Source organism: Jannaschia helgolandensis, assembly GCF_900109285.1.
Classification (GTDB): domain Bacteria; phylum Pseudomonadota; class Alphaproteobacteria; order Rhodobacterales; family Rhodobacteraceae; genus Jannaschia; species Jannaschia helgolandensis.
Genome location: NZ_FNZQ01000006.1, coordinates 1 through 111988, shown reverse-complemented (window position 1 = coordinate 111988; position 111988 = coordinate 1). Strand labels below are relative to the sequence as shown.

121 protein-coding genes and 1 tRNA gene are annotated in these 111988 nt (G+C 62.5%); 63 read left to right on the top strand and 59 right to left on the bottom strand.

Features of this window, described 5'->3' with window-relative positions; genetic code table 11:
* The first annotated feature begins 80 nt into the window (after positions 1-80).
* From BMY38_RS14620 to BMY38_RS14600, 5 genes are all read left to right on the top strand, one after another.
* A complete protein-coding gene (locus BMY38_RS14620; protein ID WP_092764117.1) occupies positions 81-1745 on the top strand; it encodes an NAD+ synthase in 1665 nt (554 codons plus the stop codon).
* A 115-nt stretch (positions 1746-1860) separates the two neighbouring features.
* Complete coding sequence (locus tag BMY38_RS14615) at positions 1861-2271, top strand: VOC family protein (protein WP_092764115.1); 411 nt, start codon at positions 1861-1863, stop codon at positions 2269-2271.
* Positions 2268-3206, top strand: coding sequence for a 2-hydroxyacid dehydrogenase (locus BMY38_RS14610; RefSeq protein ID WP_092764113.1), 939 nt, complete (start codon positions 2268-2270; stop codon positions 3204-3206). Before BMY38_RS14615 ends, BMY38_RS14610 begins: the two co-directional genes overlap by 4 nt.
* On the top strand, positions 3203-4321 hold the full coding sequence (locus tag BMY38_RS14605) for a pyridoxal phosphate-dependent aminotransferase (RefSeq protein ID WP_092764111.1): 1119 nt from the start codon (positions 3203-3205) through the stop codon (positions 4319-4321). The genes BMY38_RS14610 and BMY38_RS14605 overlap by 4 nt, the downstream gene beginning before the upstream one ends.
* Positions 4322-4376: 55 nt before the next feature.
* On the top strand, positions 4377-4613 hold the full coding sequence (locus tag BMY38_RS14600) for a hypothetical protein (protein WP_092764109.1): 237 nt from the start codon (positions 4377-4379) through the stop codon (positions 4611-4613).
* A gap of 14 nt (positions 4614-4627) precedes the next feature.
* On the opposite strand, the gene BMY38_RS14595 is transcribed toward BMY38_RS14600, so the two are convergent.
* Both BMY38_RS14595 and BMY38_RS14590 read right to left on the bottom strand, forming a co-directional pair.
* On the bottom strand, positions 4628-5098 hold the full coding sequence (locus BMY38_RS14595) for a hypothetical protein (protein ID WP_092764107.1): 471 nt from the start codon (positions 5096-5098) through the stop codon (positions 4628-4630).
* A 108-nt stretch (positions 5099-5206) separates the two neighbouring features.
* Positions 5207-6421, bottom strand: a complete 1215-nt coding sequence (locus tag BMY38_RS14590) for a pyridoxal-phosphate-dependent aminotransferase family protein (RefSeq protein WP_092764105.1) — start codon at positions 6419-6421, stop codon at positions 5207-5209.
* A gap of 107 nt (positions 6422-6528) precedes the next feature.
* On the opposite strand from BMY38_RS14590, the gene ygfZ reads away from it, so the two are divergent.
* The 7 genes from ygfZ to BMY38_RS14555 all read left to right on the top strand — a co-directional run bounded on the left by ygfZ (position 6529) and on the right by BMY38_RS14555 (position 13655).
* Positions 6529-7239 (top strand): CAF17-like 4Fe-4S cluster assembly/insertion protein YgfZ, encoded by a 711-nt coding sequence (ygfZ, locus tag BMY38_RS14585; RefSeq protein ID WP_092764103.1) that lies wholly within the window; start codon positions 6529-6531, stop codon positions 7237-7239.
* Positions 7240-7384: 145 nt separating this feature from the next.
* Positions 7385-9217 carry a M3 family oligoendopeptidase gene (locus tag BMY38_RS14580; RefSeq protein ID WP_092764101.1) on the top strand — a complete coding sequence of 611 codons (1833 nt, stop codon included), beginning with the start codon at positions 7385-7387 and terminating at the stop codon, positions 9215-9217.
* Positions 9214-10305, top strand: a complete 1092-nt coding sequence (locus BMY38_RS14575; protein ID WP_092764099.1) for a zinc-binding dehydrogenase — start codon at positions 9214-9216, stop codon at positions 10303-10305. Before BMY38_RS14580 ends, BMY38_RS14575 begins: the two co-directional genes overlap by 4 nt.
* A 214-nt stretch (positions 10306-10519) precedes the next feature.
* Positions 10520-11227: an aminoacyl-tRNA hydrolase gene (gene pth, locus BMY38_RS14570; RefSeq protein WP_092764322.1), complete on the top strand. Its 708-nt coding sequence runs from the start codon at positions 10520-10522 to the stop codon at positions 11225-11227.
* Positions 11228-11377: 150 nt separating this feature from the next.
* On the top strand, positions 11378-12529 hold the full coding sequence (locus tag BMY38_RS14565) for a serine hydrolase domain-containing protein (protein ID WP_092764319.1): 1152 nt from the start codon (positions 11378-11380) through the stop codon (positions 12527-12529).
* A 52-nt stretch (positions 12530-12581) separates the two neighbouring features.
* On the top strand, positions 12582-12968 hold the full coding sequence (locus BMY38_RS14560) for a DUF2237 family protein (RefSeq protein ID WP_092764097.1): 387 nt from the start codon (positions 12582-12584) through the stop codon (positions 12966-12968).
* Between the two features lie 207 nt (positions 12969-13175).
* Positions 13176-13655 (top strand): GNAT family N-acetyltransferase, encoded by a 480-nt coding sequence (locus BMY38_RS14555; protein WP_342707781.1) that lies wholly within the window; start codon positions 13176-13178, stop codon positions 13653-13655.
* A gap of 78 nt (positions 13656-13733) precedes the next feature.
* Here the strand turns inward: BMY38_RS14555 and BMY38_RS14550 are convergent, their stop codons facing one another.
* The 17 genes from BMY38_RS14550 to BMY38_RS14470 all read right to left on the bottom strand — a co-directional run bounded on the left by BMY38_RS14550 (position 13734) and on the right by BMY38_RS14470 (position 28387).
* Positions 13734-14516, bottom strand: coding sequence for a DUF7282 domain-containing protein (locus BMY38_RS14550; protein ID WP_092764093.1), 783 nt, complete (start codon positions 14514-14516; stop codon positions 13734-13736).
* 307 nt (positions 14517-14823) lie between these two features.
* Positions 14824-15093 carry a hypothetical protein gene (locus BMY38_RS14545; RefSeq protein WP_092764091.1) on the bottom strand — a complete coding sequence of 90 codons (270 nt, stop codon included), beginning with the start codon at positions 15091-15093 and terminating at the stop codon, positions 14824-14826.
* Between the two features lie 4 nt (positions 15094-15097).
* Positions 15098-16330 (bottom strand): tryptophan synthase subunit beta, encoded by a 1233-nt coding sequence (gene trpB / locus BMY38_RS14540; protein WP_092764089.1) that lies wholly within the window; start codon positions 16328-16330, stop codon positions 15098-15100.
* Positions 16331-16712: 382 nt separating this feature from the next.
* Complete coding sequence (locus BMY38_RS14535; protein WP_092764317.1) at positions 16713-17375, bottom strand: phosphoribosylanthranilate isomerase; 663 nt, start codon at positions 17373-17375, stop codon at positions 16713-16715.
* A 29-nt stretch (positions 17376-17404) separates the two neighbouring features.
* Positions 17405-17752, bottom strand: a complete 348-nt coding sequence (locus tag BMY38_RS14530) for a LapA family protein (RefSeq protein WP_342707780.1) — start codon at positions 17750-17752, stop codon at positions 17405-17407.
* Between the two features lie 73 nt (positions 17753-17825).
* A complete protein-coding gene (gene ihfB, locus BMY38_RS14525) occupies positions 17826-18110 on the bottom strand; it encodes an integration host factor subunit beta (protein ID WP_092764087.1) in 285 nt (94 codons plus the stop codon).
* A 403-nt stretch (positions 18111-18513) separates the two neighbouring features.
* Positions 18514-20226 (bottom strand): 30S ribosomal protein S1, encoded by a 1713-nt coding sequence (gene rpsA, locus BMY38_RS14520; RefSeq protein WP_281243236.1) that lies wholly within the window; start codon positions 20224-20226, stop codon positions 18514-18516.
* Between the two features lie 208 nt (positions 20227-20434).
* Entirely contained in the window at positions 20435-21121 is a 687-nt protein-coding gene (locus BMY38_RS14515; RefSeq protein ID WP_092764083.1) for a dienelactone hydrolase family protein, read from the bottom strand.
* Positions 21121-22323, bottom strand: a complete 1203-nt coding sequence (locus BMY38_RS14510; RefSeq protein WP_092764081.1) for a DUF2130 domain-containing protein — start codon at positions 22321-22323, stop codon at positions 21121-21123. Before BMY38_RS14510 ends, BMY38_RS14515 begins: the two co-directional genes overlap by 1 nt.
* Positions 22324-22371: 48 nt before the next feature.
* Complete coding sequence (locus BMY38_RS14505; protein WP_245737632.1) at positions 22372-22953, bottom strand: polysaccharide deacetylase family protein; 582 nt, start codon at positions 22951-22953, stop codon at positions 22372-22374.
* Between the two features lie 79 nt (positions 22954-23032).
* The gene (locus BMY38_RS14500) at positions 23033-23647 is read right to left on the bottom strand and encodes a (d)CMP kinase (RefSeq protein ID WP_092764079.1); all 615 of its coding nucleotides are present in this window, start codon (positions 23645-23647) and stop codon (positions 23033-23035) included.
* Positions 23644-24051: a GFA family protein gene (locus tag BMY38_RS14495; RefSeq protein ID WP_092764077.1), complete on the bottom strand. Its 408-nt coding sequence runs from the start codon at positions 24049-24051 to the stop codon at positions 23644-23646. The genes BMY38_RS14500 and BMY38_RS14495 overlap by 4 nt, the downstream gene beginning before the upstream one ends.
* A gap of 212 nt (positions 24052-24263) precedes the next feature.
* Positions 24264-25601, bottom strand: a complete 1338-nt coding sequence (gene aroA, locus BMY38_RS14490; protein ID WP_092764075.1) for a 3-phosphoshikimate 1-carboxyvinyltransferase — start codon at positions 25599-25601, stop codon at positions 24264-24266.
* Positions 25602-25887: 286 nt separating this feature from the next.
* Positions 25888-26583: a tRNA (guanine(46)-N(7))-methyltransferase TrmB gene (gene trmB, locus BMY38_RS14485; RefSeq protein ID WP_092764073.1), complete on the bottom strand. Its 696-nt coding sequence runs from the start codon at positions 26581-26583 to the stop codon at positions 25888-25890.
* Positions 26584-26642: 59 nt separating this feature from the next.
* Positions 26643-27704 (bottom strand): 5-(carboxyamino)imidazole ribonucleotide synthase, encoded by a 1062-nt coding sequence (locus tag BMY38_RS14480; protein WP_092764072.1) that lies wholly within the window; start codon positions 27702-27704, stop codon positions 26643-26645.
* Positions 27701-28204, bottom strand: coding sequence for a 5-(carboxyamino)imidazole ribonucleotide mutase (gene purE / locus BMY38_RS14475; protein ID WP_092764070.1), 504 nt, complete (start codon positions 28202-28204; stop codon positions 27701-27703). The genes BMY38_RS14480 and purE overlap by 4 nt, the downstream gene beginning before the upstream one ends.
* A gap of 6 nt (positions 28205-28210) precedes the next feature.
* Entirely contained in the window at positions 28211-28387 is a 177-nt protein-coding gene (locus tag BMY38_RS14470) for a YdcH family protein (RefSeq protein ID WP_092764311.1), read from the bottom strand.
* A 269-nt stretch (positions 28388-28656) separates the two neighbouring features.
* On the opposite strand from BMY38_RS14470, the gene BMY38_RS14465 reads away from it, so the two are divergent.
* Together BMY38_RS14465 and BMY38_RS14460 are read left to right on the top strand one after the other, a co-directional pair.
* Entirely contained in the window at positions 28657-29154 is a 498-nt protein-coding gene (locus tag BMY38_RS14465) for an Hsp20 family protein (protein ID WP_092764068.1), read from the top strand.
* Positions 29151-29381: a DUF1150 family protein gene (locus BMY38_RS14460; protein WP_092764065.1), complete on the top strand. Its 231-nt coding sequence runs from the start codon at positions 29151-29153 to the stop codon at positions 29379-29381. Before BMY38_RS14465 ends, BMY38_RS14460 begins: the two co-directional genes overlap by 4 nt.
* Positions 29382-29465: 84 nt before the next feature.
* Here BMY38_RS14460 and BMY38_RS14455 read toward each other — a convergent pair whose 3' ends face one another.
* From BMY38_RS14455 to BMY38_RS14440, 4 genes are all read right to left on the bottom strand, one after another.
* On the bottom strand, positions 29466-29822 hold the full coding sequence (locus tag BMY38_RS14455) for a response regulator (RefSeq protein WP_092764063.1): 357 nt from the start codon (positions 29820-29822) through the stop codon (positions 29466-29468).
* 405 nt (positions 29823-30227) lie between these two features.
* On the bottom strand, positions 30228-31943 hold the full coding sequence (locus tag BMY38_RS14450) for a bifunctional sulfate adenylyltransferase/adenylylsulfate kinase (protein ID WP_092764061.1): 1716 nt from the start codon (positions 31941-31943) through the stop codon (positions 30228-30230).
* Positions 31944-32152: 209 nt separating this feature from the next.
* Positions 32153-33166, bottom strand: coding sequence for a thioredoxin-disulfide reductase (trxB, locus tag BMY38_RS14445; RefSeq protein ID WP_092764059.1), 1014 nt, complete (start codon positions 33164-33166; stop codon positions 32153-32155).
* 105 nt (positions 33167-33271) lie between these two features.
* A complete protein-coding gene (locus tag BMY38_RS14440; RefSeq protein ID WP_092764057.1) occupies positions 33272-33925 on the bottom strand; it encodes a 5-formyltetrahydrofolate cyclo-ligase in 654 nt (217 codons plus the stop codon).
* Positions 33926-34087: 162 nt separating this feature from the next.
* Here BMY38_RS14440 and BMY38_RS14435 point away from each other — a divergent pair, with 162 nt between their 5' ends.
* From BMY38_RS14435 to BMY38_RS14425, 3 genes are all read left to right on the top strand, one after another.
* Positions 34088-34588 carry an Lrp/AsnC family transcriptional regulator gene (locus BMY38_RS14435; RefSeq protein ID WP_092764055.1) on the top strand — a complete coding sequence of 167 codons (501 nt, stop codon included), beginning with the start codon at positions 34088-34090 and terminating at the stop codon, positions 34586-34588.
* Positions 34589-34682: 94 nt separating this feature from the next.
* Positions 34683-35078: a RidA family protein gene (locus BMY38_RS14430; protein ID WP_217638822.1), complete on the top strand. Its 396-nt coding sequence runs from the start codon at positions 34683-34685 to the stop codon at positions 35076-35078.
* 64 nt (positions 35079-35142) lie between these two features.
* Positions 35143-36048 (top strand): formate/nitrite transporter family protein, encoded by a 906-nt coding sequence (locus BMY38_RS14425; protein ID WP_092764049.1) that lies wholly within the window; start codon positions 35143-35145, stop codon positions 36046-36048.
* A gap of 73 nt (positions 36049-36121) precedes the next feature.
* Here BMY38_RS14425 and BMY38_RS14420 read toward each other — a convergent pair whose 3' ends face one another.
* Positions 36122-37042: a manganese-dependent inorganic pyrophosphatase gene (locus BMY38_RS14420; protein ID WP_092764047.1), complete on the bottom strand. Its 921-nt coding sequence runs from the start codon at positions 37040-37042 to the stop codon at positions 36122-36124.
* Between the two features lie 205 nt (positions 37043-37247).
* Between BMY38_RS14420 and BMY38_RS14415 the strand changes: the two genes are divergently transcribed.
* From BMY38_RS14415 to BMY38_RS14405, 3 genes are all read left to right on the top strand, one after another.
* Positions 37248-37865, top strand: coding sequence for a hypothetical protein (locus BMY38_RS14415; RefSeq protein WP_092764012.1), 618 nt, complete (start codon positions 37248-37250; stop codon positions 37863-37865).
* Between the two features lie 17 nt (positions 37866-37882).
* On the top strand, positions 37883-38575 hold the full coding sequence (locus tag BMY38_RS14410; RefSeq protein WP_092764010.1) for a DUF2161 domain-containing phosphodiesterase: 693 nt from the start codon (positions 37883-37885) through the stop codon (positions 38573-38575).
* A gap of 67 nt (positions 38576-38642) precedes the next feature.
* Positions 38643-39515 (top strand): DMT family transporter, encoded by an 873-nt coding sequence (locus BMY38_RS14405; RefSeq protein WP_092764008.1) that lies wholly within the window; start codon positions 38643-38645, stop codon positions 39513-39515.
* Here the strand turns inward: BMY38_RS14405 and BMY38_RS18585 are convergent.
* Positions 39485-39616, bottom strand: a complete 132-nt coding sequence (locus tag BMY38_RS18585; RefSeq protein ID WP_281243235.1) for a hypothetical protein — start codon at positions 39614-39616, stop codon at positions 39485-39487. The genes BMY38_RS14405 and BMY38_RS18585 overlap by 31 nt on opposite strands.
* 218 nt (positions 39617-39834) lie before the next feature.
* Here BMY38_RS18585 and BMY38_RS14395 point away from each other — a divergent pair, with 218 nt between their 5' ends.
* Positions 39835-40587: an esterase/lipase family protein gene (locus BMY38_RS14395; protein ID WP_245737631.1), complete on the top strand. Its 753-nt coding sequence runs from the start codon at positions 39835-39837 to the stop codon at positions 40585-40587.
* Positions 40588-40608: 21 nt separating this feature from the next.
* On the opposite strand, the gene BMY38_RS14390 is transcribed toward BMY38_RS14395, so the two are convergent.
* On the bottom strand, positions 40609-42750 hold the full coding sequence (locus BMY38_RS14390; protein ID WP_175495903.1) for a tetratricopeptide repeat-containing sulfotransferase family protein: 2142 nt from the start codon (positions 42748-42750) through the stop codon (positions 40609-40611).
* A gap of 140 nt (positions 42751-42890) precedes the next feature.
* On the opposite strand from BMY38_RS14390, the gene BMY38_RS14385 reads away from it, so the two are divergent.
* The 6 genes from BMY38_RS14385 (at position 42891) to BMY38_RS14360 (ending at position 47680) form a co-directional block, all read left to right on the top strand.
* A complete protein-coding gene (locus BMY38_RS14385; RefSeq protein ID WP_092764000.1) occupies positions 42891-43652 on the top strand; it encodes a Hint domain-containing protein in 762 nt (253 codons plus the stop codon).
* Between the two features lie 86 nt (positions 43653-43738).
* On the top strand, positions 43739-44611 hold the full coding sequence (locus BMY38_RS14380) for a TIGR01459 family HAD-type hydrolase (protein ID WP_092763998.1): 873 nt from the start codon (positions 43739-43741) through the stop codon (positions 44609-44611).
* A gap of 106 nt (positions 44612-44717) precedes the next feature.
* On the top strand, positions 44718-45161 hold the full coding sequence (locus tag BMY38_RS14375) for a MaoC family dehydratase (protein ID WP_092763996.1): 444 nt from the start codon (positions 44718-44720) through the stop codon (positions 45159-45161).
* Between the two features lie 86 nt (positions 45162-45247).
* Positions 45248-46165, top strand: a complete 918-nt coding sequence (locus tag BMY38_RS14370; RefSeq protein WP_092763994.1) for a bifunctional riboflavin kinase/FAD synthetase — start codon at positions 45248-45250, stop codon at positions 46163-46165.
* Positions 46155-46649, top strand: coding sequence for a YcgN family cysteine cluster protein (locus tag BMY38_RS14365; RefSeq protein ID WP_092763992.1), 495 nt, complete (start codon positions 46155-46157; stop codon positions 46647-46649). Before BMY38_RS14370 ends, BMY38_RS14365 begins: the two co-directional genes overlap by 11 nt.
* Complete coding sequence (locus tag BMY38_RS14360; protein ID WP_342707778.1) at positions 46649-47680, top strand: threonine aldolase family protein; 1032 nt, start codon at positions 46649-46651, stop codon at positions 47678-47680. The genes BMY38_RS14365 and BMY38_RS14360 overlap by 1 nt, the downstream gene beginning before the upstream one ends.
* A 60-nt stretch (positions 47681-47740) precedes the next feature.
* Here the strand turns inward: BMY38_RS14360 and BMY38_RS14355 are convergent, their stop codons facing one another.
* The gene (locus BMY38_RS14355) at positions 47741-48010 is read right to left on the bottom strand and encodes an accessory factor UbiK family protein (protein WP_092763990.1); all 270 of its coding nucleotides are present in this window, start codon (positions 48008-48010) and stop codon (positions 47741-47743) included.
* Between the two features lie 127 nt (positions 48011-48137).
* Between BMY38_RS14355 and lgt the strand changes: the two genes are divergently transcribed.
* From lgt to BMY38_RS18580, 4 genes are all read left to right on the top strand, one after another.
* Positions 48138-49058 carry a prolipoprotein diacylglyceryl transferase gene (lgt, locus tag BMY38_RS14350; RefSeq protein ID WP_245737630.1) on the top strand — a complete coding sequence of 307 codons (921 nt, stop codon included), beginning with the start codon at positions 48138-48140 and terminating at the stop codon, positions 49056-49058.
* Entirely contained in the window at positions 49051-50133 is a 1083-nt protein-coding gene (locus BMY38_RS14345; protein ID WP_245737629.1) for a class I SAM-dependent methyltransferase, read from the top strand. The genes lgt and BMY38_RS14345 overlap by 8 nt, the downstream gene beginning before the upstream one ends.
* Positions 50130-50894: a peptidoglycan editing factor PgeF gene (gene pgeF / locus BMY38_RS14340; RefSeq protein WP_092763988.1), complete on the top strand. Its 765-nt coding sequence runs from the start codon at positions 50130-50132 to the stop codon at positions 50892-50894. The genes BMY38_RS14345 and pgeF overlap by 4 nt, the downstream gene beginning before the upstream one ends.
* A 140-nt stretch (positions 50895-51034) precedes the next feature.
* Positions 51035-51169 carry a hypothetical protein gene (locus tag BMY38_RS18580; protein ID WP_281243233.1) on the top strand — a complete coding sequence of 45 codons (135 nt, stop codon included), beginning with the start codon at positions 51035-51037 and terminating at the stop codon, positions 51167-51169.
* Between the two features lie 93 nt (positions 51170-51262).
* Here the strand turns inward: BMY38_RS18580 and BMY38_RS14335 are convergent, their stop codons facing one another.
* From BMY38_RS14335 to sseA, 5 genes are all read right to left on the bottom strand, one after another.
* Positions 51263-52669, bottom strand: coding sequence for a pyridoxal phosphate-dependent decarboxylase family protein (locus tag BMY38_RS14335; RefSeq protein WP_092763986.1), 1407 nt, complete (start codon positions 52667-52669; stop codon positions 51263-51265).
* Positions 52666-52902, bottom strand: a complete 237-nt coding sequence (locus tag BMY38_RS14330; RefSeq protein WP_092763984.1) for a hypothetical protein — start codon at positions 52900-52902, stop codon at positions 52666-52668. Before BMY38_RS14330 ends, BMY38_RS14335 begins: the two co-directional genes overlap by 4 nt.
* Complete coding sequence (locus BMY38_RS14325; RefSeq protein ID WP_092763982.1) at positions 52899-54545, bottom strand: thiamine pyrophosphate-binding protein; 1647 nt, start codon at positions 54543-54545, stop codon at positions 52899-52901. The genes BMY38_RS14330 and BMY38_RS14325 overlap by 4 nt, the downstream gene beginning before the upstream one ends.
* Positions 54546-54647: 102 nt before the next feature.
* Entirely contained in the window at positions 54648-55832 is a 1185-nt protein-coding gene (locus tag BMY38_RS14320; RefSeq protein WP_092763980.1) for an amino acid aminotransferase, read from the bottom strand.
* Between the two features lie 4 nt (positions 55833-55836).
* Positions 55837-56682, bottom strand: a complete 846-nt coding sequence (gene sseA / locus BMY38_RS14315; RefSeq protein ID WP_092763978.1) for a 3-mercaptopyruvate sulfurtransferase — start codon at positions 56680-56682, stop codon at positions 55837-55839.
* A gap of 220 nt (positions 56683-56902) precedes the next feature.
* Here sseA and BMY38_RS14310 point away from each other — a divergent pair, with 220 nt between their 5' ends.
* Positions 56903-57577, top strand: a complete 675-nt coding sequence (locus BMY38_RS14310) for a 50S ribosomal protein L25/general stress protein Ctc (RefSeq protein ID WP_092763976.1) — start codon at positions 56903-56905, stop codon at positions 57575-57577.
* A gap of 118 nt (positions 57578-57695) precedes the next feature.
* On the opposite strand, the gene BMY38_RS14305 is transcribed toward BMY38_RS14310, so the two are convergent.
* Positions 57696-57896, bottom strand: coding sequence for a hypothetical protein (locus BMY38_RS14305; protein ID WP_092763974.1), 201 nt, complete (start codon positions 57894-57896; stop codon positions 57696-57698).
* A 182-nt stretch (positions 57897-58078) separates the two neighbouring features.
* On the opposite strand from BMY38_RS14305, the gene BMY38_RS14300 reads away from it, so the two are divergent.
* Positions 58079-59002: a LysR family transcriptional regulator gene (locus tag BMY38_RS14300; RefSeq protein WP_092763972.1), complete on the top strand. Its 924-nt coding sequence runs from the start codon at positions 58079-58081 to the stop codon at positions 59000-59002.
* A 4-nt stretch (positions 59003-59006) separates the two neighbouring features.
* Here the strand turns inward: BMY38_RS14300 and BMY38_RS14295 are convergent, their stop codons facing one another.
* From BMY38_RS14295 to BMY38_RS14275, 5 genes are all read right to left on the bottom strand, one after another.
* Positions 59007-59993 carry a Gfo/Idh/MocA family protein gene (locus BMY38_RS14295; RefSeq protein WP_092763970.1) on the bottom strand — a complete coding sequence of 329 codons (987 nt, stop codon included), beginning with the start codon at positions 59991-59993 and terminating at the stop codon, positions 59007-59009.
* A 95-nt stretch (positions 59994-60088) separates the two neighbouring features.
* The gene (locus BMY38_RS14290; protein ID WP_092763968.1) at positions 60089-60358 is read right to left on the bottom strand and encodes a DksA/TraR family C4-type zinc finger protein; all 270 of its coding nucleotides are present in this window, start codon (positions 60356-60358) and stop codon (positions 60089-60091) included.
* A 50-nt stretch (positions 60359-60408) separates the two neighbouring features.
* The gene (locus BMY38_RS14285) at positions 60409-60762 is read right to left on the bottom strand and encodes a DUF1428 domain-containing protein (protein WP_092763966.1); all 354 of its coding nucleotides are present in this window, start codon (positions 60760-60762) and stop codon (positions 60409-60411) included.
* A gap of 99 nt (positions 60763-60861) precedes the next feature.
* Positions 60862-61758, bottom strand: a complete 897-nt coding sequence (gene rpoH, locus BMY38_RS14280; RefSeq protein WP_092763964.1) for an RNA polymerase sigma factor RpoH — start codon at positions 61756-61758, stop codon at positions 60862-60864.
* Between the two features lie 332 nt (positions 61759-62090).
* Positions 62091-63071 (bottom strand): RluA family pseudouridine synthase, encoded by a 981-nt coding sequence (locus BMY38_RS14275; RefSeq protein ID WP_092763962.1) that lies wholly within the window; start codon positions 63069-63071, stop codon positions 62091-62093.
* A gap of 43 nt (positions 63072-63114) precedes the next feature.
* On the opposite strand from BMY38_RS14275, the gene BMY38_RS14270 reads away from it, so the two are divergent.
* Complete coding sequence (locus BMY38_RS14270) at positions 63115-63414, top strand: DUF6476 family protein (RefSeq protein ID WP_245737628.1); 300 nt, start codon at positions 63115-63117, stop codon at positions 63412-63414.
* A 39-nt stretch (positions 63415-63453) separates the two neighbouring features.
* On the opposite strand, the gene BMY38_RS14265 is transcribed toward BMY38_RS14270, so the two are convergent.
* Positions 63454-64050 (bottom strand): LysE family translocator, encoded by a 597-nt coding sequence (locus tag BMY38_RS14265; protein ID WP_092764299.1) that lies wholly within the window; start codon positions 64048-64050, stop codon positions 63454-63456.
* Between the two features lie 72 nt (positions 64051-64122).
* Here BMY38_RS14265 and BMY38_RS14260 point away from each other — a divergent pair, with 72 nt between their 5' ends.
* Positions 64123-64575 (top strand): Lrp/AsnC family transcriptional regulator, encoded by a 453-nt coding sequence (locus BMY38_RS14260; RefSeq protein ID WP_092763960.1) that lies wholly within the window; start codon positions 64123-64125, stop codon positions 64573-64575.
* Between the two features lie 322 nt (positions 64576-64897).
* The gene (locus BMY38_RS14255; RefSeq protein ID WP_092763958.1) at positions 64898-66793 is read left to right on the top strand and encodes a PhoX family protein; all 1896 of its coding nucleotides are present in this window, start codon (positions 64898-64900) and stop codon (positions 66791-66793) included.
* Positions 66794-67032: 239 nt separating this feature from the next.
* On the opposite strand, the gene BMY38_RS14250 is transcribed toward BMY38_RS14255, so the two are convergent.
* Positions 67033-67599, bottom strand: a complete 567-nt coding sequence (locus tag BMY38_RS14250) for a DNA-3-methyladenine glycosylase I (protein WP_092763956.1) — start codon at positions 67597-67599, stop codon at positions 67033-67035.
* Between the two features lie 328 nt (positions 67600-67927).
* Here BMY38_RS14250 and BMY38_RS14245 point away from each other — a divergent pair, with 328 nt between their 5' ends.
* From BMY38_RS14245 to phbB, 4 genes are all read left to right on the top strand, one after another.
* A complete protein-coding gene (locus BMY38_RS14245; RefSeq protein ID WP_092764297.1) occupies positions 67928-68761 on the top strand; it encodes an EAL domain-containing protein in 834 nt (277 codons plus the stop codon).
* 182 nt (positions 68762-68943) lie between these two features.
* Positions 68944-70119, top strand: a complete 1176-nt coding sequence (locus BMY38_RS14240; RefSeq protein ID WP_092763954.1) for an acetyl-CoA C-acetyltransferase — start codon at positions 68944-68946, stop codon at positions 70117-70119.
* A gap of 42 nt (positions 70120-70161) precedes the next feature.
* The gene (locus tag BMY38_RS14235) at positions 70162-71001 is read left to right on the top strand and encodes a patatin-like phospholipase family protein (RefSeq protein WP_092763952.1); all 840 of its coding nucleotides are present in this window, start codon (positions 70162-70164) and stop codon (positions 70999-71001) included.
* A 22-nt stretch (positions 71002-71023) separates the two neighbouring features.
* On the top strand, positions 71024-71746 hold the full coding sequence (gene phbB, locus BMY38_RS14230; protein ID WP_092763950.1) for an acetoacetyl-CoA reductase: 723 nt from the start codon (positions 71024-71026) through the stop codon (positions 71744-71746).
* 84 nt (positions 71747-71830) lie between these two features.
* Here phbB and BMY38_RS18205 read toward each other — a convergent pair whose 3' ends face one another.
* Positions 71831-71971, bottom strand: a complete 141-nt coding sequence (locus BMY38_RS18205; RefSeq protein WP_175495901.1) for a hypothetical protein — start codon at positions 71969-71971, stop codon at positions 71831-71833.
* Positions 71972-72082: 111 nt separating this feature from the next.
* Here BMY38_RS18205 and gcvA point away from each other — a divergent pair, with 111 nt between their 5' ends.
* Entirely contained in the window at positions 72083-73024 is a 942-nt protein-coding gene (gene gcvA, locus BMY38_RS14225) for a transcriptional regulator GcvA (RefSeq protein ID WP_092763948.1), read from the top strand.
* 89 nt (positions 73025-73113) lie between these two features.
* Here gcvA and BMY38_RS14220 read toward each other — a convergent pair whose 3' ends face one another.
* Positions 73114-73290, bottom strand: a complete 177-nt coding sequence (locus tag BMY38_RS14220; RefSeq protein WP_092763946.1) for a YdcH family protein — start codon at positions 73288-73290, stop codon at positions 73114-73116.
* Between the two features lie 172 nt (positions 73291-73462).
* Positions 73463-73678 carry a putative signal transducing protein gene (locus BMY38_RS14215; protein WP_092763944.1) on the bottom strand — a complete coding sequence of 72 codons (216 nt, stop codon included), beginning with the start codon at positions 73676-73678 and terminating at the stop codon, positions 73463-73465.
* Between the two features lie 47 nt (positions 73679-73725).
* Between BMY38_RS14215 and BMY38_RS14210 the strand changes: the two genes are divergently transcribed.
* Positions 73726-74730: a polyprenyl synthetase family protein gene (locus BMY38_RS14210; RefSeq protein WP_092763942.1), complete on the top strand. Its 1005-nt coding sequence runs from the start codon at positions 73726-73728 to the stop codon at positions 74728-74730.
* Between the two features lie 4 nt (positions 74731-74734).
* Here BMY38_RS14210 and BMY38_RS14205 read toward each other — a convergent pair whose 3' ends face one another.
* From BMY38_RS14205 to BMY38_RS14195, 3 genes are all read right to left on the bottom strand, one after another.
* Positions 74735-75550, bottom strand: coding sequence for a 4-(cytidine 5'-diphospho)-2-C-methyl-D-erythritol kinase (locus BMY38_RS14205; RefSeq protein WP_245737627.1), 816 nt, complete (start codon positions 75548-75550; stop codon positions 74735-74737).
* A gap of 4 nt (positions 75551-75554) precedes the next feature.
* On the bottom strand, positions 75555-77234 hold the full coding sequence (locus BMY38_RS14200) for a tetratricopeptide repeat protein (protein WP_092763939.1): 1680 nt from the start codon (positions 77232-77234) through the stop codon (positions 75555-75557).
* Between the two features lie 90 nt (positions 77235-77324).
* Positions 77325-78971 carry an electron transfer flavoprotein-ubiquinone oxidoreductase gene (locus BMY38_RS14195; protein ID WP_092763936.1) on the bottom strand — a complete coding sequence of 549 codons (1647 nt, stop codon included), beginning with the start codon at positions 78969-78971 and terminating at the stop codon, positions 77325-77327.
* A gap of 218 nt (positions 78972-79189) precedes the next feature.
* Here BMY38_RS14195 and BMY38_RS14190 point away from each other — a divergent pair, with 218 nt between their 5' ends.
* The 3 genes from BMY38_RS14190 to BMY38_RS14180 are packed head-to-tail and all read left to right on the top strand — an operon-like array spanning position 79190 to position 83365.
* Positions 79190-79489, top strand: a complete 300-nt coding sequence (locus BMY38_RS14190; protein WP_092764293.1) for a DUF2834 domain-containing protein — start codon at positions 79190-79192, stop codon at positions 79487-79489.
* Positions 79489-80757, top strand: a complete 1269-nt coding sequence (lysA, locus tag BMY38_RS14185; RefSeq protein ID WP_092763934.1) for a diaminopimelate decarboxylase — start codon at positions 79489-79491, stop codon at positions 80755-80757. Before BMY38_RS14190 ends, lysA begins: the two co-directional genes overlap by 1 nt.
* Before the next feature lie 40 nt (positions 80758-80797).
* Entirely contained in the window at positions 80798-83365 is a 2568-nt protein-coding gene (locus tag BMY38_RS14180) for a DUF4175 domain-containing protein (RefSeq protein ID WP_092764291.1), read from the top strand.
* Positions 83366-83384: 19 nt separating this feature from the next.
* On the opposite strand, the gene BMY38_RS14175 is transcribed toward BMY38_RS14180, so the two are convergent.
* Entirely contained in the window at positions 83385-84410 is a 1026-nt protein-coding gene (locus tag BMY38_RS14175; protein ID WP_175495900.1) for a zinc-ribbon domain-containing protein, read from the bottom strand.
* Between the two features lie 221 nt (positions 84411-84631).
* Here BMY38_RS14175 and BMY38_RS14170 point away from each other — a divergent pair, with 221 nt between their 5' ends.
* The 5 genes from BMY38_RS14170 (at position 84632) to BMY38_RS14150 (ending at position 89371) form a co-directional block, all read left to right on the top strand.
* Positions 84632-85306, top strand: a complete 675-nt coding sequence (locus BMY38_RS14170; RefSeq protein WP_092763930.1) for a cell division ATP-binding protein FtsE — start codon at positions 84632-84634, stop codon at positions 85304-85306.
* Between the two features lie 26 nt (positions 85307-85332).
* Positions 85333-86202, top strand: coding sequence for a cell division protein FtsX (locus tag BMY38_RS14165; RefSeq protein ID WP_092764289.1), 870 nt, complete (start codon positions 85333-85335; stop codon positions 86200-86202).
* 26 nt (positions 86203-86228) lie between these two features.
* The gene (locus BMY38_RS14160; RefSeq protein WP_092763927.1) at positions 86229-87014 is read left to right on the top strand and encodes a lysophospholipid acyltransferase family protein; all 786 of its coding nucleotides are present in this window, start codon (positions 86229-86231) and stop codon (positions 87012-87014) included.
* Between the two features lie 19 nt (positions 87015-87033).
* The gene (locus tag BMY38_RS14155) at positions 87034-88488 is read left to right on the top strand and encodes a cobyric acid synthase (protein WP_092763925.1); all 1455 of its coding nucleotides are present in this window, start codon (positions 87034-87036) and stop codon (positions 88486-88488) included.
* Positions 88489-88564: 76 nt separating this feature from the next.
* Positions 88565-89371, top strand: a complete 807-nt coding sequence (locus BMY38_RS14150) for a lytic murein transglycosylase (protein ID WP_092763923.1) — start codon at positions 88565-88567, stop codon at positions 89369-89371.
* Positions 89372-89611: 240 nt separating this feature from the next.
* Here the strand turns inward: BMY38_RS14150 and BMY38_RS14145 are convergent, their stop codons facing one another.
* From BMY38_RS14145 to BMY38_RS14135, 3 genes are all read right to left on the bottom strand, one after another.
* Entirely contained in the window at positions 89612-90172 is a 561-nt protein-coding gene (locus BMY38_RS14145; RefSeq protein ID WP_092763922.1) for a L,D-transpeptidase, read from the bottom strand.
* Positions 90173-90443: 271 nt separating this feature from the next.
* Positions 90444-91541: a redox-regulated ATPase YchF gene (gene ychF, locus BMY38_RS14140; protein WP_092763921.1), complete on the bottom strand. Its 1098-nt coding sequence runs from the start codon at positions 91539-91541 to the stop codon at positions 90444-90446.
* Between the two features lie 70 nt (positions 91542-91611).
* Positions 91612-91797 carry a hypothetical protein gene (locus tag BMY38_RS14135; protein ID WP_092764287.1) on the bottom strand — a complete coding sequence of 62 codons (186 nt, stop codon included), beginning with the start codon at positions 91795-91797 and terminating at the stop codon, positions 91612-91614.
* Between the two features lie 82 nt (positions 91798-91879).
* Between BMY38_RS14135 and BMY38_RS14130 the strand changes: the two genes are divergently transcribed.
* The 3 genes from BMY38_RS14130 (at position 91880) to BMY38_RS14120 (ending at position 93828) form a co-directional block, all read left to right on the top strand.
* Entirely contained in the window at positions 91880-92281 is a 402-nt protein-coding gene (locus BMY38_RS14130) for a VOC family protein (protein ID WP_092763919.1), read from the top strand.
* A 164-nt stretch (positions 92282-92445) separates the two neighbouring features.
* On the top strand, positions 92446-93237 hold the full coding sequence (gene trpA / locus BMY38_RS14125) for a tryptophan synthase subunit alpha (protein WP_092763917.1): 792 nt from the start codon (positions 92446-92448) through the stop codon (positions 93235-93237).
* Positions 93238-93312: 75 nt separating this feature from the next.
* Positions 93313-93828, top strand: coding sequence for an NYN domain-containing protein (locus BMY38_RS14120; protein WP_245737626.1), 516 nt, complete (start codon positions 93313-93315; stop codon positions 93826-93828).
* Positions 93829-93834: 6 nt separating this feature from the next.
* Here BMY38_RS14120 and BMY38_RS14115 read toward each other — a convergent pair whose 3' ends face one another.
* Together BMY38_RS14115 and BMY38_RS14110 are read right to left on the bottom strand one after the other, a co-directional pair.
* Entirely contained in the window at positions 93835-94182 is a 348-nt protein-coding gene (locus tag BMY38_RS14115) for a hypothetical protein (protein ID WP_092763913.1), read from the bottom strand.
* A gap of 88 nt (positions 94183-94270) precedes the next feature.
* Positions 94271-94960 (bottom strand): DUF599 domain-containing protein, encoded by a 690-nt coding sequence (locus tag BMY38_RS14110; RefSeq protein ID WP_092763911.1) that lies wholly within the window; start codon positions 94958-94960, stop codon positions 94271-94273.
* A gap of 116 nt (positions 94961-95076) precedes the next feature.
* Between BMY38_RS14110 and BMY38_RS14105 the strand changes: the two genes are divergently transcribed.
* The 7 genes from BMY38_RS14105 to BMY38_RS14075 all read left to right on the top strand — a co-directional run bounded on the left by BMY38_RS14105 (position 95077) and on the right by BMY38_RS14075 (position 101809).
* Entirely contained in the window at positions 95077-96507 is a 1431-nt protein-coding gene (locus BMY38_RS14105) for an FAD-linked oxidase C-terminal domain-containing protein (RefSeq protein ID WP_092763909.1), read from the top strand.
* Between the two features lie 68 nt (positions 96508-96575).
* A complete protein-coding gene (locus BMY38_RS14100; RefSeq protein WP_092764285.1) occupies positions 96576-97697 on the top strand; it encodes an FAD-binding protein in 1122 nt (373 codons plus the stop codon).
* A 3-nt stretch (positions 97698-97700) separates the two neighbouring features.
* The gene (gene glcF / locus BMY38_RS14095) at positions 97701-99104 is read left to right on the top strand and encodes a glycolate oxidase subunit GlcF (RefSeq protein WP_092763908.1); all 1404 of its coding nucleotides are present in this window, start codon (positions 97701-97703) and stop codon (positions 99102-99104) included.
* Between the two features lie 58 nt (positions 99105-99162).
* Positions 99163-99999: a trypsin-like serine peptidase gene (locus BMY38_RS14090; RefSeq protein ID WP_092763907.1), complete on the top strand. Its 837-nt coding sequence runs from the start codon at positions 99163-99165 to the stop codon at positions 99997-99999.
* 107 nt (positions 100000-100106) lie between these two features.
* Complete coding sequence (locus tag BMY38_RS14085; protein WP_092763905.1) at positions 100107-100916, top strand: trypsin-like serine peptidase; 810 nt, start codon at positions 100107-100109, stop codon at positions 100914-100916.
* A gap of 65 nt (positions 100917-100981) precedes the next feature.
* Positions 100982-101539: a tetratricopeptide repeat protein gene (locus tag BMY38_RS14080; RefSeq protein ID WP_342707777.1), complete on the top strand. Its 558-nt coding sequence runs from the start codon at positions 100982-100984 to the stop codon at positions 101537-101539.
* A 184-nt stretch (positions 101540-101723) separates the two neighbouring features.
* Positions 101724-101809: transfer RNA gene (locus BMY38_RS14075), tRNA-Leu, on the top strand.
* 168 nt (positions 101810-101977) lie between these two features.
* On the opposite strand, the gene BMY38_RS14070 is transcribed toward BMY38_RS14075, so the two are convergent.
* The 3 genes from BMY38_RS14070 to BMY38_RS14060 are packed head-to-tail and all read right to left on the bottom strand — an operon-like array spanning position 101978 to position 105186.
* On the bottom strand, positions 101978-102892 hold the full coding sequence (locus BMY38_RS14070) for a dihydrodipicolinate synthase family protein (protein WP_092763903.1): 915 nt from the start codon (positions 102890-102892) through the stop codon (positions 101978-101980).
* Positions 102893-102921: 29 nt separating this feature from the next.
* Positions 102922-104445 carry a malonate--CoA ligase gene (locus BMY38_RS14065; protein ID WP_092763901.1) on the bottom strand — a complete coding sequence of 508 codons (1524 nt, stop codon included), beginning with the start codon at positions 104443-104445 and terminating at the stop codon, positions 102922-102924.
* A 42-nt stretch (positions 104446-104487) separates the two neighbouring features.
* On the bottom strand, positions 104488-105186 hold the full coding sequence (locus BMY38_RS14060; protein WP_092763899.1) for a GntR family transcriptional regulator: 699 nt from the start codon (positions 105184-105186) through the stop codon (positions 104488-104490).
* A 110-nt stretch (positions 105187-105296) separates the two neighbouring features.
* Between BMY38_RS14060 and BMY38_RS14055 the strand changes: the two genes are divergently transcribed.
* Genes BMY38_RS14055 through BMY38_RS14045 form a run of 3 tightly spaced genes read left to right on the top strand, consistent with a single transcriptional unit; the run spans position 105297 to position 107782 of the window.
* A complete protein-coding gene (locus BMY38_RS14055) occupies positions 105297-106511 on the top strand; it encodes a CaiB/BaiF CoA transferase family protein (RefSeq protein ID WP_092763897.1) in 1215 nt (404 codons plus the stop codon).
* 21 nt (positions 106512-106532) lie between these two features.
* Positions 106533-107318, top strand: a complete 786-nt coding sequence (locus tag BMY38_RS14050; protein WP_092763895.1) for an enoyl-CoA hydratase — start codon at positions 106533-106535, stop codon at positions 107316-107318.
* The gene (locus BMY38_RS14045) at positions 107318-107782 is read left to right on the top strand and encodes a PaaI family thioesterase (protein WP_092763893.1); all 465 of its coding nucleotides are present in this window, start codon (positions 107318-107320) and stop codon (positions 107780-107782) included. The genes BMY38_RS14050 and BMY38_RS14045 overlap by 1 nt, the downstream gene beginning before the upstream one ends.
* Here BMY38_RS14045 and BMY38_RS14040 read toward each other — a convergent pair.
* From BMY38_RS14040 to BMY38_RS14025, 4 genes are all read right to left on the bottom strand, one after another.
* Positions 107779-108798, bottom strand: a complete 1020-nt coding sequence (locus BMY38_RS14040; RefSeq protein WP_281243232.1) for an Ldh family oxidoreductase — start codon at positions 108796-108798, stop codon at positions 107779-107781. The two genes, BMY38_RS14045 and BMY38_RS14040, sit on opposite strands and share 4 nt — an antisense overlap.
* 1 nt (position 108799) lies before the next feature.
* Complete coding sequence (locus BMY38_RS14035) at positions 108800-110323, bottom strand: tripartite tricarboxylate transporter permease (RefSeq protein ID WP_092763889.1); 1524 nt, start codon at positions 110321-110323, stop codon at positions 108800-108802.
* A 39-nt stretch (positions 110324-110362) separates the two neighbouring features.
* Positions 110363-110815 (bottom strand): tripartite tricarboxylate transporter TctB family protein, encoded by a 453-nt coding sequence (locus BMY38_RS14030; protein ID WP_092763887.1) that lies wholly within the window; start codon positions 110813-110815, stop codon positions 110363-110365.
* Between the two features lie 84 nt (positions 110816-110899).
* Entirely contained in the window at positions 110900-111892 is a 993-nt protein-coding gene (locus BMY38_RS14025) for a Bug family tripartite tricarboxylate transporter substrate binding protein (protein WP_092763884.1), read from the bottom strand.
* Between the last annotated feature and the right edge of the window lie 96 nt (positions 111893-111988).

Here is a 111988-nt window from a genome sequence, read left to right as displayed (position 1 = left end):
CTTCCCCCCGCGGGCGCGCCGCGCTAGGTCCAGCCCCAGCCCCGACCAACACCGCCGACCCGCGCGCCCGGAGACCTTGAATGTCCGACACGTTCCGCCTGACCCTTGCCCAGTTGAACCCGACAATGGGCGACCTGGAGGGCAACGCTGCACAGGCACGTGCCGCATGGACAACCGCCAAGACTGCCGGGGCCGACATGATCGCCCTGCCCGAAATGTTTCTGACCGGCTATCAGCCGCAGGATCTGGTCCGGAAACCTGCCTTCGCCGCCCACGCCCGCGCCGTGTTGGACACGCTGGTGGCCGATTGTTCCGAAGGCCCCGCGCTGGCGATCGGGCTGGCGGCTTGGCCCGAAGGAGAAGAAAAGCCGTTCAACAGTTATGTCGTGGCACGGGCTGGCAAGATCGTGGCCGAAATCCACAAGCATCACCTGCCGAATTACAAGGTATTCGACGAAAAGCGGTATTTCGCGTCGGGCGACATCTCCGGCCCCTTCACCATCGGTCCGGTCCGCATCGGCACGCCGATCTGCGAAGATGCCTGGTACGACGATGTCACCGAAACCCTGGCTGAAACCGGGGCTGAAATCCTGCTTGTTCCGAACGGCAGCCCCTATTTCCGCGGCAAGCAGGACGTCCGATATTCCCTCATGGTTGCGCGGACGGTCGAGACCCGGCTGCCGCTGATCTATCTGAACATGGTCGGCGGACAGGACGACCAGATCTTCGATGGTGCCAGCTTCGTCCTGAACCCCGGTGGTCAGTTGACGCATCACCTGCCCTCGTTCGAATCGAGCGTCGTCCATATCGACTTCGACGCCACTCCCGACGGCTGGCGCGCCCGCGATGGCAACAAGGCGCCGCAACCCGACGGCCCTGGCGCCGACTATGCCGCCATGGTCGTGGCGCTGCGCGATTATATGGTCAAGGCGGGCTTCGACCGCGCCGTTCTGGGCCTGTCGGGAGGCGTCGACAGCGCCATCGTGGCGGCCATCGCGACCGACGCCCTGGGCCCCGAAAACGTGCATTGCGTGATGCTGCCCTCGGAATACACGTCGGAACATTCGCTGGAGGATGCACGCGGCGTTGCCGACCGCCTGGGGTGCAGACTGGATATCCTGCCGATCTCCGGTCCGCGTGCCGCCGTGACCGAGGCGTTGGAACCGCTTTTCGAGGGCACGACGCCTGATCTGACCGAGGAAAATATCCAGTCCCGTCTACGCGGCCTGCTGCTGATGGCGTTGTCCAACAAATTTGGCGCGATGCTTTTGACGACGGGCAACAAATCCGAAGTCGCGGTCGGATACTCCACGATCTATGGCGACATGGCAGGCGGCTATAACCCGGTGAAGGACCTCTACAAGACCGATCTGTTCGAGGTTTGCCGCTGGCGTAACGCCAATACGATGGACTGGTTCAAAGGACCGGCGGGCGAAGTCATGCCGGAACGCGTGATCGACAAACCACCCTCGGCTGAATTGCGCGACGATCAGAAGGACGAGGACTCGTTGCCGCCCTATCCGGTTCTTGACGATATTCTGAAACGCCTGATCGACGTTGAGCAATCCGTGGCCGAAATTGTCGCGTCCGGTCATGACCGTGATGTCGTGAAACACATCGAGAAGCTAATATATCTAAGCGAATACAAGCGCTTCCAATCTGCCCCGGGCGCGCGTCTATCGCAGCGCGCGTTCTGGCTGGATCGTCGCTATCCAATCGTCAACCAGTGGCGCGATCCCAGTTGAACAGGCTGGGGGCCAGACCCCCGAGATATTTGTGCCAAGAGGATACTTGCTTCGTGAACTCAGCCATATCAATTCTTTGTTTTTCACCCACAGTCCAAAGCGCTAGAACCGGCGCATGAGCATATTTCACCTTGCCTTCAATGTCCGTGATCTGGACGGTGCACGCGCCTTCTACGGAGGCCTGCTGGGTTGCGCCGAGGGACGCTCGACCGATACATGGGTCGACTTCGATTTCTTCGGCCATCAGATAAGCCTGCATCTGGGCGAGCCGTTCGATCATCGCCCGACGGGCCGGGTCGGGGATCACATGGTCCCGATGCCGCACTTCGGGGTGCTGTTGCCAATGACTAACTGGCGCGCGCTGGCCGATCGACTGGAGGCAGCAGCGACGGAGTTCTTGATCGAACCGGTGCTGCGGTTCGCAGGACAACCAGGTGAACAGGCAACAATGTTTTTGCTGGACCCGTTTGGTAATCCGCTGGAATTCAAAGGCATGCAGGATCCGGCCGGAGCCTTTGCCACGTGACGCGGGTGCTTTTCGCCGCGCGACCGGATCGGTGGGAGGAGTATCGCGGCGTCCTGCCGACCGCCTTGGCCGAGGCCGGGGTCACGGCAGAAATTGTCCAGTTGAGCGACCGTCCGGACCCGGCAAGTATTGACTGGATCGTTTACGCCCCGAACTCCGACCTTCAGAATTTCGCGCCTTACACAAAACTGAAGGGCGTGCTGAATCTGTGGGCCGGGGTCGAAGATGTGGAGGGGAACCGCAGTCTGATTGCACCGCTGTGCCGGATGGTCGACAACGGCCTGACACGCGGCATGGTGGAATGGGTCACCGGGCATGTGCTGCGTCACCATCTGGGAATCGATGCACATCTGGTCCGTCCCATGATCGGCTGGGACACCAAGTCCCCGCCGCTTGCGGCAGACCGCCCCATTGCAATGCTGGGAATGGGCGAGCTGGGAACGGCCTGCGCTTCAGCACTCGTGGGTTTGGGATTTCCGGTTACCGGCTGGTCGCGCAGCCCCAAGACGGTCGCGGGTGTCCGGTCGGTGACGGGCCGCGATGGCCTGAAAGACGTGCTGTCCGGAGCCGAGATCGTCGTCCTTCTGACGCCGCACACGCGATCGACCGAAAACCTGATGAATGCGGAAACACTGGCCTGGATGCGACCCGGAGCGGTGTTGCTGAACCCCGGTCGCGGTGCCCTCGTAGACGATGGCGCGCTGCTGCAGGCGCTGGACGGGCCGCTGGGTCACGCCACGCTGGATACGTTTCGGATCGAGCCGCTGCCCGACGATCACCCGTTCCGCATACACCCCAGGGTCACCGTCACCCCGCACATCGCTTCGACAACGCGACCTGCGACTGCGGCACGCGTGGTGGCCGAAAACATTCGACGGGGCGAGGCAGGCATGCCGCTTCTGCATGTCGTCGACCGGAGCGAGGCCCTGCAATGACAAAATCATCGCCGGTAAAACTGACCTCTCTGGCCCAGAGCCTTCCCGCATCCGTTCCCTTCGTCGGACCCGAAGCGCAGGAACGCGCGCGCGGCGCGCCTTTTGCCGCACGTCTGGGCGCGAACGAGAGTGCGTTCGGCCCGTCACCCCGCGCCATGGCCGCGATGACAGCCGTGACGCAGGATGCCTGGATGTATGGCGACCCGGAATATCACGCCCTGCGCACCGCCCTTGCCGACCACCATGGCATCGACGCCACGAACATCGTGGCGGGCGAAGGTATCGACGGGTTGCTCGGCTATCTGGTGCGGCTGTTGGTTGAACCGGGGGATGCAGTCGTCACCTCGGAGGGCGCCTATCCGACGTTCAACTATCATGTCGCGGGATTTGGAGGCAGCCTGCACCGTGTGCCCTATGCGGGCAATCACGAGGATACGGCTGCACTGGTCGCGAAGGCGGCCGAAGTTGGCGCGAAATTGATCTATCTGGCCAACCCGGACAATCCGATGGGAAGCTGGCACGACGCAGAGACCGTTACCTGCATGCTCGACGCGCTGCCTGACGGCACGCTGCTGTGTCTGGACGAGGCCTATGCCGACCTTGCCCCGCCCGAAGCCGTCCCACCACTAGACACGGACGATGTTCGCGTCATCCGCTTGCGGACGTTCTCCAAGGCACACGGCCTTGCCGGTATGCGGGTCGGATATGCCATCGGCGAAGCCGGTCTGATCCGGGCCTTCGACAAGGTGCGCAACCATTTCGGGTTGGGCCGCGTCGCACAGGCCGGGGCGGTGGCCGCATTGGCCGATACCGACTGGCTGGCCGAAGTGCAGGCGCGGGTGGCGCAGTCCCGCGATGCGATCGCCGCAATTGCCCGGCAGAACGGGCTGATCCCCTTGCCCTCGGCAACCAACTTCGTCGCCGTCGATTGCGGACGTGACGGTGATTTCGCCCGGCGTGTTCTGGCGGCGCTGATTGCGCAAGACATTTTCGTTCGAATGCCGGGTGTTGCGCCGCTGGATCGCTGCATCCGCATCAGTTGTGGCACGGCAGCGGACATGGACGCATTGCGGACGGCTTTGCCAAGAGCCCTGTCGGAGGCGGCAGGATCGTGACTTCACTTGGCTGATCGATGCGCTAGGTTGGTTTGGCAGTATGACGGATCAGACCATGCGCAACGACGGACAAATTGACCGGGTCGAAGATTACACCAATGCCTTTCTGGGCATGGCCTATCTTATGCTGATTACGGTTTTGGTATTTGTGTGGGGCGTCTGGGGATACCCTGTCGCGCTGGCAACCTGCGCGGGTCTGCACTTGGCGATCCGACGGTGGGGATTGTGGCGTGCGGCCCAACTGGCTGCCTGGGACGCACGGGTCGATGCCGTGCTGGCGAAACGCCACTGACATCGGCTTTAGGTTCAGTCCTTGGTCTGAAAGCCCGGCACGGAAGATGTCGAACTCTCCGAGGGCCCTGCATTGGACAGGCGATAAAACCGCGTCATCGTGCTGAGTCGATCCAGCGCAGCATCCTGATCCGCGATTGAGGCAATCTCGTCCGACGACACGCTGCTGACGCGGGCCGGTGCGGTTTGGTCAACGGAATGATCTGACGAAATGGAGCCATTGGCAGACGATCCGGTGATCGGCACTGGCGTTGCGGACGACACATCGGATGTCGTCGGACCGCCCGATACAGCCGTCAGGGAAATGTCCAAAGGGGCCGTCGTCATTGCCTGGGGCGGCATGTCTGCAACCTGAAGCACAGATGCGAGGATCGGTCCCCACATCAGACCCAGCACGCCAGCGGCGACGAGTGTTTTGGTCGGTGCCGCGCTGACGACTTCGCGCAGGGACATGCGGAGATGGGTCGCTGGATCGTCAGAGGTCATGGTCCGTTTCCGAATGGCTATCAGACGTAGTGGACAAATGCCGTCTACGTCCTCCCAGCAAAAGCCGCGAACATGGCCAAAATTCGGCGAAGACTTGTTTAGCCTATGTTATCCAGCAGTTCCGGCCAGAATGGCCGATGCGGCCTCCAGTGCACCGGAACCATGCGGAACGCCCGTGGCCTTGAGGCCCGCGTCGATGGTGGCCAGCGTTCCCAGCATGCTGTGACCGGATACATGCCCCATGTGCCCGATCCGGAAAAACCCGTGCCATGCCGGGTCGTCGGGCGCGGCCATGCCGATCCCGATGCCCAGCGTCAGTCCCATCTGCTCCTCGCACCAGTGACGCAGACGTGTGGCATTCCCCGGCAGACGGACGGCAGTGACCGCATGGCTGCGACTGGCGGGGTCGCGGACGTTCAGTTCCAACCCGACTCCACCGGTGCCGTGATTCTCCCACTTGGCGAACGCCGCGTGCAGCGTATGTGCCAGCGTGGCGTGACGCGCCCAGACAGCATCAACCCCTTCTTCGTGGACAATCATGTCAAGGGCTTCGCGCAGACCATAAAGATGGTGCGTCGGGCCAGTCCCCTGGAAGTACCGGAAATACACCTCGGGGTTGGTGCGCGGTATCCAGTCCCAATAGAACGTGGCGAGGTCGGAGCGTTCTCGTGCCCGCGCCGCCCGGTCATTGTAGAAAACAAAGGCCATGCCCGCAGGCGTCATCAGACCTTTCTGGCATCCGGCGAAGGCGACGTCGACGCCCCACTCGTCCATCTCCATCACATCGCAGGCCAGCGACGCCATGCAGTCTGCCTGCAACAGCGCCGGGTGACCCGCCGCATCCATCTCGGATCGGATCGCCTTGAGGTCGGCGCGCAAGGACGACGAGGTATCGACGTGGACGCAGAGGACCGATTTGATCTCGTGATCCTTGTCCGCGCGCAGTCTTTCACCAATGGTCGCCGGGTCCATCGCATCGCGGTTGCCGAAGTCCAGCATCTCCGTGCGGATGCCCATTCCGCGCGCCACTTCGGCCCAACCGTCGGCAAAACTGCCGGTGCGTGGCACTAGCACAAGATCGCCGCGCGCGTGGGTGTTGGCCAGCGACGCCTCCCATGCGGCATGGCCGTTGCCGATATAAATCGTGGCGTTGTGCGACGTGCGGGCGACGGCTTTCAGATCGGGGATCAAGGAATGCGTCAGATCCACCAGCGGCCCGTTGTAGATATTCGGCGACGGCCGATGCATCGCACGCAGTACCCGGTCGGGAATGATCGAAGGGCCGGGAATTGCCAGTGTCTGGGGGCCATGGGCAAAGGGCATGGAAGCTCCTGTTTAAGCGTTGGCAGATCGCTACGCCCGCCATTTCGCGGGGTCAATGTGCGGCGGTCGGGGGTTGGCATGGGGGCGGGTTTGCTTATGTGTCAGGCATGAACAGAACCATCCTCCGCGTGTCCGGTGACGACCGGGCGAAGTTCCTGCAGGGCCTGCTGACGCGGGACGTGCCTGTGACGGGTCTCGGCTATGCCGCTCTGTTGTCGCCGCAAGGCAAATACCTTGCCGATTTCGTGACGTTCGCCGACCCCGAGGCCCTGTATCTTGACGTCGCGTCCGACATGGCGCCGGGGCTGGCGCAACGGTTGTCGATGTACCGGCTGCGATCGAAGGTCACGATCGAAGACAGTGGTTTGACCGTAGCGCGCGGGCTGGACGACATGCCGACAGGCGCGCTCCCGGATCCGCGACCGGGTATGGGGTGGCGGCATTACGGCGTACGAGGCGGTGATGAAGTCGACTGGAACGCGGTGCGGGTCGAGAACATGGTGCCTCAGGCGGGGGCCGAATTGATCCCCAACGAAAGCTACATCCTCGAGATGGGGTTCGAGCGGCTGGGCGGCGTGGATTTCAAGAAGGGCTGCTACGTCGGACAGGAAATCGTCGCCCGCATGAAGCACAAGACCGAGTTGCGCAAAGGTCTGGCGCGGGTGCAGGGTGCGGTCTTGCCCGGTGCCGCGATCCTTTCGGACGGACGGCCAGCGGGCACCGTCCACACCGTGTCAGGCAACCGCGCGCTGGCCTATCTGCGGTTCGATCGGGCCGAAGGCATGGCGACCGAGGCCGGGCCGTTGACGCTGGCCTGATGCGAAACCTTTACCCCGTCTTCCGAAGGTATCCGCGATAAGGCCGCGTCCGTTCCCGCAGTCATGCGGCATGACCGACGCGATGGGTTTGCGATCCGGCATCGAAGGACCTACCTAGTTCTGAATCCAGAAACACGAGGCCTCCATGACATTCCAGTCCGTTCAAACGACGATCCTGCGCGATGCGACCCCCAGCCACGGCAACCAACCGCTGGGCAATCTGCCCGAATGGAACCTCGACGATCTGTATACAGGCGAGGATGCGCCCGAACTGGCCCGCGACATGTCGTGGCTGGAGGCGGAATGCGCAGCCTTTGCCGCCGACTATGAGGGCAAGCTGGCCGACCTTGATGCAGATGAAATGTTGCGCTGCATCCAGCGCAACGAAAAAATCGACGAAGTCGCAGGCCGCATCATGTCTTTTGCGGGCTTGCGCTATTATCAGGTCACGACGGATGGCGACCGGGCCAAGTTCATGTCCGATTGTCAGGACAAGCTGACAAATTTCACCACACCGCTGGTGTTCTTTTCGCTGGAATTCAATCGTATCGACGATGACGCCTATGACGCGCTGATGGCCGCGAACGCGGACCTTGCCCGGTATCGGCCTGCGCTGGACCGGATGCGTGCGATGAAGCCCTATCAACTGTCGGACGAGTTGGAGAAGTTTCTGCACGACACTTCAGTCGTCGGCGCGAACGCGTGGAACAAGCTGTTCGACGAAACCATCGCCGGGCTGACCTTCGACGTGGACGGCGAGGAATTGGGGATCGAGGCGACGCTCAACAAGCTGACCGATCCGGACCGCGCGAAACGTGAAGCCGGTGCCCGTGCCTTAGCCGAGGTGTTCGGAAAACAGGTCCGCACCTTTGCACGGGTCCACAACACGCTCGCCAAGGAAAAGGAGATCGTTGACCGCTGGCGCGCCCTGCCCAGCCCGCAAGCCAGCCGCCACATCGCCAACCACGTGGAGCCCGAGGTCGTCGAAGCGCTGCGCAATGCCGTGGTGGCCGCCTATCCGCGCCTGTCCCACCGCTACTACGCGCTGAAGGCGAAATGGCTTGGCCTCGACACGCTGCAAGTCTGGGACCGCAACGCCCCGCTTCCGATGGAGGAGACGCGCCTGGTCGGCTGGGACGAGGCGCGCAAGACCGTGATGGATGCCTACGCCGGGTTCTCGCCCGAGATGGCGAAGCTGGCCGAGCCGTTTTTCGACAAGGGCTGGATCGACGCGGAGGTCAAGCCGGGCAAGGCCCCCGGCGCCTTTGCCCACCCGACGGTCACGACCGTGCACCCCTACGTGATGCTCAACTATCTCGGAAAACCGCGCGACGTGATGACGCTGGCGCATGAACTGGGTCACGGCGTGCATCAGGTGCTGGCGGCGGGACAGGGCGAAATGTTGTCGTCGACACCGTTGACCCTGGCCGAAACCGCGTCGGTCTTCGGTGAGATGCTGACGTTCCGCGCCATGCTGGACGGCGCAAAGGACGACGCGCAGCGCAAGGTCATGCTGGCCGGCAAGGTCGAGGATATGATCAACACGGTCGTGCGCCAGATCGCCTTCTACGACTTCGAAGTAAAATTGCATGCGGCCCGCGCCGAGGGCGAGTTGACGCCCGAGGACATCGACGCATTGTGGATGTCGGTGCAGGCCGAAAGCCTGGGTCCGGTATTCGAATACATGGAGGGCTACGAGCACTTCTGGGCCTATATCCCGCACTTCGTGCATTCGCCCTTCTACGTCTATGCCTATGCCTTCGGCGACGGCCTCGTAAATGCCCTCTATGCGGTCTATCAGGACGCGCCCGAAGGCTTTCAGGAAAAGTATTTCGACATGCTCAAGGCGGGCGGATCGAAGCACCACAAGGAGCTGTTGGCCCCCTTCGGTCTGGATGCCAGCGACCCCGCGTTCTGGGACAAGGGCCTGTCGATGATCGAAGGCTTCATCGAAGAGCTGGAAGCATTGGAGGAATGAGCGTCCTGCCCATGACCATGTCCGGTTGGGTTCTGACGGGGCATGGCGGACCCGAAGTGTTGGAATGGCGCACTGATCTGCCCGTGCCGGTGGCGGGACCGGGCGAGGTGTTGATCGCGGTACTGGCCAGCTCGGTTAACAACACCGACATTAATACACGGATCGGCTGGTATTCCAAATCGGTCCGCGGTGCGACGGATGGCAACGCTGTCGATGATGATGCGGGCGATGGCGGCTGGAACGGGGCGCTCTCGTTTCCACGCATCCAGGGCGCGGATTGCTGCGGTATCGTGGTGGCTACCGGTCCCGGCGTCGAAACCGGACGGGTAGGCGAACGCGTCGTTACCCGTGCAATGCACCGGGTCGAAAACGGCGGGCCGTTCGACATCGCGACCTTTGGGTCGGAACGCGACGGTGGCTTCGCGGAATACATGACCGCGCGAGCTGCTGACGCCTATGCCGTACATGCCGATGCAATAACGGACTCGGAGCTGGGTGCCCTGCCCTGCGCCTACTCTACCGCGGAAGGGATGCTGGACCGCGTCTCACTGTCCGCCGAACGGGTGCTGATCACAGGCGCATCGGGCGGAGTCGGGCTGGCGGCAGTGCAACTGGCGCGCCTGCGCGGGGCCGAGGTCACTGCCATCGCGGGAGGCGACAAGGGCGCTGCTGTGGCCAAGGCAGGTGCGCAACACGTCATCGGACGCGATGATCCGCTGCCCGATGGGTTCGACGTGGTGGTCGATCTGGTGGCCGGCCCACGCTGGCCCGACATGCTGGCTGCCCTACGGCGCGGCGGACGCTATGTTACGTCCGGCGCGATTGCGGGACCAATTGTCGAACTGGACATTCGCGACCTGTACCTGCGTGACTTGACATTGATGGGCAGCACGGCGCAGCCCGACCACATCATACCGACCCTGATCGCGCATATGGAGGCCGGTCGTCTGCACCCGGTTATCGCCGCATCCTATGATCTGCGGGACATGGCCGCCGCACAGGCTGCGTTCACCGCGAAACAGCATGTCGGAAAGATTGCTCTTCGCGTGGCGACGGGCGAACGCGGAACCGGGCAATCCGGAAGCTAGTCCAGCATATCGCGCAGCACCGCAACCCGCCCGGATTTCCTTCCTGTCTCCGGTCGCCCGATGGAGGGGAGGACAAAACGTACAGGTCGTCCTCGACACAGGTCCGCATGAAGCCCGCCAGATCGCCGGTGCGCGTGCGGATCAGGTCGGCTTCCTGACACTGGCCCCCCGCAGTCTAATATCATAGCAAAGGGCACGAATGTCGGAGGCGACGATGCAACTCTGGGTCGGCCTGGGCAATCCGGGCGCGAAATACGCAGGCAACCGCCACAATATCGGGTTCATGGCACTGGACCGGATCGCCGAGGATCAGGGCGTGATCTGGCGGTCCAAGTTTCAGGGCGCTGTGGCCGAAGTGCGGTTCGGATGCGAAAAGGTCTGGTTGCTTAAACCGATGACCTTCATGAACCTGTCCGGCCAATCGGTCGGCGAAGCGATGCGGTTTCACAAGCTGGAGCCCGGTGACGTCACTGTATTCCACGACGAGCTCGACTTGGCCCCCGGCAAGATGAAGCTGAAGCAGGGCGGCGGCCATGCGGGCCACAACGGTCTGCGCTCGATCCACCAGCACATAGGCCCGGAGTATGCGCGCGTGCGGCTGGGCATCGGCCATCCGGGGCACAAGGATCGCGTCGCGGGCTACGTCCTGTCGGATTTTGCCAAGGCCGAGGGCGAGAGGCTGGACGATCTGTTGCGTGGCATCTGCGATGGCGCACCTAAGTTGGCGGCCGGAGATGGACCCGGCTTTTCCAATGCCGTTGGGTTGCGCGTCTCGCCGCAGCGACCGTCGTCGGGGTCTGGCGGACCCAAGGCAAAGGCCGATGTTCCCAAACCGTCCAAACCAGATCCTGCACCCCGGCCCGAGGCGGAACCCGATCCTCCATTGTCGGCGCTCCAACGATTGGCCGCGCGGTTCAAGTGAGGCTGACAGACGCCTTTCGGGCGCAGGCAGTCAACTGCGCCGCCTTGGGCTCACCTTTCACGGACGTTGGGTCAACTGGTTACTGGGTCAAACCACACTGGACGCCCGGCGCCTGACCGTGCTTCGGTAACAAAAAGTATGGGGGCGGAAATGGTTAAATGGATCCAGCGGCTGGGACTGGCCATCCTGGCGGTCGCTGTTGTGGCGGCGCTCGCCGCGCTCTGGAAGCGGGAAGAGATTACACGTCTTCTGGCGGTAAATTCGCTGTTCGCCCCCGACCGTATTGTCGCGAACTTCAGTAACATGGACCGCGCCTTCCTGAACGTCCCGCTCTCCCAGGCATCGGGCACCCGTCTGCCCGATGGCTCGCCCGTGCCGCTGCCCGACGGTACAGAGAAATGGATCGCGGACAGGTCCATCACCTCGATTGTCGTACTCAAGGACGGCAAGGTCACGCACGAAAGCTACTATCTGGATACGCAGCCGGGCGATCTGAGGATCAGCTGGTCGGTCGCGAAATCATTCCTGTCGCTGCTGACCGGTATCCTAGTGGACGAAGGCGCGCTGACCCTGTCGGACCCGGTCGAAAAATACGCCCCGCCCCTGGCCAATTCAGCCTATGCCGGAGTGTCGGTGCAGGACATTCTGCAAATGGAATCCGGCGTCGCCTTTGACGAAGATTACTTCAACCCTGACAGCGATATCAACCGGATGGGTCGTGTGATTGCCCTGGGCGGGGCACTTGACGATTTCACTGCCGATCTGTCGGTACGCGACCGCGTGCCGGGTGCCGCGATGAAATACGTCTCGATGGATACACATGTGCTGGGCATGGTGCTGCGCGGCGCGACGGATCGGTCGATCCCGGATCTGATGGCCGAAAAACTGACCGGCCCGATGGGTATCGGCGCAGCGACCTATCTGACCGATGGCGAAGGCGTGGCATTCGTGTTGGGCGGGTTGAACATGACGACGCGGGATTATGCCCGCATGGGCCTGCTGGTTGCACAGGGCGGGCAATTGGACGGACGGCAGATCGTGCCCGAAGATTGGATCAACATCTCGACCGTGCCTTCCGCGCTGACCGAGGTGGGCCGGATGCGCTATGGGTATCAATGGTGGATGCCTGCCGATGTGAGGGCTGGCGAGATCATGGCGCAGGGCGTCTATGGGCAGTTCGTCTACATCGACCGCGCCCGCAATGTCGTGATCGCCGTAAATGCCGCCGACCGCGCCTTTCGAGAGCCGGGCGTGTCCGAGAGCACTATCGAAATGTTCCGCAGGATCGCCGCCGCGCAATAGACGCCAGCATGCGTTGTGCTAGCGTTGCGGCAATCCGCAAGAGGAGAAACCGATGCCCGATACAACCCCCGGCCAACTACCCGCGCTGAACGTCCACGGTGATGCGCTGGCCTCCTGTTCCAATGATCCATTGACCGGGTTCTTCCGCGACGGCTGTTGCAACACCGGGGCGATGGACGGCGGGGTGCATACGGTCTGCGCCGTGATGACGTCCGAGTTCCTCGCCTATTCCAAGTATCTGGGCAACGACCTGTCGACGCCCCGGCCCGAATACGGATTCGCCGGATTGAAACCGGGGGACAAATGGTGCCTGTGTGCCGCGCGTTTCCTTCAGGCCCACGAAGAAGATTGCGCGCCGCAGGTCGACCTGTCGGCCACGCATCAGCGGACTTTGGATATCGTGCCGATGGATATCCTGACTCTCTATGTTACGGACTGACATGCTGAACCCATTCGCCGCCCTGTGCCTGACGGGCAGACCCGTGCTGACCGATACGCCTGACCTGCGAATGCCCGATCAGACGCGCCGATGCTGACCGAGGGGGTTTATCCTGTTCCATCGGGCAAGATCGCCGCCGTGGTCACGCATCTGGAGATGCTGGTCCCGCCCGCGTCCGCTCCTGCTTCTTTCCCGAATGGGACTCGGATGAACCGAGTCGATCGCCCGAACGTGGATTGGTACCGCGACCTGTTCACCCGCGTTGGCGCGCTGGACTGGTTGTGGTTTTCCCGGCTCAAGATGGACGATGCAACGCTCGGCGCAATTCTCGGCGATCCGCAGGTCGAGATTTTCGCACTGGAGAGGGCGGACCGTGCCGAGGGCCTTCTGGAACTGGATTTCAGGGATGGTGCGACCTGCGAACTGGCGTTCCTGGGTCTGACCCCGACACTGCAGGGCGCGGGCGTGGGACGGGCGCTTATGTCAGCAGCCATCGAGCGGGCCTTTGCCCGCCCGATCACCAAGCTTCAGATTCACACCTGCACCTTCGACAGCCCGGTCGCCTTGCCATTCTACATCCGGTCGGGGTTCATGCCGGTTCGCCGCGAGATCGAAATCGTCGACGACCCGCGTCTGACCGGCACGATCCCGGAAGGGGCGGCAGCGCATATCCCCGTCATTCGTTAACGCATGGATACACTAGCGGTCAGACGAAATGGGCCGCCCGCATCTGCGGACGGCCCCGATACCAGATATTAGGGATGATCAGCCGCCAAAGGGCACAGCAACCACTTCACCGTTCACCATGACAGGAGTGTCAACGTCCGTCATGCCATCGGCGAAATCATAGCTTGTGTTGCCATTGCTCTCGGTGTGCAGCATCGCGATGTAGGTATCGCCGGCTACGACCGGCGCGTCGAGCTTGACCTCGACATCAGTCGATGTACCCGCCGATACGGCTTTGTGACCGATAGATGCCGGAACTACGGGTGCACCGTCCTTGGTCGAATGGATCACCAGATAACCGTCCTGCGAGGCCTCAACGGTTGGAAAGGTGACGACGTCCCCTTTGACGGTGACCACAGAAACGTCGACCATATCGGTTACCGTGTCCTGCATCATCTCGGCTTCGACCATCATCTCGGTCGTGGCCTCAAGCATCACCACGACAGGCGCATCGCCGTTCATGGCCGGGATGTCGACATCGGTCGATCCATCGGCGAAGTCGTAGGTGTCGTTGCCATTATCCTCGACGTGAAGCATGGCGGCAAACTGTGTGCCTTCAGGCAGATCCAAATCCGACGCGACAGTCACATTGACGTTATCGCCCGCCGAGATCGAGGTGTGACCGATCGAGGCCGGGGCTACAAGCTGGCCATCGACCACTTCATGCAGGACGATATAGCCATCAGCATCCGCCGTGACATTGGTGAATGTAACTTCGTTTTCATTCAAAGTCGCACCGGTTGTGTCGATCCTGCTTTCAGCGGTGGCGGCCCCGGCCAGCAGTGCAGCCGCGGCAACGGTCGTAGTGAAAATACGTGTCATATCTTCCCTCCTTGGGAGTGATTGAACCCTTTCAACGTGCCACCAGTCGGATGGTTCATCCGCCCCGGATCACATAAACTTGCTCAAAGTGGACGTACGGTTCAGCAGACAATTCTGTCGCGAGGACTTCCCCGTCAAAGAACCTCGTGCATGTTCCGGCCAAGCATCTTTTCGGCCATGCGTCTTGGGGGCGGAGAGGATAGCCTCGCCGGCGAGCGACACGTATTGCGCACGCAATATGGTGCAGCCACGCGTATTCGGTCCCGATATCCGGGACGGCCACCCCGCACAATTCGGGCAGTCGCGGCTAGCGCCCGCGCCAGAGACCGCGTGCCGCCAAGACCAGTCCGAAGGTGACGCACCAGAGGACAAGGGCCAAAACGACCCGCCCATGCCAGAGCGAGATCGTCCAGACGGTCTGGCTGACCTGGGCTGTCGGGCGTCCGTCGAAACCAAGCCAGAACTGTCCGGCGATCACGCGGCCCGCACCCGCCGTGCCTCCCCACCAGAATGCAAACGCCAGATAGCTGATTGCGGCCAGCGCCAGCAGCACAAGACCGGCCCGAACAAGCGTCATGAAATCAAAGAACCTCGCCCATCTCCCACCCAAGCGCCTTGGCGACAGTGAAGATATCCTTATCTCCGCGCCCGCACATATTCATCACGATCAGGTGTTCCGATGGCAGGTCCGGCGCGATCTTGGTGACATGGGCCAGCGCGTGGCTGGGTTCCAGCGCAGGAATGATACCCTCCAACTTGCAACACAGCTGGAACGCCTCCAACGCCTCCTTATCGGTGATCGACACGTATTGCGCGCGTCCGATGTCGTGCAGCCATGCGTGTTCCGGTCCGATACCCGGATAATCCAGACCTGCACTGATCGAGAACCCTTCGAGAATCTGGCCATCATCGTCCTGCAACAGATACGTGCGGTTGCCGTGCAGCACGCCGGGCCGTCCACCGGTCAGCGAGGCGCAATGCTCCATCCTGTCGTTGACACCCTTACCGCCCGCTTCGACCCCGATAATGTTTACATACTTGTCGTCCAGGAACGGATAGAACAAACCCATCGCGTTCGATCCGCCGCCGATGCAGGCGATGATCGTGTCAGGCAGACGCCCCTCGGCATCCTGCATTTGCACCTTGGCTTCCTGACCTATGATTGCCTGAAAATCGCGGACCATGGCAGGATAGGGATGCGGGCCAGCGACCGTGCCGATACAGTAGAATGTATCGTCCACGTTCGTCACCCAATCACGCAGCGCATCGTTCATCGCATCCTTCAGTGTACCGCGCCCGGACGTGACCGCGATGACTTCAGCCCCCAGCAGCTTCATGCGGAACACGTTGGGTGACTGACGCTCGACGTCGTGCGCGCCCATGTAGACCACACATTTCAAACCGAACTTGGCGCAGACCGTCGCCGTCGCCACACCGTGCTGGCCCGCGCCGGTTTCCGCGATGATCCGGGTCTTGCCCATGCGCCGCGCCAAAATAATCTGGCCCAGCACATTATTGATCTTGTGCGCGCCGGTGTGGTTCAACTCGTCGCGCTTGAGATAGATTTTCGCACCCCCCAGACGCTCGGTCAGGCGCTCCGCGAAATACAGCGGGCTGGGGCGACCGACGTAATGGGTCCAGAGATCGTGCATCTCGGCCCAGAAGCTGTTGTCGGTCTTGGCGTATTCGTATTGCCGCTCCAACTCCAGAATCAAAGGCATCAGCGTTTCGGAGACGAAGCGTCCGCCGAAGTCGCCAAAACGGCCGTTTTCGTCCGGGCCGGTCATGAAACTGTTCAGAAGATCGTCGGGCATTATCTCTCCTCGTTTGGTCCGGGTTTAGGGCGCGCGGGCGCTCGCCGCAACGGGGGCACACCTCTTGTCACCTCTCGGGTATGCTAAGCTCTCCAGACAAGAAGGAGAGCGCCATATCAGGATAAGACGTCCGCTTAACAACCTTCAACCTGCTCTATCTCAACCAGCCCGGCCTTCCAGCATGTAATGATCGCGATGGCTGGGATGCCAAGGGCATTGGCTACGCCCTTTCGACAACCCGGCACCCCGCCGAAGCGGTGGCCCGGCAGATGCTCCTGACGGTCGAAATGAAAGGCACCGGTACGACCGTCGTCGTTCCGGGCGACTGTTACGACGCAGCTACGACGCAGCGGCCCGATTGAGATACAGGCCTGCGAAGGCGTTACTGGCCTGACGCAGCCGTGCAGAAAGCCGCGATCAGGCGTGCGTCCTTGACGCCCGGCGCTGACTCGACCCCAGAGGATACATCGACCTGTCGTGCGCCGGTCAGACGCACCGCCTCGGACACGTTATCGGGCGTCAGGCCACCAGCCAGCATCCAGGGCGTCTTCCACTTTCGCCCGGCGATCAGCCGCCAGTCGAAACCGACACCGTTCCCGCCGGGCAAACTGGCATCCTCGGGCGGCTTGGCGTCCACGAGAACCTGATCCGCCACGTCGACATAACGATCCAATATGGGCAGATCGGCGGCATCGCGCAGGCCGACTGCCTTCATCACCGGCAGGCCTGTGCGTGTTCTGACTTCTGCAACGCGTTCGGGCGTCTCCGTGCCGTGCAACTGGATCATATCCAGTGGCACCGTTCCGGTAACCGCATCCAGCAGCGCATCGTCGGGATTCACCAACAAAGCGACTTTGGCCAGACCCACGGGCGCGGCCAGCGCCAGGTCCCGCGCTTGTGGAAGACTGACATTGCGCGGTGACTTCGGGAAGAACACAAGACCCATGAAAGCGGCGCCCGCCTCGGACACTGCAGCTACGTCAGACAATCTGGTCAGACCACAGATCTTGGTTCGAACCCCCGATCCGGGTCGTGTCACGCGCATCATATCAGCAAGACCCCGATTTCTGGCGGTCAGCGGGCGTCACCCAAAAGCGCCAGAACCTCGTCCTGATCGGAGGCGGCGCGGGTCTTGGACAGCTCTTTCTGAAGACGTTCCTTTTGCGACCGCTCGGAGCGGGCTTCGGCGCGATGCTTGTGCTCGCGAAGCCATTCCCAGACGAAACCGATCAGCAGACCCATAGCGATGGCGATGAACAACACGATAAACAACGGAAGTGTTATCGACAGATCAAGGCCAAGACGCGTGCCGATTTCTTCCGGCAACAGACGCAGGGTCACGGCACCGCGATTCGCAAGCGCCAGAACCAGAAGGCAAAGGGCCAGAAGGCCAAGGAAGAGATAGCGCAAAAAGATCATCATCTGGACCTAGCTCCGCCACGCCGTCCTGTCCAGCAGGAGCGTATGACGGAGATATCCTCCGATTAACTATTCATCACGCCTTGCCGTTCAGACGGTCGCGCAAAAGCTTGCCGGCCTTGAAAAACGGCACATGCTTCTCCTCGACCTCGACAGCTTCGCCCGTGCGCGGATTACGCCCGGTGCGGGCATCGCGCTGCTTGACGGAAAATGCGCCAAACCCTCGCAATTCCACCCTGTTGCCGTCCGACAGGGCCTGAATGACCTCTTCGAAGATCGTATTCACGATTTTCTCGACGTCACGCTGGTAAAGATGCGGGTTTTCGTCAGCGACTTTCTGAATCAGCTCGGATCGTATCATTTCAAACCTTCCCGCGATTTATTGCACCGAGGTAACGTTTCCGCAGGTGCAGAACACATATCGAATTCACTACACGCCCGAAAGCAGTCTCCGGACGTCAATTGACGGAAACCGGCATGCAACCGCGACAGGACATCGGATATGGCGTGTCTGCCGACGATACCACTGCCTATGCTGCTTTATCTAGCAGATCAACTTGTTGGCGATCATTAGACTGGAGCGAACGTTTTGCGCGATTCCTTGCGCAGATGACCTCCACGCCTCTTTCGGTCAGTGTCAAAAGACGTAGCTGAAATGGAATTTGGCGCAGTCTGGACAGTTTGGACTGTCCGCAGGCCGGAACCAAAAACGGCCCCGCCCGAAGGCGAGGCCGTTAATATCTTCCACCCGAGGGCGGGCTGGATCAGTCGTCGTCGCCCTTGAGCGCGGCGCCAAGGATGTCGCCCAGCGATGCACCCGAATCGGAGGAGCCGAACTGCTCGACGGCCTCTTTTTCTTCGGCAATTTCACGTGCCTTGATCGACAGGCCCAAACGGCGGGCCTTGCTGTCGACGTTGGTGACGCGAACGTCGAGCTTGTCACCGACACCAAAACGCTCGGGGCGTTGATCGGCCCGGTCACGTGCCAGATCGGAGCGGCGGATGAAGGACTTCATGCCCTCATATTCCACTTCGATTCCGCCTTCTTCGATCTTGGTGACCTCGACCGTGATGATCGAGCCGCGCTTCACGCCGCCAATCGCCTCGGCGTAGGGATCGCCCCCGGCCGCCTTGATCGAGAGCGAGATACGCTCCTTGTCGGTGTCGACCTCGGACACGACCGCCTTGACGATATCGCCCTTGCGGTAGTCGCCGATGACGTCTTCGCCACGGCCTTCCCAGGTCAGGTCCGACAGGTGGACCATGCCGTCGATGTCGCCTTCCAGACCGATGAACAGACCGAATTCGGTGATGTTCTTGACCTCGCCCTCGACAGGGGTGCCCTCGGGGTGGGTTTCGGCAAAGACTTCCCAAGGGTTACGCATGGTCTGCTTGAGGCCCAGCGAAACGCGACGCTTGGCTGTGTCGATTTCCAGCACCATGACTTCGACTTCCTGCGAGGTCGAAACGATCTTGCCGGGATGGACGTTCTTTTTCGTCCACGACATCTCGGACACGTGCACCAGACCTTCGACGCCCGGCTCCAGCTCCACGAATGCACCGTAATCGGTGATGTTCGTGACGCGGCCCGTGTGGTTCGAGTCCAGCGGGTACTTGGCGATCACGGTGTCCCAAGGATCGTCCTGCAGCTGCTTCATGCCGAGGCTGATGCGATGGGTTTCCTTGTTGATCTTGATGACCTGAACCTTGACGGTCTCGCCGATCGACAGGATCTCGCGCGGGTCGTTGACGCGACGCCAGGCCATGTCGGTGACGTGCAACAGGCCATCGACGCCACCGAGATCGACGAACGCGCCGTACTCGGTGATGTTCTTGACGACGCCGTCGACGGTCTGACCTTCGGCCAGGTTACCGATGACTTCGGCGCGCTGCTCGGCACGGCTTTCCTCAAGGATCGCACGGCGCGAAACCACGATGTTGCCACGACGACGATCCATTTTCAGGATCTGGAACGGCTGCTTCAGACCCATCAGCGGGCCTGCGTCGCGCACGGGGCGGACGTCGACCTGGCTGCCGGGCAGGAAGGCCACGGCACCGCCGAGGTCGACCGTGAAGCCGCCCTTGACGCGACCGAAGATGGCGCCTTCGACGCGCTCTTCCTTGCCATAGGCTTCTTCCAGACGATCCCAGGCGGCTTCACGGCGGGCCATCTCGTGCGAGATGACGGCTTCGCCACGAGAGTTCTCGACGTTGCGCAGAAAGACTTCGACTTCGTCGCCGACTTCGATTTCCGCAGCTTCACCAGGGTTCGCGAATTCCTTGAGATCGACGCGACCTTCCATCTTGTAGCCGACGTCGATGATGGCCTGACCCGCTTCGATTGCGAGTACCTTGCCTTTGACAACGCTGCCTTCTTGCGGCGTGTCGATTTCGAGGCTTTCGTTCAAGAGGGCCTCGAACTCCTCCATGGATGCATTCTGAGCCATATGGCTGTGTCTATTCCTTTGTTTACGTATGCTGGCCGCGCGGTTGTCTCCGCCGGTCTGGATTGATGTCCGCCTTCGGCGAAACGGATTGGTCGGAAAGTGCCCTGAGATTCGGCCGGGACCGGTTCGTCGTCGCACTGTCGGGTGACGCGCGGGGGCATAGGGGAAAATGGGCGCGGGGGCAAGGGCACGGCATCGGACACCGGGTGCGGCCGGTCCAGATCTTCATCAGCACCCTTCAGGTAAGCTGCTGAGCCAGAAACGCCTCGACTGCCGCCCACGACCGATCCGCCGAACGCTTGACATATCCCATGTCCGAAGTTCCGTCTGCCCGCGCCGGATTGGTAAAGGCGTGTCCGGTCCGGCCAAAACAGAGCGCATGCCAGTCGGAGGAATGTTCATCCAGTTCCGCAGCCAGCTTACCGAATTGCGCGGGCAAGGCCAAAGGGTCGTTCCAGCCGTGACACAGCAGGACGGGAGGCATGGCGACGGTCTCGAACGGCGGGCGATCATAGACACCGTGCAACAATACGGCGGCATCGCCGCCCCCGGCGCGCGCAAGGTCCAGTACTGCTTTCCCGCCCAGGCAAAATCCCATCGCGCCCACCTTTGCAGGCCCCCACCCCCGCACCTCGGCCAGAGCCGCGCGCATCCGGCGCAGCAATGCCGCCCGGTCGTTCTGTACCGTCGCCATCTTGACCGAAGCCGCGTCCGCATCTTCCGTGCGCCATCCGTCGCCGTAGTAGTCAACGGCCAGAACGTCATAGCCAAGCGCGGCGAACCGGTCTGCCTGCTTCATCTCGAACTCGCGAAGACCGCAAAAAGCGGGGGCGATCAACAGCCCGGCCCCGTTCGGCGCATCCGGTTTGGCACGATACCCGACCATGGTTTCGCCTGCGGTTTCGTAGACGTGGCGTTCACCCATCAGTCGCCCTCCAACAAATCCGGTTCCAGTGCCTCGATCTCGGCGACGGCAGCGCCCGCGATCCCGCGCACATCGCCATACATGCCCATCATCGACGCCATCGCCTTTTCAAGCTGCTTCTCGCGCAGGGCCCATTGCGCCTGCATCTGTTTGCGTTCTTTCAGGAGAGCCATCTGCATCGCCTCGAACGGTTCGATAACCGCCTCCATCCGCGACCGGAACTGGGGTCCGGTGAGATAATCGTAGAGCATTTCGGTCTTGGTCGCCTGACCTTCGCGAACGCCGCGCGCCTCGGCGGCACGGGACAGGCCTTCGCGCAGGACACAGGCCAGCGGCACCGCATAGCGGGGCGCGGCGATCCAGATGCCGTCGACCAGCGCGAATGTTTCCAGTCCCTCGGGGCGCACTGCCGATGTCAGCACGGCCACGTCCGCTCCCACTGAACGCATGTCGTCGCGCAGCTTGGGAAGCCAGTCCTTGTTCCAGCCCGAGGTGCGTTTCGCTTCCCACAGGATCGTCCCCACTGTGCCGACGCGCTGAAGGCAATCGGCACCGCGCTGTCCCTTGCCCACCGGCTCGATCACATCGGTGGGAAAGGCACGGGCCAACTGATCCTCCAGAACCACCTCCGCTGCTTCACCCTGCAACTGCTGACTGCCCTGATCCATTTTCTTCTGCATTTCCTCGACCTTGCGGCGCATTCCCTCCATCTGCTGATCTTTCTCTGCCAGCTTCAGCGCGTTTACCTCCTGAACAGTCTTCAGGCGCTCTGTCGCCATGGCTTCAGCTTCGGCTTGCAGCTTACGCCGCGCGACATCGGTCGCCGCGGCGACCTGCTTCTGGATCGTCAGGTCCATCTCCCGCTCGCGATCTTTCAACGCCTCTTCCCGCGCAAGCGCCGCAGCTTGTGCCTTCTGGGCCGCGGCCAGCTTGGTCTCGCGATCGGCGTCCCGCACCTTCATCGCCGCGATTTCGGCCTCCCGCTCCTGCGCGCGGACTTCTATCTCTGCCAGTTTCGCGGCCTGCGCGGCGGTGGCGCGGGCGGCTGCCTCAGCCTCGATGGTGCGCTTCTGTTCGGCCAGCGCCGCTTCCTGCCGGGCGGCGGCATCCTGTCGTGTTTTAACCAGCAGCGGACCGGCCAGCGACTCGGTCAGCGGAATTTCATGCGAACAGGCGGGGCATGTGATGCGAGGGTCATTCATGCCCCGAACCTGCGTCAGCGATCCACCGGCAACAAGGGCGAAAGGCGCTCAGATGTCTTCGTCCTTGCGCTGAAGACGCTCCAGCAGCTTCTGTTGCTCGCCCGAGCTATCGCCACGCCCGAACTGCCCGGCCCCCGACGAGAACAGCGAGCCATAGCTGACGGCAAGGTTTACCGTCTGACCGAGCCCGGAAATCAATTGATCGCGTCTCAGCGAGCTGAGCGGATGGATGAACACCGCCCAGACGCGGCCTTCCGCGATGGCATAGCGGGCATCCAGTGCACTATCGAAATTGGCCTGCATCATTCGCATCAGGTCCGTACCCGACAACCCTTCGGCGGATCGGATCGGCACCATGGCGCGCATTCGGTCGGCGCGGGCATCGGTGACAACCAGCAAGGGAACATCCCCGACCGTCAGGCGAAACGCCGGGCCCGCGCGCTCCGCATCCGGGTCAAGCGCGGTCAGGATCGCCTCCATCCGGTCGACAGTCATATTAACGGCTGCCGGTTCCGACTCCGGCGCAGTGACTTGCGCCTGGACCGACCAGGACAGGCCGATGGCCAACATCGCTGCGGCAAGCGTAAACCTGCTGAGCAGTCCGGACAGAAATGACAGGGCGGTCGGCATGGCATTCCTCCGCAGATAACTGCCGACAGGCTAGGCCGAGGAGGCTCATGCGCGCCATGCACCTTTCGGTGAGCAGTACTTATCGCGCAATCAGCGCCTCAGCGACCCGTTGCGCCGCCGCCTCGACTGCCTCTTCGATATCCATGGCGGAGGTATCAATAATCGTAGCCCCCGGTGCGGCCACCAACGGGGCGTCGGCTCGGTTCATATCCCGCTGATCGCGCGCAAGAACATCCTGTAACACGTCGTCCAGCGTCATGGTTTGATCCTCTGGCGACAATTCCTCGAACCGCCGCCTGGCGCGCACTTCGGCAGACGCCGTGACATACAACCTGACCTCCGCTTCGGGGCAGATCACGGTGCATATGTCGCGTCCGTCCAACACGGCACCTCCTTCGGAGCGGGCAAAGCGTCGCTGAAATTCGGTCAGGGCGGCACGCACATCGGGCAGGACGGCGACCCGGCTGGCGGCCTGTGCAATGTCCTGCGTTCGCAGGGCATCATCGTCCAGATCGTCCGGTTGCAAGCTCCGCGCCGCCTCGACAGGATCGACCCCCTCCATCGTGCGCGCACCGACCGCGCGATAGAGCAACCCCGTATCCAGATGGCGAAACCCGAATCGTGCGGCAACGGCCTTGCTGATCGTACCCTTGCCCGCCGCAGCAGGACCGTCGATGGCGACTGTGAAAATCATGTGTTCACCTGTGTTGTCATATCGGCGTCCGCGCCGGGGGCTTGCGGCGTGCCGTCGGCGATCTCGTACCAGTCGCCCTTCTGGGCGCAATAGATGTGTCCCTCCATCGACAACCCCGTCGGCTGATCCAGCACCCCTGCCATGATCGACAGGTTCGCGCCCGGCCCGTCCCAGAACAGGTTGCTGCCGCAGGTCGGGCAGAAGCCACGTCGCGCCTTGGGCGACGACTGAAACCATGTCACCGACCCATCAATCGCGATGGCGTCGCGGGGTGCTGAGGTGGCGGCGACGTAATTGCCTGTCGCCTTGCGGCATTGAGTGCAATGGCAGGCCGTCACCGACCTAAGATTATGCGTGGTTGAGAAGGCTATCTGGCCGCACACGCAACTTCCGGTTCGGGTCATGACTTCCTCCTGCCTTATGCCTAGCGGGACCGGTTCACGGCGTCCATTGTATCGGCCACAGACGTCAGGCGAGGATGTCGCCGCGAGGTTTCAGATCCATCGACCAGCCCGGTGCGGGCAAGTCCACGCGCCGGACCACGGCACGAGGCGCGCGTCCAGACACTTCAAAGTCAGCCATGACCTGCACGCCGGGATGAACCCGCGAGGACGCCTCAGGATGTGAAGTCTGCGCCAAGCTCTTCCATCAGAGACCGAAAAATCGGGAATGATGTCAGGATCGGACCGGCGTCATCGACGGTGATCCCGACCTGCGCGGCCATTCCGGCACACAGGAAGGACATCGCGATCCGGTGGTCCAGATGGACGGCGACGGTCGCCCCGCCTGTGACGCCGCCGGGGCCGCGTCCGTCCACTTCCCACCAGTCCGCGCCGTCGCGCACGGTCACGCCGCAGGCCCGCAGGCCGGTCGCCATGGCGTCGATGCGGTCACACTCCTTGACCCGCAATTCAGCCACGCCGCGCATTACCGTTGTGCCCTCCGCGTTGGCGGCGACCACGGATAGCACGGGATATTCGTCGATCATGCTGGCGGCGCGATCAGGCGGCACCTCGATCCCTTTCATATCAGGTGAAAACCTTGCGCGCAGGTCAGCGACAGGTTCGCCGCCCTCTTGGCGCGGGTTCTCGTAGGTCAGGTCGGCACCCATGTCGCGCAGCGTCTCGAACAGTCCGGCACGCGTCGGGTTCAGTCCGATATTCGGCACCAGCACATCCGATCCGGGCACGATCAGGGCGGCGCAAACCGGAAAGGCGGCGGACGACGGATCGCGCGGCACGACGATGGTCTGGGGTCTCAGTTCGGGGCGACCGACCAGCGTGATTTCGCGGCCTTCGCGCGTCTCCCGCGTTTCGATCTGCGCGCCGAAGCCGCGCAGCATCCGTTCGGAATGGTCGCGAGTCGCCTCGCGTTCCACCACGACCGTTTCGCCCGGCGCGTTCAGCCCGGCCAGAAGGACCGCCGATTTGACCTGAGCACTGGCGACCGGCGTGGCATAACGCACCGGAACCGGCTCCGGCGCGCCCACGACTGTCATCGGCAAGCGCCCACCGCTGCGCCCGTGTGCCACCGCCCCGAACAGCGCCAGCGGGTCTGTCACCCGCGCCATCGGTCGCTTCCGCAAGGATGCGTCGCCCGTATAGGTCACCGAAAATCCGTGCGTGGCCGCCGCACCCATCAACAACCGGACCCCTGTGCCGGAGTTGCCGCAGTCGATCACATCATCCGGCTCCATCAACCCACCGACACCGACGCCGTTCACGACCCATGTATCGCCGTCTTTGGTCACACGCGCGCCGAAGGCCTGCATCGCGCGACCCGTGTCCAGCACGTCCTGCCCTTCCAGAAGGCCGGTCACCCGCGTCTCGCCCACGGCCATCGCGCCAAGGATCAGGCTGCGGTGGCTGATCGACTTGTCGCCCGGGACATGCGCCTCGCCCGTCAACGGACCCGATGCGGTGGCGGTCAGGGGGGTGGCGGGGCCGTGGCTCATGTCGATCTCCTCAGGTCGGGGCCGGGATAGACCGCGACGCGAGGCACGTCCATTCCCCGTCTTGGCTCCGCAAATAGTCCCGCCGGAGGCTCCGCCCCTGTCAACGCGTCGTGACCTGCCCCGTCTGCAGGTCAATGGAAACGCTGCACCCTAGCTGTTTTCGTGATCTGCAACTCGGGCCTTACCACTGGTGCACGAAGGATCAGTACCAAAACCAGAAGAAGCGAATGCTTCTCAGGCCTTGCCCGCGCGCGTTACCGCCGGGCGCGGTCTGGGACGTGCCGGTCTAATCCCGCCGGAACGTCATGTAATGCGGCGTGCGGCCTTCGCGAACGGCCTTTGCTTCGTAGCGCGTTCTTGTCCAGTCCTTCCAAGGGGTTCGCCAATCTTCCGGGCCTTCAGCCAGCCACGTGAAACCGTATTTCGGCACCTCCTCCAGGGTCTGGCGCACGTAATCGGGAATATCTGTTGCGACACGGAACTCCGCCCCCGGTTTCAGGGACTTGGCCAGGGGGACAAGATGTTCTTCGGTGACAAACCGACGACGATGATGACGGGCTTTGGGCCACGGGTCCGGGTAGAGAAGAAACGCTTTCGAGACAGATGCTTCTGGCAAAACATCGAATAGATCGCGGGCGTCGCCGGGGTGGATGCGAACATTTTCGACATCTGCCTTGCGCAATTTACCCAAAAGCATGGCGACACCGTTGATATAAGGTTCCGCCCCGATGATACCGACGCCCGGGTTCAACACCGCCTGATGCAGCATATGTTCGCCGCCGCCAAAGCCAATTTCGAGCCATATCTCTTTGTTCTCGAAAACATTACCCAGATTCAGCAATGTCCGGCCTGGATTCACGTCCCAGCCCACGGCACCGGGCGACAGCGCATCCAGATCTGAATCGAGGTAACCTTTCTGGCTGTCCTTCAGATGCTTGCCCTTCAGGCGACCGTAAAAGTTTCGGTGGGGGCGTTCGGTCATTTTGGCTGCCGTCAGGAGTTGGATATTTGAGAAGGAGAGTGTCGGATCGGTGTGGGAAACTACGTCACGATGCGATTCACATGTCCCATCTTGCGGCCCGGCCGAACCTCGGATTTGCCATACAGGTGAATCTGCGTGTCCGGGGTCGCCAACAGGTCCGGCAATCGGTCCATGTCGTCGCCGATCAGGTTCTCCATCACCACGTCACTGTGCCGTCGCCCGTCGCCCAGCGGCAGACCTGCGACAGCACGAATATGTTGTTCGAACTGATCGACGGCGCATCCGGCCTGGGTCCAGTGGCCTGAGTTGTGAACCCGGGGAGCGATCTCGTTTACGATCAAACCGTTTGATGTCACGAAAAGTTCGACGCCCAGAACGCCGACATACTCAAGCGCGTTCAGGATGCGTCCGGCCAGAAGTGCGGCGTCAGTGCGTTGCGCGCCCGTCAGCGTCGCGGGAACGGTGGTCGTGTACAGGATGCCGCATTCGTGGACATTTTCACCTGGATCGAAACAGACGACTTCACCCGTGACGCCGCGCGCAGCGATGACGGAGACCTCCCGTTCGAACGCTACGTATCCTTCGAGGATCGCATCCTGCCCCTGCATTTCGGCATAGGCGGTCTGCGCCTGACCGGGTGTACGGATGTGGACCTGGCCCTTGCCGTCGTATCCCATACGACGCGTTTTCAGGATCGCGGGTGTGCCCAGATCAGTCAGTGCGGCTTCGAGCGCCGATAAGCTGCCGATGTCGCGGAACGGTGCACAGGTCAGGCCGAGACCTTCAAGAAACGTCTTTTCAGTAAGTCTATCCTGACTGATCGCAAGCGCAGTGGTGCCAGGGCGGATCGGACGGAGTGCCGCCAGAAGATCGAGAGCTGTGGCGGGCACGTTTTCAAACTCGAACGTAATAACGTCGACTGCGTTCGCGAAGTCTTGCAGGGCCGACATATCCTCATAGCTGGCCTGTGTGAGCGCGGCGCACACCTGCCCGGCGGGGGCCGTCCCCGGTTCGTAAATGTGGGTAAGATAGCCCAGACGGCTGGCCGCGACCGAAAGCATCCGGCCCAGTTGGCCACCGCCGAGAATGCCGATAGTGGATCCGGGGGCGAGCGCGGTCATTCCGGGCAATCCGGTATCGCGGCGGACAAATCGGCGCGCCAGTTGTCCAGCCGCTCAGCAAGCTCGGCATCAGACAACGCGAGGATGCCTGCTGCCATCAAACCGGCATTCGCCGCCCCGGCAGATCCGATCGCCATCGTCGCCACGGGAAACCCCTTCGGCATCTGCACGATGGAATACAGCGAATCGACACCCGCCAGCGCCTTGGTCTGGACCGGCACTCCCACGACGGGCACGCGGGTTTTGGAGGCCATCATGCCGGGCAGATGCGCGGCGCCGCCGGCCCCGGCGATGATGACCTGCAAGCCGCGGTCGACGGCCGTCTTTCCATAGTCCCAAAGCCGGTCGGGCGTACGGTGGGCCGAGACGATGCGCGTCTCGTAGGGCACACCCAACGCATTGAGAATGTCGGCGGCTTCCTTCATCGTCGGCCAGTCGGAGGTCGAGCCCATGATGATACCGACCAGCGGTGTGGCGGACGTGGATGTGGTGTTGGTCATGGAACCTCAGGCGATGATATCGGGGGTCAGTTCATCCTCGATCCGGGCCATGCGGTCCTTGAGGGTCAGCTTCTGTTTCTTGAGCCGTTTGATCACCAACAGATCGGGGGCAACGCTGTCCTCGATTGCACGGATCGCGGTATCCAGATCGCGGTGATCCTGTCGCAGAACGTGCAGCCGCATCCGCAGCACATCCTCATGGGTCAATTCTTCGGGGGCGTTGGACACTGGAGGGCTCCGGCAAGCGGCATGGGCGGGCGGGGATCTGGGCCTATTATACTGCGACAGCCTCCGGGTCCAATGGGTTCGAGCGTCCAACAGCCCAGTCTATGGGCGTGCATTGCACATCTTGTCATAACGCCGCTTCATCCCCACATTTCCATCATCCCCGGTGCCGCTGCCTAGGGCCGGGATCAACCTTTCGGATCGCTTGACGCAAAGGACCCGAGATCATGACCAAGCCAACATTTGGCACACATCCGTTTCTGCTGGGCTTCGATGAACTCGAACGCCTTGTCGAACATACCGTTCGCACGGGGAACGAGGGCTATCCGCCCTATAACATTGAACAGACCGGCGCGGCGGGGTTCCGTATCACGTTGGCCGTAGCGGGTTTTGCCGAAGACGACTTATCGATCACGCTGGAAGACCGCCAATTGGTGATCCGAGGCCGATCGCGGGATGATTCTCAGGGCGATGAACGGATTTATCTGCACAGGGGCATCGCCGCACGGCAATTTCAGCGGGCTTTCGTGCTGGCTGACGGGGTCGACGTGTCGGGTGCGCATCTGGAACACGGACTTTTACACGTATCCCTGCAACGAACTGCGCCCGAGAACGTTGTAAAGACAATACAGATCGACAGCGGACGCAGTCAGGTCACTGAACAGTCACAGAACCGACCATCGGCTTCGCCACGACATGAACATGGGAAAAGGATAACGTCATGACGCAATTGACTGATATCGAAGCCTTGGGCGGGTCGCTCGTTTATGTTCGCAGGGTCCAACTGGACGATCTTCCGTCCGACGTTCAGGACGAGGCCCGCGAAGGTGGTCTGGATGAATTATATGCGCTGCACCGCGCCGACGGCGAACAGGTCGCTCTGGTCGGGGATAGGTCGCTGGCCTTCAATCTGGCACGGCAGAATGACCTGACCCCTGTCAGCGTCCACTGATTAAACACGTTAAACACGATCAAGGCCGCCCTTATAGGCGGCCTTTTGCCATCTTGGTATGGCGCTCCGCGATCGAGATAGCCGTCAGTGTAGTAAGCTGCGCAGGATTTTCACGATTTCCTCGCCCCGTGCTGGCTTGACCAGAATCGGGACGTCCCTGCCATACCGACTGATCAGGCAGGCCAGATCGGAGCGTCCGGTGTGGAAGACAAAGGGAACGCCGTCGGCGAACAGACGATCAGCGACCGGGAACACGTTCGACCCGCAGAGATCGACGTCCAGAACAGCCGCATCAAGCTTGCGACCACATCCTTCCAACGCGGTCTGAACGGTCGCGAAAGGCCCTGTGACCTGTGCGCCCTCCTCTTCCAGCGTCAGGGACAGATCGAGCGCCAGCAGAGCCTCGTCCTCAACCAGCATGATGTTGTGTTCGTCGAGCATTGTCGGTTTCCAACCTGGACGTTCGCAGTGGGCATGATGCCCGGCTTTCCAATTTGTTCACCGACACAACAGGGCTGGGCCGAAAGATGTTCCGCTATGGGGGATAACCAATACGTAAATATTTACAGGACTTACATCACCGTTGCGTGATTATCACAAGATGCCGCAGGCCATCGTGCTTTGGCCACGGTCCTGACACAATCTGGTCTTGCTGTTCCATCTCCCACGCGGCGATGTCGTCTCCGCATCCAGAGGGAAATGGTGCGTAGAAACATTTCATAAATACCGACGCTGCCGTCACCCTAGTGGCTTACGGGCGACGGGCGCTGCCGTCACCCTGAGTGGCTTACGGGCGACGGGCGCTGCCGTCACCCTGAGTGGCTTACGGGCGACGGGCTTTGCCCGTCACCCTGAGATCAATCCCATGGCTTCGAGTTTCAGGAGGACTTGCTGCGCACAGTTGTCCACCTCGAAGCCTTCTGTATCGACGACCAGCTCGGCCGTGGTTGGCGCCTCGTAGGGGTCGGAGATCCCGGTGAATTCGGGGATCTTGCCAGCACGGGCCATAGCATAAAGGCCCTTCCGGTCGCGGCGTTCGCATTCTTCCAAAGAGGTGGCGACATGGACCTCGACGAACGCGCCATAGGTTTCGATCATCTCGCGGGCGGCGCGGCGGGTGGCGGTATAGGGCGCGATCGGCGCGCAGATCGCGATGCCGCCGTTTTTGGTGATTTCCGACGCGACATAGCCGATGCGCTTGATGTTGATGTCTCGATGTTCCTTGGAAAATGTCAGCTCCGACGACAGGTGTTTGCGCACCACGTCGCCGTCCAGAAGCGTGACGGGACGTCCCCCCATTTCCATCAGCTTGACCATGATCGCGTTGGCAATCGTGGACTTACCGGACCCCGATAGACCGGTAAAAAACACTGTAAAACCCTGCTGAGAACGGGGCGGCGAGGTGCGGCGCAGTTCGGTCACGACTTCGGGGAAGGAGAACCAATCGGGGATGTCGAGGCCTTCGCGCAAACGGCGGCGCAACTCGGTGCCCGAAATATTCAGAATCGTGACATTCTTCTTATCGGCAATCTCGTCATTCGGCTCGTACTGAGCGCGTTCCTGGACGTAGACCATATGTTTGAAATCGACCATTTCACAGGCGATTTCATCCTGGTGTTCCCGGAACAGGTCCTGCGCATCATAGGGGCCGTAGAAGTCCTCTCCGGCAGAGTTCTTGCCCGGTCCGGCGTGATCGCGCCCGACGATCATATGCGTGCATCCGTGGTTCTTGCGGATCAACCCGTGCCAGACCGCCTCGCGCGGGCCAGCCATGCGCATCGCGAGGTTCAGGAGCGACATTGTCGTGGTCGAAGGCTGATATTTGTCCAGCACCGCTTCGTAGCAGCGGACGCGCGTGAAATGATCCACGTCGCCGGGTTTGGTCAGACCGACGACCGGGTGGATCAACAGGTTGGCCTGCGCTTCGCGGGCGGCGCGAAAGGTCAGTTCCTGGTGCGCGCGGTGCAACGGGTTGCGCGTCTGAAACGCGACGACACGACGCCAGCCCAGCTTGCGGAAATAGGCCCGAAGTTCGTTCGGCGTGTCGCGGCGTGCGCGGAAATCATAATGGACAGGGGCCTGAATTCCCGTGATCGCACCCCCGACATAGATCGGCCCGGCGATGTTGTGCAGATAGTTGACCGCCGGATGCGCCAGATCGTCGGCGCCGAATACCTTTTCCGCCTCGCGCGCCTTGTCCGGGCGATAGATGTCGCTGACCGACAGGATGGCCAGAATTACGCCTTCCTGATCGCGCAGGGCAATGTCCTTGCCCTCCTCCAGTGTCTCGGCAAACTTTTCGGTCACGTCCAGCGTGATCGGCATTGGCCAGAGGGAGCCGTCGGCCAGACGCATATTTTCGACCACACCCTCGTAGTCATCCTTGCCCAGGAAGCCCTTGAGCGGGTTGAACCCACCGTTCATCAACAGTTCCAGATCGCAGATCTGGCGCGGTGTCATATCCCAGCTGACCAGATCGGCAGCTTCGGCCTTCAGCTTCTGGGCACTGTCGTAATTGACATAGAGTTCGGGGACCGGGGCAAGGTTGGCGGCAAAAGACACGGGGCATGACTCCTTATCGGCCGGGCAGGCCGCTGAACGTTTGTGGCGCGTCTAGGCTTTCTAATTCGTCAATATCAAGACGCCCGCACCGAAAACGGCAGCGCCCCGTGAGACAATGACTGGATCAGGTGCGGATCGTTCCTTCATTCCCGCCGGTCGACGCAAAGACACATGCGCATTTCACCGACAGTGGACGCCGCAGCGTGGATTCACTGTGCCGGTTCGTCCACGGGCGCGCCGTACCCCAGAGGCTCGGTATGATCCTGGGTAATTTCGCTATCCTGCCCGTGTTCGGCCAGGAACTTCTCGGCCTCCAGCGCTGCCATGCAACCCATGCCCGCAGAAGTGACGGCCTGACGATAGATATGATCGGTCAGGTCGCCCGCGGCAAACACACCCGGGATCGAGGTCGCGGTGCTGTCGGGCGCAGTGATCACATAGCCGCCGTTGTGCAGATCCAGCTTGTCTTTCACCAGCTCCGAGGCGGGCGCATGTCCGATCGCAACGAAGACGCCATCGACAGCGATCTCCTGCATTGCGCCAGTGGTGGTGTGCTTCAGGCGAACTGCTTCTACACCGCGTGGGGTCTCGGCACCCAGAACTTCGTCCACACCGTGATCCCAGATGATCTCAATCTTGGGATGCTTGAACAGTCGGTTCTGCAGGATCTTCTCGGCCCGCAGGCTGTCGCGACGGTGGACCAGAATGACCTTATCGGCGAATTTCGTCAGAAACAGCGCTTCCTCGACGGCTGTATTGCCGCCGCCAATGACCGCGACCACCTTGCCGCGATAAAAGAAGCCATCACAGGTCGCGCAGGCGCTGACGCCGAAACCCTTGAAATGCTCCTCGGATGGCAGTCCCAGCCATTTAGCCTGCGCCCCTGTCGCCAGGATCAGTGCGTCGCAGGTGTAGATCGCACCGCTGTCGCTGACGGCGGTGAACGGGCGTTTGGACAGATCCAGCGATGCGATATGGTCGCTGACGATTTCGGTGCCCAGAGCGCGGGCATGTGTCTCCATCCGAGCCATCAGGTCAGGGCCCTGAACTTCGGTATCGCCGGGCCAGTTCTCGACCTCGGTCGTTATCGTCAGCTGGCCGCCGGGCTGTATACCCTGCACCAGCAGCGGGTGCAGCATGGCACGGCTGGCATAGATGCCAGCAGTATAGCCCGCTGGACCTGAGCCGATGATGAGAACCTTGGAATGGCGCGTATCGGACATATGGAAATCCTTTCGTCTGGGGTGTCGATATAGGGAGGGATGCGCGGTGGAGGAACCCCCGTTGTCAGCCTGCCCTGCGCATGTTTCCCTGCGGGGTGCGCACGGCTACTGCCTATGCTGGATGGTGCCGTCGTCCAGCACGATGACATCCATCGGCACATCCCATGGCATCGGATAGATCGTGGTCATACGCGAAAACCCGTAACCGACCCCGATCACACGACGCGGTCCCGGCAGCCGAACAAGTGTACGGTCATAATAGCCGCCTCCATTTCCCAGCCGAAACAACGCATCGTCCACACCCAGCAACGGGACGATCACGACGTCGGGGACGACAGGCATGACGTTGCGGGGAACGGGAATGTTCCAGATGCCACGCTCCATCGCGCATCCGGGCGACCACAGGTGGAAGCCGACCGGTGCATCCCGCCCCACGACGACGGGCAAGGCGATCCTGGCGCCGTGCTCATGCGCTTGTGCCATCCAGCGGCGAAGATCAGGCTCGCCCCGGATCGGCCAGTAGGCTGCGATCGTTTGCCCTGTCGGGTCGTCCAGCACGTCGTCGATACCCTGCGCTATCGACGTTTCGGCCGCAGCGCGATCGGATACGGACAGTGTTTTTCGCAAACCGTAGAGCCGCTGCCGCTCCGCCTTGCGGAAGGCTGCAACGTCGCGCCTTGTCCGTGGGTCGACAACATGGCCGTCCACCAGCAGATGGGCGAAGCAAGGTGCGGAATCGTCGTCTTCGTCCTGATCCATCTCGGACCTCCCGGTATATCTGGTTCTGTGCATCGGCCGAAGGGGTCAAGATGTCCCTCCTTCACTCCATCTTCCGCGACGCAATCTTGCGCAACATTGAAATATTGTTGCGCAGAGCCCTTTGCTGTGAGACACATCCGCCAACTCAGAGACAGGATCAATATGCCCCCCGCCAAACTCGACCCCATCGACCGCCAGATTCTATCGGAATTGCAGGCTGACGGTCGCATGACCAATGTCGAACTGGCGCGCCGCGTCGGCATCAGTGCCCCACCTTGCCTGCGCCGTGTCCGCGCGCTGGAGGAAGCCGGGTTGATCAAGGGCTATCATGCCGACGTCGATGCCCGACAGTTGGGGTTCGAGGTCCAGGTCTTCGCGATGGTGTCGCTGGTCCGTCAGGCCGAAGTCGACTTGTCTGCGTTCGAGGCGCTGTGTCGCGACTGGCCGCTGGTCCGGGAGTGCCACATGCTGAACGGCGAGACCGACTTCATTCTGAAATGCGTGGCCCCCGACCTGTCGACATTCCAGTCGTTCCTGACCGGATCGCTGACGGCGGCGGAAAACGTGGCGTCGGTGAAGACATCGCTGGTGATCCGGGGCGCCAAGGATCTGCCGGGTGTGCCGTTCGAGGTCCTCGAGGAGCGACTGGGCCGGGAGGCTTGAGAAGGGTGGTTCGCAAATCAGAGGATATGTCCCATTGGGTGCGGCCCTTATGGTGCATCCTTTCTCAATCCCGTCAAAACTGAACTGAGTTTCTATGCCCCTTCCAACTTTCCACATGATCGACGGCGCGCCTCAGCCGGTTGCAACCTTTTCGCACTGCTCGGAAATCGACGGCTGGGTATTTCTGACCGGCCAGATGCCGACCTGGCCAAGCGAGCCGGAACGCGCCTTGCCCGACGGTGTAACGGCGCAAACGGCGCGGGTGATGGATAATCTGAAGATCGTGTTGTCGGGGATGGGCCTGGGGTTGGAGAATGTCGCGCAGGCGCGGATCTATCTGACCGAGTTCAAGCGGGACTACGCCGCCATGAACCAGATGTATCAGTCCTATTTCTCCGAAGGAAAACTGCCTGCTCGGACCTGCATCGGTGTAACCGGACTTGCCGTCGGGGCGCTGGTAGAAATCGACATGGTGGCGCGACGGCCCTGATTTAGGCTGGCTGGACTTCGTATCCGGTTGCCCCATCTCGGACCTAGGAAAACAGGGGACGAACATGCAGGACCGGGCGGAAGAAATACAGGCTGAGGCTGAGGCCGAAACCGAAGCCAGGGTTCGCGAACGCGAAGTGCGGGAAAAGACGCCGACCGCCACCGAAAAGGCCTTGACCCGGGAAGAACGACAGATCGTCGGAAATCATGCCAGGCTGTCGGCACTGTCGGTCTATTCGATCATTCTGCGCGAAGGTGAGGAAGAACTCCATCGCTCCAAGACATCGCTCTGGTGGTCGGGCCTGGCTGCCGGTCTGGGTATCAGCACATCGGTTCTGATGGTAGGCGTCATCCGGGCCGGCCTTGGACCTGACTATCCGTATCTGACACTGGTCCAGAGTTTCGGCTATACGTTCGGTTTCGTCGTGGTCATCCTGTCCCGTCTGCAATTGTTTACGGAAAACACGATCACGGTCGTCCTGCCGATTTTGGCGAAGCCGTCGCGTGACGGTTTCTACAACGTCGCCCGGCTATGGAGCATCGTTTTCGTCGCCAACATGCTTGGCACATTCATAACGGCGGGTCTTGCGGTGCATGGTGGCATCCTGACGCCAGAAACCCTGAACGCAATACTCGAGATTTCGCGTCACCTTGCATCGATGTCGCCATCGGAAACTTTGCTTCGTGGCATTCCGTCAGGGTTCTTCATTGCTGCGTTGGTCTGGATGCTGCCTTCGGCCAAAAGGACGGAGCTGTTCTTGATCATCATGTTCACCTGGCTGATCGCGGCCGGAGATTTCACCCATGTCGTCGCTGGATCGAACGAAATTTTCACGCTGGTGGTCAGCGGAGAACTGGGAATTCTCACGGCTTTCAGCAAGCATATCCTGCCGATGTTGATCGGCAATATTCTAGGCGGCACGGGTCTGTTTGCCATGCTGGCTTATGGACAGATTCAGAACGAAATCTGAGAAGCGAACCGTTCAAAAAGAACAAGAAAACGGGTCATTTCTCGTTCCTGTCATCATGAAAGAGCTTGAACCGTCAGAGCTTGAGCGCCGGAATAATCTGTTTCTTACGGCTCATCACGCCAGGCAGAACCACGCTGTCGCCGTTGACAGACACTCCGAAGCTGGCTTCGGCCACTGCTTTGGTCAGGGTATCGGGCACAAGTAGCGTCGCCTGTTCGGCCAGGATATCGACCACGAACAGCAAAACCTGCGTCACGTCATCCTCCCTGGCCACCTGTGGCATCGCCGCCATCAGCGCGTCCTTGCGCGACAAGATCGCCTCGGGCGAAGTGGTTTCCAGGACGGAGACGCGGAATTTGGTGCCCTCGACTTCATATTCCTTGCTGTCCATGCGCAGAAGCTCGGCTTCAGAGAACGCTGACACGTCGGATTTCGCGGCGAACATTTCGGACGCATAAGCCGGGATATCGACCGACAGGTCAGCCGCCAGACGCTCGGCCAAGACCCGGTCATGGTCAGTTGTGGTGGGCGAGCGGAAGGCCAGTGTATCCGACAGGATACAGGTCAGCATCGCACCCTTGATTCCGTCGGGCGCCGTTGACAGCGCGCTGCCCATAAGATCCGCCATGATTGTCGCCGTGCAGGCCAACGGACGGATGGTGATGTCGATTGGGCCCACTGTTTCCAGACCGCCGACCAGCTTGTGATGGTCGATGATGGCGCGGATATCGGCGGCATTGATGCCCGCAGGTAATTCCGCCGGATTATTGGTGTCGACGATGACCACAGGTTGGCCGGCCTCGACATCCATGATGATGCGCGGTTTGGGCAGATCCCATTTCTTCAGCATCCACAGGGCTTCGGTGTTCGGCTCGCCCAGCAGGACGGGCGTCGCCTCGATGCCGATGAACTCCGAAAGGTACCATGCCCATGCGATCGGGCTGCCGGTGGAATCGGTGTCGGGGGATTTGTGGCCGAAGACAAGGGTGGTCATTGCGGGGGTCCGTGCTGAAAATCGGTGTACGATCAGGGTCGGGCGGGGCCATAACCTGCGCCGCTCCGATTGTCACGGGGGGCCGACCGCCGGGAGTGGCGAAAGCGCGTTCGGGTGCTATAGCGGTCCGGCACGTACGCCCTTCCCCTGTTCGAGGTCATTCATGCTTTTCCGTCACTGTGCGACGCTACCGCTTGCGATAGTCATGAACGTTCTCGCCTTGGTTTCCCCTGCTGCCGCGCAGGAAGCAGCCGACAGCGAAGATTTCACGGTCGCGATCGGGTCGCGGACGTTCCTTCTGGGCGAGCCGCCCCGCAACGCCGGGCGAATAAACGGCTTCCTGCCGCTGAGTTCGATCAGGTCGATTCAGAACATCGTCCTGTCAGACCTGTTGCCCGGAGCTCAGGGCAGTGTACTCTCCATCAGCCAGCGCCCGAGCAATCCGGCATATCCGTTTGGACCAGAAGAAACTCCGAAACGTTTGGGCAGCCGGAATCTCGTGCCGGAATACTTTCGGCAACCGGCCTTGCGTGCAGAAGTGAGCCCGGGGGACACCCGACCCATCGTTCAATACCTTTATATGCCGGAGGGTGTGGCTCCGGCATTCCTGACCGTCTGTTTTGCGACCTGGAACCGGCGCGGTAAGGATTGGGTTTTCTGCGGACTGAATGCGACCTATCCCCCCGCACGCGAGATCACTCTCGAAGCCCGCATCTACCGACCCACCGCTCCCGCAACTTTCGGCACGCTTCTGTCGGCCACGGTCGCCCGCCTCGCAGCACATCCAACCCTGGCAGGCGGCAAGATGGCTCTGCCATCGTAATGCCCGCCAGAGACCCCATGCGCGAAACCGATCTCTACGCCCCCGTAAAGGTGTTTCTGGAAGATCAGGGCTATACCGTAAAGGCCGAGATCGGGCCCGCAGACGTCATGGCGCTGCGCGAAGACGAGCCACCCGTGATCGTGGAGCTGAAGACCGCTTTCAGCCTTGCCCTGATCCATCAGGGGATCGACCGGCAGGCCGTCACACCGCATGTCTATCTGGCCGTTCCCGATGTGGCAGGACGACGGGGTTGGACGGCGTTGAAAGCCAATCTCAAGCTGGCCCGGCGGCTGGGTCTGGGCGTTCTGACGGTGCGGCTGCGTGACGGGCTGGTGACGGTGCATTGCGATCCTGGGCCGTTCCGGCCGCGCCTGTCGAAAAAGCCCAAGGAACGCCTGCTGCGCGAATTCGCAACACGGCGCGGCGACCCGAACGATGGCGGCGCAACGCGGGTGGGGCTGGTGACGGCCTATCGGCAGGATGCGATGTTGGTGGCAGCATATTTGGCTGCGCACGGGGCGTGTCGGGGACGGGACGTAAAGGACGCCACCGGCGTGGGGCGGGCGACGGCGATCATGCGCGATGACCACTACGGATGGTTCATGAAGATATCGGTCGGGGTTTACAGTCTGAGCGATGCGGGACGTCGCACCGCCCACCCGTCCGTCACGGCCAGCGAAGGCGACGGAATTGCCGCGGACAATCAATAACCGGCCGTGCGGGGAGCGGGCACAGCGGACCCTCGACTTTCGCCCCGCCGCGCCGCACCAAGGCCCCATGCCCCTCGTCCTCCTCACCGCGCTTGCCCTGTGTTTTCTGGCTGCCAACTCGCTACTGACCCGTGCGGGCGTAGTCGACGGGACCGATCCGCTGGCCTTTGCCGCGATCCGGGTCGCGGCGGGTGCTGTCGTGCTGGCGGCCCTGGCCGCACGGCGCGGGATAACCGTGACCGGCGTGCGGCGGTGGGGCGCGGCGATCGCACTGGTAGTCTATCTGCTGGGGTTTTCGCTGGCCTATCGCACGCTGGATGCAGGAATTGGTGCACTGATCCTGTTCGCCACCGTGCAAATCGGTCTCTTCGCTCTGTCTCTGGCGCGGGGCGAACGCAGCGGCCCGGTCAGACTGGCCGGTATGGGGCTGGCGCTGGCCGGGCTGGTCTGGCTGCTTCTGCCGGGCGGCACGGTGCGGACTGACCCAATGGACGCAGGCCTAATGATCGTCGCCGGACTTGCCTGGGCTGCCTATTCCTTCGCCGGAAAGTTCGAGCCGCGACCGCTGGCCGGCAGCGCAGGGAATTTCCTGATCGCCACGGCCTTGTTCGCCCTTGCCGCCCCGATGTGGTGGGGCGCGGCGGTGACACCGTTCGGGGCGGCGATGGCGGCGCTGTCGGGCGGCATCGCGTCGGGCATCGGCTACGCCATGTTGTTTCGGGTGCTGCCGCAGATGGGCGTGGCGACGGCGGGCGTGGCACAGTTGATCGTGCCGGTCATCGCCACGTTGGCTGGCGCGATCCTGCTGGGCGAGGTGCCGGGCGCGCGGGCATTGGCGGCAGGCGGACTGGTGCTGGCGGGGATCGGATTGGCGACAATCCGGACCGGGGCGAAATCCACGGGCTCGCGCTATTCATGCAAAGGCTCCAGAGGGTCATAGGCGGGCGCATCGGGGTCGGCCCATGCCACACTGGGCAGCGCGGCGGGCCGGAAGGACAACCCCGTCATCTGATCGCGGCTGACCCAGCGGCGGCGCGTCACCACACCTTCGGGGTCGTGACAGTCGTCGCGGAGTTCCCCGCTGGCAAGATGACAGCGGAAAAATACTTCGACCTGATGAAAATCGCGCGCGCGAGTGATATTCGTTGATCAGGCAGGGCGCGTCGACATGGATCTTCAGACCCGCCTCCTCCTGAACCTCGCGGCGCAGGTTGACGGGCAGACTGGTGTGCGGTTCAGCTCGATACTAGATAACGGGAGTGATACGGCTCGCCCTCCTCCTGGTCGCCCTTGCGGCGCCCGTGCTGGCCCAATCGGACAGCATCTCCGGACGGGTGCCGGATTGTGTCGTTCTGCTGCATGGGCTTGCGCGCACCGATGCCTCCCTTTTGGTGCTGGAGGAGACGCTGCTTGCGCAGGGATACCGCGTGGTGAACAGCGACTATGACAGCACGTCGGGCACGGTCGAGACGCTGGCCGCTGAGACCCTGCCCTCCGCCATACGAAGCTGTGGAACAAGTCCGCTTATAAACTTCGTTACCCATTCAATGGGCGGCATTCTGCTCCGGGCATGGATGGCCGAAAACGATTTGCCGCGAATGGGACGCACCGTGATGCTGGCACCGCCGAACCAGGGCTCCGAAATCGTGGACCGCATGGGCAAGGTCGCCGCCTTCGAATGGATCAACGGCCCTTCGGGGATGCAACTGGGCACAGATGGTCTGCCGACGCGGTTGGGTCCGGTCTGGCCCGGTGTCGGGGTGATCGCGGGCACGCGCAGCCTGAACCCGCTGTGGTCATCGCTCCTGCCCGGCCCGGACGATGGCAAGGTCTCCGTCGCCTCCACCCGTGTGGCCGGAATGGACGATCACATCGAAATGTCGGTGACGCATACCTTCATGATGAATCAGCCAATTGTAATCGGGCAGATCCTGACGTTTCTCCGCAATGGGAAATTCAACCCGGACCTGACGCTGACCGATGCCATCGAAGATATCGCCACCGTCGACTGACCCGCACCTGGGGCCCGCAGGTCAGTCAGGCGGCAGCAGCCCTTTTGCATCCAGTGCAGCGATCAGTTCGGCGATTTCCTCCGCGCTGCGCTTCCATCCGCCGCTGGACGATTTGTAGAGCGGCTGTCGGACCTGCGCGAAGCTGAGGGTCTGGACCCGGCCCGCATGTTCGTTGAACGACATCACCCGCTCATTCCACTCCAGGTCGAGATACTCCAGCAGCGCGCGCACCTGCTCCTCAGGGTTTTGCAGAAGGGCGTCGTAGTCGATGCGATGATATGCGTCCGGCAGGTCTCTCTGCCAGATGTTCATGGCATCGCGAAACATCTCGACCTGATCGGCGATTGCGGGCTGACTTGCGGCGTAGCGATGCGTGCCTTCGCGGAAATGGTTGCGCCAGATCGACAGCCCCATGTCACGCGGATCGCGCGTTACCACGACGACCTTCGCACGCGGCAGGATCGCCTGAATCAGGCCGATATCCATGAAGGTGAAGATCGACTTGTCGGTCAGGTGGTGACCGTCCGGCGTCTGACCGGCGGCGTGACAGGCCGCGTCGGCATAAGCGTCACCTGCTGCCGTAAGATCGGCCTCGGTCGGGGTCCCGCCTTCCGCCAGAAGCCTGGCCAATGGCATGATACTGCGTCGGACCACGCCCAGTTCACCCCCGGCGGCTACCATGGGGTGGGCCGAGATAATCGCCTCGACCAGCGTAGTGCCCGACCGGGGCAGGCCGGTGACGAAGATCGGCGCGGCCTCGGAGGTGCTGCGGACACCGGACGCCAGCGCCGCGCGCAGGATCGGCCATTCGCGGTCGGTGCTGGTTTCCTGCCGCTCGCGCAACTGCCGCACGTCGTATGGAAAGGTCCGCAACATCGAGGCGTTGGCGGATGCAAGATGCGCGGCGGCGGCAGCGGGGTCCGACGATTGCAATACGCGGGCCAGCGCGTAATCCAGCTGACGGCGGAGCTGAGGTCCGATCTCTTTGCGCGCAAGCACATCTTTCATTACAATGACCGCCGGATCGTCCTCCGAAAGTTTCGTGCCATAGGCCAGGGCCCGCGCGGCGGAACCCTCGGTCGGGTCGGCAGCCATTGCCGCGCGAAGGTCCGCTTCCGCCGCGGTCATGTCGCCCAGTGTCTGGCGTAATTGTCCGCGCCCTGCCAAAGCCGCAGCATCGGTCGGGTGCCTGGCGATCAGGGCATCATAAACCGCCAGCGATTCGTCCAGCTGCCCATCGGTGCTGAGCGTACGGGCCAGCAGAATATCGTATTCGGTCGACGCTTTGCTATGCCTTCGCGCGTAGTCGATTGCATCGCGATGACGCCCGACCTGCATCGCCGTTTCAGCGGCAAGCGCCAATACGGCATCGTTGTTCGGATCGACACGCAGGGTCTGCTCGGCGATGGCCATCGCCCTGTCGGCCAACCCGGCCTGAAGCACGATCCGTCCGTAGACCAGTTGCGCAGACGTCAGACGCGGTGCGATCTGTGCGGCCCGCCGCGCCTCGACCAGGGCCTTCACGACTTCGGTTTCCATGGCAAGCGAATGGACGAGACCCAGACGCAGGTCGACGGCATAGGGTTCCAGCACGATACCTTGCCGAAACGCCTCGGCCGCGGACGCGAACTTGCCCGCATCGGCCCGGGCCTGCGCGACGATTCCCCAGATCACCGCCCCCGCCCGCGCTTTCAGGATAGGTGCGGCCCTGGTTTCGACCGCGCGCAGGTTGCCCCCGGCCGCAGCCTTGCCCAATGCCGCAAGGTCGGCCCTGGTCGCACCTCCGGTGCCCTGCGCCTTGGCCCCCTGCCCCTTCGCCGCCGTCTGCAACATTTTCAGCAAAGCCTGCGGCAGCCCGGCCTTCCGGGCCCGTTTCAAGATCTGATTTCCCTGACCGTGGCGCGATTCCGAGATCGCGAGTTCCATCCACAGGATTGGTTCTTTCGGAGCCAGCGTCAGACATCGCTCGAACGCCAGCCGTGCTGCCCCCGCATTTTCGAGCATGGATTCGGATCGGGCCAGTTGCAGCCATGCCTCGGCGGAATTGGGCGAGGATTTGGTCAAGGTCCGCAAAAGCGCGCGCGCGCTTGTCGGACGCTCGGCTTCGATTGCTTTGCGGACGGCGGCGAGCTGCTGTGCGAGGGGCGCTGTCTGATTGGTCATGGCCCCGCCTACCATGGAGATTCCCGCTCCAAAAGACATTGGGAAACCGATTGTTTCAGGCTGCACCGTAGATATACCGATCAAAACCGATTAGAACCGATGCCAGCGGTGGGGACTGCTAACGCCAGGACGGCCCCGTCATGTCTGCCTATCAACGGCTTCCTTCAACCTCGTTCAGCCCTGTTCCGGGGACCCACGACACCATTGACGGGCCCGATCACCGGACATTGGCAAGCTATGACCTGTCTTGGGTCGATACTCGCGGCCTTGCCACGTGGGACCGTCGCGCACTTCCCGATACTCCCGAAATCGAGGCCTCCGTCTCAAGTTTCGCGCGCGGTGCCCTTTTGCGCGGCATTCGCGGTCCTGTCCCGATCGAGGATCTGATTCCCGGTGACCGCGTTGCCGTGCGCGGCGGCGGCACGGCACAGATCGACTGGATCGGATCGCGCAGCTATGACGCAGGGGCAGAGCGACCGATGTTCTTTCGTGTTGCGGCCCATGCCTTCGGCGCGTCCGGCCCGGATCACGATGTCCTGCTGGGGGCACATGCAAATATCCTGATCGACAGTCCGCGCTGCCACAAACTGGTCGGCGGATTGCAGGCTTTCGCCCCGATCCGTGCCTTCGAGGATGGCCACTCCATCACCGCCATCGTGCCACAGGGCGAGGTGACGGTATACGGCATCGCCTGTTCAGGTCAGGAAGCCATCTTGGTCGGGAACCTGCCGGTCGAAAGTTATCACCCCGCCCGCGCCACCGGGCGCAATCTGACGCGCACGATGTTATCCGACATGGGGAAACTGTTCCCGCAGACCGCGTCCGGTGCAGGGTTTGATGCACCGCGCATCCCGTATCTGACCGTCTCCGAAGCACAGGGCCTGGCGATGACAGGGGTCTGAGTGCGCACCGTCAATCGCGACTGCTGGACCCTGCCCCCGCGTCCTGTAGGTAGGGGTCGATTGACCCCCACTGCCGAGGCCGCGACATGCAGATCATTCAGTCCCTTTCACAGGTCTCCGGCCAGTATCAGGCATTGTTTGTCGATCTCTGGGGTTGCGTCCACGATGGCGTGCGCGCGATTCCCGGCGCGGTCGAGGCGCTGACGGCCTATCGTCGCGCCGGAGGCAGGGTCGTTCTGGTCACCAATTCACCCCGGCCCCGCGAAGGTGTGGCCAAACAGATCGCGGGCTTCGGTGTGCCGGAAGATGCCTATGACGCCATTGCGACCTCCGGCGATTCAGCCCGGCTGGCGCTGTTTCGGGGCGCTGTGGGGTCCAGGGTCTGGCATCTGGGCCCCGATCACGACCTCGGGTTCTTTGAGCCGCCGGCGATTCTCTCCGACCCGATGACTATCACCCGCGTTCCGCTGGATCAGGCCGAGGGCGTTGTCTGCACCGGCCCCTTCGACCCGCAGGCCGACCCGTCGGTCATGCGACCCGAGTTTCTGGCAGCGAAGACACGCGGCCTGAAGCTGCTCTGCGCGAACCCGGATATCGTCGTTGACCGGGGCGAGGTTCGGGAGTGGTGTGCCGGCGCACTGGCAGAACTTTATTCCGAAATGGGGGGTGAGAGTCTGTATTTCGGCAAACCGCATCCGCCGATCTACGATTTGGCGCGACGACGGCTGGCGGCAGTCGCCGATGTGCCAGACAGCGCGATCCTGGCCATCGGTGACGGACCGTTGACTGATGCGGCGGGCGCAATGGGCGAAGACCTGGACCTTTTGTTCATCTCGGGGGGACTGGGTGCCGCAGAAACGGGAACGGCCCCAGGCGGAAGTCCCGATCCTGCGAAATTGGAGGTATATCTGGCCGAAACAGGTATCGTTCCGACCTATGTGATCGGAACGTTGCGGTAATATAAGTCCTATTTATGCAACTTTTGTGAAGCATTATTACTTATGATGTTGCCGCGATGCGGCATTGCCGTATATGTTGCGTATGACGAATTTCGGAGGACGCCCCATGCTCGACAACGCCCCGCGCGGCTCGATCTGCATCGAGGATATCGAAATCGGCATGTCCCGCAGCCTGCGGAAGGTCATCACCGACCGCGATATCGAATTGTTCGCTGAAGTTTCAACCGATCATAACCCGGTGCATCTGGACGACGATTACGCCCGAGACACGATATTCGAAGGTCGCATTGCCCATGGCATGCTGACTGCCGGGCTGATTTCAGCGGTCATCGGGGAACAACTGCCCGGCCACGGCACTGTCTATCTGGGACAGACGCTCAAGTTTCTGGCTCCGGTCCGTCCCGGCGACATGGTCGAAGCAGTGGTGACGGTCGTGGACATGGACCTTGGCAAACGCCGCGTTACGATGGAAACGCACTGCGCCATCGACGGCAGGAAAGTCCTGAAGGGAGAGGCCGTCGTGCTGGCCCCGTCGCGCAAGTTCGACTGATTACGATACCCGTCAACGTGTCGAAATAACATCGCGAGCGGGCCGCCCGCTTGCACCGCCTGAACGGGCGGGCTAGCCCGGCGGTCATGCGGATTTTCCGGACCCATCACGACATTCCCGCCGACGCGCGCGGTGCATCGGCTGCGGTGGGTAATTTCGATGGCGTGCACCGCGGGCATCAGCACGTGCTTGACCTTGCCCGACGCGACGCACCGCTGGGCGTCGTCACGTTCGAGCCGCATCCCCGGCAGGTCTTCGCCCCCGGCGGCGCGCCCTTCCGTCTGATGTCGTCCGAAGCGCGTTCCAACCGGTTGGCGAAACTGGGCGTTGATCTGCTGTTCGAACTGCCGTTTCCCGCCATCGCCCAGCTCACCGCCGAGGTTTTCATGGCCGATGTGCTGGCGAATGGTTTGGGTCTGTCGCATGTCGTCACCGGGGCGGATTTCCGGTTCGGAAAGGGCCGTGCGGGCGATGTTGTGGCCCTGCGCGACGGCGGCGAACGGCTTGGCTTCGATGTGACCATTGCCGATCTGTTGGGCGGTGATGCACCGGTGTCGTCCACTGCCATCCGCAGCGCCCTGACCGAGGGTCGTCCGCGTGACGCCGCCGAGTTGCTGGGCCACTGGCACCGGATCGAAGGCCCCGTCCTGCACGGCGCAAAACGCGGGCGCGATCTTGGCTATCCGACCGCCAACCTGTCGGTCGACGGGCTGCACCTGCCGAAACTGGGTGTCTATGCCGTGCTGGTCGACGTGCTGGAAGGACCGAAGGCGGGAGCATATCACGGCGTCTCTTCGCTTGGTGTGCGACCGATGTTCGGCGAAAATACCCCGAATATCGAAACATTCCTGTTCGATTTCGACGGTGATCTTTACGACCGCCACATCTCGGTCGGGCTGGTCGACTATCTGCGCCCGGAATTGAATTTCGACGGACTGCCCGCGCTGATCGCCCAGATGAAGGCCGACGCCGATCGTGCGAAAGCGATGCTGAATGCCCTCTGACCCTCGTTCCGACCCTATCGATCGCGACGGACTGCGGCCCGCCTTCTGGAGGCGCGCGCTGACCGACCTGACCCAAAAGGAATGGGAAGCGCTTTGCGATGGCTGCGGCAAGTGCTGTCTTAACAAACTGGAAGACGAAGAAACGGGCGAAGTCGCCCTGACCCGCATCGCCTGCCGCCTGTTCGACGACCGCACCTGCAGATGCTCCAACTACGACCTGCGGCTTCTGCATGTCCCTGAATGCGTCGTGCTGACCCCTGCGACGCTGCCGAAGGCGGCCTATTTCATGCCCGAGACCTGCGCCTATCGCCGCCTGCATGAAGGTCGTGAATTGCCCGCCTGGCATCCACTTCTGACCGGCGACCCGATGTCACCACACAAAGCGGGCGCGTCCTTGATAGACGAGACAGTGAACGAAACGCTGGTCCCCGACGATGACGATTGGGAGGATTTTGTGATCGAGGAACCGTTGGGAGGCGCGTGATGAACCTGAACTTTGCTTCCGACAACACCGGCCCGGTGGCCCCCGCGATCATGGATGCCATCCTTGCCGCCAACACCGGTGCGGCGATGCCCTATGGCAACGACCCCTGGATGCCCGGCGTGCGCGATGCACTCCGCACCCTGTTCGACTGGCCAGAAGCCGAGGTCCTGCTCGTCGCGACCGGCACCGGGGCCAACGCGCTGGCGCTGGCCGGTCTGGTGAACCCCTGGGACGCGGTGCTGTGCCACCGGATCGCGCATATCGAAGAAGACGAATGCGGTGCGCCCGAGTTCTTCACCGGCGGCGCGAAGCTGGTGCTGGTCGATGGGGCCGACGGTCGCATCGACGCAGACGCGCTGGCCGCACAGATCGGGCGCACAGGTGTATCCTTGCACAACGTCCAGAAAGGCGCGCTCAGCCTGACCAACGTGACCGAGGCCGGAACGCTCTATACGTTGGACCAATTGCGCGACCTGACCACGATGGCCCGCAACGGCGGCTTCGCCACTCATCTGGACGGGGCGCGCTTTGCCAACGCATGTGCTGCGCTGGCATGTTCCGCGGCGGATATGGTGCGCGGCTTCGATATGGTTAGTTTCGGCGGCACCAAGAACGGCTGTATGGCAGTTGAGGCCATTGTAATACGCGATCCGGCCCGGCACCGCGAAATGGAACTGCGGCGCAAGCGCGGCGCGCAACTATGGTCAAAGCATCGTTATCTGTCGGTGCAGATGATGGCCTATCTGGCCGATGACCTGTGGCTGAAGAACGCCCGCGCATCCAACGCCGCATCCGCGCGACTGGCCACCGGCCTGCGCGATCTTGGCGCGATGATGGAGTGGGAGCCGCAGGCGAACATGATCTTCGCCCGTCTGCCCCGCGCGACCCACGACCGGGCGTTGAACAAGGCAGATTATTATCTGATGGACGAAGCCGATGATGCTGCGGGCGGGCCGCTGTGCCGTCTGGTCTGCGACTTTACCAAGACGAACGCCGAGGTCGACGCCCTGCTGACCCTGTTCGCAGGCTGAACTTTACCTCCTGGCAGGAACATCTCCGCCGAAGGCTCCGCGTCTGACCCGGTACGAAGCTCAGCTTTTTTTGGCTGTGGTCTTTTTCGCCCCGGTTCCTTCCATCGCGTCCAGACGAGCCTTCAACGCGTCATTTTCTTCGCGGGCTTTCTGGGCCATGGCACGTACGGCGTCGAATTCCTCGCGCGTGACGAAATCGCGGTCTGCCATCCAGCGGTCCAGCAATGATTTCATCGCTGTCTCGGCTTCAGACTTCGCGCCCTGCGCCACGCCCATCGCGTTGGTCATCAACTGACCGATGTCATCCATAAAACGGTTGCGGGTCTGCATAATCTGGGTCTCCGGGTTTGCTGCGCTTCATATGGGGTCATCGCGTCGAAGTCTCAAGATCTGCGCTTCACCAGCCCGTGATCGCAAAGGGATTGACGGGATTGCAGGGGGCAGGCATTGCGACCCCATGAATAACATGGTCATCACATTCCCGAACATTTCGCCCGATATCTTCCGTGTTTCGATCGCCGGATTCGAAATTGCGCCGAAATGGTATGCCGCCGCCTATATCCTCGGCATCGTCGGAGGCTGGCTGATGGCGCGCTGGCTTGTGATGCGCCCCGCTCTCTGGCGCGGAGGCAAATCGCCGATGACGCCGTTGCAGGTCGAAGACGTGATGACCTGGGTTACGCTGGCTATCGTTCTGGGCGGGCGCCTGGGATACGTGATCTTTTATCAACCCGGCTATTACATGGCGAACCCGGCGGAAATTCTGGCCGTCTGGGAGGGCGGCATGTCATTCCACGGTGGCCTGATCGGGACAGGACTGGCGATAATATTCTTCGCAAGACGCCACGGAATTCCAATCCGGTCGATCCTGGATATCGGGGCCCTCGCCACGCCGCTTGGACTTGGACTGGGCCGGCTGGCCAACTTCGTCAACGCAGAACTCTGGGGCCGTCCCAGCGACCTGCCCTGGGCCGTGGTCTTTCCGGGCAGCGCCGCGCAGGCCTGCTCCAACGTCGGAGAGCTTTGCGCCCGGCACCCCAGCCAGATCTATGAGGCGATTCTGGAAGGCGTCATTCTGCTGGTCGTGCTTTGGGTGATCGCGCTTCGGGGCGGGCTGAAAATTCCCGGCATGATCTGCGGCATTTTCCTGGCCGGCTATGGCTTCGCGCGCATCTTCGTCGAATATTTCCGGCAGGCGGATGCACAGTATATCACGCCGGACAATCCACTGGGGTATGTCGTCAGCCTGGGCGACTACGGCATGACAATGGGTCAGGTTCTATCCCTGCCGATGGTGATCGTGGGTCTGGGCGCCGCCTGGCTGGCGCTGCGCGCGGCGCGGTCGGACGCGGCACAGTCCGACAAGGCGCGTGCCTGACGCACATCGCCTGCGCGACCTTCTGATCGGGCGTATCCGCGCAACCGGACCGCTGACCATCGCCGACTATATGGCCGATTGTCTTCTGCACCCGTCGCTGGGATATTATTCCACCCGCGATCCCTTTGGCACGGGCGGCGATTTCATCACCGCGCCGGAAATCAGTCAGATGTTCGGCGAGATGCTGGGCCTGTGTCTGGCGCAGGTCTGGATCGACCAGGGCCGTCCGAAACTCTTCTCGCTGGTTGAACTTGGGCCGGGCCGGGGGACGTTGATGGCGGACGTTCTGCGCGCCACGCGCGCTGTTCCCGGATTCGTCACAGCGGCCCGCGTCCATCTGGTCGAAGCGTCCGAAACGCTGAGACAGATTCAGGCCGACACGCTATTCGGGCACGATGTCACATGGCACGGCACCGTGAACGATCTGCCCGATCTTCCGACATTTCTTCTTGCCAACGAATTTCTTGACGCCCTGCCGGTCCGCCAGCATGTCCGCGATGGAAATACATGGCGCGAGCGGCTGGTGACCGAAACCGAAGGTGCGCTGTCCTTTGCCCTGGGTCCCGCCATGCCGGTGCCGGAATTGAATTATCACAACGTTCCCGCCCCCCTGCCCGACGGTACTCTGGTCGAACGCTGCCCTGCCCTGCCAGGCATTGTCGGCACGGTGGCGTCGCGGGTGGCACGGGGCGGGACCGCGATCTTCATTGACTACGGCCACTGGCGCAGTCGCGGCGACACGCTACAGGCGCTGCGCAACCATACGCCCGAAGATCCACTGGCCCACCCCGGTCAGGCCGATCTGACCGCGCATGTCGATTTCGAGGCCATCGCCCGTGCCACACCGGCAAGTCTATGCAGCGTCAGCGCAATGATATCTCAAGGGGTCATTCTTGAACGGCTTGGCATCACTGCGCGGGCGCAGGCGCTTGCCCAATCAATGGGCGGCGCGCGACTGAACGCGCATGTCGCGGCCCATCGGCGCTTGACCCACCCATCCGACATGGGCGACCTATTCAAGGCAATGGCGCTGCTTCCAGACGGTGCCGCCCTGCCACCGGGATTCGATCGATGACATTGGAAGCCCTTCAGGCCGACATCCTTGGCCCTGTCGCCCACGGGTTCTTTACCCGGCATGGCGGCGCATCGTCCGGCATTTTCGAAGGGCTGAACTGCGGCACCGGATCAAGCGATCAGACCGAAGCTGTGCAGATCAACCGCGCCCGCGTGGCCGAAGCCATGGGCGGGCCCCTGCACAGTGTGCATCAGGTTCATTCGGCAGATGTCATCGTCATCGACGGCCCGCTCTGCGATGCAACAGACGAAACCGGGGCGCCGCGCCGCGCCGATGCGCTGGTGACGGCCGTGCCGGGTCAGGTGTTGACGGTCCTGACCGCCGATTGCCAGCCGGTGCTGTTCCATGACTCCGAATCGGGCGTCGTCGGGGCTGCGCATGCCGGATGGAAAGGTGCCCTTGATGGCATCCTCGAAGCGACGATCGAGGCGATGGAGGGGCTGGGCGCGATCCGGCCGAACATTCGCGCGGCCATCGGCCCGTCGATCAGCCAGCGTGCCTATGAAGTCGGCCCGGAATTTCCGGACCCCTTCCTTGACGCTGACGCCGAGGCGGGACGGTTCTTTGCGAACGGAGAAGGCGACCGATACCTGTTCGACCTGCCCGCCTATGGGTTGTGGCGGCTGCGCCGGGCCGGGGTGCAGGCGGAGTGGACCGGGCATTGTACCTATTCCGACCCCGCACGCTTCTACTCCTATCGCCGCACGACCCATGCGGGTGAGGCGGATTACGGGCGTCTGATCGCTGCTATCCGGCTCTGACAGTCATTGTCGCCGCGGCGTCGCGCCGTGCGCGCCTCTTTTCGCCACAATCAAGCCGCCGAAAGACCCGGATCGGGTCCAATCGCCGCCCTCTGCCGTCTGCATAAAGTGTTAACGCCGACAACGCCGGAGGGCACGATATGTCACGACAGACCTGGATGGATCGCACCATCGAAGCCGCCCGCATCGCCGACGTGCGTCTGCCATGGTCGCGCAAGCCAGCGCCTGTGCCGACCCCCGCTCAACAGCCTGCCGCGATCCGCGCCAAGGTCTGATCGGTTTTCAGTTTGGCCGGGCGTGTCGAGAAATCCACGCGCGGTCGAAACCGGACGCGGCCTGTCTGCCAACGGGGCCGCGTCCGACGATTCTCAGGCGGCGCGCGCCGCCGACTCCAGCGCCCGCACCGCAGCTTCGACATCCACCGTCGTCGTCCGGTGGTTCACGATCGCTGCCCGCAGGCAACTGGTCCCGTCGACGATCGTCGTCGAAAACACGGCCTCTCCCGACAATTGCAACTGCGCCGCCAGCGCCGACGCCTCTCCCTGCAGGGGACGGATCACACATAGGTTGGAAACCACCGGCGCAGCCAGATCAAGCACGTCCGACGCCTGGGCCAGGTCGCCCATATGCGCCGCCTGTCGGCAGTTGTCCGTGATCTGTGCGCCCAAAGCGTCCATTCCCAAGCCCTCGACCGTGGCCCAGACCTTCAGTGCCGAGAAACTGCGTGACAGCTCCAGACCGTAATCGGTCGCCCACCAGTCGCCACCTGCCAGCCCGTCGGCCCCGGCGGCCAGATACTCGGGCCGTTCACGGAAGGTCGCCAGATGCAGCGTCTCGTCCCGGATCAGCACCGCCCCGGCGGAATAGGGCACCGCCATCCACTTGTGAAAATCCATCGCCACGCTGTCGGCCCGCTCGATACCCTTCGACAGGTCGCGCCAAGGCGCATCGGCCAGCCGGGTCCAGAACCCGAATGCAGCGTCGCAGTGCAGCCACATCTCCTCGTCTCGGGCGACGTCGGCCAGTGCATTGAGGTCGTCATAGGTGCCAAGGTTCACAGACCCGACCGTACCCACCACCGCCAGCGGGTGTCGCCCCGCAGTGCGGTCGGCGGCGATGGCGGCACGCAGGGCGTCCACATCCATCCGACCCATTGGCGCGGGCACCTGCACGATGGCAGCAGCCCCGTGGCCCATCACCTCCAGCGCCTTCTTGACGCAGGAATGACCGCCTGCTGCAATATAGACGCGCATTTCAGGCAAAGCTGCCAGACCGTCAGCCCGGACTGACGGAAAGGCGCGCATCCGCGCACACGACAGCGCAAGGATCGTCGCCTGTGACGTTCCCGACGTCATCAGACCGGACCCGTCCTGCCATCCGGCAATATCATGCAGCCATTTGATGACGGCACGCTCCACCTCGGCTCCGCCCTGGTCGCGCCCTCCCATGTTGGCGTTCATGGTTGCTGCCACCATCTCGGCGGCGACGCCGGTCGCGGTGCCTGTCCCATGCACCCAGCCCCAGAATCGCGGATGCGTGTTTCCGGTGGCATGCGGCATGATGTCGGTGGCGATCCGGTCGAACAGGTCAGTGGTCGGCATACCCCGACCGGTGATCGCGACCCGCGCCGCCATGTCCTCGGGCGGGGCCTGCCACGGCAACTCGCGCGCCGCGCGCAGGCGGGCTACGCAGGCCGAGGCGACACGGTGCAGGTCCGCCTCGAACGCCGACCAGTCGGTCGGATCCAGACGATGGCCCTCGGATGTGCCGGTCATGGTTTATTCTCCAGAAGGCGGGTCTTGGTCGCGGCGAGGCGCGTGTCGTAATCTTCGGCCAGAGTATCGGGCAGACGGCGCTCCAACTCGGCTTCGAGATCATAGAGCGCCTGCGCCTCGACCTGATCCAGACCAGATGCTTGCAGCGCCTCGGGCGTCAGCTTGACCAGGGCTTCGAACAGCACTTCGGCCTCGTCACGGGTCATTGTCAGGGTCAGATGCAGGGCGGTCATCGCGCCACCGCCGCGGCCAGATCCGACAATGACGCTCCTGTGGTCAGCATGTCCGGGTCCAGCTTCAGTTCGATCACCGCCACTGTGCCGCAGGCCATCGCCGCCTTCAGCGCGGGGACGAATTCATCCTGCGTCTCAACCGTCCAGCCCTGCCCGCCATAGGCGCGGGACAGCGCGGCAAAATCGGGGTTTGCCAGATCGGTGCCCGACACACGCCCCGGATAGTGGCGTTCCTGATGCATGCGGATGGTGCCGTAACGTCCATTGTTGGCGACGATCACAACTGGCGTGGCCCCATGCTGGATCGCCGTCGACATCTCGTTGCAGGTCATCTGGAAACAGCCGTCGCCTGCCAGACAGATCACCGGCGTGCCGGGCCGTTCAATGGATGCCGCGATGGCGGCAGGAAAGCCGTAACCCATACTTCCGGACGTCGGCGCCAACTGCGTTCCATACCGTCGCCAGCGATAATAACGGTGCAGGAAGGCGGCGTAGTTCCCCGCCCCGTTGGTCAGAACGGCATCGTCGGGCAGGGTCATGTCCAGATGTTCGATCACCTGTTCCAGTTTGACCGCGCCGGGCGTTTCCTTCGGCTGAATCCACTGTTCGTATTCTCTGCGCGCCGTGGCTTGAATATCGTGCCAACCCGGCAGAACGTCGTCGCGGGCCGCAAGCGCCGCGATCACGTCGGGTGCACGTGCCTGAATGGCAACGCCTGCCGACCAGACCCGGTTCAGCTCCCCGGCGTCGGGATGAATGTGGATCAACGCGGGGGCGTCCCGCACCGGGTCCAGCACCTCATATCCGCCGGTGGCGACATCACCCAGCCGGGTGCCCAGTGCGACAATAAGGTCGGCGTCCTTCAGCCGCGCCGTCAGCTTGGGGTTCGGCCCGACATTCAGGTCGCCGACATAGGTGGGCGAGCGGTTGTCGATATAGTCCTGCCGCCGGAACGTGACCGCGACGGGCAAGCCGTGCCGATCCGCCCAAATGGCCAAATCATTTGCCGTCTCAGCTGACCATCCGGGGCCGCCCGCGACGATCAGCGGGCGTTCGGCCACCCGCAACCGGTCGATAACCTGTGTCAGGTCCGGCACTGCCGGGCGGGGCACCACGATCTCGGGGCGGTCCGGCACATCGGCCACGTCCGACAGCATATCTTCCGGCAGGGCCAGCACCACGGGTCCGGGCCGCCCGGATTGCGCGACCGAAAAGGCGCGCGCGATGTATTCGGGCAGGCGGTCGGTCTGATCGACCTCGGCGACCCATTTGACCAGCCCGCCGAACAACGCGCGATAGTCCACCTCCTGAAAGGCCTCCCGGTCGCGGTGGTGACGCGCGATCTGGCCCACGAAACAAATCACCGGCGTCGAATCCTGCATAGCGATATGCAGGCCCGCACTGGCGTTCGTGGCACCGGGTCCGCGCGTCACGAAGACTATACCGGGGCGGCCAGTCAGCTTGGCCGTCGCTTCGGCCATCATCGCGGCACCGCCCTCCTGACGGCAGACAATATTCTGGATACCACTGTCATGCAGGCCGTCCAGTGCGGCAAGGAAGCTCTCGCCCGGCACCGAAAACACGCGGCGTACGCCTTGCAGGCTCAGTTGGGCTGCAAGGATCTGGCCTCCGTGGCGGGTCATTTGCATCTCCGGATTAGGGTTGTCGCAGATGAACCGCAAAGCGGCACCTGTGTCCACCGAAGTCCAATAACGCCGGCGTCGATGCCCTGCCCGCAAAGGTCGTCAGACACCCGCCGCCACGATCGCATCGGCCAGCAGCGGCACCGTCCGATCATTCAGGCCCGCGATATTGATGCGCGAATCGCCAACCATGTAGATGCCATGGTCGCGGCGCATCATCTCGACCTGATCGGGCGTTGCGCCCAGCAGGGAAAACATTCCCCGATGCGCCGCCAGAAAGCCGAAGCGGTCGGAGCCGACCCGGTCGCGCAACGCCGTGGCCAGGGCTTCGCGCAGACCCAGCATGCCGGAGCGGACGTCCTCCAATTCGGCGGCCCAATCGGCGCGCAGGGCATCGTCGGTCAGAATCGTCGTCACGACACGGGCGCCATGATCAGGCGGGAAGCTGAAGTTCAGACGGTTCAGTGTGGACATGGCCCCCTGCGTGACCTTCAGTTTGTCCGCCGAGGGCGCGATGGCCATCAACAGCCCTGTGCGTTCACGGTAAACGCCGAAGTTCTTGGAACAGGATGCGGCGATCAACGCCTCCGGCACTTTCGCCAGCAGCGCGCGCATCCCGGCCGCATCGGCATCCAACCCGTCGCCAAACCCCTGATAGGCGATGTCGACGAAGGGGATCAGCCCGCGCACGATCAGCAGATCGGCCACTGTTTTCCACTGGTCCAGCGTCAGGTTCGCGCCGGTCGGGTTGTGGCAGCACCCGTGCAACATCACCACGTCGCCCGCATCGGCGCGGCCCAGATCGTCCATCATCGCATCGAAGTCGACGCCGCCGGTGTCCGTATCGAAATACCGGTATTCGGCAACCGTAATCCCCAGATACTTGGCGATCGCCGGGTGGTTCGGCCAGGTCGGCATCGACAGCCACAGCTTGGCATCGGGCGAGGCCATGCGCACCAATTCCAACCCCTGCCGGATTGCACCGGTGCCGCCGGGCGTGGCGACGCTGGCCAGGCGGTCGACGGGCTTGTCGGCGCCCAGCACCAGCGTCGACAACGCATCGGAAAAGGCCGGATCGCCCGCAAGGCCGGTATAGACCTTGGTGTCTTGCGTCTCGACCAATTGCCGTTCGGCGGATTTAACGGCGCGCATCACCGGGGTCAGGCCGGTCGCGTCCTTATAGACGCCGACGCCCAGATCGATCTTGGTGTCGCGCGGATCTTCGCGGTAAGCTGCCATCAGCGCCAGAATCTTGTCGGGGGCCTGTGCGGTCAAAGCGTTCAGCATCGTCTCAGCCTCTTTCGATTTTCAGATCGGGATACATGCCCCATTCGGCCCAACTGCCGTCATAGAGCGAATGGTCGCCATGCCCCAGACGGGTCAGGCCCAGGTTTACAATCGCCGCCGTCACACCGCTGCCGCACGATGTGATGACAGGCTTGTCCAGATCGACCCCGGCGGCAATGAAGACCTGCGCCAGATCGGCACCGTCCTTCATTGTTCCGTCCGCAGCAAACAGCGTCTTCCACGGCACGTTCTTCGATCCGGGAATGTGGCCCGCGCGCAGGCCGGCGCGCGGTTCTGCCTCGTCGCCGCGAAACCTCGGCGCGGCACGGGCATCGACGATCTGCGCGTGGCCCAGCTTGGCGGCCTGCGCGACCTGCGTGACGTCGCGCATCAGATCGGGGTTGCGGGTGACGGTCATGTGACGGTCGCGAATGTTGGGAAGGTCAGATGTCACCAGACGCCCCTCGGCCCGCCATTTGGGCAGACCGCCATCGAGGACCGCGGCGCGCTGACCGAACAGGCGGAACAGCCACCACAGCCGCGCCGCCGAAAAAATTCCGTAGCCGTCGTAAATCACGACTGTATGACCGTCGCCCACGCCCATCTTGCGCATCCGGGACATGAACTTTTCGACCGGTGGAGCCATGTGCGGCAGAGCACTGCGCCCATCGCTGACGTTATCCAGATCGACGAAGCGCGCGCCGGGGATATGCGCCTGGCCATATTCTTCGAACGGATCGCGGTTCATATCGGGCAGATACCAAGACGCATCTAGGATCCGCAGATCGGGCGAAGTCAGCCGCTGCGCCAACCATCGGGTCGAGACTAGTGTTGCGGGATCATCGATCATGGCGAAGGCTCCTTCCACACGCGGCATTAGACCTGCCTGTTGATGCACGCAACGTAGCAGATGAAATCCGGGCGGCATTTGACGCTGCAAAAAATCGACCAAAGCACATCACAACAGGTCGCCGGGGCTTGCCTTGCCGCGACACCCACTCTAAAGGGCGGCTCTTCACGACCCGGGCGGACACCCTTGGAGGCCGCCCACAGACATATTGGAGTTTATCATGGCTGGAGAGATTCCGGATCTCGTGGCACATGCCCGGACGGGGACAGGCAAGGGGGCCGCTCGTCAATCGCGCCGCAACGGGATGGTCCCGGGCGTAGTCTATGGTGGCGGTCAAGACCCCCTCCCCATCGAAATCCCCTTCAACGAACTGCTCAAGAAGCTGAAGGCCGGTCGCTTCCGCGCCACGCTCTGGAACCTGAAGGTCGAGGGACAGGAAGACGTGCGCGTCATTGCCCGCGATGTTCAGCGCGACGTGGTCAAAGATCTGCCGACGCACCTGGACCTGATGCGCCTGCGCCGCACGTCCAAGGTGAACCTGTTCATTCCCGTCGTGTTCGAGAATGTCGAAGGTTGCCCCGGTGACAAGCTGGGCGGCGTGCTGACAGTCGTTCGCCCGGAAGTCGAGCTGAGGGTTACCGCAGGCGATATTCCCGACCACCTGACGGTCGATTGCTCGGGTATGGAGATCGGTGATACGGTGCACATCTCGGATGTAGAGATGCCAAAAGGCTCGAAGCCAACGATCGAGCGGGACTTCGTTCTGGCGAACATGCAGGCACCTACGGTCATGGGTTCGTCCAAAGACGAGGACGAGGACGAGGACGAGGTCGTCGAGACCGAAGTCATCAACCAGAATGCCGAGACCGTCGAAGGCGAAGACAACAAGAAGTAATCCCTGTTTTCGGACCGGACATGATTTGGGCGCGGAAGGGAACACCTCCGCGCCCTTTCTCGTTCAGACGGCCTCCCCTCCGCCGAAACGAATGGTCGAATAATCTCCCGACAGGGTCTTAGTTCGTGCCACCGGGGATGGCCGCCTTGCCCCCACGAACGACCAGCTTGCCAGCGCCGACACCGGTTTTCACGACAGTCTTTCCCGCAAACAGCGTGGTGTCCACAGTCCGGTCCACGACCTTTTCAGTAGAGCAGGCGGACAGGGTGATCGCGGCGGCAAAGACGGCGGAGACAATCTTGATAGGCTTCGAGAACATGGCAGTATTCCTTTCATGCTGCGCCGTCTTGTTTTCAGCCTTGGGCGGACGGGCGGCGCACTGTCCGGGCCGGGACGAAGCGCGTGTTCGCGCCGTCCTGATGCCCCTATTTAGGAGGCCGCTTCACATAAAAAAAACGAATAAGAATTGCGATTAGCGCGATAAATGCTCATACATGAGCTATGGATATCGCCCTCATCCGCACCTTTCTCACCGTCGCCGATACGGGCAGTTTCGTAAACGCCTCGGCCCGCCTGTTCGTCACCCAATCCGCAGTCAGCCTGCGTGTGCAGCGGCTTGAGGACAATCTTGGAAAGGTGCTGTTCCAGCGCTCCAAGGCGGGTGTCGAATTGACCGCTGCGGGGCGCGCGTTCGAACAATATGCCCTCAGCATGATCAAACTCTGGGAGGAAGCGCGCCAGCAGGTCGGCGTGCCGCAGGGTTTCACGAGTTCACTTATTATCGGGGCGCAGTACTCGCTTTGGCCGCGCCTCGGGTTCCGATGGCTGGATGCATTGCAGGCCGCCCGCCCTACCCTCGCGTTGCGCGCCGAAATGGGAATGCCCGACCGCCTGACCCGCTTTCTGATCGAGGGTGTCGTGCAGGCCACTCTGACATATATCGCGCAGCAACGCCCGGGCCTGACCGTCGTCCCGGTGATGGAGGACGAGCTGCTTTTGCTGTCTTCCTTCCCGGTCGACGACATTGGTGGGATCGGCGACGCCTATGTCTACACTGATTGGGGACCCGAATTCACACAGGCCCATGCGGTCAGCCTGCCCGACATGACCAACGCAGGTTTGACGCTGAAGCTTGAGGCGCTCGGCGTAGAGTATATCGTCAACCGACGCGCCGCCGCCTACGTTCCCGCAAGGTCCGCAAAGCGTCACCTCGATGCAGGGCGACTGCACCTGGTGCCTGGAGCGCCGGTCTTTCCCTATCCTGTCTGGGCAGTATTCCGCGACGATCTGCCCGATGACATCAGGCAGATCGCGCTGGAAACACTTACCCGCGTCGCAGATCAGGCCGAAGACGCGCAAGACGATGTGATGCAGGCCCTCGCCCGGATCAGCGAAGACGACATATCGAGGCTGGGCGACGATTGAGCCGTCAGCTTACCGGCCGGTCGCCCGCAGCCGCATAGGCCATATCGATCACTTTTTGCGTCCCGCGCGCATCTTCCAGAGTCCACGGAAATGCGGCCTCTCCCCGGACGGCGGCGGCAAACGCCTCGACCTGCAGGACGTATTGATCGACGCCCGGCCAGCTTCGCGTGTGGGTCACGCCGTCACGCCCGCGCCATTCCACCCATGCCTCGCCGAAACGGGCGGCGTTATAGGGCGCGGTCAGGCGGATCAGACCCGCCTCGCCGTGGAACAGAACGAATTGCTCGGGCAAAAGACGCATCGAATTTACCCAATGCGCGGTAAAGTCCGGAAACCTTGCAGACACGCGCGCAAGCACGTCACAGCCGTCTTCCCAGTCGAGATCCGCATGGGTGATCGCGTCAGGCTCCGCCCCCGTCGCCCAGCGGGTCGAACCGAAGGTATAGACACCGATATCGGGCAGGATACCGCCGCCGGTCGCAGCCCGGTTGCGGATATTCGCAGGGTCGCCGGAATTGTCATAGGTGAACACCGCCTCGACATGACGCAACCGCCCGACCACACCATCGGCCAGCAGCTCGCGGACCAGATGCCACTGCGGATGATGCACGATCATATAGGCCTCGGCTGCGATCAACCCGGTCCGGTCGCGCGCCGCGATCAGCGGCGCAATATCATCCGCGTGCATCGCGACGGGCTTTTCCACCAGCACATGCTTGCCAGCATCCAACGCCTTCAGGCCCCACTCGATGTGCATCGTATGCGGCAGCGGCACATAGACGGCATCGATCTGCGGGTCGGCCAGCAAAGCATCATAGCTGTCGTGGATGCGCAAACCGGGCACGAGGTCGGCAAAGGGCGCGGCCTTATCCGGTGACCGGGTGGCCAGCGCCGACAGGACATTGCCACGTGCCGCGTGGATCGCCGGAGCCATATCGCGTTGCGCAAAATTCGAGGCCCCCAAGATGCCCCATCGGATTGGATCGTTCATCGGTGTGCCCTCGCGCGCATTTAATCGGTACGACGCTCATACCGGCAGGACAGCGTGCTGTCACTTTCGACGCGCAGGTCCCTCAAAGGGAACGTTCACTTTAACTGGCTGTCCTTGCTTCCGCGCCGGTTGATGCCACCGCGCGGTGCATTCCGCGTATCGCGCTGACCCGCGCAGTCGATGCAGAGCTTGACCCCGGGCAACGCGTCTCGCCGCGCTTCGGGGATCGGCTCTTCGCAGTCGGCGCAATGCGTCAGGCTCTGACCCGAAGGTTGCTTCCGGGCCCGCATCCGCGCCAACTCATCGGAGATCGAGGCTTCGATCTGTTCGGCGACCGCACCGTCTTTCGCCCATCCTCCTGCCATGCCATCCCCTCCTCATCCATGAAATACATATAATTCTGCCTGACACGACGTCAGGCGCGAACCGTCATCAGCGGCCGAAAACCACCATAGATCATCCGGCTGCCATCGAAGGGCATGTCGGACATATCCTCATTATCCTCCATCATCCTGGCCCAGGCAGCGTCGCGCGTGGATTTGTCGGGCCATTCGATCCACGAGAAGACGACCACTTCGTCGTCCTTGCACTGCACTGCCATCGGGAAGGACGTAACCTTGCCGTCTGGCACATCGTCGGCCCATGTCTCGACCATCGAAACAGCACCCGAAGGTTTGAACATCTTGTCCCAGGCGTCCTGCGCATGAGCGACATAGGCGTCCTTGTTGGCTTGCGGCACGGCCGCGACGAACCCGTCGAAATAGCTCATAGTGACCTCCTTTGATGTGCCCTGATGCTAGCACGAAAACGGGCCGCTTCCGATCAGGAAACGGCCCGCTTGAAAGAACAGAAAAGGTTTGTGGCCGGGTCAGGCCGGAACCATTCCCTTTTCCCGCGCCAGTTCCCGCACCCGGCTCGACAACTTTTCGAATGCGCGGACTTCGATCTGGCGGATACGCTCGCGGCTGACGTTGTATTTGCCGGACAGATCTTCCAGCGTGACGGTTTCTTCGTTCAGTCGGCGCTGGGTCAGGATGTCCTTCTCGCGGTCGTTCAACACGTCCATCGCGTCGGTCATAAGGCTGATGCGGCTGTCGTATTCGTCCTTCTCGGCGTAATCGCCGGCCTGGTCCGCGCTGTCGTCGGCCAGCCAGTCCTGCCACTGGGTCGAGCCTTCGCCGTCCGATCCGACCGTCACATTCAGCGAAGCATCGCCGCCCGACATGCGTCGGTTCATCGACGTCACCTCGGCTTCGGTCACGCCCAGGTCGGTGGCGATGCGCTTGACGTTTTCGGGACGCAGATCGCCCTCTTCCAGCGCGCCGATGCGGTTCTTGGCCTTGCGCAGGTTGAAGAACAGTTTTTTCTGCGCGGACGTCGTGCCCAGTTTGACCATCGACCAGGACCGCAGGACGTATTCCTGAATCGCCGCGCGAATCCACCACATGGCATAGGTCGCCAGACGGAAGCCCTTCTCCGGGTCGAATTTCTTGACCGCCTGCATAAGTCCCACATTCGCCTCGGAAATCACCTCGGCTTGCGGCAGGCCATAGCCGCGATATCCCATCGCGATCTTGGCGGCGAGACGCAGGTGCGACGTCACCATCTGATGGGCAGCTTCGGTATCGCCCTCTTCAACCCAGCGCTTGGCAAGCATGTATTCCTGCTCTGGTTCCAACATCGGAAACTTGCGTATTTCCTGAAGGTAACGGTTCAACCCGGCTTCGGGGTTGGGTGCCGGAAGGTTGGCGTATGTGGCGGCCATGTCTGGTCTCCCTAATGTTAACAGGCTTAACACCCCGTTTATCTGGATGTGGGGTCGGCCTGTCGGGACTTCAAGTTCGGACTGATCACGGGACGGTGATGCCGCCCCCGGACCAAGGGAATAGGTGTTTAGCATCCGTCGTGCCGGTGCGACAGGGCTGGAACGGCGGGGCATCTGTGCTGCTTCGCACGACAAACGTAAAAAATGCGTCAACCGTTCCTTGCGGCAGGGAGGCCACCCGCCGCGATAGCCTGTGCCGCCTGGGAAAACCGCCATGCACCCCCCGTACACCCCCCGTACACCCCCCGTGCAGACGGGGCGTGCAGACGGTTTCAGGCCTTCAGCGCCTTCAGCAGCCCTGCCATGTCGTCTGGCAAATCCGATGTGAAGCGCATTGCCGAACCCGTCACGGGGTGGTCGAAGCCCAGCGTTTCCGCGTGCAGGGCCTGACGCGGGAACGCCGCGACAACCTCCGCCGCCGGATGGTCGCGGGGCAGCCTGCGCGATCCGCCATAGGTCGGGTCGCCGATCAGGCCGTGCCCGGCATGGGCCAGATGTACCCTGATCTGATGCGTGCGCCCGGTTTCCAGCCAGCATTCGACGAGGGCCGCCCCGGCGAAAGCCTGTATGGTTCGGGCACGGGTCACGGCGTGACGACCGCCCTCCCAGCAGACGGCCTGCCGCTGGCGGTCGGTACGGTGCCGGGCCAGCCGGGTGGTGATCTTGAGGATGTCCCCCTCCTCCCAACTCACGCCCCTTGTGCCGCGCAAACGCGGGTCGCCTGCATTCGGGACGCCGTGACAAACGGCAAGATAGCGGCGTTCCACGCTGTGCGCCTCGAACTGTGCGGCCAGACCATGATGCGCGGCATCGGACTTGGCGACCACCAGAAGGCCCGAGGTCTCCTTGTCGATGCGGTGGACGATACCGGGGCGTTTCTCGCCGCCGACCCCCGAGAGCGCGCCGCCGAAATGATGCAGCAACGCGTTGACCAGCGTGCCACCGGGCGATCCCGGTGCGGGGTGCACGACCATGCCCGCAGGTTTGTCGACAACGATCAGATCGGCGTCTTCATGCACGATGGTGAGCGGTATATCCTCGGCCCGCGTTTCGGGATCGTCGGCCATCGGCACTGTCACGACGATCTGCGCGCCCCACTCCACCTTGTCACGCGCGCGCGCCACGCGCCCGTCGACGGTTATCCGCCCCTCCTCCAGCAGGCGGGCGAGGCGGGAGCGGGACAGATGTGCCTCGGCTGGCACGTCGCGGGCAATTGCCTTATCGAGACGCGACGGCGGATCGGCCGCAATCATGAAGGTGACGGTCGTGGCGGAAACGGACGTGGAGGAAATGGGCGTGTCGGACACTGAAAACTCCGTTGATCCCCGGTTGCCGCCGGACCTGCGCTTTCTGAAGGCACTGGTGACGGTTCTGACCGGCGTGATGATCGCCGGGCTGATAACGGTCGTGGCACTGCTTGTCACGCGGCTGCCGGGCAAGGCGATCACAATACCCGACCAACTGGCGGTGCCCGGGGACGCTAGCATCGTCGCGGTAACCCAGGCCCCGAGCTTCTGGCTGGCCACGACCGACGACAATCGCGTTCTGATCTTCAACCCGGACGGCAGTTTTCGCCGGGACCTGCCGCTGAACTGACGTCTTTGCACGGCAAATATTCCCGCCGGAGGCCCTGCGTCACAACAGGGGAGCGACCGAGGGCCAGAGCGATGCGACCAGCAAGACCGCCATCGTCCAGTTGAACGCGCGAAGCCGTGCCGGCGAGGTCAGGAACCGGCGTATTTCCCGCCCCAGAACCGTCCAGCTTGCGATGCAGGGAAGGCTCAGCGCACCGAACGTGCCCGCGACGATCGCCGCCGACAAGACACCGCCCGATGCGTAGAGCGTGATCGCGGTCAGCGCCATCGTCCAGGCTTTCGGATTCACCCACTGAAACGCGGCGGCCTGCAGAAACGTCAGCGGCGTGCCCCCGGCATCGCCACCTTCAGGGGCCGCGGCGTGCGCGATCTTCCACGCCAGAACCAACAGGTATCCGACCGACAGCACGATCAGGACGACCCTTGCCCCGGGCACGCGCCCGAATACCTGTCCCAGCCCCAGCCCGACCAGAAGGATCATGAAAGTGAATCCGAAGGTGATGCCCAGAAGATGCGGCATCGTTCGCGCCAGCCCGAAGTTCGCGCCCGATGCCATGACCATCATGTTGTTTGGCCCCGGCGTGATCGTGGAAACGAAAGCAAAGCCCGCGAGGGCAAGGAGAATCTCTAGGCTCATGATCTGAGATTCGCCGATTTTACACGGGATGTCCTTGCGAAATGCGCGCGGCAGCAGCATGTTTCGCAAGGTATGACCGATATTGACGAAATCGACGGCAAAATCTTGCGCGCCTTGAGGCGTGATGGCCGGATCACCAATCAGGCGCTGGCGGGTCTTGTGGGCCTGTCGCCCTCGGCGACCCTGCGCCGGGTGCAGACGATGGAAGCGGTCGGATTGATCCGTGGGTATCGCGCCGTTATCGACCCCGAGAAGGCCGGGATCGGCTTTACCGCCTATATCACGGTCGGTCTGAACGATCATACCAAGTCCGGACAGGAATCCTTCGAGCGCGCCGTGGCGCAGGCCCCTCTGGTCCGCGAATGTCATAACATCACAGGCAATGTCGAATACCTGCTGCGGGTCGAGGCGTCGGACCTGATCGCCTACAAGCATTTCCACACCGAGGTTCTGGGCGTGCTGCCGCAGGTGGCGCGGCTGACGACTTATGTCGTCATGGGCAGTCCGAAGGACGAACGGGCGTAACCGGACGCCGACACGCGGAGGCGAACCGGGGCCATATCCTGCATGCCGAACGCTGCCTTTCGGGTGGTCGGGTCAGCGACCGGGTGGCGGGGATCGCCCTGCCCCCCGCCGCGAGACGGGAAGGGCCACACCGATGATGACGCGAGGCCGGGCGCGGATCGGTTTGCCCGGCATGGACCTGCGGCAATCCGCCCGAAGACCGGGCTGCACCGTCAACAGACTGTCACGAATCTCTTTTAGTGGAGATGCTGGAACAACGGGCGGAACGGTCCGTGCCGGGCCAGCTTCCGTTGTTTTACCCATTTTCAGAGAGAGAGCGATCATGACCGACCTTAGCCATCTCAGCGCCGACGATTGGGACGAAATCAAATTTCCGCGCCCCGATACGAACGAATTCGATGATGTCGTCGAGCGCGCCCTGTCGCGCCGCGGCTTCCTGTCGGGTGTCGTCGCCTTCGGGTCCGGCGCGGCAGTGATGGGCACCGGCGTCGGCAGCCTGCTGTCGACCACTTCGGCCGCGCGCGCCGACGCCCATGCGGCAAATTTCGCCTTCGACGGCATCCCGATTCAGACGGACGCCACGATCCACGTTCCCGAAGGCTACGACTGGAACGTGCTGGCCCGGTGGGGCGACCCGCTGTTTTCCGATGCAGAGCCGTTCGACCCGGTCAACGGTATCCCCGTCGCATCTTCCGACAGGGTGTTTGGCGAAAATACCGACGGCATGGAACTCTTCGCGGTCGACGGCAAGCAGCTGATCGCCGTGAACCACGAATATCCCAACATCGACACCAACCTGCCGAACAAGGGCGAGAACGGCTTCACCGCCGATGACGTGACCCTGTTGCAGAACATACAGGGCGTTACCGTCATGGAAGTGGCCGAAGGTGCGGACGGCTGGGAAATCGTGATCGACAGCCCCTACAATCGTCGCATCCATCACAACACGCCAATGACCTTCGCGGGGCCCGCCGCCGGTCATGACATGTTAAAGACATCGGCCGATCCTGACGGCATGACGGTGCTTGGCACGATGAACAACTGCGGATCGGGCATCACACCGTGGGGCACCTATTTGACCTGCGAAGAGAATTTCAACGGCTATTTCGGCGTCGCAGATCCGGAAGCGGAATTCTCGGCCAGCGAAGGCTTCGCGCGCTATGGTGTGGGGGCAGAAGGCCGCTATGGCTACGAGCTGCACCAGGCACGGTTCGACGTCTCCAGGGAACCGAACGAGCCGAACCGTTTCGGATGGGTCGTCGAAATCGACCCGGCGAACCCGGACAGCACCCCGGTCAAGCGCACTGCGATGGGCCGTTTCAAGCATGAGAACGCCGAAGTGGTCATCGCAGCCAGCGGGCAGGTCGTGGTCTACCTGGGCGACGACGAACGGGGCGAGTACCTCTATAAATATGTCTCGAACGGCACCTATACCGAAGGCGGCTCGACCGAGGGCCTGCTGGACGACGGCAAACTGTTCGTCGCCAGCTTCAACGACGACATGACCGGCACCTGGCTGGAGCTGACGCCCGAGACGACGGGCATGGATGCGGGCGAGATCCTGATCCATACGCGCATGGCCGCCTCTGCCGTCGGGGGCACAACAATGGACCGGCCCGAATGGGTCGCCGTGAACCCGGTCGCCGCACAGGCCTATGTGTCGCTCACCAACAACAAGAACCGCGGCATCAAGGCGAATGCCGGTGGCGACGAGACCCCGGTGAACGGTCCCAACCCGCGCGAGGCCAACAACTACGGCCAGATCGTACGCTGGATGCCCGATGGCGACGACCATGCCGCACCCGGCTTTGCCTGGGACCTGTTCGTGATGGCCGGAAACCCGACCAATCAGGATGGTCTCTACAAAGGCTCGGACAACGTGAATTCAGGCAACCTGTTCAACTCGCCCGATGGCATGCAGATCGACACGACAGGGACGGTGTGGATCCAGACGGACGGCGACGACAGCAACGAAGATGAGTTCGACGGCATGGGCAACAACCAGATGCTGGCGGGCGATCCGGCAAGCGGCGAGATCCGCCGCTTCCTGACAGGTCCGAACGGGTCGGAAGTGACCGGCCTGACGTGGTCGAGCGATCTCAGGACAATGTTCGTCGGCATCCAGCACCCCGGTGCGCCCTTCCCCGATGGTCAGGGCGCACTGCCCCGGTCGACCGTCGTGACGATCAAGCGGTCGGACGGCGCGGCGGTCGGCTGACGCGCAGGTTACGGCGGTCCGGCTGTTCCCCCCAGCCAGACCGCCGGTAGGGCCGGCATTTGCCCGATATCCCCCCGGCCCATTGCGAAGGGGCGCCCCGAAGGGTGCCCCTTCTGCCTTCCTGCAGAGTCAGTCATGTCTGCCCTGTCGCCAGCACTGCCTGATCCGGCGGATGTCCTGACGCACCCGGTCCGGACCATCGGCAAGATGACCGACCTTTGTGGTTCTGATCGGAGACCTCAGCGAAGACGAGATACGCCTTCGTGGCAATGACAGGTCACCACATGATCGTTCACCATCCCGACAGCCTGCATGAAGGCGTAGACGATGGTTGGGCCGCAGAACTTGAACCCCGCCTTTTTCAGGTCTTGGGAAATCTGCCTCGACAGGGGTGTCTCGGTCGGCACCTCGGCCAATGATGCCCAATGGTTCTGGATCGGCGCGCCGCCCACGTAATCCCACAGGAAACGGTCGAACCCCTGCGCATCCCGGATGCGAAGATAGGCTTGCGCATTGCCGATGGTCGCTTCGATCTTGCCCCTGTGGCGGATGATGCCCGCATCCTGCAACAATCGCGCGACCTCGGCCTCGCCCCAGTTTGCCACGATCTCCGGGTCGAACCCGGCGAAGGCCGCCCGGAAATTGTCGCGCTTCCTCAGGATGGTGATCCATGACAATCCTGCCTGAAACCCGTCAAGGATCAATTTTTCCCACAGCGCCCGAGGATCGTGTTCGGGCACACCCCATTCGGTATCGTGGTAGAGTTCGTAGATCGGGTCGGCGCCGACCCAGCCGCATCTTTCCATCACGAAACGTCTCCTTGCGGTCCCTGCACGACCTCCGCCTGATTGAAGGCACCCGTCAATGCCAAGGAGCATAGACGTGCCTGCCATCCAAGATGGGCCTGCGCTGATACCTTGTGATTCATGTCTACGATGTGTCCCTGTCCGAGGGACACGCAAGCAGCGCGACGGATCATGCGGTTTGCGACGGACACCGCCACCCGCCGTAAACCCCGATGATTTGAACGGCATTGTCGCCAAGATTGCCGAAGAAGGCGCCACGAATGGTGCAGCGATTAACGAAGCGTTCAATTTCTGCATGTCATCTGGTCCCAATCCCGAGGGGACAACGATGGCACGCAAATCCTTCTCCGAACCCGGAACCGAAGACCCGATCACCTTCGCCGTAACGGAGCGGGACAAATCTACCCTGCAAATGGTCCGGGAGGCGTTGGCCGACGGGCGAACGATGCTGGCCTATCAACCAGTCATCGGTTCCATAACGGGAGAGCCCGCATTCTACGAAGGCCTGATCCGCATCGCCGACGACACAGGCCGGATCATCCCGGCATCGCAATTCATGGAGGTCGTCGAAACACAGGACCTGGGGCGCGAAATCGATTGCGCCGCATTGCGTTGCGGGCTTGGCGCACTGGGACGCACGCCCGGACTGCGCCTGTCGATCAACATGTCGGCACGGTCGATCGGGTATCCGAAATGGATGCAGATCCTCAAACGCCACCTGGGGCGCGACGACACCATAGGCGAGCGCGTGATCCTGGAGATTTCCGAACGGTCGGCGATGCTGGTGCCGGAACTGGTCAAGACCTTCATGACCGACCTTCAGGACCGGGGCATCACCTTCGCCCTGGACGATTTCGGGGCCGGCCAGACCAGTTTCCGCCATCTCAAGGAATTCTACTTCGATGTCCTAAAGATCGACGGGTCTTTCGTGCGCAACTGCGATGTCGATTCCGATAATCAATGCATTCTGCATGCGCTGATCAGCATCGGACAGCAATTCGACATGTTCACCGTCGCCGGGGCCGTGGAAACCGGGGCCGAGGCACAGTTTCTGGTCGAATCGGGGGTCGACTGCATGCAGGGGTATTATTACGGCGCGCCCGAAATCCGCCCCGACTGGTTACCGCCCGCCCATCGCGACGGGCTGCGCGGGACTGGATAGATCATATGGCGGCGGCCTTCGGGCGAACGCTCGCCAGCCGGTCGAACCACAGGCCCGACCGGATGGCGAACAGTATTTGCCCCGGTGCGCGCCTCACGCTAGTCATGAGATGATACGCGGCGGGGGTATCCCGTCGGGGCCGATCGTCCCGCCCTCCGCCACGCGCCGAAAGGATACCTGCCATGACAAATGTTGTAATCGCCTCAGCCGCCCGGACCCCCGTCGGATCGTTCCTCGGAAGTTTCGCCAACATCCCTGCGCACGATCTGGGCACCGCCGTCCTTGAAGAAGTCGTGGCCCGTGCAGGCGTCGACAAGTCCGAGGTTTCCGAGACCATCCTGGGTCAGGTGCTGACCGCCGGCCAGGGCCAGAACCCCGCCCGCCAGGCGCACATCAATGCGGGTCTGCCGCAGGAATCCGCAGCCTGGGGCATCAATCAGGTCTGCGGTTCGGGCCTGCGCGCCGTGGCACTTGGTGCGCAGCACATCATGCTGGGCGATGCCGCGGTGGTCATTGCGGGCGGCCAGGAATCGATGTCGATGTCGATGCACGCCCAGTCGATCCGCCAGGGTCAGAAGATGGGCGACATGAAGCTGGTCGACACCATGATCAAGGATGGGTTGTGGGACGCGTTCAACAACTACCACATGGGCCAGACCGCAGAGAACGTCGCCGAAAAGTGGCAGATCAGCCGTGATCAGCAGGACGAATTCGCCGTCAGTTCGCAAAACAAGGCCGAGGCCGCGCAGACCTCCGGCAAATTCGCCGACGAAATCGTCGCCTACACGGTGAAGGGCCGCAAGGGCGACACCGTCGTCGACCAGGACGAATACATCCGCCATGGCGCCACGATGGATGCGATGCAGAAACTGCGCCCGGCCTTCACCAAGGACGGGACGGTGACGGCGGCCAACGCGAGCGGCTTGAACGATGGTGCGGCGGCGACACTGCTGATGTCGGCGGAAGACGCCGAAAAACGCGGGATCGAGCCGCTGGCCCGTATCGTCAGCTATGCCACCGCCGGTCTGGACCCGACGATCATGGGGGTCGGCCCGATCTATGCGTCGCGCAAGGCGCTGGAAAAGGCCGGATGGAAAGTCGGGGACCTCGACCTGATCGAGGCGAACGAGGCCTTTGCCGCCCAGGCCTGCGCCGTGAACAAGGACATGGGCTGGGACCCGTCGATCGTGAACGTCAACGGCGGCGCGATCGCCATCGGCCATCCCATCGGCGCCTCGGGCTGTCGCGTTCTGAATACGCTGCTGTTCGAGATGAAGCGGCGCGATGCCAAGAAGGGCCTCGCCACGCTGTGCATCGGGGGCGGCATGGGCGTGGCCCTCTGCGTCGAACGGGATTGATTTGACGGAACGGGGGCGGGCCATGCGGCCCACCCCATAACGATGGCACGCCTTCCATACGATCAGCTTGTCTTTTCCGGCGGAGGGCTTCGATGCTTCTGGCATGGCGGCTTTCTGGCCGCCCTGGAAGAAGTGCACGATCTTGCCCCGGTCCGCGTTACGGGCAGTTCAGGCGGCGCGCTGTCGGCGGCCGCCTGGATCGCCGGGGTCGAGCAGGAGCTTTTTGACCGCTTCAAGCGGGCGATCGCTGAACAGGATGATAATGTCACCCTGCGCGCCATGGGCGACGACCACGGGCGCTCCCCCCATCAACGGATATACGCCAGGATCATCACCGACGTTATCGATGCCGACGCCATGGCGCGCATCGCCGACGGCATGGCGTTCCAGATCAACCTGTCGACGCCCGGCGTATCCGTCGCTCCGACCTTGCGTGCGCTGATCGGCGGCACGCTGTATCACGCGGAACAGGCGGTTGCGGCCACCCCGCGTCCCCGGCTGGCCTCCATAACCGGCATGAAACAGAGACTGGTCGATGCGCGCGCTGCCGCCCGCGATGGCACCCTTCCGGAACTGATACGCATGGCAGCGACCGTGCCCCCCGCCTTTCGCGCGGACCGCTGGAAAGGCGAGGTCGTGTTCGACGGCGGTATGGTGAACAAGGCACCGTTGCCAGACCCCGACGATGGACAGACGCTGATTTTGTTGACCAAAAGGTTCCGCATTCTGCCGGACGATGACGGTGGGCGTATCACCTATGTCCAGCCATCGCAGGATGTCCTGTCTGGGGACAAACTGAACTTCACCGATCCTGAGCTGCTGGTAAAAGCCTGGAAGCAGGGCGAGGAGGATGGACGCCGATGGCGAAACAAGATTACCTAGAAGAAACTGAGGAGGAAATATCATGACCCGTATTGCACTTGTTACCGGAGGCTCGCGCGGTATCGGCGCTGCTATCGCGCAGTCGCTCAAGGCCCAGGGATGCGAGGTCGCCGCGACCTATGCCGGCAATGATGAGAAGGCCGCCGCCTTCACCAAGGAAACCGGCATCAGGACCTACAAGTGGAATGTGGCGGACTATGACGCATGCAAGGACGGCATCGCCCAGGTCGAGGCCGACCTTGGCCCCATCGACATCCTGGTGAACAACGCTGGCATCACCCGCGATGCGCCGTTTCACAAGATGACACCCGAGCATTGGCATGCTGTGATCGACACCAACCTGAACGGCGTTTTCAACATGACGCATAACGTCTGGGGCGGAATGCGCGAGCGCAAGTTCGGGCGCATCGTCACGATCAGTTCGATCAACGGTCAGAAGGGACAGTTCGCGCAGGTGAACTATGCCGCGACCAAGGCGGGTGACATCGGTTTCACCAAGGCCCTGGCACAGGAAGGCGCGCGCGCCGGGATCACGGTGAACGTGGTCGCCCCCGGCTATATCAACACCGACATGATGGCGACGATTCCCGAAAAGGTGATGGAGAGCATTGTCGGCGCGATTCCCGTCGGCCGATTGGGCGAGGCATCGGAAATCGCGCGCTGCGTAGCCTTTCTGGCCTCGGACGATGCCGGGTTCATCACCGGATCGACGATTTCCGCGAATGGCGGACAGTACATGTCCTGACCACCGATCTGGTCCGGGACAGACGATAAGCGACAAGCGGGGCATCGAAGGGTGCCCCGTTTTCGTGTCGAACTGGCGGTCCCGTCAGGTCGTCGTGGTAAGACGCAGCGCGTTGCGACGCGGCAGACGGAAGAACGAGAGCAGGACGCGGAAGGCTTCGGAGCGTTCCCGGCGGGCACGGGCAAAAGCTTCGTCATAGGTGGTGGAGATATGTGTTTCGAACATGGCAGCCATTCCTTGGGATCAATTATCTTTCATTGATAGTAATGTGTGCCTGCATGAACATTATTACAAACGAGACTTTTCATAATTTCACATAAGATATACTTACCTGTTATGTCCGATCGTCTCCCCCCGCTGACCGCATTGCGTGCCTTTGAGGCAGCCGCCCGCCATCTGTCGTTTCAGGCGGCCGCAAGCGAACTGAATGTTACGCCCGCCGCCCTGTCGTTCCAGATCAAGTCGCTGGAGGAACATCTGGGTGCGCCGCTGTTTCGCCGTCTGAACCGGCGCGTCGAACTGACCGATGCCGGATCGGCGCTGGCCCCGCAGGCGTCCGAAGGGTTTCAGACGCTGACGACGGGATGGCGGGCGGCGAAACGCGTCCTCGACAATGGCATCCTGACCATCACGGCAGGCCCGGCCTTCACCGCCAAATGGCTGGCCCCGCGCCTGTTCGACTTCGCCGGGTCGCACCCCGAGATCGAATTGCGCTTCGCTGCGACCCTGCGGATGCTGGACTTCGCGATCGACGATATCGACATCGCGATCCGGTTCGGGTCTTCCGATCAACCGGACGATCCCACGCTGCATCGGGCCCTGACAATCGCGGAATGGGTGACGCCGATGATGCACCCGGACCTTGCGGCGCGATATCCGACGCCCGCAAGTCTGTTGGATGCGACGATCATCTTCGACGATTCAATCACTTTCCTGAAGAATTCCGTCAGCTGGGCCGACTGGTTCGCGGCCCACGACATCGCCTCACCGGACCTGCACGGCCCGCATTTCAGTCAGGCGGACCATGCCATCGACGCCGCACAATCGGGTGCGGGCGTCGTTCTGGGCCGGGTTTCGCTGGGCGAAGCGGCACTGCGACAGGGCCACTTGGTCGCGCCGTTTCCCATCGCACTGGTGCCGCGTGCGCAATTTCGCGTGCTCTGTCCGAAGGGTGCGGAAACACGACCCGCCACACGCGCGTTTCTGGACTGGCTTGAGCGGGAAGCCGGGCGCATGGAAAGCCATCGGGCCGGGCGGCGCATGGTCACAGCCACCTGAAAACCGCAGGCGACAGCCGCAGAGCGGAAAAACAAAAGGCCCGCTGCCGGACAATCCGGCACGGGCCTTCGCTAAAAAATCCAGAGAAGTCAGTGGGTCGCTGTAACGCTCAGCTTTTCGATCTGTTGCTTGATCGCGAGTTTCCGTTTCTTCATTTCGGTCAGCGCGATACTGTCGGTGGCGGGGTTTCGGGCCCCTTCCTCCACCTTTTGGGAAAGGACTTCATGTTTCTTGCGCAGTTCCGTCAGATGGGACGTGAGCGACATGGCATTCTCCTCTGGGTCATTGTGACAGATTCAGGACACCACATCATAGGGCGATCTGTCACGGTTTTTCACGGCGGGTCAGCGGATTGTTGCATCGGATTTGAAGGGTATCGGCGAAATTGCCCATGTCCAAAGCGTTCCTGCCTCGGCATCGGGCATGTTTGGACCGTTTTCAGGTGGTGATGGCAACGCCATTGTCGCGCATCGCGTTTTGCGCGTCCTCCAGGTCGGCCTCGGCAACCATCATGCGACGCGGCAGGATTCCGATCGATCCCTCCAGCACCGAGATGTTTGCATCCAGCACGAAGCAATCTATACCCTCGCCGTCCAGAAGGGCCGTGGCGAAGGCGATGACCGTAGGGTCGTTGGTGCGCAAGAGTTCTTTCATGGACAGACAGCTATGGGCGCACTCCGCGCTTGTCGAGGACCATAACCATGACTGACGCCACTCCGATCCAGCAAACCGCCCGTCCGCACGACCGTCTGGCCGACGCGCTGGCCGATGACATGGCAGCGGTGGGGCGGCTGATCTCGACCCGGATGGCCTCGGAACATGCCCCCCGTATACCCGAAGTCACCGCCCACCTCGTCGGGGCGGGCGGCAAGCGCGTACGCCCGCTTCTGACGGTCGCGGCGGCGCGACTGTGCGGATACGAGGGCGACGATCACATCAAGCTGGCCGCGACCGTCGAATTCATCCACACCGCTACCTTGCTGCACGATGACGTGGTCGATGAAAGCGCACAACGCCGGGGTCGTCCCACCGCGAACCTGCTTTGGGACAATCAAAGCAGCGTTCTGGTCGGGGATTACCTGTTCGCCCGGTCCTTCCAGCTGATGGTCGAATGTGGGTCGCTTCGGATTCTGGATATCCTGTCGGGTGCCGCCGCGACCATCGCCGAGGGCGAGGTGTTGCAACTGACCGCCGCGCGCAATCTGGCGACGACCGAGGAAACTTATCTCAAGGTCGTGCGCGGCAAGACGGCGGCGCTGTTTCAGGCGGCCTGCGAAAGCGGTGCAGTGATCGCGGGCGCGTCCGAAGACCACGTCAGCGCGCTGGCGGAGTTCGGCGACGCCATGGGCATCAGCTTCCAGATCATGGATGACTGGCTGGATTACGGTGGCGCGGGCGACGCCATCGGCAAGGATCTGGGCGACGATTTCCGCGAAGGCAAACTGACCCTGCCCGTGATCCGTGCGCTGACCAGAAGCAACTCGGAGGAACGGGTCTTCTGGCGCGATGCACTGGAGCGCGGACGGGCCGACGATCTGGATCGGGCTCGTGCAATTCTAGAACGGCATGGAACGCTGGAGGAGACGCGGGCCGAAGCCCTGATCTGGCGTGACCGGGCCAAGGCAGCGTTGCACCGCCTGCCCGCCAGCGACCTGCGGGACATGCTGGGCGACCTGGCAGATTACGTGGTGGTCCGGGCGCTCTGACCGCTCAGGACAGGACGCAGGCGCGCACCCACCAGCCGGGACGGGCCAGACGTGTGGCACCGGCCTTCGCCGCGGCAACATCGGGGTAAAGTCCGAAACAGGTTGCCCCCGATCCGGACATGCGTGTGACGGCGGCCCCGGTTGCACGGATCGCGCCCAGCACGCCGACGATATCCGGTGCCACCGTGATCGCAGGACCCTCCAGATCGTTGCGCTGCGCGATCAGCCAGTCGATCAGGGCATCCGTATCGGCCCAGCCGGGCAAATCGTCCATTCCCGCGTTTCGGGATGTTTCAAGTGCTGCAAAGACTTGCGGGGTGGCTACTGACAGGCCGGGGTTGACCAGAACGGCGTGGAGCGGTGGCAGGGTCACGGGCGTCACCCGATCGCCGATACCCCGCATCCGCGCGCCACGTCCAATGGCACAGACCGGAACATCGGCCCCCAGCGCCAGAAGGTCGCCGACCGGCAGGTCAGCCCCGACCAGACGCAGGGCTGCGGCCGCATCGGACGACCCGCCGCCCAGACCCGCCGGGTGCGGCAGTTGCTTATCGAGGGTGATCGCACGCGCGCTGCCTGCCAGCCGTAATGCACGGCGGATCAGGTTTTCGTCACCAACAGGCACGCCCGCCGCAAACGGTCCCGTGACCGTCAGACCGTCGCCGGGCGCGCTTGTCAGATGATCACCGACATCGGCAAAGGCCACCAGACTGTCCAGCAGGTGATAGCCATCCGCACGACGCCCCGTGACATGCAGCGTCAGGTTGACCTTTGCCGGTGCGAAACCGGCTAGCCTGGCACAGGCGGGCCCGGCAGACACCGGTCTATTTGTCGGAAGTCTTGATAGGACCGACGCCGCCCTCTTCCTCAAGGACGACATCCAGACCAACGTCCAGCTTGCGGCGAATACGCTCCACCTGCTCCTGCGGGTCCAGAGACAGGGCGCGTTTCCACTGGAACCGGGCTTCGCGCTTGCGGCCGACGGACCACAGGACATCGCCCAGATGATCGTTGATCAGCGGGTCCAGCGGTTCCAGCTGCACAGCCCGCTCCATCGGTGCAACGGCTTCGTCGTAGCGGCCCAGCCGGTACAGGACCCAGGCCAGCGAGTCGGTGATGAACCCGTCGTTCGGGCGTGCGGCGACGGCGCGTTCGATCATTCCCAACGCCTCGTCCAGCTTGATCCGCTGTTCCACCAGACCGTAGCCAAGATAGTTCAGGACATTCGGGTTTTCGGGGTTCAGAGTCAGCGCCTGACGGAAATCGGCCTCGGCCCCCGTCCAGTCGGAAAGGCGTTCGCGGGCGATACCGCGCGTATAGAACAGCAGCCAGTTGCGCGGCGTCACCTCGGACAGCATGGCGATGGCGCGATCATAGGCCTTGGCCGCGGGGGCGAAACGTTCGAGGCGGCGCAGCGCATCGGCGTAGGCGGCCCAGACTTCGATCTTGTCCGCGTCCGACCGGGTCAGGGCCGCCAGAACCTCGAGCGCCGCCTCGTTCTGGTCTGAAGCCAGCAGGATTTCAGCGCGTGATATTTCCGCTTCATAGAAGGCCGGATCATCGCGCGGAACACCTGCAAGCACGTCCGCGGCCAACTTGTGTTGGTTCTGATCCTCAAGCAATTCGGCGGTCATCACCAATGCTTCGACATGATCGGGCCGAAGCGAAATGGCGGCGCGCGCATTGATCAGGGTGAAGGTGGTCGAGGAATCCGAGGCAAGCAACGCGGCGAACACGAAATAGGCTTCCGCCATTCCCTGCAACGGGGTCGCGACAATATCGTAGGCGATCGTTTCACCCGCGGTGATCCGCGCTTCGAGATCGCGCAGAAGCGCACTGCTCGTCGCTTCATTGGCTTTCTGCAGAAGTTCTGCCGCGGCATCCCGTTGGTCCAGTTGCACGAGGATCTGGGCGTGGGCCGCAACGCCCCGCGCCGTCGCATTCAGGACACCGTAGGCCCGCCCCGACAGGATATCGTCCGCCCCTTCGTAGTCGCCGACGGAAGCCAAGGCGTAGGCCTTGTGCAGATAAGCGAAAGGCGCAAAGGCCTCGGTCTGGCCCAGGGTATCGAACGCGGCCAGCGCATCCGAGGTGCGGCCCTGCGCCGCAGCAATCCAGGCCGTCAACAAACCATCCAGAAGCGGACCGGCGATGCTGCCCTCGTCCAACAGGGCGGCGGCATCGTCCCAGCGCTCATCGCTCAGGGCCTTGACCATGCGACCGCTTGCCGAAAACTGGCTCGATTGTCCCGTCGCGTCCAGCGTGTCGGCGACGGCGGTGGCGGCGTTGAAATCGCCCAGCACCGAATAGATGATCATCGCATTTTCAAGAATGCGGGCATCGTCTTCGCCTTGCGCCAGAAGATCGCGGTAATACTGGCCCGCCGCGCTGTAGTCGTTCGAAAAGCCGGCGATCCGCGCAGCCAGATAAGGGCCGGCAATTCCCTGTGACAGCGCCGGGAGCGGAGTCAGAAGCGTGGCGGCCAGAAGAAGCGAACGAAGCATGGCGAAATCCTTTTTGGCACGCTAAGCGCGCCGCGACGGGGATGCAACGCGCGCCATCGCCGATCCCCGGCCGAAAGCGAATTTCAGTCATCACATGTTCGGGTAGTTCGGTCCGTCCCCACCCTGCGGCACCGTCCAGACGATATTCTGTGACGGGTCCTTGATGTCGCAGGTCTTGCAGTGGACGCAGTTCTGGAAATTGATCTGGAACCTGGTGTCCGCCCCCTCGCCCACGAATTCGTAAACCCCCGCCGGGCAATAGCGCGTCGACGGCCCGGCATATTTCGGCAGGTTCACCGCCACCGGAATGGCGGGGTCCTTCAGCGTCAGATGCGCAGGCTGGCTTTCCTCGTGGTTGGTGAAGCTGAACGCCACGTTGGTCAGCCGGTCGAAGGACAGCTTGCCGTCGGGCCTGGGATAATCGATGGGCGTATGCTTCGATGCTTCCTCGGTCGCCTCGGCGTCGGATTTTCCATGCTTGGACGTGAAAGGCGACCAGCCGGTCAGGTTGTTGAGCCACATCGACGCGCCGCCCACCGTCAGCGACGCCGCCAGTCCATAATTCGACCAGAGCGGTTTGACGTTGCGGACGCGCTTCAGGTCCTTGCCGATGGGACCGCTGCGGACCTCGGTGTCGTATTCGTCCAGCACATCGCCCTCGCGACCGGCCTTGATGGCGTCATGCGCCGCCTCGGCCGCGGCCTTGCCCGACAGCATGGCGTTATGGTTGCCCTTGATGCGCGGCACATTGACCATGCCCGCCGCACAGCCCAGCAGAACGCCACCGGGAAAAGCGGTCTTGGGCAGCGACTGCCAACCGCCTTCGGTGATTGCCCGCGCGCCGTAAGCCACGCGCTTTCCGCCTTCCAACAGTTCCGCCACCATCGGGTGATGCTTGAAGCGCTGGAACTCCATATAGGGGAACACATAGGGGTTCTTGTAATTCAGGTGGACGACAAAACCGACATAAACCTGATTGTTGTCAATGTGGTAGATAAAGCTTCCGCCACCCGCATTCTTGCCCAGCGGCCAACCCATCGTATGGACCACCTTGCCGGGTTGATGCTTTGCCGGATCGATCTCCCAGATTTCCTTCATGCCGAGACCGTATTTCTGCACGTCCGACTCGGCGTCCAAATTGTGCCGGGCGATAACCTGCTTGGACAGGCTGCCGCGCACGCCTTCGGCCAGCATGACGTATTTGCCGTGCAGTTCCATCCCCGGCTCGTACGACGGGCCCGGCGTGCCGTCGGAATTACGCCCGAATTCGCCCGCGACGACACCCTTCATCCTGTCGCCATCCCAGACAATTTCGGAACACGACATGCCCGGAAACACTTCGACGCCAAGCTCCTCGGCCTGTTCGGCCATCCAGCGGCAGACGTTGCCCATCGACACGACATAATTGCCGTGGTTCGACATCAGCGGCGGCATCGCGGCGTTCGGAACGCGCACGCGCCCGCCTTCGCCCAGAACGAAGAAACTGTCGGATGTGACCGGCACGTTCACCGGCGCGCCCTTGTCTTTCCAGTCGGGGATCAGCGCATCAAGACCGACCGGGTCCAGCACCGCCCCCGACAGGATGTGCGCCCCGACCTCGGACCCTTTTTCCAGCACGACCACCGACAGGTCCGCATCCAGCTGTTTCAGCCGGATTGCCGCCGACAGGCCCGCCGGACCCGCGCCGACGATGACCACATCGTATTCCATCGCTTCGCGTTCGATCGCATCGGACATGGGCGGTTCCTTCTCAAGGCTCGTGCAAAATCTGACTTGGTATGGCCACGGCGCTCCCTAGGGTCAATCGTGACGCAACATCATATCGCGCTGCTCCGGTCATGCCTTCCCGGTCTCTTTGCTCCGGAAATATTCCTGCCGGAGGCTCCGCCAGTTTCCACCCGCGCCGACCTTGGCTAAAGAGGCGCGACCCTAAGCAGGAGCCGCCCATGTCCCCGATCCGCATCCTCTGGCTCATCCTCTGCGTGGCGGGGGTGATCCTGCCGTTTCGCTATTTCCTGAAATGGTTCGATGAAAACGGCTGGGACATCGGCTTGATGGTCGACGCCTGGCACGCGAATGCCGCCTCGTCCGGTCTGGTCTGGGATCTGACCGTCGCCGCCGTCACGCTGACGATCTGGATCGTCTGGGACTGCACGCGCAAACGCGACTGGCCGGGTCTGATCGCGATCCCGGCGACCTATCTGGTGGGGGTCTCGCTGGGCCTGCCGCTCTACCTGTTTTTGCGGAGCCGCTGATGGATCATTTCCTGTATCGCGACGGCATACTTCACGCCGAAGATGTCCCCCTGTCCGAGATTGCGCGCACTGTCGGCACGCCTGCCTACGTCTATTCCGCCGCGACCCTGCTGCGGCATTTCCGTCTGTTCGACGAGGCGCTGGCCTGGGGTCCGCATCTGGTCTGCTATGCCGTCAAGGCCGCCAGCAACGTCGCCATCCTCAAGCTGCTGGGCGACGCAGGCGCGGGGATGGATGTCGTGTCCGAAGGCGAATACCGCCGCGCCCGTGCCGCAGGTATCCCGCCGGACCGGATCGTGTTTTCCGGCGTCGGCAAGACCGCAGCCGAGATGCGCCACGTCCTGCGCGAAGGGGTCCGTCAGATCAATCTGGAGAGCGAACCGGAGATGCGCTTGCTGTCGCGCGTCGCCAGCGAACTGGGCGTCGAGGTGCCCGTGACCGTCCGCGTGAACCCCGATGTCGACGCCAGAACGCACGAGAAGATCGCGACCGGCAAATCCGACAACAAATTCGGCATCCCGATCAGCCGCGCGCGCGCGGTCTATGCCGAAATCGCCACTCTGCCCGGACTGCGCGTCATCGGCATCGACGTCCATATCGGCTCGCAACTGACCGACCTCGAACCTTTCCGGCTGGCCTATCGCAAGGTCGCGGACCTGACCGAAGTCCTGCGCGCCGATGGCCATGCCATCGAACGTCTCGACCTTGGCGGCGGCCTCGGCATTCCCTACGCCCGCTCGAACCTCGCGCCGCCTGTGCCGCTGGAATACGGGCGGGTCATCCGCGAGGAAGTCGGCCATCTGGGATGTGAAATCGAGATCGAGCCGGGCCGCCTGATCGCGGGAAATGCGGGCATCCTGCTGACCGAAACGATCTTCGTGAAACACGGCGAGGGCCGCGACTTCCTGATCGTGGATGCCGCGATGAACGACCTGATCCGCCCCGCGATGTATGGCGCGCACCACGACATTGTGCCTGTCATCGAGCCCGCCCCCGGTGCGGATCAGCAGGCCTTCGATATCGTCGGCCCGATCTGCGAGACCGGCGATACGTTCGCTAAGGCCCGCCATATGCCGCCAGTGGCTCCGGGCGACCTGATCGCCTTTCGGTCAGCGGGTGCTTACGGTGCGGTGATGGCAAGCGAATACAACTCCCGTCCGCTGGTGCCGGAGGTGCTGGTGCAGGGCGATCAATACGCGGTGATCCGCCCGCGCCCGACCTTTGACGAGATGATTTCGCGCGATATGGTTCCCCATTGGCTCGAATGACCCTAGTTTGAAGCACAGGCATGCCAGCGGGGACAGCCGTTTGACCGACCGACAGCCACCTATCGCGCGCGCCATCGCGCTGACCCGTATCGGCCTGTGGGCCGAACGCATCACGCAGGCCTTCTGGCCCGCGTGGACGGCAGTGCTCGCTGCGGTCGCCGTCTGGGCGTCGGGCCTGGCCGGGCCACTCTGGGAATTCAGCCTGATCGGGGCACTGGCGATCCTGGCGCTGGTTCTGGTCGTGATCGGGATGCGGGGGTTCCGCGCCCCGACCCAGGCCGAAGCGCGCGCCCGCCTGGACGAAACGTTGCCCGGTCGGCCGCTTGCGACGTTGGACGACGATCTGGCGATCGGGTCCGGCGACGCCGGGTCCTCCGCCGTCTGGGCCGCGCATCGACGCCGCATGGCCGCGCGGTTGTCGGGTGCGAAAGCGGTGCCCGGCGATCTGCGGGTGGCACGCCGCGACCCTTATGCGCTGCGCTACATGGCGGTGTTGCTGGCCGCCATCGGCCTGTTGTTCGGCACCCTCTGGCGGGTGCCCGAAGTCCCCGCCCTGCCCGGCATCGGCGGACAGGTTGCCACCGGCCCCGCGTGGGAAGGATGGCTGGAGCCACCGCGTTACACCGGCCTGCCAACGCTCTACCTCAACGAGATCGAGCCGGGCACGGTGGATGTGCCCGAGGGCACGCGCGTCGTCCTGCGCCTCTATGGCGAGACAGGGGCGCTGTCGGTTACCGAAACCGTTTCGGGCCGCAATGCCACCACACCGGGCGAGCCGCTGCAGGACTTTACCGTCGTGCAATCGGGAACGGTTGCCATCGACGGCGCCCAGGGCGCGCCGGTCTGGACGCTGACCGCTTCGCCCGACACCGCACCGACCGTTGCGCCGGATGGCGATGCTGCGTTCGAATTCCCCGATCAGGTAACGCTGCCGTGGCGCGCCGCCGACGATTACGGCGTGACGGCTGCGGAGATCACCATTGCCCTGGATGCGGACGGCACTGACCGCCGCTATGGACTGGAGGTCGAACCGGAACCGAGACAGCCGCTCGTTCTGGACATGGCCTTGCCGATTGCAGGCGACCGCAGCGATTTCACCGAAGTGTTTCGCGCCGATCTGACGCAGAACCCATTGGCCGGAATGCCCGTTATCGTGATGCTGAGCGCGACAGATGCCGCCGGTCAGGATGGCACCGCCGAGGCGCGAATGATCCTGCCGGGGCGCGCATTCTATGACCCCATCGCCAGCGCTCTGATAGAACAACGACGCGATCTGAACTGGTCGCGCGCCAACCGTGTCCGGGTCGCCCGTCTGTTGCGCGCGATCACCTGGAAGGCAGACGGCACGTGGAATGCGCCGACAGCTTATCTGATTACGCGCATGGCGATCCGGCGTCTGGATCAGGGCCCCCTGACGCTGGAACAGCGGGACGAAATCGCCGAGATGCTGTGGCAGGCCGCCACCCGGATCGAGGATGGATCGCTCGACAGCGCGCTGGAACGCCTTCGCGAGGCGCAGGAACGGCTGGCCCAGGCAATTCGTCAGGGCGCATCCCCCGAGGAGATCGAGCGACTGATGGCCGAAATGCGCCGCGCGATGGACGACTACACCCGTCAGCTTGCACAGCAGCAGGGTCAGCAGGGCCAGCAACAGCAGCAGGCGCAAGGCGATACCCAGGAAATCACGCCCGACATGCTGGACGAGATGATGCGTCGTATCGAGGAGTTGATGCAGCAGGGCCGCACCGCCGAGGCGCAGGAATTGCTGCGCCAGCTTCAGGACATGATGGAGAACATGCAGGTCACCCAGGGCCAGGGCAGCGGTCAGGGCCAGCCCGGCGAAGGCGAACAGGCGATGGATCAACTGCGCGACCAGTTGCGCGAACAACAGGACCTGAGCGACGAAGCCTTCCGCCAGTTGCAGGAACAGTTCGGCAGGCCCGGCGAACAGGGGCAGCAGGGTCAGGACGGCCAGCAGGGACAACCCGGTCAGCAAGGGCAGCCCGGAGAGAGCCAGCAAGGCCAGGATGGACAAGGCCAGCAGGGGAACCAGCAAGGCCAGCGACCCGACGGCCGCGGCGAGAATGGCGAGGGTAGCAACGATGCCCAAAGCCTGGCCCGACGTCAGGAAACCCTGCGGCAAGGTCTGGAGACACTGCGCCGGAACCTGCCGGGTGCAGGATCGGAGGCCGGCGATGCAGCCCGCGAAGCCCTTGGCCGTGCGGAAGGCGCGATGCAGGACGCCGAGCGCGATCTGGCGGATGGCAACCTCGGCGGCGCACTGGACGATCAGGCCCGCGCCATGGATGCCCTGCGCGATGGAATGCAGGAACTGGGCCGCGCCCTGGCGGGCGACCGTCCACAGGGCATCGAGAACCAGCAACGGGGCGAGGCCGGAGGTCGCGACGGACGTGGCCTGAACCGCGATCCGCTGGGACGGCAATCGGGTCAGGGCGGGCAATTGGGATCGCAGGAAAGCCTGGGCAAAGGCCCGGATGCCGCCCGCCGCGCCCGCGATCTGATGGACGAAATCCGGCGCCGGTCGGGGCAACGCGACCGGCCCAAGGTGGAACTCGACTATCTGAAACGGCTGCTGGAACGCTTCTGACGGTTCAAGCGGTGCGCGATCAGCTTTCCGGCGTGATCCGGGCGGTCAGCGCCTCGGCTGCGGCGGCAAGGGCGATCCGCTGGGCATCCACCCAGGCGACATAGCGGGCCAGCGCGGCACCGGCCTGCGGCACCATCTCGGCGATCGGTCCGGCGAAGACATAGACACCGACGGCAATCGCGATACAGGCGGCAATCACCAGGAAACCGATGCGGAACCCACTGCTGCGGCGTATCTCGGCCGGACTGTCATCGACCCTGCCATTGGCCTCGGCCTCGGCTTCGGCGGCGCGCTCGTCCGGTCGCAGGGACGAGTTGATCTCCTCGATATCGGGCAACAGCTCGCGCCGCGCCGACCTGGCCTCGGATGGAACAGCGCCGGACCGGGCCACGGGGAATGGCGTCTCGTCCTCCGCCTCGTCCTCGGTCGCGGAGGCATCGCGCAAAGTGGCTGCGATGGCGTTGCTGACATCGTCGTCTTCCGGCGGCGGGGGGGCCGGGTCCGGATCATTTTCGTCGTCGGAATTTTCGTCGTCGAAATCGTCCTCCAGCGATAGTGCGACCTCGGCATCGCGGGCGCGGGCCAGCGTTGCAGCGGCGGCCATGCGCGCACGCTCGGCGGCGGCCTGTTCACGCGGGTCGGGTTCGGCGGTCGGCTCGTCCGAGGCGACAGGCGCGGAGGCGCGAGTGTCCGTGCGCAGGCTGTCTTCCCGCTCCCGCTCCTTGCGCAGGACATCAAGGGTTTCGTCGTCGATCGTCGGACGGCGATGGCGCGACGGGAAAACAGGTGCGACTTCGGTCTGGTCATCGGGTGTATCGTCGCCCGGTGCTTCGGGTGCCGCGTCCTGCGCAATTTCATCGACCTTCGGCTCCTTGCGGCCCGGACGGCGGACGGCACGCGCCTCGACCGCAGTCGCAGCACGGGCGCGGCCTTCCTGAAACCACGTGGTTCCACAGTTCGAGCATTGCACGTCACGTCCCTCTGAAGGGATCATGTCGTCGCCGACTTCGTACTGGGCATTGCAATTCGGACAGGTGATGCGCATGGGCCGGAAGTTCTCGTCCTTTGTCGTGCATGGTTGACAATTTCGCCTACCGCGCCTCATTGACCCCGTTCTGTCAACCCTGACGACCTGACTGGGTCCTTCGATGTGGCCTGAACGCAAGGATTGGCAGAGATTGCGTCGAAATGATGGCTGAGGCAGAAGGGCCCGAAGCAGGATCGGGCGCAGAAACAGACCCGAAACAAGCGTAGGGGCATAACCAGGTGATCGAGCTTCGGGGGGTCGGATATTCCTATGGCGGTGGCAATCTTCTGTCCGGGCTGGACCTTGAGCTGACGCCGGGATCGTTCCATTTTCTGACCGGCCCTTCCGGCGCGGGCAAGACGACTCTCCTAAAGCTGTGCTATGGCGATCTGAAACCCACGGCGGGTGCGGTGACGATCGACGGGCGCGACAGCCGCCGCATGGACCGGGACGGACTGGCGCGGATGCGACGGCGGATCGGCGTCGTGCATCAGGATTGCCAGTTCATCGACCATTTGTCGATCCACGAGAACGTCGCCCTGCCGCTGACCGTCGCGGGCCGGGATGTGGCCGTCGAGGCCGCTAACCTGGAACAGCTTCTGGGTTGGGTCGGTCTGTCCCGGCGCGCCAATGCCCTGCCACCGGAACTGTCCGGCGGCGAGCGCCAGCGTGCCGCATTGGCCCGCGCGATCATCATGGATCCGGATGTCATCATCGCGGACGAACCCACGGGCAACATCGACTGGGACATGTCGAAACGCCTTCTGTCGCTGCTGGCCGAGTTGAACCGCATGGGCAAAACCGTGCTGGTCGCGACCCACGACCTGGCCCTGATACGGGCGGCGAAGGCGCAGGTCACGGCCCGTGTCCTGCGGCTGGCGGGCGGCACGCTGTCGGCGGGAACCGAGTTGTGAGGCGTCTGCAGGCCCTTCTGGACGCGATGTGGGGCGATCGCCAGGCCGACCGGGTCGTGCCGCCGACGGGTCACACCGTCTGGCTGACCGTGCTGACCTCGGGGGCGATGGCATTTCTGGCGGTCTTCGCGCTGGCGTTGTCACTGGCCACCGGGCGGCTGGCAGAGCGCTGGGGCGACAGTCTGGCGCAGGCCTCGACCATCCGCGTTTCCGCGCCTGCCGAACAGGCCGACGCGCAGGTCGAAGCCGTCATGGCCATCCTGGTGACGACCCCCGGCATCGCCGACGCACGCGCGCTGGACCCCGCCGAACAGGCCGCCCTGCTGGAGCCGTGGCTGGGCCCCGACCTGCCGCTGGATACCATTCCGCTGCCCCGCCTGATCGAGGTGACAAGCGATGGCAGTCTGGACGCAGAAGGCCTGCGCCTGCGCCTGACGGCCGAAGTGCCGGGCGCGGTCTATGACGACCACACCCGTTGGCGCGAACCGCTGGTGGCCGCCGCCGACCGCCTGCGCGCCCTGGGCTGGACCGCGCTTGCACTGATCGCGGGCACGTTGGCGGCAATGGTCACGCTGGCGGCACAATCGGCGCTGGCGGCGAACCGGCAGGTCATCCGCGTGTTACGTCTGGTCGGCGCGCGCGACGTCTATGTGGCCCGCGCCTTCACGCGCCGGTTCACGCTGCGCGCGGCCCTGGGCGCGACCCTGGGTGCCGCCTCCGGCGGGCTGGCCGTGGCCTTCCTGCCTGCGGCGGACGCGGCGGGCGGGTTTCTGACAGGCCTGGGGTTTCAGGGGGCCGGATGGTTGCTGCTGCCGCTGATTCCGATCTTTGCGGGCGGTGTCGCCTTCCTGGCCACCCGCAGTGCGGCGTTTCGCGCACTCGCCCGTTTCGAGTAACCGCGCGACCTGCTAGGACAGCCAGCATGCAATATATCCGATCCCTGTTCTTCAACATCGCCATGTACGTCTGGATGGGGGTGATTGGCCTGATCTATGCGCCCTGGGCGATTTTGTCGCCCGCCGGGGCGCGGGCGGCCTGCGACATCTATGCCCGCCATACGCTTTGGATGTTGCGTGTCTTCGTGGGCCTGAAGACGGAAGTCCGCGGCACGCCGCCCGTCGGTGCGGCCCTGCTCGCCGCCAAGCACCAGAGCTTTCTGGATATCATCGTGATCTGGGCGTCGATCCCGCGCGGGTTCTTCGTGATGAAATCCGTGCTGCGGTACGCGCCCGTCCTTGGACAGTATGCGCTGCGGCTGGGCTGCATCCCGGTTCACAGGGGCAAGCGGACCGAAGCGATCAAGTTGATGCTGACCGAGATACGCTCGGGCAAGCGCAAGGATGGCCAGTTGATGATCTATCCGCAGGGCACGCGCGTCGCGCCGGGTGCGGTGCGGCCCTACAAGGTCGGCACTTTCGCAATGTACGAGATACTGGGCCAGCCCTGTTATCCGGTCGCCACCAATGTCGGACTCTTCTGGCCCAAACGCGGATTGCTGCGAAAGCAGGGCGTGGGTGTGGTCGAGTTTCTGGACCCGATTCCCGCCGGTCTGGACCGTTCCACGTTCATGACCGCGCTCGAGGAGCGGATCGAAACCGCCTCGAACCGTTTGATGGAGGAAGCGGGGTTTCCCGTCACGCTGCATCCGGAAATCATCGGCGATCCTGTGGCCAAAGCCGTGCGGGACGTCGCCCGGCCCAAGACCTGACCCGCGCGGGCGGCGGAGGATGGCGCGGGCGATCATGATACAGGGCGCGGGGTCCAACGTCGGGAAATCGATGCTGGTCGCAGGAATCTGTCGTCACTTCGCGCGGCAGGGTCTGCGCGTGCGTCCCTTCAAGCCGCAGAACATGTCCAACAATGCCGCCGTTACCGCCGATGGCGGCGAAATAGGGCGGGCGCAGGCGTTGCAGGCGATGGCCTGCGGGGTCGAACCTGTGGTCGATATGAACCCGGTGTTGCTCAAGCCTGAAACCGATACCGGCAGTCAGGTGATCGTGCAGGGCCAGCGACTGGCGACGGTGCGCGCGCGGGATTATGCGGCGCTCAAGCCGCAACTGCTGGCCGCCTGTCTCGACAGTTTTCGACGCCTGGCGCGGGACTGCGATCTGATCGTCGTCGAGGGCGCGGGCAGCCCGGCCGAGATCAACCTGCGCGCGGGCGACATCGCCAACATGGGCTTCGCCCAGGCCGCTGGCGTGCCGGTGGTGCTGGTGGGTGACATCGACCGGGGCGGTGTGATCGCGCAACTGGTCGGCACCAGGGCAGTGCTGGACGCAGGCGACTCCGACCGGATCAAGGGATTCCTCGTCAACAAATTCCGGGGCGACGTGACCCTGTTCGACGACGGCACCCGTCAGATAGCCGCGCGCACCGGCTGGACCGCGCTGGGCACGGTGCCGTGGTTCGCAGACGCATGGCGGCTTCCGGCGGAAGACATCATGGATATCCGGTCGTCACGGCGCGATGCGCCCTTCCGCATCGCCGTGCCGTGTCTGAACCGGATCGCCAACTTCGATGACCTGGACCCGCTCTCCGCCGATTCCGCACTGTCGGTCGAGGTGATCGCGCCGGGCCGCCCCCTGCCCGTCTGCGACCTGATCCTGATCCCCGGCAGCAAATCCACCATCGCCGATCTGGCCAGCTTTCGCGCCAACGGCTGGGATATCGATCTTGCGTCGCATCACCGGCGCGGCGGACATGTTCTGGGAATCTGTGGCGGCTATCAGATGCTGGGCCGCACCATCGCCGACCCGGACGGACTGGAGGGTGCGCCGGGCGAAATCGCGGGACTGGGCCTTCTGGACGTCGCCACGATCATGCAGCCGCGCAAACATCTGGCCCGCGTCACAGCCACCGATATCGACAGCGGGACGCGTGTCGACGGCTATGAAATCCATCTGGGCGTCACGACCGGTCCGGACGCCGACCGTGGCTGGCTGCGGCGCGATGGCGTGGTGGTCGGTGCCGCCAGCGGCGATGGACGTGTGCGCGGCTGTTATCTGCACGGTCTGTTCGCGGGCGATGCCTTCCGCGCCGCCTATCTTGCGCGACTGGGCGCCACCGGCGCGCCGACGCAATACGGCAACGGGGTCGAGACGACGCTGGACGCGCTGGCCGATCATCTGGCCGCCGCACTGGACATGGATGCCTTGAGCAGGATTGCCGTCGATATCAGATAGCGAACGCAAATCATTGCCGCGCTGCCCCGGCGTGTTAGCTTCAGCCAGAAGCCGCCGATCGAGTCAGGAGTTTTCGATGTTCCCCAAGTCCGTATTTCGTATTGCAGCCGTATTCGCCGCATTTATCGCATCCCCCGCTCTGTCCGCCCCATGCGGCAACGACGCGAGTGGGTTTGAGCGCTGGAAAAGCCAGTTCGCACAGGAAGCCGCCGCCGCCGGAATTCAGCAACCCGGCCTGAACGCGCTGGCCGGTGCGCGTTACGCCACCCGCACAATTGCCGCCGACCGCAACCAGAAGGGCGTGAAATATGCGCTGAATGATTTCATCCGCATTCGTCTCGGCTCGCTCGACAGTTTCGCCGCACAGGCGACCCGTCGCCTGAACCAGAACCGCGCATTCTTCCAGTCGCTGGAACAACGCTATGGCGTGCCTGCCGGTGTGCTTCTCGCGATCCACGGGATGGAGACCGGCTTCGGACGGAACATGGGCTCCGAGAACGTCGTCTCCTCGATCCTGACGGTCGCCTATGATTGCCGCCGCAGCGATTTTTTCACGCCACACGCGCTCGCGGCATTGCAGATGGTAGATCGCGGCATGTTGTCGCCCAGCCAGAACGGCGCGGCCCACGGCGAGTTGGGACACACCCAGTTTCTTCCCGGCAACGCCCTGCGCTACGGGCAGGACGGCGACGGTGACGGACGGGTCGATTTATACACCATGCCCGACGCCATGGCCTCGACTGCAAATTATCTGCGGCAGAAGGGCTGGCAACCGGGGCAGTCCTTCCAGGAGGGAACCGCGAACTTCCGCGTGCTGGACGAATGGAACGCTGCGACAGTCTATCAGAAGGCCATCGCCCTGTCCGCAGAACGCATCCGCTGACCGGGGTGGGGTGTCAGGCGACGGCTTTTCGGGCGACGGTGTGCAGGTGATCCCGCGCCTTCGGGATCGCTTCATACGTCTGAAAGTGGACTTGATACGCTGCGCTGCCTTGGAGCGGTGATCGCCGCATTACGGAGATTGCTCGGGGCAGACAGCAGAACGCTCTCACCCGGTTCACAGGTGAGAGCGACGATTTTTACATAAGGTCAGCGCAGCCAAAAACCGCGCCTGTCCATCATGTCAGGCGGATTTCGGATACAGCACGACGCGCGATTTCATCGGCACTTTGGCGTAAAGCTCCTCGATCTGATCGTTTACCAGCCGGGCACAGCCATTCGATACCGCCGTGCCGATCGTGTTCGGCGCATTGGTGCCGTGAATACGCAGATAGGTGTCGCCACGGGTTGGCGTGAACAGATAAAGGGCACGCGCGCCCAGCGGGTTGTTGATGCCTCCGGGGACGCCGTCCGCGTATTTCGCATAGACCTCCGGTTCGCGGCGGATCATCGAGGGCGTCGGCGTCCAGCTTGGCCATTCCTTCTTGGCACCGACATAGAATTCACCAGGCTCGTACAGACCCGGACGTCCGACGCCGACCATATAGCGCATCGCGCGACCGCCGGGCATCGTCCAGAACAACATGAAACTGTCGGGCACCACGTGGATTTCGTTCGGGGCGATATCGGGGCGGATGGCAACCTCGACCGGCATGAATTCGGGGCGCAGGCCCTGGGCCATGACCGCGCTGCTTCCGAACAGCGAAAGGGCGGCCCCTCCCAAGATCAGTTGACGTCTGTCCATCGTGAAATCTCCTTCAGCAAGCTCTTTCCGGAATGAAGCTAGGGTGCTCATTCAGTTACATAACGCACTCGCCCATAAATTTGGCCGTTTCTCAAGTTCACAACCCTGTGTGCTGGGCTTTCCCATGCCGACCGTTGCGGCGCGGTCCCGGAATCGGGGGGCATTGCGGACATTCCAAGCCGTCCGGCGGGACGGCCTTCGATCCGCCACCGGACTCGGGCAGATCAGTGCAAACGGCGGAAAGGATTCGCGCGCCTGCCACCCCGTCCGGTCAGGTGTTGAACAGGAAGTGCAGCACATCGCCGTCCTTGACGGTATAGGCCTTGCCCTCGGCGCGCATCTTGCCCGCCTCCTTGGCAGGCTGCTCACCGCCCAGCGTCACGAAATCGTCGTAGGCGATGGTTTCGGCCCGGATGAACCCCTTTTCGAAATCCCCGTGGATCACCCCCGCCGCCTTTGGCGCGCTGGTGCCGTGCCGGATCGTCCAGGCGCGGGCCTCTTTCGGGCCGACGGTGAAATACGTCTCCAGCGACAGAAGCTCGTATCCGGCTTGGATCAGACGATCCAGCCCCGGCTCCTCCAGCCCCATCTCGGACAGGAATTCGGTCGCCTCCTCGTCGGACAGTTGCGCGATTTCTTCCTCGATCTGGGCGCTGATGACCACCGTCGACGCACCCTGCGCGGCGGCCATCTCGGCCACGGCGTCCGAGAACGCGTTGCCCGTCGCCGCCGATCCTTCGTCCACGTTGCACACATACAGGATCGGCTTCGCGGTCAGCAGTTGCAGCATGTTCCACGTCCTGCGGTCGTCGGCCGCCACATCGACGGTTCGCGCGGGCTTGCCGTCGTTCAACACGGCCAGTGCTGCCTTCAGCAGGCGTTCCTGTTCGACCGCCTCCTTCTCGCCGCCACGCACTTTGCGCGACAGACCCTGAAGGCGTTTCTCGATGCTCTCCATATCGGCGATCATCAGTTCGGTCTCGATGATCTCGGCATCCTCGACCGGATTCACCCGATCTTCGACATGCGTGACATCACCGTCCTCGAAACACCGCAGAACGTGGGCGATGGCATCGGTTTCGCGGATATTGGCCAGAAACTGATTGCCCAGCCCCTCGCCCTTGCTCGCGCCCTTAACCAGCCCGGCAATGTCCACGAAGGTCATGCGCGTCGGGATGATCTGCTTCGATCCGGCAATCGCCGCCAGCTTGTCCAGCCGCGCATCTGGAACGGCCACGTCACCGACGTTCGGCTCAATGGTGCAAAACGGAAAATTCGCGGCCTGCGCGGCGGCGGTTTTCGTCAATGCGTTGAACAGGGTCGACTTGCCGACATTCGGCAGACCCACGATGCCCATCTTGAAACCCATGTCTCGACCCTTCCGTGAAACCGCGAACCCCATACGACCGGGGGCAGGTCGGGACAAGTCGCGAGTGGCTTCACGCCCGCTTGTTGCGACGCTCGAAAATCACGAACCAGGCCAGAAGGATGAACATCGGATGGGTAAGCCCGCCTGAAAAGAACAAGGCGGGAATCCAGATCAGGAAGGTGATGACCCCGAGGATCGGGCGTCCGGCCAGAAGGATCGACAGAGGCGGCAGCAGGATGGCGAGAATATAGTTCATGCCATGCAAATGGGTCGGGCGGTGCTTTTGTTCCAGTCCTGTGGCATGTTTTGTCGACGGCCACGGGCGGGGAGGACCGGACATGCAGCTCAACACCTATCTTCATTTCGACGGCACCTGCGAGGCGGCGATGACATTCTATGCCGACGCGCTGGGCGGGACCGTCGTGTCCAGGATGCGATTCCGCGACATGCCCGATCATTCGATAGTACCCGAAGATCGTCTCGATCTGATCGCCAACATGGAACTTCGGATCGGGGACCGGACGCTCATGGGCTCCGACGGGATGCAGGCACCCAGGGGTGGCCACTCCGGCTATTCGATGCAACTGGCCCTGGCCGATCTGGCAGAGGCAGAGCGGATCTTCACGGCTCTCACCCGCGACGGCAGCCAGATGATGCCTTTCGCGCCGACCTTCTGGGCGCGGGGTTTCGGCATGGGGACCGACCGCTTCGGCGTCGACTGGATGGTAAACTGCGACTGATGCAGGGCGTTCGCGGACCTGAAACTGCCTCCGACGCAGATCACCCGTAAATCACCCCTGGATCACCCGTCCATCCGTACCGGTTTTTTGCCGCATGCCGCGCGCCAAGGCGATTGACCTCAGGACCCGCCTGTCGCACTCCGGAGCCAGCAGAAAGAGGCCGCATGACCCGCATAGACGACACCTTCGCCCGCCTGTCCGCCGAAAACCGCAAGGCCTTCGTGACCTACGTCATGGCCGGCGATCCCGACGCGGCGACCACGACCGAAATCGTCAGGGGCCTCCCCGGTGCAGGCGTCGACATCATCGAACTGGGCCTGCCCTTCACCGACCCCATGGCAGACGGTCCGACGATCCAGCTGGCCGGTCAGCGCGCGCTGGAAGGTGGCATGACCCTGCAAGGCACGCTGGACATCGTGCGGGCCTTTCGCAAAGGCGACACCACGACCCCTATCGTGTTGATGGGATACTATAATCCGATCTATTCACGGGGCGTAGACCGGTTTCTGGCCGATGCTCGGGAGGCCGGGATCGATGGGTTGATCATCGTCGATCTGCCCCCCGAGGAGGATAGCGAACTCTGCATTCCGGCGCAGGCCGCGGGCCTGAACTTCATCCGTCTTGCCACGCCCACGACCGATGAAAAGCGTCTGCCGAAGGTGCTGCAGAATACGTCCGGCTTCGTCTATTATGTCTCGATCACCGGCATCACCGGATCGGGTGTGGCGGACGCCGCCAAGGTCGGACCCGAGGTCGCACGTATCAAGCAATCGACCGACCTGCCGATCATCGTTGGCTTCGGCATCAGGACGCCCGACGCCTCCCGCGATATTGCCGCGGTCGCCGACGGCTGCGTCGTAGGCTCGGCCATCGTCGACCGCATTGCCAAAGGCGACAGCGTGCAAGACGTTCTGGCCTATGTGAAATCGCTGGCCGACGGCGCGCATTCGGCCTGACAATATCCGGGGTTTCCGATACTTTTTCTGATCCTCATCGCGTTCGTCTCGCTCGTCGGAATCGCCGTCGCCTTCGTGGCTCCCGGCTGGTCCGACCTTTTGCTACTGGCCGGGCCCACCGCCTTGGCGGCCCTGTTCCTGCTTGTGCAGCAGGTCCGTCGAAATCGGGCGAATGCAAAGGCCGATTGGGTTGTGCTGGATGGCTCCAACGTAATGCACTGGAAGGATGGAACGCCCCATATGGACCCGGTGAAGGAAGTTCTTGCCTGCCTGATCGCACAAGGCTTCACACCCGGTGTCGTCTTCGATGCCAACGCCGGATACCTTCTGTCAGGCCGTTATCGCCATGACGGATGGTTGTCCCGGACGCTGGGCCTGCCGGAAGACCGCGTGATGGTCGTCAACAAGGGCGAACCTGCCGACCGCAAGATCCTGACTGCGGCGCGGGACATGGGGGCCTTCGTCGTCACCAACGACCGCTATCGCGACTGGGCGGAGGATTTTCCCGAAGTAAAGATGTCCGAGCATCTGGCGCGGGGTGGCTACCGCGACGGAAACCTGTGGCTCGATCTGCCGAAACGCCCGGCCTGAATGCGGTCAGCGCAGGTCCAGAACGTAATCTTCGCCCCAACCATGAACGTTGTCGTGAGCGCGGACCGTCACCTGCGCCACATCCTCGGGGACATCCACGCCTGACAGCGAACGGGTGAACGGCTGTTCGGTCTCGTGCGGATGCACAAGCTTGCGATAGCCCAGTTCCGTTCCATCCGGAGCGGAAACAGTCCAGCCATCGGCATAATGTTCCCATCCGGTATCGGCGTGACGGACGGTCACGGCAAAGGTCCAGTTGTCCCGCGCCTGCGCGGCGACGGCATCTTCGACTATCGGCAGATCGGCCAGCGCGGGCGTAACCAGCAACAGGACGAAGGAGAACAGGATGCGCATGACACTTTTCTGGGGTATTTGCCGGGGTCGTGTCGAGGCACGCTTTCGTGACGCGCGTGTCGGACAGAAAGACGCCAGCCGCATGCCGTCAATCCTCGAGCAACACGCCGCGCGAGGTCGAGGCGAATTCCCGCGACAGAACGCTCCATCCGGTCACGGCCACGGCCAGCATCAGACCCCAGGGCCCCAGGATCCACGCCAGCCCGGCCAGCGCGAAATAGACCGACCGCAGCCCGCGATTGAAGTTCGTCGCCGCCCGAATGTTGATTTCGGCGGCCTGACGGGCGCGAGGAATGGCGCGGGGGTCTTCGACTTCGTTGGGCACTGATGCCATGACCACCGCGCAATATCCGAACAGGCGGTTCGACCAGATGAACTTGAACACCGCATGCATCAGCAACAGCGCGACCACACCCAGCTTGGTTTGCCAGAAAATCACCGGATGGCCTTCGATCCCGACCCCCATGACCAGCGAATCCAGCGTCTGGGGCTGTCCGGCCAATGCCAGAACCCCACCGACAGCGATCATCGCCGCCGACGTCAGGAACGTGGTGCCCTGACGCAGGCTGCCCAGAATCGTCGCGTCGAAGATGCGCGGTTTGCGGGTCAGCATCTCGGTCATCCAGTCACTGCGGTACCGTCGCATCAGCACCGTAACCGAGGCCCGCGATTTCGGGGGATGTTCGATCACCAGCCCTGCTCCGACCCACGCGAACAAAAGCAGCCCGAGGGCTATGAAATCGAGAAGGGTGAACGAGGAGAGGAGGGGAACCAGCATGCCTCCCTCGTATCAAATGCCTTGGTCCTTGCCTTCCGCAAAATTGGTTATATTATTTTACCAATATCATCAGATGCCAGTTCAGATGTCAGTGTTGTCAGCCGGAGGACGCCGCGATGGAAATGCCGAACGTCGATCCCTTCACGATCGCCAAGAAGGACCGCCTGATCACGCGTCTTTTGCAGGTCCTGCCCGACGACGCCGTGATCCACGAACCGGAGGAGACGCGCGCCTATGAATGCGATGCGCTGACTGCCTACAGATGTCCACCGCTGGCCGTGGTTCTGCCCCGCACAACCGATGAAGTCGCCGCCGTCCTCAAGATTTGCCACGACATGGAAATCCCCGTCGTTCCGCGCGGGTCGGGCACATCGCTGGCCGGGGGCGCCCTGCCGACAGCCGATTCGGTCATTCTGGGCGTCGCCCGCATGACCGATGTGTTGGAGGTCGACTACGACGACCGCATCATCCGATTGCAGACGGGGCGCACCAACCTGTCCGTCACCGGCGCGGTCGAGGCGGATGGATTTTTCTACGCCCCCGACCCGTCATCGCAGCTGGCCTGCGCCATCGCCGGCAATATCGGCATGAACTCCGGCGGGGCGCATTGCCTGAAATACGGTGTCACCACCAATAATCTGCTGGGCGTGACGATGGTGCTGATGGACGGCACGGTGGTTGAGGTCGGCGGGGCGCACATGGATGCGGGCGGGTTGGATCTGCTGGGCGTCATCTGCGGCTCCGAGGGGCAGTTGGGCGTCGTCACCGAGGCCACCCTGCGCATCCTGCCCAAGCCCGAAGGCGCGCGCCCGGTGCTGATGGCCTTCGACGACAACGAAACGGCAGGCGCCTGCGTGGCCGATATCATCAAGGCGGGCGTCTTGCCTGTCGCGATCGAATTCATGGACCGCCCCGTTATCCGTGCCACCGAAGCCTTCGCGCACGCCGGATATCCGGACGCCGAAGCCCTGTTGATCGTGGAGGTCGAAGGGTCCGAGGACGAGATCGACGAACAGCTGGAGGTGATCGAAAAGATCGCCCGCACCCACAACCCGGTCGAACTGCGCCGCTCCACGTCGTCGGACGAAAGCGCGCGCATCTGGCTGGGCCGCAAGTCGGCGTTCGGCGCCATGGGGCAGATCAACGATTACATGTGCCTGGACGGGACGATCCCGGTGTCGGAATTGCCCCGCATCTTGCGTGGCATCGGTGACCTGTCGGCCAAATATGGGCTGGATGTCGGCAATGTGTTTCACGCCGGTGATGGCAATATGCATCCGCTGATCCTGTTCGACGCCAACAAGCCGGGCGATCTGGAACTGTGCGAGAACATGGGGGCGGATATCCTGAAGCTCTGTGTCGAGGTCGGCGGCTGCCTGACCGGAGAGCACGGCGTTGGTGTCGAAAAGCGCGAGCTTATGGGACATCAGTTCAACGAGGGCGACATGGAAGCGCAATTGCGGGTCAAGGACGTGTTCGACCCCAAGTGGCTGTTGAATCCGGCGAAGGTCTTTCCGCTGTCCGTGACCGAAAGCCGTCGGGTCTAATTGGCCTGAAGCTGCCGTCGGAGCCTCCGGCGGGAATATTTCGAGAGCAAAGAGGGGGCGCGGCCTTGCTGAAACCCGAGAGCGAAGAACAGCTGGCCGAGATGGTGCGAAGTGCGAACGGACCATTGTCCGTGCGCGGCGGCGGCACCCGTCACGTGCCTGGCGATGGTGAGGCGCTGACCACCTCCGGCTTGACCGGGATCACGCTGTATGAGCCGGGCGCTCTGACGCTGGTGGCGCGGGCGGGCACGCCAATGGCGGTGGTCGAGAAGGCGCTGGCCAAGGAAGGGCAGCGTCTGCCGTTCGAGCCGATGGATCATCGCGCCCTGCTGGGCACCAAGGGCACACCGACGATTGGCGGGGCCGTGGCGATGAATGTTTCGGGTCCGCGTCGTGTGCAGGCCGGGGCGTGCCGGGATTCGCTGATCGGGGTGCGGTTCGTCGATGGCGAGGGCACGGTGATCAAGAACGGCGGACGGGTGATGAAGAACGTGACCGGCTATGATCTGGTCAAGCTGGTGGCGGGTGCGCGCGGATCGCTGGGGGTGCTGTCGGAAGTCAGCTTCAAGGTGCTGCCGTCTGCTGCGACCAGCGTATCCCTGCTGATTGAAGGACTCGATGTGACGCGGGCGGTCGCCTGCATGTCGATGGCGCTCGCCTCGCCGTACGAAGTGAACGGGGCCGCGCATGTGCCTGTCGGTCTCGATGGGACGCCGGTCACGATGATCCGCATCGAAGGCTTGGAAGGCTCTGTCACCTACCGCGCGGCAAAGCTGCAAGCGCTTCTCTCGTCGTTCGGAACTGTGGTGGTCGAACGACGATCGGGCAGGGAAGGTGGACTGGGCGTCGAAGCCGGATGGGCATGGATTCGCGATGTTAAAGCCTTCGAAGGGACCGATGGCGACGTCTGGCGTGTGTCTGCTCGCCCGTCTCATGCACCCGATATCGTAGCCCGTGCCGGGGCGGAGGCGGCGTTGCTGGACTGGGGCGGAGGGTTGGTCTGGCTGCGCCTGCCCGAAGGCACCGACTTGCGCGCGCGTCTGGGTGATTTCGGCGGCCATGCAACTCGGGTGCGAGGCACGGGACCGGGTGCGCTGCCGCCGGAACCGGACGCCTTGGCGACGCTGACATCGGGCATCCGGGCGCGGTTCGACCCGCGTGGCCTCTTCAACCCGATGACGGGGGTCTGATCCATGCAGACGACATTCACCGATGCGCAACTGGCCGATCCGGCGATCAAGCGGTCGAACGAGATCCTGCGCTCTTGCGTGCATTGCGGGTTCTGCACCGCGACCTGTCCGACTTATCAGGTGCTGGGCGATGAATTGGATAGCCCGCGAGGCCGGATCTACCTTATCAAGGATATGCTGGAATCCGGCCGCGATGCCGACGAAAAAACGGTCAAGCACATCGACCGCTGCCTGTCGTGCCTGGCTTGCATGACGACCTGCCCATCGGGTGTGCATTACATGCACTTGGTCGATCATGCGCGGGAGCACATTGAAAAGACGTATAAGCGCCCGTTGATGGATCGGCTTCTGCGTTGGACTCTGGCAAAAATCCTGCCTTATCCGGGGCGGTTCCGACTGGCGCTGCTGGGCGCCAAGCTGGGCCGCCCGCTGGCCTTTCTGATGCCTGACGCGCGCCTGAAAGCGATGCTGGAGATGGCACCCAGGACCATACCTCCGGTCAGCCGCAACGACGACCCCCAGACCTTCGCCGTGCCGGATCGAAAGATGCGCGTCGCTCTGATGACAGGCTGCGCACAGAAGGCCCTGAACACCGATATAAACGATGCGACCATACGCTTGCTGACACGGTTGGGGGCCGAAGTCGTGATCCCCAAGGGGATGGGCTGTTGCGGAGCGCTTACGCATCACATGGGCAAGTCGGACGAAAGCCACGCCTTCGCCACGCGCAACATCGACGCCTGGATGGCCGAGGTCGAGAACGAAGGGCTGGACGCCATCGTCATCAATACCAGCGGCTGCGGCACGACAGTCAAGGATTACGGCCATATGTTCCGCAATGACCTGCTTGCCGACAAGGCGGCGACCGTTTCAGGCTTGGCCAAAGACGTGTCCGAAGTTCTGATGGATCTGCTGCCGAAGGATCATGACTTCATCACACCGCCCCGGCCCGCCCGCGATGGAGTGGGCGGAGTGCCTCTGGGCCGCGTCCCGACCGATGCCGGGGGCGGATCGATGCATGTCGCCTATCACGCCGCCTGTTCATTGCAGCATGGCCAACAGATCAAGGGCGCGCCCAAGGATCTTCTGAAACGCGCCGGGTTCACCGTGCTGGAACCACGCGACGCGCATCTGTGCTGCGGCAGCGCCGGGACCTACAACCTGATGCAGCCCAAAATCAGCAGCGAGTTGAAGCGCCGCAAGGTCGCCACGCTGGAAGAACGCGCACCGGACGTGATTGCGGCGGGCAACATCGGCTGCATGATGCAGATCGGCAGCGCCGCTTCCGTCCCCGTCGTCCACACCGTCGAACTTCTGGATTGGGCAACGGGTGGTCCGATACCGCCTGCAATTGCGGGTTTCGAACCGTCGCGCGCACAAGTCACCGAACCGCCACGTTTGCGCTAGGGTTTCGCCCGATCCACAGGCGATCCGTGGGTGAAACTTACCTGCCGCGGAGAATCTCATGGTTCGAATCCTGCCGAATATCATTCTGCCAATTCTGGTTTCCCTGATGGTGTTCGTCGGTGGACCCGCGGTGGCGCAGCAGGGGTTGGTCCAGCTGGATACCGCCTTGTCACGCCGGGGGCTGGAAGGTGTCGGTCGGATCGACATGGTGGGGCCAAACGGCACCGAAGGTTTCTGCACCGGCGCGCTTGTGTCGCCGACACAGGTGCTGACGGCCGCGCATTGCCTGTTCAACAAATCCACGGGCGAGCCGCATTCGATCGACAGCCTGACGTTTCGGGCCGGGCTGTATGACGGATTGGACAGCGCCAGCCGTCGCGTTCGACGCGTGGTGATGCACCCCGATTATAAATATGGTCCCGATCCGTCGCAAAGCTCTTTACGTGCGGATCTGGCATTGCTGGAGCTGGACCGGGCCTTGCAGATCGCCAGCGTTCAACCGTTCGACACGCGCGGACGCCTGTTCAGGGGCGACATCGTGCAAGTCGTCAGTTATGCGCGTGGCCGGGAAAATGCCCCGTCGAGCGAAGACGATTGCGCGGTTCTCGACCGCGATGATCGGGTTTTGGTCCTGTCATGCTCGGTCGACTTTGGGGCTTCGGGCGCGCCGGTGTTCGTGCAAACGGATCAGGGGTTGCGGATCGTGTCCGTCATCTCGGCCATGACGACATGGGAAAATCGCCCGGTTGCCTTGGCAGTTACCGTCGAAGAAGGTCTGCGCCGGTTGCAGCGCGAATTCGCGGCAAGCCCGCGCACAACGCCGGTGCGGAAGGTTGTGCGCGTCGGTCAGGGCGAGAGGACCGGAACTATCCGCTTCCTGCGGCCCGACGGCTGACACAATCCGACGTATCTGCCCACAAAGGGTCCAGAAGGGGTGCCAATCGCGTCCCCCTCTCGCCGCCATCGGCCAATAAACCGGTGGCAGTCGAATGAGGGGCCAAAATGATCCGAATGTTCAAAACGATTGCCGCCGTTATCGTCGTCATCGGTGCGGGTCTGGCCCCGGCCTTCGCGGAATCTCCGCTGCACAGTCTTCGGACCGCAGATCAGAATCGCGGATGGGAAGGCGTCGGCCGTCTGAATTTCGGTGAGACCGGGTTTTGCACCGCCGCGATGATCACGGCGGACGTCGTCCTGACTGCGGCGCACTGCCTGTATGATCCGGACACGGGGGATCGGATAAATGCCGAGGATATTGAGTTTCAGGCGGGCCTGCGTCTTGGCCGCGCCGAGGCCTATCGTGGCATCCGCCGTGTCGTGATCCATCCCGACTATGATTTTTCGGACCAGACGCGCCTGAACCGCGTCGGCTCCGATCTGGCCCTGCTGGAACTGGATCGTCCGGTCCGCCTCGGCCACGTCCGCCCGTTCCGCACGCAGGTCCGGGTCGAAGCGGGGCAGACGGTACAGGTCGTCAGCTATGGCAGGGACCGTGCAGATGCACCGTCGCGCGAAAGCGAATGCACGATCCTCGCGCGGGACGACGAAATCCTGGTGCTGAGTTGCGAGGTGGAATTCGGATCGTCGGGCGCGCCGGTCTTTGCGGTATATGAAGACGAAATCCGGATCGTCTCGGTGATTTCGGCCAAGGCACGCTGGGAAGGCCAGGACGTATCGCTGGCCGCCGTGATGGAGGGAGAGTTGGACGCGCTGATCGGTGAGTTTGCCCGAACGCCTGCCTTCGGACCTGTTGGCAAACGCGTCGTTGCGGGCGGCAGCACCAATGGCGTGCAGGACACCGCCAGCCGCTGATCCACCCCTCCTCCACCCACAGGGGTGTGACTTGACGAATGCACCCGACGTGCCACCATTCCCTCATGTTGATGCGTATCGCTATTCCACTCGCCCTGCTGTCCGGTCCCGTCTTTGCGGAATGCCCGGCAGCCCCAGACATCACCGCAGATATGGACGGTTTGATCGCGCGGGCGCAGGAAGCGCGCAACGAAGGCGCGGCACGGGCCATTTCCTCGGAGATGTGGACATTTTGGGCCCAGGCCCCGGACGATCAGGCGCAGCTGTTGCTGGACGAGGGCATGACCAGAAGGTCGGCTTTCGATCTGGACGGGGCGATCACCGCATTCGACGCACTGATCGACTATTGCCCCGACTATGCCGAGGGTTACAACCAACGCGCCTTCGCGTATTTCATCCGGGGCGATTACGAAGCCGCATTGCCCGATCTGGACCGGGCCATATCTTTGCGACCGCGCCATATCGCAGCCTTGGCTGGCAAAGGTTTGACCCTGATCCAACTGGGTCGTATTCGCGAAGGGCAGGACGCGATCCGTGCGGCGCTTGCCTTCAATCCGTGGCTGAGCGAGCGGCAGTTTCTGACGCTGCCGCCCGAAGATGGGCCCGAACAGATCGACCTGTGATGCCTTGCCAACCCCGACCTTCTGCCCCTAATCCAAAGACCATAGGGTGTGCTGAGTAGTAGTCACATAGACTAAAACCCTTGTGTCTGCTCTAAAATCTACATATGGAACAAAGTGTTGCGACAAGGAGGCAAACTTAGGACCGATATAGGCCTGAAGCTGAAAATTGAAGACAACGCCAGATGCGGGCGTGATGGAATGGTAGACATACCAGACTTAAAATCTGTTGGGCGTATGCCCGTGTGGGTTCGACTCCCACCGCCCGCACCAAATTACCCTTTTTCCAGTGCCTTGACGAAAAGCTGTCGGCGCGTGCTCTCGCCTGATGATATTGGGAATATATGGCAGACACCCACCGCCACGGATTGATGCAAGCTGGATTTGAGATCACAGCAATTGATCTGCCCACCTAGGCCCGGTTTCCGCCGTCAGCCCCCTTTAAGCTTGCAAGCCGGACATCCCGAAACCCGCGGCCTCCAGCCTGGCAATAAGATCGCGGCGCGTCTCGTTTTCCAGAGGCTGGAGCGGCGGGCGGGTCATGCACCAGGTTTCATCGCCCGACCAATGCGCCACAGCCGCCTTGAGCGCCGGAATCATCGGGAAGGACTGGAAAATCGCGCGTATGCTGTCCAGTTCAGCCTGCTTCTGTTCCGCAGTCTCTGACTGCCAGTTCTCGTAAAGGGTATGGATGGCTGCGGGGTTGACGTTTGCCGTGGCTGAAATGCAGCCCGCGCCGCCCGCCTGCATGGTTTGGAGCAAGAACGTCTCGCTGCCGGCGAAGACATGGAAATCATCCCACTGGCGGTCAAGCATCCCTTTCGTGTTCTCCCAGTCGCCACTGCTGTCCTTGATGCCGACGACGGTGCCCGGATAATCCGTCACCAGCCGCTCGATCAAATCATGCGACAATCCAACCTGCGCGACCGGCGGGATGTGGTAGAGATAGACCCGCAGATCGGAAGACCCTACGCGTTCAATGACCTCGGCGAAGTTTCGGTAAAGTCCGTCATCGGGTACGCCTTTGTAGTAGAAAGGCGGCAACATCAGAGTGCCCCCGACACCAAGCTCAACTGCTTTCGCCGTTAGACGAACCGAGTCTGTTAGTGCGCAGCAGCCAGTTCCCGGCATCATCGCCAACGGGTCTATCCCGGCGTCGACAAGGACCTCCATCAGTTCGATCTTTTCGTCCACTGACAAGGAATTCGCTTCGCTGTTGGTGCCAAAGACGGCAAGATTCACATTCTGCGACAGCAGCCATCTGCACTGGGCAATCAACCGCTCGGGCGAAGGCTTGAGATCATCCGAGAACGGCGTCACCACCGGTGTCAACACGCCCGAAAAGCGATGTGGCATGTCTTGTTCTCCTGTCATCTTTTTGAACTTCAGCTGGCTGAGCGGCGAAAAACGGTCTGGACCTGATCGCGCAGCGTGTTCTTCTGGACCTTGCCCATGGTGTTGCGCGGCAGTGCGGTAAGAATTTCGAAATGGCGCGGTCGCTTGAAGCCCGCGAGCTTGTCTCTCGTCTCGGCCTCGATCACGGCAATGTCGATTGTTGCCCCCGCTTCCGGCACCAACACGGCGACAACGCTTTCGCCGAAATCGGGATGCGGCGCGCCCACTACGGCGCTTTCAAATACGCCGGGAAGGTCATCCAGAAAGAGTTCGATTTCCTTGGGATATATGTTGTAGCCACCGGAAATGATCAGGTCTTTGCCACGGCCAACAATCGAGATGTATCCGTCCGAATCGACTTTCGCCAGGTCGCCGGTGATGAAAAACCCGTTCTCCCGCAGCTCTTCGGCTGTCTTTTCCGGCATTTTCCAATAGCCTTTGAATACATTGGGACCGCGAACCTCCAACACGCCAATCTCACCTGTCGGCAATGTTTCTCCCGTTTCGGGATTGCAGACCTTGGCTTCAACGTCCGGCAATGGAAAGCCGACGGTGCCCGCACGTCGCGGCCCGTCATAGGGGTTTGACGTGTTCATGCTGGTTTCCGTCATCCCGTAGCGTTCCAGAATGCGATGACCGGTCCGTGCGGCAAATCTGTCGTGGGTTTCCGCCAAGAGCGGCGCCGAGCCCGAGATGAAGACGCGCATGTGTTCGGTCAATGCACGGTCAAACCGGTCGTCATCCAGAAGTCGGGTGTAGAATGTCGGCACGCCCATCATCGCCGTCGCGGCGGGCAGACAGGCGATGACCGTGTCCGCGTCAAATTTTGGCAACCAGATCATCGCCCCCCCTGCAAGCAGGGTCACGTTCGACGCCACGAAAAGCCCGTGGCTGTGGAATATCGGCAAGGCATGGAGCAAGACGTCGCGGTCGGTGAAGTGCCAGATGTCAACAAGCGCTTCGGCATTGGACAGCAGGTTGCGGTGGGTCAACATTGCGCCCTTCGATCGCCCTGTTGTGCCCGATGTATAGAGCAAGGCCGCAATATCGTCGGCCCCGCGCGATGCTATCTCCTCGCGGACCGGCAGGGCTGATGCCTCGTCCTTGAGCGATCCGTGGCCTGTTGCGTCCATCGTTTTCAGAATGACGTTATTCTCAGATGCGATTGGCGCGACGTCATTCACCTCCTGAGGGTCGCAGACAAAGACAGACGCATCACTGTCGGCAATGAAATAGCTCAGCTCGGTCGGTGTATAAGCCGTGTTCAGCGGCAGGTAGACCGCCCCAACTTGCAGGCATCCGACATAAAGGGCCAACGCATCAGCCGATTTCTGGATGTGAACGGCCACACGATCGCCAGCTGCCACGCCCAGCTTGTCCAGAGCGCTGGCATAGGTCCCGGCAAGCGCGACGAAATCGGCATGCGTCAGGGTTGTGCCATCCGCCATGACCAGAAAAGGCGTCCCCTGCCCGCGATGGGGCGCGATCAAGGCGTCGTAAAGTGGATTGCTCACTTCGAGTTTCTCCTGAACATGTGAACGAACGGTCGACAGCGGTCAGGCATCTGCCTGCCTTTGACGCGTCGCTGTTGCCATATACCGGTCAAAGCCTTGGCGGATGTGCTCATTGGCGGCGTCCCGGGAGGCGTTCTCATCACCCGCGATCACCGCCTCGGCGATGGCACGATGTTCTTCGAGTGACCGTGCGATGTTCGACGCAATCGACAGGCCCCGCCTGCGGAACAGGTGCATTTCGCGTTTGACGTTGTCGTAAATCGCTTTGGCCTTGGGGTTGTTTGCCGCCGCCAGCAAAAGGTCGTGAAACTCAATGTTCAAGATGTAGTAGTTCGGCGTTTCCTCGGCCTCGCGCGCGGCGTTCATCTGTTCGATATTGCGCGCCAAATCTTCCGCCAGCCGGGGTTCATCCCCTTGCCCGTACCGGCGCGCGGCAGCACCACAGGCCATGGCGAAAATCGCGCCTCTGAGCTCGTACAGGTTCTGCACTTCCGACAGAGTTGTTTCATGCACAAACGCGCCGCGGTTGGCGATCAAATCAACCAAACCCGACCCAGCAAGCGACCGGATGGCTTCTCGTACTGTGCCACGACTGACCCCCATGACAACAGACAGTTCGAGCTCGTTAAGCTTTTCGCCTGCGGTCAACTCACCTTCGGTGATCATCCGCTCAATCTCGGCCCGCGCCTCTTCGGCAAGCGTTGAACGCCCAACTCCGATCAATCTGGCTTTCATATTCATACGCTCTTTTCCATGGGTCTCGATATTTTGTCAACAATCTACATATTGTTGTCATTTGATGAGAACTATAGTATCCCAATAACAGACATAAATCGATCGCAGGAAGCAAAATGGTACAACCTGACAGTTCTTCCGCATCCGAAGCCTGCGCGCTTCCCAGTACAGCATTGAATGGCTTGCGTGTGCTTGACCTTACTCGTGTCCGGTCAGGTCCGACATGTGTACGTCAGTTTGCCGATTGGGGCGCGGATGTGATCAAAATCGAAGCACCGATCGATACCGCGCAATTCGGGGGTCCGCGCTCTGGCCCAGACTTCCAGAACTTGCATCGAAACAAACGCAGCCTGACGCTTGATCTGAAAAACAAGGCTGGTCTCGCGGCGTTCCACAAGTTGGCCGAAACTGCCGATATCATCGTCGAGAATTTCCGCCCCGGCGTGAAGAAGCGGCTGGGCATCGACTATGACACACTCTCCAAAACAAACCCCGGCCTGATCTACGCGTCGATTTCGGGCTTTGGTCAGGATGGCCCGCTGGCAGACCGCCCCGGTTTTGACCAGATCGCGCAGGGCATGGGTGGTTTGATGTCCATCACCGGTACACCGGGCGAAGGACCGATGCGGGTTGGCATCCCCCTTGCCGATCTGTGTGCGGGACTATTCGCCGCGCAGGGCATCATGATTGCGTTGCTGGAGCGGGCAACTTCGGGAAAGGGTCAGTGGATCCAGACCTCCCTGCTGCAAGCCCAGGTATTCATGCTGGACTTTCAGGCGGCGCGCTACCTCATGGACGGCGACATCCCCAAGCAGGCTGGCAACAATCACCCGACATCAATTCCCACGGGCGTGTTCCGCACTTCGGATGGTCACATGAACATCGCTGTCACCGGGAACAACATCTGGGCAAGTTTCGCCAGGATCCTGGGTCGGGAAACGTGGCTCACGGACGAACGCTATGCGACCGCCCCTGCCCGCTCGGACAACCGGGATGCGCTTGGCGCAGAGATTGAAGCGACCCTGAAGACCAATACAACAGCCCACTGGATCGAACTGTTGACTGGCGCGGGTGTGCCTGCTGGCGAAATCAATGACATCGGTCAGGTCTTTGCAGAGCCACAGGTCCGCCACCTTGGCCTTGCGCAACCGGTGACCAGCCAGGAACGCGGAGAGACAGAGCTTGTTGGCCAACCCATCATCATGAGCCGCACCCCAAGTCATATTGCTACACCGCCGCCATTGGCGGGCCAACACAGCGTCGAAATCCTGACCGAAATCGGCTTGTCCAGCGATGAGATCGAAGAAATGCGCGCATCAGGCGCAACCTGAACAGAACGAGGAACGCCCCCCATGACAGACAAGATCATCGTCGAGCAGTCGGGCAATATTGCCCGCATCATTTTCAATCAGCCGGAAAAGCGTAACGCCGTTTCCCTTGAGATGTGGGAAGCTGTCGAAGCCGCTGCAGCGCGGTTCGCAAAAGATGACAGCGTGCGCATCCTCGTCCTGTCCGGCGCAGGCGGCAAAGCCTTTGTCTCCGGGGCCGATATTTCGAAATTCGAAACCGAACGCGCCAGTGTCGAAGCGGTTGCCCAGTACAACGCGGCCACCAAGCGCGTCTATGACAGCATCGAGGCTTTCCCCAAGCCGACCATCGCGCAGATTGACGGGTACTGCATTGGCGGCGGTGTCGCCTTGTCGCTGAGCTGTGATCTGAGGATCTGTGGCGAGAAATCCCAATTTGCGGTGCCTGCCGCCAAACTGGGGCTGGGCTACGGATATGAAGGGATCAGCCGCCTGGCGAATGTGGTCGGCCCGGCGTTCGCGAAAGAGATCTTCTTTACCGCGCGCCGGTTCACGTCAACCGAAGCTAAGGACATGGGCCTCGTAAACAGAGTTGTCCCGGACGATCAGGTTGCCACCGTAGTGGAAGAAACCGCGCAGATGATTGCCGCAAACGCGCCGATGACGGTCGACTCTGTCAAGTACATTGTCAGCCAGATCGTTGCGCCTGAAAGCGAGACAAACCTCGAAGAATGTGCCCGCCGGGTACAGGCATGTTTTGAGAGCGACGACTACAAGGAAGGCCGCAAAGCCTTCATGGAAAAGAGAAAACCGAACTTCGCGGGAACCTGATGAGCACCGATAACCCCAAGAAGATCGACGAAGCTCAGGCCCGCGCGCATTTCGACACGGCCCTCAACGATCACGAACAGTCGTTCGAGACGTTCTTTTTTGCGCGGTTTCTTGGTTTGAGCTTCGAGTATTTGCCAGCCGAGGCAGCAGATGCCGATAAAGAAGTCTGCCGTCTTACATTCGAGATGACGGATATGCTGCGCAACCCTCAAGGCTCGCTTCACGGCGGTGCAATGGCGGCGGCAATGGATATCTCGATGGGGCATCTTGTGAACAAAATACAGGGCCCCGGCGCGACGATTGAGATGAAACTTCAATTCATGCGGCCGGTCATGCAAGGCCGCGTCACCTGCGAAGGGCGGTTCCTGAAACGCGGGCGGTCAATCTCGTTCATGGAAAGCCGTATGTGGAATGATCAGGGCAAGCTTGCCGCGATTGCGACCGCGACCTGGAAAATGCCCTAGACGCCAGCAAGGACTTCAAGTTTTGACAAAAGCGGCGGCGGCACCTCAAGCCCCTGCCGCTCTGACAGCCGCATCTGCGAAAGCGCCCGCGCTCCGGGCAGGCGCACGGGTGTCGCCGGATCAGCAGGTGCGCTTTGTTCGACCTGTTCCACTGCGTCTTTCAGGGCCGCGTTCGACGCGGCACCATCCCCCAACGCCTGCATGTCTATCAGAAGGAACATCAGGCCCAGTCCTTGTGTCCGGGACGGGGTCTTGTGCTGGTCGGCAATTTTACCCAGCGTCGTAGCCCCGGAAAGCCCCCCGGCCAACAGATCAAGACACAGTGCGAGGTTTGCACCCTTCGCTCCACCAATGGCCTGTAACACGCCTTTCAACGCCTCCGCCGGATCGGTCGTTGGCTGACCATGAACATCAAGCGCCCAATCCGCCGGGATGGCTGTACCTGCGTCCCGTGCCGCGCGCACGCGGGATCGGGCCACCACAGACAACGCCATATCAAGAAGCACCGGATCGCGCCCCTCTATCGGCACGCCAATCCCAATGGGATTATTGCCAATCAATGCGTCTTTCCCACCCGGCGGCGCGATCATCGGCGCGGCGACTGTGGTTATGATGGCGGCAAAACCGGATTGCGCCGCCCGCCACAGGTAAGGGGCAAGCGCCCCGATATGGGTCGCGCCTTTTACGAACACGGCGCCAACACCGGCAGCACGTGCGGCAGCTTGACCTTCGTCAAGCGCTCGCATGGCTGTGACGGGCCCCAGCCCGTTCCGCCCATCCACACGACGCAGTGCGAGCGCGGGCATCTGAACGTCGATCATCGCATGCGGGTCGACGCCCCCTGCGGCAATGCGGGTGCAATAGGTTTCAACGCGGTTCAGCCCGTGGGTCGAGATGCCCATCATCTCGGTTATCACAAGCACATCGGCGGCCGTGTGCGCAGCCTCCTCAGCTACTCCGGCACGGTGAAACGCGGTTGAGGCAAGCACGCGCGCGTGTTCCGCCTCAATTCGCAAGTCAGATCCCCGACTTCTTGGCGGTCTCCGCCTTCGATCCAAATCGGTTCAAGAGCGGCAGGAACACAACCAGGACAATTGTCACCACTATGATCCAAAGCGATGCTGGACGTTCAATGAAGATGCTAAACGACCCACGCGAGATCGCCAGCGTCTGGCGAAGCGCCTCTTCGGCCAAAGGCCCAAGCACTAGCGCCAGCACAAGCGCCGCGGGCGAGAACCCATAAAGACGCATGAAGAATCCTGCGATCCCTGCGGCGAACATGATATACAGTTCCACAAAAGACGCGTTAACGCTGAACGTTCCCAACGCGCAGATCACCACCACGGTCGGACCAAGTACGCGGTACGGAACCTTGATGATCTGAACGAAGAGCGGGATTGCAAAGATGCTGATCGCCAGAAGCGCCATGTTCCCAAGATACATCGAGGCAATTAGACCCCATGCCAGTTCCGGGTTCTGCTCCATGAACAATGGCCCCGGACGCAGCCCCCACAGCACAAACGCCGCCAACAACACAGCCGTCGAGGCCGAACCGGGTATACCCAGCGTAAGAAGCGGTATCATGGCCCCTGAGGACGCGGCGTTGTTGGCTGTCTCGGGCGCGACAAGACCTGCCATCTCGCCTTTGCCGAAGTTTTCAGGATGTTTGGAAAGCGATCGTTCGGTGGAATACGCCATCAGCGACGCAATGGTTGCGCCAGCGCCGGGAATTACGCCGACGACGAAACCCAAAATCGAATGGCGCACCATGGTCATGCGGGTCGAAATCCAGTCCATCCGAGTCGGCCAGAAGCGTTCCTCGGTTTCGTAATTCACGATGCCGCCGGTGCCCGTACGATGCAGGCCGCTGTAGAAGGCGAAGAACAGCTCGCCCAAACCAAACAAGCCGATGGCGATGGGAATGAAGTAGATGCCCCCGATCAGTTCGGCAGAGCCAAACGTGTACCGTCCTTGTCCGGTTTCGAGGTCGACGCCCACCGTGCCCAAGGCAAAGCCGATCAGAGCCGAGATGATACCAAGCCGCCAGTTCTCTCCAATCATCACGATCAGGGTCAACATTCCCATCAGGGCAAGCAGGAAATATTCCGGTGGCCCAAAACTGCGCGAGACCTGGGCAAACATCGGTGCGAGCAGCGTGATGAGGATGATACCCATTGTACCCCCCACAAATGACGCCACCGCCTGCATGACAAGCGCAGGACCGGCGCGCCCATTTTTCGCAAGCGGAAAGCCGTCAAACGTACTTGCGACCGTCGCGCTTTCCCCCGGAGTGTTCAGCAGAATGGACGTAATCGTCCCGCCATACATCGCGCCATAATAAATGGCCGCCAGCATCATGATCGCACCGATGGGATCCATGCCGAAGGTCATGGGAAGCAGGATCGCAAGTCCAGCCGAAGGACCAAAGCCGGGAATCACACCGACGATCATCCCGATTACCGCACCGATAAGAAGATAGAGCAGGTTGATCGGCGTGATCGCGATCGACAAGCCCATGATCAGGTCACTAAAGATGTCCATTCGTCTCGTTCCAGTCGGCAATATTTGGGGATGGGGGCGTTAGAAAGGCATGTCGAAAAGCGCGGGCGGCATGTTCGCGTTCAACAAGCTGTCAAACAACAGGTAGACGCCGCTCGGAACTGCCACGGCGAGAATGCCATTTTGCAGGTGACGTCTACGATTCAGGATCGCCAGCGCGACGGCAAGGTAAATGACTGTGGCCACAAACCCGCCGAACAGGCGAAGCAGAACAGCATAGCCAACGGCAAGAGCCATCAAGAGAATGGCATCCGACCAGGCAGAGTTTGACCCGCCCGCATCAGTGGAATCGCGGTCGCGCATGGCGTCAAAAACCGACCAGGCAATGAACAAGACCGCGATCACACCCACCAGACGCGGAAAGAATCCGGGGCCCAACCGGCCCGAGCGCGTCATGAACGACAGGTCGACAAAGGCAATATAAGTGTAGAAAATCGCGCCAGCTAAAACCACCAGCAGAAATGCAAGCCTCACGTCCACGCCTCCAGTATGCGATTAGCCGGTCGCGACGAACGCGACCGGCTGGGACCGGCATCGCCGGTTACGTCACCCAGATGATCAGTCGATGGCTCCGACTGACTTCAGCACGGTTTCAAAGCCGTTCTTTGTCTCAACAAGGAAGGAACGGAAGTCTTCGCCGTAAATAACAGTCGGCGTCAGCGTGTTGGACGCAATGTATTCCGCCCATTCTGGTGTTTCGACAACTTTCTGCATTGTGCCGATCCACCATTCCTGCGCCGCTGCCGGTACATTCGGCGGAAGGATGAGACCGCGCGGCATCGACACGCCAATTCCGAAACCGATGTCGCCCATGGTCGGTACATCACCCAGCGCTGCTGGCGTGCTGTTGCCAGAATAGACCAGCGGACGCAGCTCCCCTGCCTCGATCAGGCCAAGGATCTCACCAGGATTGCCCACCATCGAATCCAGGGCACCGGACAGCAAAGCCGTGGTCTGATCCGCCATGGAGTTGAACGACACATAGTCGAATTCGAAACCCGCTTTTTCAGCAAAAAGCGTCGGGACGATGAAGTCCACGTTCACGGTGCCGGTGCCACCGATATTCATCGGTTCGGCCTTCGCCGTTTCGATGAATTGGGCGATGTTCTGGATTTCGGAGTCGCCGTTCACAACCAGCACAAGATCATCCGTCGCAAGAAGGGCGACCGGCGTGAAGTCTTCGGGCTGCCACGGGGTATCAGCTTGTAGCGGCGTTGTCACAAAGCTTCCCGATGTGGTCGAGATGCCGTAAGGGTCACCGTCCTGAGCAAACAGGTAGCCCCAGCCGACAGCGCCTGATCCGCCAGCGCGGTTTTCAGCCGATATATCACCCGGATACAGATCGTATTTTGTCAGGATATCAATGATGGTGCGGGCCATGATGTCATTACCGCCGCCCGGACCAAACGCGATCGTCCAATCCAGCGTGTCGTCGGCTGACGGATAAGTCTCTTGCGCCATGGCCGGTGCTGTAAGCGCAATAGAACAGGCCGTGAGTGTAGCAACTATGCCCTGCGGCAGCCAGTCGGCGACTTTGATTTCTTTTGTCATGGGGTAGTGCCCCGGGTGGTGGTGTAATTCCGACGGTAGCGTGGGCTGAGCGGAGCCACGCGTAGCTCAGGCGAAGCCCACGCGGGTTGCCGGGCG

Coding starts and splice junctions, on each gene's coding strand:
- BMY38_RS14620 (WP_092764117.1), top strand. CDS start 81: ATGTCCGACACGTTCCGCCTGACCCTTGCCCAGTTGAACCCGACAATG.
- BMY38_RS14615 (WP_092764115.1), top strand. CDS start 1,861: ATGAGCATATTTCACCTTGCCTTCAATGTCCGTGATCTGGACGGTGCA.
- BMY38_RS14605 (WP_092764111.1), top strand. CDS start 3,203: ATGACAAAATCATCGCCGGTAAAACTGACCTCTCTGGCCCAGAGCCTT.
- BMY38_RS14600 (WP_092764109.1), top strand. CDS start 4,377: ATGCGCAACGACGGACAAATTGACCGGGTCGAAGATTACACCAATGCC.
- BMY38_RS14595 (WP_092764107.1), bottom strand. CDS start 5,098: ATGACCTCTGACGATCCAGCGACCCATCTCCGCATGTCCCTGCGCGAA.
- BMY38_RS14590 (WP_092764105.1), bottom strand. CDS start 6,421: ATGCCCTTTGCCCATGGCCCCCAGACACTGGCAATTCCCGGCCCTTCG.
- ygfZ (WP_092764103.1), top strand. CDS start 6,529: ATGAACAGAACCATCCTCCGCGTGTCCGGTGACGACCGGGCGAAGTTC.
- BMY38_RS14580 (WP_092764101.1), top strand. CDS start 7,385: ATGACATTCCAGTCCGTTCAAACGACGATCCTGCGCGATGCGACCCCC.
- BMY38_RS14575 (WP_092764099.1), top strand. CDS start 9,214: ATGAGCGTCCTGCCCATGACCATGTCCGGTTGGGTTCTGACGGGGCAT.
- pth (WP_092764322.1), top strand. CDS start 10,520: ATGCAACTCTGGGTCGGCCTGGGCAATCCGGGCGCGAAATACGCAGGC.
- BMY38_RS14565 (WP_092764319.1), top strand. CDS start 11,378: ATGGTTAAATGGATCCAGCGGCTGGGACTGGCCATCCTGGCGGTCGCT.
- BMY38_RS14560 (WP_092764097.1), top strand. CDS start 12,582: ATGCCCGATACAACCCCCGGCCAACTACCCGCGCTGAACGTCCACGGT.
- BMY38_RS14555 (WP_342707781.1), top strand. CDS start 13,176: ATGAACCGAGTCGATCGCCCGAACGTGGATTGGTACCGCGACCTGTTC.
- BMY38_RS14550 (WP_092764093.1), bottom strand. CDS start 14,516: ATGACACGTATTTTCACTACGACCGTTGCCGCGGCTGCACTGCTGGCC.
- BMY38_RS14545 (WP_092764091.1), bottom strand. CDS start 15,093: ATGACGCTTGTTCGGGCCGGTCTTGTGCTGCTGGCGCTGGCCGCAATC.
- trpB (WP_092764089.1), bottom strand. CDS start 16,330: ATGCCCGACGATCTTCTGAACAGTTTCATGACCGGCCCGGACGAAAAC.
- BMY38_RS14535 (WP_092764317.1), bottom strand. CDS start 17,375: ATGCGCGTGACACGACCCGGATCGGGGGTTCGAACCAAGATCTGTGGT.
- BMY38_RS14530 (WP_342707780.1), bottom strand. CDS start 17,752: ATGATGATCTTTTTGCGCTATCTCTTCCTTGGCCTTCTGGCCCTTTGC.
- ihfB (WP_092764087.1), bottom strand. CDS start 18,110: ATGATACGATCCGAGCTGATTCAGAAAGTCGCTGACGAAAACCCGCAT.
- BMY38_RS14515 (WP_092764083.1), bottom strand. CDS start 21,121: ATGGGTGAACGCCACGTCTACGAAACCGCAGGCGAAACCATGGTCGGG.
- BMY38_RS14510 (WP_092764081.1), bottom strand. CDS start 22,323: ATGAATGACCCTCGCATCACATGCCCCGCCTGTTCGCATGAAATTCCG.
- BMY38_RS14505 (WP_245737632.1), bottom strand. CDS start 22,953: ATGCCGACCGCCCTGTCATTTCTGTCCGGACTGCTCAGCAGGTTTACG.
- BMY38_RS14500 (WP_092764079.1), bottom strand. CDS start 23,647: ATGATTTTCACAGTCGCCATCGACGGTCCTGCTGCGGCGGGCAAGGGT.
- BMY38_RS14495 (WP_092764077.1), bottom strand. CDS start 24,051: ATGACCCGAACCGGAAGTTGCGTGTGCGGCCAGATAGCCTTCTCAACC.
- aroA (WP_092764075.1), bottom strand. CDS start 25,601: ATGAGCCACGGCCCCGCCACCCCCCTGACCGCCACCGCATCGGGTCCG.
- trmB (WP_092764073.1), bottom strand. CDS start 26,583: ATGACCGAACGCCCCCACCGAAACTTTTACGGTCGCCTGAAGGGCAAG.
- BMY38_RS14480 (WP_092764072.1), bottom strand. CDS start 27,704: ATGACCGCGCTCGCCCCCGGATCCACTATCGGCATTCTCGGCGGTGGC.
- purE (WP_092764070.1), bottom strand. CDS start 28,204: ATGACCAACACCACATCCACGTCCGCCACACCGCTGGTCGGTATCATC.
- BMY38_RS14470 (WP_092764311.1), bottom strand. CDS start 28,387: ATGCGGCTGCACGTTCTGCGACAGGATCACCGCGATCTGGATACCGCG.
- BMY38_RS14465 (WP_092764068.1), top strand. CDS start 28,657: ATGACCAAGCCAACATTTGGCACACATCCGTTTCTGCTGGGCTTCGAT.
- BMY38_RS14460 (WP_092764065.1), top strand. CDS start 29,151: ATGACGCAATTGACTGATATCGAAGCCTTGGGCGGGTCGCTCGTTTAT.
- BMY38_RS14455 (WP_092764063.1), bottom strand. CDS start 29,822: ATGCTCGACGAACACAACATCATGCTGGTTGAGGACGAGGCTCTGCTG.
- trxB (WP_092764059.1), bottom strand. CDS start 33,166: ATGTCCGATACGCGCCATTCCAAGGTTCTCATCATCGGCTCAGGTCCA.
- BMY38_RS14440 (WP_092764057.1), bottom strand. CDS start 33,925: ATGGATCAGGACGAAGACGACGATTCCGCACCTTGCTTCGCCCATCTG.
- BMY38_RS14435 (WP_092764055.1), top strand. CDS start 34,088: ATGCCCCCCGCCAAACTCGACCCCATCGACCGCCAGATTCTATCGGAA.
- BMY38_RS14430 (WP_217638822.1), top strand. CDS start 34,683: ATGCCCCTTCCAACTTTCCACATGATCGACGGCGCGCCTCAGCCGGTT.
- BMY38_RS14425 (WP_092764049.1), top strand. CDS start 35,143: ATGCAGGACCGGGCGGAAGAAATACAGGCTGAGGCTGAGGCCGAAACC.
- BMY38_RS14420 (WP_092764047.1), bottom strand. CDS start 37,042: ATGACCACCCTTGTCTTCGGCCACAAATCCCCCGACACCGATTCCACC.
- BMY38_RS14415 (WP_092764012.1), top strand. CDS start 37,248: ATGAACGTTCTCGCCTTGGTTTCCCCTGCTGCCGCGCAGGAAGCAGCC.
- BMY38_RS14410 (WP_092764010.1), top strand. CDS start 37,883: ATGCGCGAAACCGATCTCTACGCCCCCGTAAAGGTGTTTCTGGAAGAT.
- BMY38_RS14405 (WP_092764008.1), top strand. CDS start 38,643: ATGCCCCTCGTCCTCCTCACCGCGCTTGCCCTGTGTTTTCTGGCTGCC.
- BMY38_RS14390 (WP_175495903.1), bottom strand. CDS start 42,750: ATGACCAATCAGACAGCGCCCCTCGCACAGCAGCTCGCCGCCGTCCGC.
- BMY38_RS14385 (WP_092764000.1), top strand. CDS start 42,891: ATGTCTGCCTATCAACGGCTTCCTTCAACCTCGTTCAGCCCTGTTCCG.
- BMY38_RS14380 (WP_092763998.1), top strand. CDS start 43,739: ATGCAGATCATTCAGTCCCTTTCACAGGTCTCCGGCCAGTATCAGGCA.
- BMY38_RS14375 (WP_092763996.1), top strand. CDS start 44,718: ATGCTCGACAACGCCCCGCGCGGCTCGATCTGCATCGAGGATATCGAA.
- BMY38_RS14370 (WP_092763994.1), top strand. CDS start 45,248: ATGCGGATTTTCCGGACCCATCACGACATTCCCGCCGACGCGCGCGGT.
- BMY38_RS14365 (WP_092763992.1), top strand. CDS start 46,155: ATGCCCTCTGACCCTCGTTCCGACCCTATCGATCGCGACGGACTGCGG.
- BMY38_RS14360 (WP_342707778.1), top strand. CDS start 46,649: ATGAACCTGAACTTTGCTTCCGACAACACCGGCCCGGTGGCCCCCGCG.
- BMY38_RS14355 (WP_092763990.1), bottom strand. CDS start 48,010: ATGCAGACCCGCAACCGTTTTATGGATGACATCGGTCAGTTGATGACC.
- lgt (WP_245737630.1), top strand. CDS start 48,138: ATGAATAACATGGTCATCACATTCCCGAACATTTCGCCCGATATCTTC.
- pgeF (WP_092763988.1), top strand. CDS start 50,130: ATGACATTGGAAGCCCTTCAGGCCGACATCCTTGGCCCTGTCGCCCAC.
- BMY38_RS18580 (WP_281243233.1), top strand. CDS start 51,035: ATGTCACGACAGACCTGGATGGATCGCACCATCGAAGCCGCCCGCATC.
- BMY38_RS14335 (WP_092763986.1), bottom strand. CDS start 52,669: ATGACCGGCACATCCGAGGGCCATCGTCTGGATCCGACCGACTGGTCG.
- BMY38_RS14330 (WP_092763984.1), bottom strand. CDS start 52,902: ATGACCGCCCTGCATCTGACCCTGACAATGACCCGTGACGAGGCCGAA.
- BMY38_RS14325 (WP_092763982.1), bottom strand. CDS start 54,545: ATGACCCGCCACGGAGGCCAGATCCTTGCAGCCCAACTGAGCCTGCAA.
- BMY38_RS14320 (WP_092763980.1), bottom strand. CDS start 55,832: ATGCTGAACGCTTTGACCGCACAGGCCCCCGACAAGATTCTGGCGCTG.
- sseA (WP_092763978.1), bottom strand. CDS start 56,682: ATGATCGATGATCCCGCAACACTAGTCTCGACCCGATGGTTGGCGCAG.
- BMY38_RS14310 (WP_092763976.1), top strand. CDS start 56,903: ATGGCTGGAGAGATTCCGGATCTCGTGGCACATGCCCGGACGGGGACA.
- BMY38_RS14305 (WP_092763974.1), bottom strand. CDS start 57,896: ATGTTCTCGAAGCCTATCAAGATTGTCTCCGCCGTCTTTGCCGCCGCG.
- BMY38_RS14300 (WP_092763972.1), top strand. CDS start 58,079: ATGGATATCGCCCTCATCCGCACCTTTCTCACCGTCGCCGATACGGGC.
- BMY38_RS14295 (WP_092763970.1), bottom strand. CDS start 59,993: ATGAACGATCCAATCCGATGGGGCATCTTGGGGGCCTCGAATTTTGCG.
- BMY38_RS14290 (WP_092763968.1), bottom strand. CDS start 60,358: ATGGCAGGAGGATGGGCGAAAGACGGTGCGGTCGCCGAACAGATCGAA.
- BMY38_RS14285 (WP_092763966.1), bottom strand. CDS start 60,762: ATGAGCTATTTCGACGGGTTCGTCGCGGCCGTGCCGCAAGCCAACAAG.
- rpoH (WP_092763964.1), bottom strand. CDS start 61,758: ATGGCCGCCACATACGCCAACCTTCCGGCACCCAACCCCGAAGCCGGG.
- BMY38_RS14275 (WP_092763962.1), bottom strand. CDS start 63,071: ATGATTGCGGCCGATCCGCCGTCGCGTCTCGATAAGGCAATTGCCCGC.
- BMY38_RS14265 (WP_092764299.1), bottom strand. CDS start 64,050: ATGAGCCTAGAGATTCTCCTTGCCCTCGCGGGCTTTGCTTTCGTTTCC.
- BMY38_RS14260 (WP_092763960.1), top strand. CDS start 64,123: ATGACCGATATTGACGAAATCGACGGCAAAATCTTGCGCGCCTTGAGG.
- BMY38_RS14255 (WP_092763958.1), top strand. CDS start 64,898: ATGACCGACCTTAGCCATCTCAGCGCCGACGATTGGGACGAAATCAAA.
- BMY38_RS14250 (WP_092763956.1), bottom strand. CDS start 67,599: ATGGAAAGATGCGGCTGGGTCGGCGCCGACCCGATCTACGAACTCTAC.
- BMY38_RS14245 (WP_092764297.1), top strand. CDS start 67,928: ATGGCACGCAAATCCTTCTCCGAACCCGGAACCGAAGACCCGATCACC.
- BMY38_RS14240 (WP_092763954.1), top strand. CDS start 68,944: ATGACAAATGTTGTAATCGCCTCAGCCGCCCGGACCCCCGTCGGATCG.
- BMY38_RS14235 (WP_092763952.1), top strand. CDS start 70,162: ATGGCACGCCTTCCATACGATCAGCTTGTCTTTTCCGGCGGAGGGCTT.
- phbB (WP_092763950.1), top strand. CDS start 71,024: ATGACCCGTATTGCACTTGTTACCGGAGGCTCGCGCGGTATCGGCGCT.
- BMY38_RS18205 (WP_175495901.1), bottom strand. CDS start 71,971: ATGTTCGAAACACATATCTCCACCACCTATGACGAAGCTTTTGCCCGT.
- gcvA (WP_092763948.1), top strand. CDS start 72,083: ATGTCCGATCGTCTCCCCCCGCTGACCGCATTGCGTGCCTTTGAGGCA.
- BMY38_RS14220 (WP_092763946.1), bottom strand. CDS start 73,290: ATGTCGCTCACGTCCCATCTGACGGAACTGCGCAAGAAACATGAAGTC.
- BMY38_RS14215 (WP_092763944.1), bottom strand. CDS start 73,678: ATGAAAGAACTCTTGCGCACCAACGACCCTACGGTCATCGCCTTCGCC.
- BMY38_RS14210 (WP_092763942.1), top strand. CDS start 73,726: ATGACTGACGCCACTCCGATCCAGCAAACCGCCCGTCCGCACGACCGT.
- BMY38_RS14200 (WP_092763939.1), bottom strand. CDS start 77,234: ATGCTTCGTTCGCTTCTTCTGGCCGCCACGCTTCTGACTCCGCTCCCG.
- BMY38_RS14195 (WP_092763936.1), bottom strand. CDS start 78,971: ATGTCCGATGCGATCGAACGCGAAGCGATGGAATACGATGTGGTCATC.
- lysA (WP_092763934.1), top strand. CDS start 79,489: ATGGATCATTTCCTGTATCGCGACGGCATACTTCACGCCGAAGATGTC.
- BMY38_RS14175 (WP_175495900.1), bottom strand. CDS start 84,410: ATGCGCATCACCTGTCCGAATTGCAATGCCCAGTACGAAGTCGGCGAC.
- BMY38_RS14165 (WP_092764289.1), top strand. CDS start 85,333: ATGTGGGGCGATCGCCAGGCCGACCGGGTCGTGCCGCCGACGGGTCAC.
- BMY38_RS14160 (WP_092763927.1), top strand. CDS start 86,229: ATGCAATATATCCGATCCCTGTTCTTCAACATCGCCATGTACGTCTGG.
- BMY38_RS14155 (WP_092763925.1), top strand. CDS start 87,034: ATGGCGCGGGCGATCATGATACAGGGCGCGGGGTCCAACGTCGGGAAA.
- BMY38_RS14150 (WP_092763923.1), top strand. CDS start 88,565: ATGTTCCCCAAGTCCGTATTTCGTATTGCAGCCGTATTCGCCGCATTT.
- BMY38_RS14145 (WP_092763922.1), bottom strand. CDS start 90,172: ATGGACAGACGTCAACTGATCTTGGGAGGGGCCGCCCTTTCGCTGTTC.
- ychF (WP_092763921.1), bottom strand. CDS start 91,541: ATGGGTTTCAAGATGGGCATCGTGGGTCTGCCGAATGTCGGCAAGTCG.
- BMY38_RS14135 (WP_092764287.1), bottom strand. CDS start 91,797: ATGAACTATATTCTCGCCATCCTGCTGCCGCCTCTGTCGATCCTTCTG.
- BMY38_RS14130 (WP_092763919.1), top strand. CDS start 91,880: ATGCAGCTCAACACCTATCTTCATTTCGACGGCACCTGCGAGGCGGCG.
- trpA (WP_092763917.1), top strand. CDS start 92,446: ATGACCCGCATAGACGACACCTTCGCCCGCCTGTCCGCCGAAAACCGC.
- BMY38_RS14115 (WP_092763913.1), bottom strand. CDS start 94,182: ATGCGCATCCTGTTCTCCTTCGTCCTGTTGCTGGTTACGCCCGCGCTG.
- BMY38_RS14110 (WP_092763911.1), bottom strand. CDS start 94,960: ATGCTGGTTCCCCTCCTCTCCTCGTTCACCCTTCTCGATTTCATAGCC.
- BMY38_RS14105 (WP_092763909.1), top strand. CDS start 95,077: ATGGAAATGCCGAACGTCGATCCCTTCACGATCGCCAAGAAGGACCGC.
- glcF (WP_092763908.1), top strand. CDS start 97,701: ATGCAGACGACATTCACCGATGCGCAACTGGCCGATCCGGCGATCAAG.
- BMY38_RS14090 (WP_092763907.1), top strand. CDS start 99,163: ATGGTTCGAATCCTGCCGAATATCATTCTGCCAATTCTGGTTTCCCTG.
- BMY38_RS14085 (WP_092763905.1), top strand. CDS start 100,107: ATGATCCGAATGTTCAAAACGATTGCCGCCGTTATCGTCGTCATCGGT.
- BMY38_RS14080 (WP_342707777.1), top strand. CDS start 100,982: ATGTTGATGCGTATCGCTATTCCACTCGCCCTGCTGTCCGGTCCCGTC.
- BMY38_RS14070 (WP_092763903.1), bottom strand. CDS start 102,892: ATGCCACATCGCTTTTCGGGCGTGTTGACACCGGTGGTGACGCCGTTC.
- BMY38_RS14060 (WP_092763899.1), bottom strand. CDS start 105,186: ATGAATATGAAAGCCAGATTGATCGGAGTTGGGCGTTCAACGCTTGCC.
- BMY38_RS14055 (WP_092763897.1), top strand. CDS start 105,297: ATGGTACAACCTGACAGTTCTTCCGCATCCGAAGCCTGCGCGCTTCCC.
- BMY38_RS14050 (WP_092763895.1), top strand. CDS start 106,533: ATGACAGACAAGATCATCGTCGAGCAGTCGGGCAATATTGCCCGCATC.
- BMY38_RS14045 (WP_092763893.1), top strand. CDS start 107,318: ATGAGCACCGATAACCCCAAGAAGATCGACGAAGCTCAGGCCCGCGCG.
- BMY38_RS14035 (WP_092763889.1), bottom strand. CDS start 110,323: ATGGACATCTTTAGTGACCTGATCATGGGCTTGTCGATCGCGATCACG.
- BMY38_RS14025 (WP_092763884.1), bottom strand. CDS start 111,892: ATGACAAAAGAAATCAAAGTCGCCGACTGGCTGCCGCAGGGCATAGTT.